Annotated in this window: 107 protein-coding genes, 3 tRNA genes and 2 other annotated features (1 of these 112 running past the window's edge); of the genes, 55 read left to right on the forward strand and 55 right to left on the reverse strand. The window is 42.6% G+C overall.

Annotated features, from left to right (window positions below; all coding sequences use genetic code 11):
* Nucleotides 1–296: the 3' portion of an NUDIX hydrolase gene (locus ACFSMW_RS12295; RefSeq protein WP_390356031.1), read on the forward strand. Its footprint begins 205 nt before the window's first position; 296 of the gene's 501 nt are visible here — the last part of the coding sequence; its start codon lies beyond the left edge, outside the window; its stop codon occupies nucleotides 294–296.
* Nucleotides 297–313: 17 nt separating this feature from the next.
* On the opposite strand, the gene ACFSMW_RS12300 is transcribed toward ACFSMW_RS12295, so the two are convergent.
* The 6 genes from ACFSMW_RS12300 to ACFSMW_RS12325 all read right to left on the reverse strand — a co-directional run bounded on the left by ACFSMW_RS12300 (nucleotide 314) and on the right by ACFSMW_RS12325 (nucleotide 6,619).
* On the reverse strand, nucleotides 314–751 hold the full coding sequence (locus ACFSMW_RS12300) for a DUF2512 family protein (protein WP_390356033.1): 438 nt from the start codon (nucleotides 749–751) through the stop codon (nucleotides 314–316).
* Between the two features lie 98 nt (nucleotides 752–849).
* Nucleotides 850–1,617: a DUF3891 family protein gene (locus tag ACFSMW_RS12305; RefSeq protein ID WP_390356035.1), complete on the reverse strand. Its 768-nt coding sequence runs from the start codon at nucleotides 1,615–1,617 to the stop codon at nucleotides 850–852.
* A gap of 33 nt (nucleotides 1,618–1,650) precedes the next feature.
* The gene (locus tag ACFSMW_RS12310) at nucleotides 1,651–2,451 is read right to left on the reverse strand and encodes an SDR family NAD(P)-dependent oxidoreductase (protein ID WP_390356036.1); all 801 of its coding nucleotides are present in this window, start codon (nucleotides 2,449–2,451) and stop codon (nucleotides 1,651–1,653) included.
* A gap of 87 nt (nucleotides 2,452–2,538) precedes the next feature.
* Nucleotides 2,539–2,928 carry an SLAP domain-containing protein gene (locus ACFSMW_RS12315; protein ID WP_390356038.1) on the reverse strand — a complete coding sequence of 130 codons (390 nt, stop codon included), beginning with the start codon at nucleotides 2,926–2,928 and terminating at the stop codon, nucleotides 2,539–2,541.
* Between the two features lie 363 nt (nucleotides 2,929–3,291).
* Nucleotides 3,292–4,227 (reverse strand): phosphotransferase, encoded by a 936-nt coding sequence (locus ACFSMW_RS12320; protein WP_390356040.1) that lies wholly within the window; start codon nucleotides 4,225–4,227, stop codon nucleotides 3,292–3,294.
* A gap of 178 nt (nucleotides 4,228–4,405) precedes the next feature.
* A complete protein-coding gene (locus ACFSMW_RS12325) occupies nucleotides 4,406–6,619 on the reverse strand; it encodes an MMPL family transporter (protein WP_390356041.1) in 2,214 nt (737 codons plus the stop codon).
* Nucleotides 6,620–6,785: 166 nt separating this feature from the next.
* On the opposite strand from ACFSMW_RS12325, the gene ACFSMW_RS12330 reads away from it, so the two are divergent.
* The 3 genes from ACFSMW_RS12330 to hflX all read left to right on the forward strand — a co-directional run bounded on the left by ACFSMW_RS12330 (nucleotide 6,786) and on the right by hflX (nucleotide 9,970).
* Complete coding sequence (locus ACFSMW_RS12330) at nucleotides 6,786–7,193, forward strand: flavoprotein (protein WP_390356042.1); 408 nt, start codon at nucleotides 6,786–6,788, stop codon at nucleotides 7,191–7,193.
* A 142-nt stretch (nucleotides 7,194–7,335) separates the two neighbouring features.
* Nucleotides 7,336–8,211 carry an alpha/beta fold hydrolase gene (locus ACFSMW_RS12335; protein ID WP_390356043.1) on the forward strand — a complete coding sequence of 292 codons (876 nt, stop codon included), beginning with the start codon at nucleotides 7,336–7,338 and terminating at the stop codon, nucleotides 8,209–8,211.
* 499 nt (nucleotides 8,212–8,710) lie between these two features.
* Nucleotides 8,711–9,970, forward strand: a complete 1,260-nt coding sequence (gene hflX / locus ACFSMW_RS12340) for a GTPase HflX (RefSeq protein ID WP_390356044.1) — start codon at nucleotides 8,711–8,713, stop codon at nucleotides 9,968–9,970.
* Between the two features lie 440 nt (nucleotides 9,971–10,410).
* On the opposite strand, the gene ACFSMW_RS12345 is transcribed toward hflX, so the two are convergent.
* Both ACFSMW_RS12345 and ACFSMW_RS12350 read right to left on the reverse strand, forming a co-directional pair.
* Nucleotides 10,411–11,307, reverse strand: coding sequence for an AEC family transporter (locus tag ACFSMW_RS12345; RefSeq protein WP_390356046.1), 897 nt, complete (start codon nucleotides 11,305–11,307; stop codon nucleotides 10,411–10,413).
* 152 nt (nucleotides 11,308–11,459) lie between these two features.
* The gene (locus tag ACFSMW_RS12350) at nucleotides 11,460–12,596 is read right to left on the reverse strand and encodes a conserved virulence factor C family protein (RefSeq protein ID WP_390356048.1); all 1,137 of its coding nucleotides are present in this window, start codon (nucleotides 12,594–12,596) and stop codon (nucleotides 11,460–11,462) included.
* A gap of 273 nt (nucleotides 12,597–12,869) precedes the next feature.
* Between ACFSMW_RS12350 and ACFSMW_RS12355 the strand changes: the two genes are divergently transcribed.
* From ACFSMW_RS12355 to ACFSMW_RS12370, 4 genes are all read left to right on the forward strand, one after another.
* Nucleotides 12,870–13,646: an arginase family protein gene (locus ACFSMW_RS12355; protein ID WP_390356050.1), complete on the forward strand. Its 777-nt coding sequence runs from the start codon at nucleotides 12,870–12,872 to the stop codon at nucleotides 13,644–13,646.
* Nucleotides 13,647–13,722: 76 nt separating this feature from the next.
* Nucleotides 13,723–15,135: a LysM peptidoglycan-binding domain-containing protein gene (locus tag ACFSMW_RS12360; RefSeq protein ID WP_390356051.1), complete on the forward strand. Its 1,413-nt coding sequence runs from the start codon at nucleotides 13,723–13,725 to the stop codon at nucleotides 15,133–15,135.
* 61 nt (nucleotides 15,136–15,196) lie between these two features.
* Nucleotides 15,197–15,646, forward strand: coding sequence for a hypothetical protein (locus ACFSMW_RS12365; RefSeq protein WP_390356053.1), 450 nt, complete (start codon nucleotides 15,197–15,199; stop codon nucleotides 15,644–15,646).
* Between the two features lie 148 nt (nucleotides 15,647–15,794).
* Complete coding sequence (locus tag ACFSMW_RS12370; RefSeq protein ID WP_390356055.1) at nucleotides 15,795–16,271, forward strand: acyl-CoA thioesterase; 477 nt, start codon at nucleotides 15,795–15,797, stop codon at nucleotides 16,269–16,271.
* 50 nt (nucleotides 16,272–16,321) lie between these two features.
* On the opposite strand, the gene ACFSMW_RS12375 is transcribed toward ACFSMW_RS12370, so the two are convergent.
* From ACFSMW_RS12375 to ACFSMW_RS12395, 5 genes are all read right to left on the reverse strand, one after another.
* The gene (locus tag ACFSMW_RS12375) at nucleotides 16,322–16,771 is read right to left on the reverse strand and encodes a YaiI/YqxD family protein (RefSeq protein ID WP_390356434.1); all 450 of its coding nucleotides are present in this window, start codon (nucleotides 16,769–16,771) and stop codon (nucleotides 16,322–16,324) included.
* Nucleotides 16,772–16,825: 54 nt separating this feature from the next.
* Nucleotides 16,826–17,758: a homoserine kinase gene (gene thrB, locus ACFSMW_RS12380; protein WP_390356056.1), complete on the reverse strand. Its 933-nt coding sequence runs from the start codon at nucleotides 17,756–17,758 to the stop codon at nucleotides 16,826–16,828.
* Nucleotides 17,755–18,816, reverse strand: coding sequence for a threonine synthase (thrC, locus tag ACFSMW_RS12385; protein ID WP_390356057.1), 1,062 nt, complete (start codon nucleotides 18,814–18,816; stop codon nucleotides 17,755–17,757). Before thrC ends, thrB begins: the two co-directional genes overlap by 4 nt.
* Nucleotides 18,809–20,113 carry a homoserine dehydrogenase gene (locus ACFSMW_RS12390; RefSeq protein WP_390356059.1) on the reverse strand — a complete coding sequence of 435 codons (1,305 nt, stop codon included), beginning with the start codon at nucleotides 20,111–20,113 and terminating at the stop codon, nucleotides 18,809–18,811. The genes thrC and ACFSMW_RS12390 overlap by 8 nt, the downstream gene beginning before the upstream one ends.
* 528 nt (nucleotides 20,114–20,641) lie before the next feature.
* Complete coding sequence (locus tag ACFSMW_RS12395) at nucleotides 20,642–21,778, reverse strand: AI-2E family transporter (RefSeq protein ID WP_390356061.1); 1,137 nt, start codon at nucleotides 21,776–21,778, stop codon at nucleotides 20,642–20,644.
* Between the two features lie 274 nt (nucleotides 21,779–22,052).
* Here ACFSMW_RS12395 and ACFSMW_RS12400 point away from each other — a divergent pair, with 274 nt between their 5' ends.
* Entirely contained in the window at nucleotides 22,053–22,511 is a 459-nt protein-coding gene (locus ACFSMW_RS12400) for a chemotaxis protein CheX (RefSeq protein WP_390356062.1), read from the forward strand.
* 57 nt (nucleotides 22,512–22,568) lie between these two features.
* On the opposite strand, the gene ACFSMW_RS12405 is transcribed toward ACFSMW_RS12400, so the two are convergent.
* Nucleotides 22,569–24,140 carry a zinc ribbon domain-containing protein gene (locus ACFSMW_RS12405; RefSeq protein ID WP_390356063.1) on the reverse strand — a complete coding sequence of 524 codons (1,572 nt, stop codon included), beginning with the start codon at nucleotides 24,138–24,140 and terminating at the stop codon, nucleotides 22,569–22,571.
* 257 nt (nucleotides 24,141–24,397) lie between these two features.
* Nucleotides 24,398–25,555 carry an MFS transporter gene (locus tag ACFSMW_RS12410; RefSeq protein WP_390356065.1) on the reverse strand — a complete coding sequence of 386 codons (1,158 nt, stop codon included), beginning with the start codon at nucleotides 25,553–25,555 and terminating at the stop codon, nucleotides 24,398–24,400.
* 324 nt (nucleotides 25,556–25,879) lie between these two features.
* Between ACFSMW_RS12410 and ACFSMW_RS12415 the strand changes: the two genes are divergently transcribed.
* Entirely contained in the window at nucleotides 25,880–26,701 is an 822-nt protein-coding gene (locus tag ACFSMW_RS12415) for a squalene/phytoene synthase family protein (RefSeq protein ID WP_390356066.1), read from the forward strand.
* A 144-nt stretch (nucleotides 26,702–26,845) separates the two neighbouring features.
* On the opposite strand, the gene ACFSMW_RS12420 is transcribed toward ACFSMW_RS12415, so the two are convergent.
* The 5 genes from ACFSMW_RS12420 to ACFSMW_RS12440 form a co-directional block, all read right to left on the reverse strand.
* Entirely contained in the window at nucleotides 26,846–27,532 is a 687-nt protein-coding gene (locus tag ACFSMW_RS12420; RefSeq protein WP_390356067.1) for a DUF4956 domain-containing protein, read from the reverse strand.
* A 51-nt stretch (nucleotides 27,533–27,583) separates the two neighbouring features.
* Complete coding sequence (locus ACFSMW_RS12425) at nucleotides 27,584–28,387, reverse strand: polyphosphate polymerase domain-containing protein (protein ID WP_390356069.1); 804 nt, start codon at nucleotides 28,385–28,387, stop codon at nucleotides 27,584–27,586.
* Between the two features lie 174 nt (nucleotides 28,388–28,561).
* The gene (locus ACFSMW_RS12430) at nucleotides 28,562–28,753 is read right to left on the reverse strand and encodes a hypothetical protein (RefSeq protein WP_390356070.1); all 192 of its coding nucleotides are present in this window, start codon (nucleotides 28,751–28,753) and stop codon (nucleotides 28,562–28,564) included.
* A 141-nt stretch (nucleotides 28,754–28,894) separates the two neighbouring features.
* The gene (locus ACFSMW_RS12435; RefSeq protein ID WP_390356072.1) at nucleotides 28,895–29,374 is read right to left on the reverse strand and encodes a hypothetical protein; all 480 of its coding nucleotides are present in this window, start codon (nucleotides 29,372–29,374) and stop codon (nucleotides 28,895–28,897) included.
* 400 nt (nucleotides 29,375–29,774) lie between these two features.
* Entirely contained in the window at nucleotides 29,775–31,796 is a 2,022-nt protein-coding gene (locus ACFSMW_RS12440; RefSeq protein ID WP_390356073.1) for a prolyl oligopeptidase family serine peptidase, read from the reverse strand.
* A gap of 140 nt (nucleotides 31,797–31,936) precedes the next feature.
* Here ACFSMW_RS12440 and ACFSMW_RS12445 point away from each other — a divergent pair, with 140 nt between their 5' ends.
* The gene (locus tag ACFSMW_RS12445) at nucleotides 31,937–32,854 is read left to right on the forward strand and encodes an aminoglycoside phosphotransferase family protein (protein WP_390356075.1); all 918 of its coding nucleotides are present in this window, start codon (nucleotides 31,937–31,939) and stop codon (nucleotides 32,852–32,854) included.
* 92 nt (nucleotides 32,855–32,946) lie between these two features.
* Here ACFSMW_RS12445 and ACFSMW_RS12450 read toward each other — a convergent pair whose 3' ends face one another.
* The 3 genes from ACFSMW_RS12450 to ACFSMW_RS12460 form a co-directional block, all read right to left on the reverse strand.
* Nucleotides 32,947–33,639, reverse strand: a complete 693-nt coding sequence (locus ACFSMW_RS12450) for a phosphatase PAP2 family protein (RefSeq protein ID WP_390356077.1) — start codon at nucleotides 33,637–33,639, stop codon at nucleotides 32,947–32,949.
* Nucleotides 33,640–33,799: 160 nt separating this feature from the next.
* A tRNA-Ala gene (locus tag ACFSMW_RS12455) sits at nucleotides 33,800–33,872 on the reverse strand.
* A gap of 250 nt (nucleotides 33,873–34,122) precedes the next feature.
* The gene (locus tag ACFSMW_RS12460; protein WP_390356079.1) at nucleotides 34,123–35,151 is read right to left on the reverse strand and encodes a YeiH family protein; all 1,029 of its coding nucleotides are present in this window, start codon (nucleotides 35,149–35,151) and stop codon (nucleotides 34,123–34,125) included.
* Nucleotides 35,152–35,405: 254 nt separating this feature from the next.
* Here ACFSMW_RS12460 and ACFSMW_RS12465 point away from each other — a divergent pair, with 254 nt between their 5' ends.
* From ACFSMW_RS12465 to ACFSMW_RS12480, 4 genes are all read left to right on the forward strand, one after another.
* Nucleotides 35,406–36,902 carry a peptide MFS transporter gene (locus ACFSMW_RS12465; RefSeq protein ID WP_390356081.1) on the forward strand — a complete coding sequence of 499 codons (1,497 nt, stop codon included), beginning with the start codon at nucleotides 35,406–35,408 and terminating at the stop codon, nucleotides 36,900–36,902.
* 599 nt (nucleotides 36,903–37,501) lie between these two features.
* Complete coding sequence (locus ACFSMW_RS12470; RefSeq protein WP_390356083.1) at nucleotides 37,502–37,771, forward strand: YhdT family protein; 270 nt, start codon at nucleotides 37,502–37,504, stop codon at nucleotides 37,769–37,771.
* A complete protein-coding gene (panF, locus tag ACFSMW_RS12475; protein ID WP_390356084.1) occupies nucleotides 37,768–39,204 on the forward strand; it encodes a sodium/pantothenate symporter in 1,437 nt (478 codons plus the stop codon). The genes ACFSMW_RS12470 and panF overlap by 4 nt, the downstream gene beginning before the upstream one ends.
* Nucleotides 39,205–39,240: 36 nt before the next feature.
* Nucleotides 39,241–39,627, forward strand: coding sequence for a thiol-disulfide oxidoreductase DCC family protein (locus ACFSMW_RS12480; RefSeq protein ID WP_390356085.1), 387 nt, complete (start codon nucleotides 39,241–39,243; stop codon nucleotides 39,625–39,627).
* Between the two features lie 160 nt (nucleotides 39,628–39,787).
* On the opposite strand, the gene ACFSMW_RS12485 is transcribed toward ACFSMW_RS12480, so the two are convergent.
* The gene (locus ACFSMW_RS12485) at nucleotides 39,788–41,785 is read right to left on the reverse strand and encodes an acetoacetate--CoA ligase (protein ID WP_390356087.1); all 1,998 of its coding nucleotides are present in this window, start codon (nucleotides 41,783–41,785) and stop codon (nucleotides 39,788–39,790) included.
* A gap of 173 nt (nucleotides 41,786–41,958) precedes the next feature.
* Complete coding sequence (locus ACFSMW_RS12490; protein WP_390356436.1) at nucleotides 41,959–42,198, reverse strand: DNA alkylation repair protein; 240 nt, start codon at nucleotides 42,196–42,198, stop codon at nucleotides 41,959–41,961.
* 308 nt (nucleotides 42,199–42,506) lie between these two features.
* Between ACFSMW_RS12490 and ACFSMW_RS12495 the strand changes: the two genes are divergently transcribed.
* Nucleotides 42,507–43,115 (forward strand): DedA family protein, encoded by a 609-nt coding sequence (locus ACFSMW_RS12495; protein WP_390356088.1) that lies wholly within the window; start codon nucleotides 42,507–42,509, stop codon nucleotides 43,113–43,115.
* Here the strand turns inward: ACFSMW_RS12495 and ACFSMW_RS12500 are convergent.
* Nucleotides 43,110–43,889: a phosphatidylserine decarboxylase gene (locus ACFSMW_RS12500; protein WP_390356090.1), complete on the reverse strand. Its 780-nt coding sequence runs from the start codon at nucleotides 43,887–43,889 to the stop codon at nucleotides 43,110–43,112. The genes ACFSMW_RS12495 and ACFSMW_RS12500 overlap by 6 nt on opposite strands.
* Nucleotides 43,890–43,977: 88 nt before the next feature.
* On the opposite strand from ACFSMW_RS12500, the gene pssA reads away from it, so the two are divergent.
* On the forward strand, nucleotides 43,978–44,511 hold the full coding sequence (gene pssA, locus ACFSMW_RS12505) for a CDP-diacylglycerol--serine O-phosphatidyltransferase (RefSeq protein WP_390356092.1): 534 nt from the start codon (nucleotides 43,978–43,980) through the stop codon (nucleotides 44,509–44,511).
* Nucleotides 44,512–44,589: 78 nt separating this feature from the next.
* Here the strand turns inward: pssA and ACFSMW_RS12510 are convergent, their stop codons facing one another.
* From ACFSMW_RS12510 to ltaS, 3 genes are all read right to left on the reverse strand, one after another.
* Nucleotides 44,590–45,060, reverse strand: coding sequence for a YueI family protein (locus ACFSMW_RS12510; RefSeq protein ID WP_390356438.1), 471 nt, complete (start codon nucleotides 45,058–45,060; stop codon nucleotides 44,590–44,592).
* Nucleotides 45,061–45,164: 104 nt separating this feature from the next.
* Nucleotides 45,165–45,335, reverse strand: coding sequence for a YfhD family protein (locus ACFSMW_RS12515; RefSeq protein ID WP_390356094.1), 171 nt, complete (start codon nucleotides 45,333–45,335; stop codon nucleotides 45,165–45,167).
* 276 nt (nucleotides 45,336–45,611) lie between these two features.
* Nucleotides 45,612–47,600: a lipoteichoic acid synthase gene (gene ltaS / locus ACFSMW_RS12520; RefSeq protein WP_390356096.1), complete on the reverse strand. Its 1,989-nt coding sequence runs from the start codon at nucleotides 47,598–47,600 to the stop codon at nucleotides 45,612–45,614.
* A 459-nt stretch (nucleotides 47,601–48,059) separates the two neighbouring features.
* Between ltaS and ACFSMW_RS12525 the strand changes: the two genes are divergently transcribed.
* The 3 genes from ACFSMW_RS12525 (at nucleotide 48,060) to ACFSMW_RS12535 (ending at nucleotide 51,350) form a co-directional block, all read left to right on the forward strand.
* Complete coding sequence (locus ACFSMW_RS12525) at nucleotides 48,060–48,929, forward strand: YitT family protein (RefSeq protein ID WP_390356098.1); 870 nt, start codon at nucleotides 48,060–48,062, stop codon at nucleotides 48,927–48,929.
* 290 nt (nucleotides 48,930–49,219) lie between these two features.
* Nucleotides 49,220–51,163, forward strand: a complete 1,944-nt coding sequence (locus tag ACFSMW_RS12530) for an aconitate hydratase (protein ID WP_390356100.1) — start codon at nucleotides 49,220–49,222, stop codon at nucleotides 51,161–51,163.
* Between the two features lie 25 nt (nucleotides 51,164–51,188).
* Nucleotides 51,189–51,350 carry a hypothetical protein gene (locus ACFSMW_RS12535; RefSeq protein WP_390356102.1) on the forward strand — a complete coding sequence of 54 codons (162 nt, stop codon included), beginning with the start codon at nucleotides 51,189–51,191 and terminating at the stop codon, nucleotides 51,348–51,350.
* Between the two features lie 113 nt (nucleotides 51,351–51,463).
* On the opposite strand, the gene ACFSMW_RS12540 is transcribed toward ACFSMW_RS12535, so the two are convergent.
* The gene (locus ACFSMW_RS12540; RefSeq protein ID WP_390356104.1) at nucleotides 51,464–52,096 is read right to left on the reverse strand and encodes a spore coat protein; all 633 of its coding nucleotides are present in this window, start codon (nucleotides 52,094–52,096) and stop codon (nucleotides 51,464–51,466) included.
* Between the two features lie 173 nt (nucleotides 52,097–52,269).
* On the opposite strand from ACFSMW_RS12540, the gene ACFSMW_RS12545 reads away from it, so the two are divergent.
* Complete coding sequence (locus tag ACFSMW_RS12545) at nucleotides 52,270–53,229, forward strand: MBL fold metallo-hydrolase (protein WP_390356106.1); 960 nt, start codon at nucleotides 52,270–52,272, stop codon at nucleotides 53,227–53,229.
* Between the two features lie 58 nt (nucleotides 53,230–53,287).
* Here ACFSMW_RS12545 and ACFSMW_RS12550 read toward each other — a convergent pair whose 3' ends face one another.
* The 4 genes from ACFSMW_RS12550 to ACFSMW_RS12565 form a co-directional block, all read right to left on the reverse strand.
* Entirely contained in the window at nucleotides 53,288–53,680 is a 393-nt protein-coding gene (locus ACFSMW_RS12550; RefSeq protein ID WP_390356107.1) for a hypothetical protein, read from the reverse strand.
* Between the two features lie 174 nt (nucleotides 53,681–53,854).
* Complete coding sequence (gene mnmH / locus ACFSMW_RS12555; RefSeq protein ID WP_390356108.1) at nucleotides 53,855–54,907, reverse strand: tRNA 2-selenouridine(34) synthase MnmH; 1,053 nt, start codon at nucleotides 54,905–54,907, stop codon at nucleotides 53,855–53,857.
* Between the two features lie 38 nt (nucleotides 54,908–54,945).
* The gene (gene selD, locus ACFSMW_RS12560) at nucleotides 54,946–55,992 is read right to left on the reverse strand and encodes a selenide, water dikinase SelD (protein ID WP_390356110.1); all 1,047 of its coding nucleotides are present in this window, start codon (nucleotides 55,990–55,992) and stop codon (nucleotides 54,946–54,948) included.
* 44 nt (nucleotides 55,993–56,036) lie between these two features.
* Nucleotides 56,037–56,810: an exodeoxyribonuclease III gene (locus tag ACFSMW_RS12565; RefSeq protein ID WP_390356112.1), complete on the reverse strand. Its 774-nt coding sequence runs from the start codon at nucleotides 56,808–56,810 to the stop codon at nucleotides 56,037–56,039.
* A gap of 461 nt (nucleotides 56,811–57,271) precedes the next feature.
* Here ACFSMW_RS12565 and ACFSMW_RS12570 point away from each other — a divergent pair, with 461 nt between their 5' ends.
* The 8 genes from ACFSMW_RS12570 to ACFSMW_RS12605 all read left to right on the forward strand — a co-directional run bounded on the left by ACFSMW_RS12570 (nucleotide 57,272) and on the right by ACFSMW_RS12605 (nucleotide 65,387).
* Nucleotides 57,272–57,655, forward strand: a complete 384-nt coding sequence (locus ACFSMW_RS12570; RefSeq protein WP_390356113.1) for a GntR family transcriptional regulator — start codon at nucleotides 57,272–57,274, stop codon at nucleotides 57,653–57,655.
* A complete protein-coding gene (locus ACFSMW_RS12575) occupies nucleotides 57,652–58,341 on the forward strand; it encodes an ATP-binding cassette domain-containing protein (RefSeq protein ID WP_390356115.1) in 690 nt (229 codons plus the stop codon). Before ACFSMW_RS12570 ends, ACFSMW_RS12575 begins: the two co-directional genes overlap by 4 nt.
* Nucleotides 58,338–59,174, forward strand: coding sequence for a hypothetical protein (locus tag ACFSMW_RS12580; protein WP_390356117.1), 837 nt, complete (start codon nucleotides 58,338–58,340; stop codon nucleotides 59,172–59,174). Before ACFSMW_RS12575 ends, ACFSMW_RS12580 begins: the two co-directional genes overlap by 4 nt.
* 13 nt (nucleotides 59,175–59,187) lie before the next feature.
* Complete coding sequence (locus ACFSMW_RS12585; protein WP_390356119.1) at nucleotides 59,188–60,438, forward strand: hypothetical protein; 1,251 nt, start codon at nucleotides 59,188–59,190, stop codon at nucleotides 60,436–60,438.
* A complete protein-coding gene (locus ACFSMW_RS12590; RefSeq protein WP_390356120.1) occupies nucleotides 60,435–61,124 on the forward strand; it encodes an ABC transporter ATP-binding protein in 690 nt (229 codons plus the stop codon). Before ACFSMW_RS12585 ends, ACFSMW_RS12590 begins: the two co-directional genes overlap by 4 nt.
* Nucleotides 61,121–62,434 (forward strand): ABC transporter permease, encoded by a 1,314-nt coding sequence (locus ACFSMW_RS12595; protein ID WP_390356122.1) that lies wholly within the window; start codon nucleotides 61,121–61,123, stop codon nucleotides 62,432–62,434. The genes ACFSMW_RS12590 and ACFSMW_RS12595 overlap by 4 nt, the downstream gene beginning before the upstream one ends.
* A 176-nt stretch (nucleotides 62,435–62,610) precedes the next feature.
* Nucleotides 62,611–65,163, forward strand: coding sequence for a bifunctional lysylphosphatidylglycerol flippase/synthetase MprF (gene mprF, locus ACFSMW_RS12600; protein WP_390356124.1), 2,553 nt, complete (start codon nucleotides 62,611–62,613; stop codon nucleotides 65,161–65,163).
* A 133-nt stretch (nucleotides 65,164–65,296) separates the two neighbouring features.
* Nucleotides 65,297–65,387, forward strand: a tRNA-Ser gene (locus ACFSMW_RS12605).
* Nucleotides 65,388–65,619: 232 nt separating this feature from the next.
* Here the strand turns inward: ACFSMW_RS12605 and ACFSMW_RS12610 are convergent.
* From ACFSMW_RS12610 to ggt, 4 genes are all read right to left on the reverse strand, one after another.
* The gene (locus ACFSMW_RS12610) at nucleotides 65,620–67,014 is read right to left on the reverse strand and encodes an MFS transporter (RefSeq protein WP_390356126.1); all 1,395 of its coding nucleotides are present in this window, start codon (nucleotides 67,012–67,014) and stop codon (nucleotides 65,620–65,622) included.
* Between the two features lie 734 nt (nucleotides 67,015–67,748).
* Nucleotides 67,749–67,821: transfer RNA gene (locus tag ACFSMW_RS12615), tRNA-Thr, on the reverse strand.
* Between the two features lie 140 nt (nucleotides 67,822–67,961).
* The gene (locus ACFSMW_RS12620; protein ID WP_390356128.1) at nucleotides 67,962–69,122 is read right to left on the reverse strand and encodes an oxalate decarboxylase family bicupin; all 1,161 of its coding nucleotides are present in this window, start codon (nucleotides 69,120–69,122) and stop codon (nucleotides 67,962–67,964) included.
* A 45-nt stretch (nucleotides 69,123–69,167) separates the two neighbouring features.
* On the reverse strand, nucleotides 69,168–70,823 hold the full coding sequence (gene ggt, locus ACFSMW_RS12625; RefSeq protein WP_390356130.1) for a gamma-glutamyltransferase: 1,656 nt from the start codon (nucleotides 70,821–70,823) through the stop codon (nucleotides 69,168–69,170).
* A gap of 218 nt (nucleotides 70,824–71,041) precedes the next feature.
* Between ggt and ACFSMW_RS12630 the strand changes: the two genes are divergently transcribed.
* Nucleotides 71,042–72,709 carry an AraC family transcriptional regulator gene (locus ACFSMW_RS12630; protein ID WP_390356133.1) on the forward strand — a complete coding sequence of 556 codons (1,668 nt, stop codon included), beginning with the start codon at nucleotides 71,042–71,044 and terminating at the stop codon, nucleotides 72,707–72,709.
* A gap of 33 nt (nucleotides 72,710–72,742) precedes the next feature.
* Entirely contained in the window at nucleotides 72,743–73,561 is an 819-nt protein-coding gene (locus tag ACFSMW_RS12635; protein WP_390356135.1) for an alpha/beta hydrolase, read from the forward strand.
* 43 nt (nucleotides 73,562–73,604) lie between these two features.
* Here the strand turns inward: ACFSMW_RS12635 and ACFSMW_RS12640 are convergent, their stop codons facing one another.
* From ACFSMW_RS12640 to trpD, 8 genes are all read right to left on the reverse strand, one after another.
* Nucleotides 73,605–74,627: a FecCD family ABC transporter permease gene (locus tag ACFSMW_RS12640; protein WP_390356137.1), complete on the reverse strand. Its 1,023-nt coding sequence runs from the start codon at nucleotides 74,625–74,627 to the stop codon at nucleotides 73,605–73,607.
* Nucleotides 74,620–75,630, reverse strand: a complete 1,011-nt coding sequence (locus tag ACFSMW_RS12645) for a FecCD family ABC transporter permease (protein WP_390356139.1) — start codon at nucleotides 75,628–75,630, stop codon at nucleotides 74,620–74,622. Before ACFSMW_RS12645 ends, ACFSMW_RS12640 begins: the two co-directional genes overlap by 8 nt.
* 15 nt (nucleotides 75,631–75,645) lie before the next feature.
* Nucleotides 75,646–76,623 (reverse strand): ABC transporter substrate-binding protein, encoded by a 978-nt coding sequence (locus ACFSMW_RS12650; protein WP_390356141.1) that lies wholly within the window; start codon nucleotides 76,621–76,623, stop codon nucleotides 75,646–75,648.
* 327 nt (nucleotides 76,624–76,950) lie between these two features.
* Nucleotides 76,951–77,721 carry a tryptophan synthase subunit alpha gene (gene trpA / locus ACFSMW_RS12655; protein ID WP_390356142.1) on the reverse strand — a complete coding sequence of 257 codons (771 nt, stop codon included), beginning with the start codon at nucleotides 77,719–77,721 and terminating at the stop codon, nucleotides 76,951–76,953.
* Nucleotides 77,721–78,923, reverse strand: a complete 1,203-nt coding sequence (gene trpB, locus ACFSMW_RS12660; RefSeq protein ID WP_390356440.1) for a tryptophan synthase subunit beta — start codon at nucleotides 78,921–78,923, stop codon at nucleotides 77,721–77,723. Before trpB ends, trpA begins: the two co-directional genes overlap by 1 nt.
* Nucleotides 78,904–79,536 (reverse strand): phosphoribosylanthranilate isomerase, encoded by a 633-nt coding sequence (locus tag ACFSMW_RS12665; RefSeq protein ID WP_390356144.1) that lies wholly within the window; start codon nucleotides 79,534–79,536, stop codon nucleotides 78,904–78,906. Before ACFSMW_RS12665 ends, trpB begins: the two co-directional genes overlap by 20 nt.
* Nucleotides 79,526–80,329 carry an indole-3-glycerol phosphate synthase TrpC gene (gene trpC, locus ACFSMW_RS12670; RefSeq protein ID WP_390356146.1) on the reverse strand — a complete coding sequence of 268 codons (804 nt, stop codon included), beginning with the start codon at nucleotides 80,327–80,329 and terminating at the stop codon, nucleotides 79,526–79,528. Before trpC ends, ACFSMW_RS12665 begins: the two co-directional genes overlap by 11 nt.
* A gap of 9 nt (nucleotides 80,330–80,338) precedes the next feature.
* Nucleotides 80,339–82,801, reverse strand: coding sequence for an anthranilate phosphoribosyltransferase (gene trpD / locus ACFSMW_RS12675; protein WP_390356148.1), 2,463 nt, complete (start codon nucleotides 82,799–82,801; stop codon nucleotides 80,339–80,341).
* A gap of 56 nt (nucleotides 82,802–82,857) precedes the next feature.
* Nucleotides 82,858–83,126: a binding site (T-box leader), on the reverse strand.
* Between the two features lie 62 nt (nucleotides 83,127–83,188).
* Nucleotides 83,189–83,443: a binding site (T-box leader), on the reverse strand.
* Between the two features lie 161 nt (nucleotides 83,444–83,604).
* On the opposite strand from trpD, the gene ACFSMW_RS12680 reads away from it, so the two are divergent.
* Complete coding sequence (locus ACFSMW_RS12680; RefSeq protein ID WP_390356150.1) at nucleotides 83,605–84,126, forward strand: DinB family protein; 522 nt, start codon at nucleotides 83,605–83,607, stop codon at nucleotides 84,124–84,126.
* A 193-nt stretch (nucleotides 84,127–84,319) separates the two neighbouring features.
* Nucleotides 84,320–85,423 (forward strand): D-alanine--D-alanine ligase, encoded by a 1,104-nt coding sequence (ddlA, locus tag ACFSMW_RS12685; protein ID WP_390356152.1) that lies wholly within the window; start codon nucleotides 84,320–84,322, stop codon nucleotides 85,421–85,423.
* A 209-nt stretch (nucleotides 85,424–85,632) separates the two neighbouring features.
* On the opposite strand, the gene ACFSMW_RS12690 is transcribed toward ddlA, so the two are convergent.
* Entirely contained in the window at nucleotides 85,633–86,193 is a 561-nt protein-coding gene (locus ACFSMW_RS12690) for a nitroreductase family protein (protein ID WP_390356154.1), read from the reverse strand.
* Between the two features lie 241 nt (nucleotides 86,194–86,434).
* Between ACFSMW_RS12690 and ACFSMW_RS12695 the strand changes: the two genes are divergently transcribed.
* From ACFSMW_RS12695 to ACFSMW_RS12705, 3 genes are all read left to right on the forward strand, one after another.
* Nucleotides 86,435–86,893, forward strand: a complete 459-nt coding sequence (locus ACFSMW_RS12695) for a nucleoside deaminase (protein ID WP_390356156.1) — start codon at nucleotides 86,435–86,437, stop codon at nucleotides 86,891–86,893.
* Between the two features lie 167 nt (nucleotides 86,894–87,060).
* Nucleotides 87,061–87,513, forward strand: coding sequence for a DUF2269 family protein (locus ACFSMW_RS12700; protein ID WP_390356157.1), 453 nt, complete (start codon nucleotides 87,061–87,063; stop codon nucleotides 87,511–87,513).
* Between the two features lie 180 nt (nucleotides 87,514–87,693).
* The gene (locus tag ACFSMW_RS12705; RefSeq protein ID WP_390356159.1) at nucleotides 87,694–88,233 is read left to right on the forward strand and encodes an HD domain-containing protein; all 540 of its coding nucleotides are present in this window, start codon (nucleotides 87,694–87,696) and stop codon (nucleotides 88,231–88,233) included.
* 54 nt (nucleotides 88,234–88,287) lie between these two features.
* Here the strand turns inward: ACFSMW_RS12705 and ACFSMW_RS12710 are convergent, their stop codons facing one another.
* Together ACFSMW_RS12710 and pepT are read right to left on the reverse strand one after the other, a co-directional pair.
* Nucleotides 88,288–89,334, reverse strand: a complete 1,047-nt coding sequence (locus ACFSMW_RS12710; protein ID WP_390356161.1) for a D-alanyl-D-alanine carboxypeptidase family protein — start codon at nucleotides 89,332–89,334, stop codon at nucleotides 88,288–88,290.
* A gap of 158 nt (nucleotides 89,335–89,492) precedes the next feature.
* Complete coding sequence (gene pepT / locus ACFSMW_RS12715) at nucleotides 89,493–90,722, reverse strand: peptidase T (protein WP_390356163.1); 1,230 nt, start codon at nucleotides 90,720–90,722, stop codon at nucleotides 89,493–89,495.
* Between the two features lie 177 nt (nucleotides 90,723–90,899).
* Between pepT and ACFSMW_RS12720 the strand changes: the two genes are divergently transcribed.
* Nucleotides 90,900–91,733, forward strand: coding sequence for a sulfurtransferase (locus tag ACFSMW_RS12720; RefSeq protein WP_390356165.1), 834 nt, complete (start codon nucleotides 90,900–90,902; stop codon nucleotides 91,731–91,733).
* On the forward strand, nucleotides 91,733–92,299 hold the full coding sequence (locus ACFSMW_RS12725; protein ID WP_390356167.1) for a DNA-3-methyladenine glycosylase I: 567 nt from the start codon (nucleotides 91,733–91,735) through the stop codon (nucleotides 92,297–92,299). The genes ACFSMW_RS12720 and ACFSMW_RS12725 overlap by 1 nt, the downstream gene beginning before the upstream one ends.
* A gap of 55 nt (nucleotides 92,300–92,354) precedes the next feature.
* Here the strand turns inward: ACFSMW_RS12725 and ACFSMW_RS12730 are convergent, their stop codons facing one another.
* Entirely contained in the window at nucleotides 92,355–94,136 is a 1,782-nt protein-coding gene (locus tag ACFSMW_RS12730) for a methyl-accepting chemotaxis protein (protein ID WP_390356169.1), read from the reverse strand.
* 209 nt (nucleotides 94,137–94,345) lie between these two features.
* On the opposite strand from ACFSMW_RS12730, the gene ACFSMW_RS12735 reads away from it, so the two are divergent.
* From ACFSMW_RS12735 to rsgA, 6 genes are all read left to right on the forward strand, one after another.
* Nucleotides 94,346–94,858: a hypothetical protein gene (locus tag ACFSMW_RS12735; RefSeq protein ID WP_390356171.1), complete on the forward strand. Its 513-nt coding sequence runs from the start codon at nucleotides 94,346–94,348 to the stop codon at nucleotides 94,856–94,858.
* A gap of 344 nt (nucleotides 94,859–95,202) precedes the next feature.
* Nucleotides 95,203–96,120 (forward strand): MBL fold metallo-hydrolase, encoded by a 918-nt coding sequence (locus ACFSMW_RS12740; protein WP_390356173.1) that lies wholly within the window; start codon nucleotides 95,203–95,205, stop codon nucleotides 96,118–96,120.
* A 135-nt stretch (nucleotides 96,121–96,255) separates the two neighbouring features.
* Nucleotides 96,256–96,402: a hypothetical protein gene (locus tag ACFSMW_RS12745; RefSeq protein ID WP_390356175.1), complete on the forward strand. Its 147-nt coding sequence runs from the start codon at nucleotides 96,256–96,258 to the stop codon at nucleotides 96,400–96,402.
* A gap of 114 nt (nucleotides 96,403–96,516) precedes the next feature.
* Entirely contained in the window at nucleotides 96,517–98,148 is a 1,632-nt protein-coding gene (gene abc-f / locus ACFSMW_RS12750) for a ribosomal protection-like ABC-F family protein (protein WP_390356177.1), read from the forward strand.
* 107 nt (nucleotides 98,149–98,255) lie between these two features.
* Nucleotides 98,256–99,080, forward strand: coding sequence for an aldo/keto reductase (locus ACFSMW_RS12755; protein ID WP_390356178.1), 825 nt, complete (start codon nucleotides 98,256–98,258; stop codon nucleotides 99,078–99,080).
* 181 nt (nucleotides 99,081–99,261) lie between these two features.
* Nucleotides 99,262–100,302, forward strand: a complete 1,041-nt coding sequence (rsgA, locus tag ACFSMW_RS12760) for a ribosome small subunit-dependent GTPase A (protein ID WP_390356179.1) — start codon at nucleotides 99,262–99,264, stop codon at nucleotides 100,300–100,302.
* Between the two features lie 121 nt (nucleotides 100,303–100,423).
* Here rsgA and ACFSMW_RS12765 read toward each other — a convergent pair whose 3' ends face one another.
* The gene (locus ACFSMW_RS12765) at nucleotides 100,424–101,095 is read right to left on the reverse strand and encodes an MgtC/SapB family protein (protein ID WP_390356180.1); all 672 of its coding nucleotides are present in this window, start codon (nucleotides 101,093–101,095) and stop codon (nucleotides 100,424–100,426) included.
* A 35-nt stretch (nucleotides 101,096–101,130) separates the two neighbouring features.
* Complete coding sequence (locus ACFSMW_RS12770; protein WP_390356182.1) at nucleotides 101,131–101,673, reverse strand: HD domain-containing protein; 543 nt, start codon at nucleotides 101,671–101,673, stop codon at nucleotides 101,131–101,133.
* A gap of 185 nt (nucleotides 101,674–101,858) precedes the next feature.
* On the opposite strand from ACFSMW_RS12770, the gene fni reads away from it, so the two are divergent.
* The 11 genes from fni to murB all read left to right on the forward strand — a co-directional run bounded on the left by fni (nucleotide 101,859) and on the right by murB (nucleotide 112,978).
* Entirely contained in the window at nucleotides 101,859–102,911 is a 1,053-nt protein-coding gene (gene fni / locus ACFSMW_RS12775) for a type 2 isopentenyl-diphosphate Delta-isomerase (RefSeq protein ID WP_390356184.1), read from the forward strand.
* A gap of 170 nt (nucleotides 102,912–103,081) precedes the next feature.
* On the forward strand, nucleotides 103,082–103,543 hold the full coding sequence (locus tag ACFSMW_RS12780; RefSeq protein ID WP_390356185.1) for a DUF2188 domain-containing protein: 462 nt from the start codon (nucleotides 103,082–103,084) through the stop codon (nucleotides 103,541–103,543).
* A 218-nt stretch (nucleotides 103,544–103,761) separates the two neighbouring features.
* Entirely contained in the window at nucleotides 103,762–104,607 is an 846-nt protein-coding gene (locus ACFSMW_RS12785) for an MBL fold metallo-hydrolase (RefSeq protein ID WP_390356186.1), read from the forward strand.
* Nucleotides 104,608–104,709: 102 nt separating this feature from the next.
* Nucleotides 104,710–105,438, forward strand: coding sequence for a DsbA family oxidoreductase (locus ACFSMW_RS12790; RefSeq protein ID WP_390356187.1), 729 nt, complete (start codon nucleotides 104,710–104,712; stop codon nucleotides 105,436–105,438).
* Between the two features lie 318 nt (nucleotides 105,439–105,756).
* Nucleotides 105,757–106,710 carry an ABC transporter permease gene (locus ACFSMW_RS12795; protein WP_390356189.1) on the forward strand — a complete coding sequence of 318 codons (954 nt, stop codon included), beginning with the start codon at nucleotides 105,757–105,759 and terminating at the stop codon, nucleotides 106,708–106,710.
* Complete coding sequence (locus tag ACFSMW_RS12800) at nucleotides 106,700–107,650, forward strand: iron chelate uptake ABC transporter family permease subunit (protein WP_390356191.1); 951 nt, start codon at nucleotides 106,700–106,702, stop codon at nucleotides 107,648–107,650. Before ACFSMW_RS12795 ends, ACFSMW_RS12800 begins: the two co-directional genes overlap by 11 nt.
* Nucleotides 107,644–108,399, forward strand: coding sequence for an iron ABC transporter ATP-binding protein (locus tag ACFSMW_RS12805; protein WP_390356193.1), 756 nt, complete (start codon nucleotides 107,644–107,646; stop codon nucleotides 108,397–108,399). The genes ACFSMW_RS12800 and ACFSMW_RS12805 overlap by 7 nt, the downstream gene beginning before the upstream one ends.
* 329 nt (nucleotides 108,400–108,728) lie before the next feature.
* Nucleotides 108,729–109,697, forward strand: a complete 969-nt coding sequence (locus ACFSMW_RS12810; protein WP_390356195.1) for a siderophore ABC transporter substrate-binding protein — start codon at nucleotides 108,729–108,731, stop codon at nucleotides 109,695–109,697.
* Nucleotides 109,698–109,894: 197 nt separating this feature from the next.
* Nucleotides 109,895–110,593: a SurA N-terminal domain-containing protein gene (locus ACFSMW_RS12815; protein ID WP_390356196.1), complete on the forward strand. Its 699-nt coding sequence runs from the start codon at nucleotides 109,895–109,897 to the stop codon at nucleotides 110,591–110,593.
* 222 nt (nucleotides 110,594–110,815) lie between these two features.
* Nucleotides 110,816–111,631: an alpha/beta hydrolase gene (locus tag ACFSMW_RS12820; protein WP_390356198.1), complete on the forward strand. Its 816-nt coding sequence runs from the start codon at nucleotides 110,816–110,818 to the stop codon at nucleotides 111,629–111,631.
* A gap of 429 nt (nucleotides 111,632–112,060) precedes the next feature.
* Entirely contained in the window at nucleotides 112,061–112,978 is a 918-nt protein-coding gene (gene murB / locus ACFSMW_RS12825) for a UDP-N-acetylmuramate dehydrogenase (protein ID WP_390356200.1), read from the forward strand.
* A gap of 95 nt (nucleotides 112,979–113,073) precedes the next feature.
* Here murB and ehuA read toward each other — a convergent pair whose 3' ends face one another.
* Genes ehuA through ACFSMW_RS12840 form a run of 3 tightly spaced genes read right to left on the reverse strand, consistent with a single transcriptional unit; the run spans nucleotide 113,074 to nucleotide 115,226 of the window.
* A complete protein-coding gene (gene ehuA, locus ACFSMW_RS12830; RefSeq protein ID WP_390356202.1) occupies nucleotides 113,074–113,889 on the reverse strand; it encodes an ectoine/hydroxyectoine ABC transporter ATP-binding protein EhuA in 816 nt (271 codons plus the stop codon).
* A gap of 6 nt (nucleotides 113,890–113,895) precedes the next feature.
* Nucleotides 113,896–114,597, reverse strand: a complete 702-nt coding sequence (ehuD, locus tag ACFSMW_RS12835) for an ectoine/hydroxyectoine ABC transporter permease subunit EhuD (RefSeq protein WP_390356203.1) — start codon at nucleotides 114,595–114,597, stop codon at nucleotides 113,896–113,898.
* The gene (locus ACFSMW_RS12840) at nucleotides 114,597–115,226 is read right to left on the reverse strand and encodes an amino acid ABC transporter permease (RefSeq protein ID WP_390356205.1); all 630 of its coding nucleotides are present in this window, start codon (nucleotides 115,224–115,226) and stop codon (nucleotides 114,597–114,599) included. The genes ehuD and ACFSMW_RS12840 overlap by 1 nt, the downstream gene beginning before the upstream one ends.
* Between the last annotated feature and the right edge of the window lie 117 nt (nucleotides 115,227–115,343).

A 115,343-nucleotide genomic window follows, 5' to 3' on the forward strand; every position in this document is an offset into this window, starting at 1 on the left:
GTGAAAACAGCTTGGAGGGTGCCATTCGTGAAGTGAAAGAAGAATTGGGGCTCGATTTATCAGATGTAAAAGGGGAGCTGTATTTTAGCGGCACTTGCCATGTTTATCATTCCGATTACTGGCTGTTTCACACGAATCCAGCCATAGGTGAACTGACTTTTCAGAAAGAAGAGGTCATCGACGCCAAGTGGGTAGATAAAACAACATATAAGCATATGTTGCAACATAATGAAATCGTACCCACTATTCAACATTTTTGGAGGCAAGAGTCCCGCCACAATATAACGTTAACGTGATAGGCGGGGACCTCCGCTTATTCTTCCAAATCGCGCGTGTCGTTCTCCTCGGCGAATTCAGTTTGCAGCCGTGCATGGTGTGCAGCAGGGTGCGTTTGTTGCGCCTCCCGGCTATGTTCATTCTCAAGTATATAGGCATGGATGAAAGGTTCACAAAAAAGAATCAAATAAGCAGCAAATAGAGATGGCAATAATATTTGCTGGCCGACACCGACAAATAATGTGCTAAGAAGCCAAAGTGTGGCAGCCATCAAGAAGAAATCCGAAATAGTTGCAATGAGGTTTCCGAACCGCCGCAGCACAAGCAAGTCGCCAACCACATAAGAGATGGCAGTAGCCAGTGCAGCCATTACAACCAGATTAGTGACAGGCACATGGTCGAACATGCTGAAAATGGACAGTGTGCCGAGAGAGACTACAATAAATTTAATACCAAGATATTTTAGGTGATCCATAAAAAAACCCTTTCTTCGTCTCATAATTTGGGTTTAGTATTACCGGATCACCAGAGAAATATCAAAGAAACGATAAAGTTTTTAGCGTGATCAATAAGCTACTCCTGCTGGATGTGCAGCCGTAATGTCTCAAAAGATGCCGATTCATAGCTTGGCAGGAAACCATCCGCATCAATAGAGGATTTAGGGATTCTCTTTTGTTCCAAATCAATATCAAGTGCTGATATAAAAGGAAAATGACTCATCACGATCTTCTGTTTATCCTTCCAGTAAATCTGGATTTGTTTAGGCAGCATCCCCTGCAATTCCGCAGGAACGGCTAGACCGGTCCTGAAAAAAGGATGTTCATCTTCTTGACGTGCGCCTGGTTCGTTCAAACAGATATAGAGCGATAAATTATCAGCAAACTGTAAAAGAGCATAATGGAAAGCACAGCGCCCTTGATCAAACCCGCTGAGTGTATCAATCAGTTTTTTTTGTCGTTTATGTTCCTGATAGACAAATTCTTTTGCCGCTTCATGTGTGTTATTTTCCATAAAACGCAAATAATGCAGACTGCATAATAATGCGGCATACGTATCCGATTGGGCTACTTCGTCAATTCCATGGCGATAAAGTACGGATTTAGCTGCTGTCGGAAAATCTAAAAATGTATATGGCGCACTCTTTTCGTCATTATAAAATGGCTGGTCATCAAATGGATGCCAGCCGATATCGTGATTCTCTATTGCATGCAAAACGGAATGCCATCGTTCATCTTCCGCACTGAATGCAGGCAGCAAATGTTTTGCCATATGCCCCGCAATTGTGGCGTGATGCGCTTGCTCGATGAGGATAAATGCATCTGTCGTTTCCCTGACAATCATATTTGTTCGCTCCTCTTTTAGAAGGGTACAAAATTATTGTGCTGCAACTGAGCCGCCATCCACACGTAAATTTTCTCCATTGATGAAGGACGATTTTTCCGAAGATAAAAAGGTGACAGCTGCTGCAACTTCTTCCGGTTTTCCAGGGCGTTTCAGTTCAATATGCGGCCGATTTTTCTGTAAAAATTGCTGGATTTGTTCTTCCAGCGTGGTTCCTTCACGGGAAGCATCCTGCTCAAGGGAATTTTCGAGCAGCGGCGTCATCACAAATGCGGGAGAAACGGTGTTCACTAATATACCATACTTTGCAAACGCCTTGGACCAGCTCTTGCTTAAATTGATAAGGGCTGCTTTTGTTGCATTATACTCAGGCATAAAGCCATCTGGCTGTACGCCTGATTCAGAACCAATGTTGATGATCCTGCCATTTTGTCTCTGTTTGAGCAGCGGCAGCGCAGCTTTTGTGACGCGGACTGTACCGAATACGTTCAAGGCAAATATTTCCTCCCAGTCTTCCATATTTATCTTTTCAAAGTCATAGAACCCTGGTGTCATGCCCGCATTATTGACTAAAATATCCAGCCCTCCAAATTCCTCTTCAATGATGGAGATCAGATGGTCCACGTCCTCTTGTTTGGTTAAATCAGCGGATAGTGCCAATACAGAGCCGCCATCCATTTCAACTTCTTCCTTCACTTTCAATAGATCTTCTTCACCACGTGCACAGATTGCAACCTTGCATCCCTCTGATGCCAGGCTTTTTGCTATGGCTTTCCCAATTCCTTTGCTGCCACCGGTGACAAGTGCTATTTTCCCTGTTAATCCCAAATCCATGTCTTATCATTCCCTTCCTGTATCTAGTTTATATGTACCTCAAAAACGTACAAAGATAAACATACAGAAATGAAAAAAGACATTAGTTTAAGCCAGCCTGGCAGCAATTTCCAGCTTTCCTTGTAAGCGAGTGGCTTGTTCCGTATAGGTTCCTGCAGGAAAAATGAATGTCCAGGGCAGACTGGTTTTTTTGGGGATAGTATAAGAAAAAACAAATGCATGTCTGGCAAAAATAAGGTCATCCATACGGTATTGTAAAACAGGATTATCGAATACAAACGGCTCACTATTGCGGTTATGAATCAATACCGTCAGTAAAAGGCTGTTTTGATAATTTTTTGCCTGCCGTAGAAGGGAAAAATGTATTCCTGACTTTGGCAGTGATATAAGAGAATCAAACGTTTGTTCAATTTCTCTCCGGTCTCGCTTCGAAATGGTTTTATCCCAAGCCGGTTCGAATTGCAGCTTTTGTTTCATGCAGACACCCTTTCGTTATTGGTCGCTTTTCTCAAGCAATATATAATCTCTATGTTTACAAAAAAGGATATCATTCTCATGAGCAATTTGAAATGATGTTCTATGTACAGCTGGCTCACGGGGAAATAATACGCATCTTGTTACGATGACGTAGATGACGTAAATGGACGATAATACATTTTTGATTCCAGCCGGCACGTTTGCAATATAGCTGCTTGATTTGTGTCGCCGGTATATTTTACAATATAGATCAATGCTAAATCATTGTACAAGAAAATACAGTTCATTATCTTGGATTACATGTAAAATCGCAGCCGAATGTCAAGAACAGTATGGAGAGCAAGACAATGAATACATAACGGATCAATCCAAGTTGTATTTTGAAGTATCCTTCAAAAAGTCAATCAAACTTAAGAACAGCAACTGCTGTGAGGGATCAGACCAGTCTTCGGCAGATTCGGCCATCAGCCACATCACTTCATCCAAAAAAACATGCTCCAATACAGCTGGCCAGATCGCCTGTTCCATTTCAGATAACTGAACATAGACATGGTAACCATCAAGAAATACCTGCCACTCTTCTGCAGTGAACATCCGGCTTGGTGCGGTTGCCATTTCGTTATGGAACAGGAGCAAGACAAGTGCCAAATCGAAGATCCTTGGAACCCAGGAAGCATTATCGGGATCAATTAAAAATGGCGCGGGTGTATAAACTAAATTATTGGCTTTAAAGTCATATGGTGTCGCCACACTTGGCAGTCCATGTGTTTGTAATTCCGCTTGTCTGGCAACAGCCTCTAGAAATTTCTGCCGCAGCAAGCCGCATGCAATGATGAGGTTGTTTGTTGCTGCATGCGCTTTGATTTGTTCCATCGATTCAATCACTTCCTCGATGTCAAAATCGAAGACATCATATGGCTCGAGATCAAATGCGTTTTTCTCAGGTGATAGCGCATGAATTTTTCCTAACAGCTTACCAGCTTCATAGATTTCCTCTTGAGTGCCACTGTACTTTTTTCCTTCTATAAACGGATAGACCACATACGTTACATCATCAATCAGTTGTGGATTTTCCACCTCTAATGGAACAGGAGTGACAACGAGAATACCCTTTTCCCGCAAGACACGAATATAATGCATCACTTGATTGCCATACTTTTGCAGATTTTGTGTCCGTTTAATAATGAAATCCGTGTTTTCCCCTTGGATATGATAGACTGGTGAAAAAGGATATATGCTTACAGGCTCCTCTTTTGCCTGGAAACCAAAGCGTTCAAGAATATATTTTCCATTCAACATTATTACCTCCGTTTTGCAGTAGTCGCATAACGATCTTTTTTACTGATGTATTGCATCAATCGCCAATTGTAATCACATGATAGCATTTTTCGTTTTTAAAAACTAGAATATTTTTATAATTGGGCACAAAATAGTACGCCGGCAGTCATTCTAACCCGGCGTACATCCAGTATCTTTTTTATTCGTTTACATCCTGTGAATGCCATTCATCTGGTCTTTTCTTGTGTGTTAAAATCAGGATAGATGGCAGGAATACTCCGCGAATCAAGAATGTGTCGAACAGTATCCCTATTCCCATGGTAAAACCAAACAGAAATAGTTCTTGGAGTGGCTGTGTCATCAAGACGGTAAAAGTTGCTGCAAGGATGATTCCTGCAGAGGATATGACCCCGCCAGTATGTGTGACACCGCTGGCAACAGCCTCTTTCCAAGGCATGCGTTTTGCATATTCTTTGATTCTTGATACGAGCATAATATTGTAATCTACTCCCAGGGCGACCATAAAGACGAATGTATAAACAGGTAATCGATAGCTGATGGCGTCATAGCCCAGCAGATGCTCAAAGATAAACCAGCAGAATCCGATGGTCGCCGCAAAGGAAAGCAGGATCGTGCTCACCATCAATATCGGGAGCAGGAAAGACCTTGTTTGGAAAGCGAGTACGATTGTGATCAAGACAATAACCAGTGAAAAAAGTATGATGGTATCACGTTTGTTCATATCATGGACATCGAGCTGCTCTGCAGTCTGACCGCTGAAATGCAATGAATAGGTTTCTGCTTGCAAGTCACTCTCACTCAAATAGCTTTGCGCTTTATCCCGAAATTGTTGCAAGGTATCCAACGCTTTCTGTTCGTACGGGTTGCTGTTTAGAGTGATTTGAAATTTGACGGCATGTTTGCTGTCAGACATAAAGTCTGCTGGCAGCTTATCTTTGCCATCAATCATCGATTGCGTAATTTCCGGACTTACTTCACTGACATTTTTATCAATGCTGAACTGTTTCTCTAATTTCTGGATTTTTTCAAAGAAATCCGTATCACCATGTATTGCTTGATTTGATTGCAGCTGCACGGTGACAGGCGCCAATTTCCCTGCAGGATAGTTGTCCTCCAATAGTTCAAAACCTTCACGGGAAGGTGTATCCTCTGGAAAAGACTTCAGCATGTTAAATGAATAATTCATTGTGAATAGATTGGCAACCCCGAACCCGAGAACCACTACCATTACCAGTGCTAATACAGCTGGATGTTTTTTGACAAAGTGCCCGATGCTACCCCAGAATTTATGCTGTGGCTTATTCTTCGGATTAACTTTTGGGATGAATGGCCAGAATGCTTTTCTGCCCATCAAGGCGAAGATGCTCGGAATCAATGTCAGACCTGCGATTGCAATTACAACGACTGCAATGGAAAACACGGGTGCAAAATGATTGTAAGGCTTAAAAATTGTGGCAAACAAAGCCAGCATAGCTAAGACAATCGTCCCGCCACTGAAAAAGATAACTTCGGATACATGATGCATGCCTGTCTGCATTGACGTGTATTTCGACGCGTGTAATCTCAATTCTTCCCTGTATCTGGAAAAAATGAATAAGCTGTAGTCGGTAATCACCGCAAATAAAAGCACCATCATGATAGAAACGGCTGAACTATCGACAGTAAACCAATCGAGTTTTCCGCCAAGGCCAATCAGCCGGTCTACCACGGCATAGACGATTCCAGCGATGATTAGCGGCGTTATCGCAAGGATTGGTGAACGATAAATCAATATTAATAAAATGAAGATCAAGACTACCGTTGCAGCCATTAAAATGAAATCCGCATTTTTGAACATAGATATGGTATCGGAGGAAATACCGGCAGGTCCGGTTATTTTCATCTCCATTCCGTTGGCATGAAGCGTTTCTGTTTTATCAGTCAGTTTTTGCAATGTGTCATGGATCTGGTCAGAATCGGCCCCTTTTTGCAATGTCACATTGAATAGTAATGTAGACTGATCTTTTGAAAACATTTTATCCTGTATTTGTTCCGGAAACTTGTGAAATGGCAGCGCGCTTTCCACATATGTCGGTTTGCTGCCCGAAGCAAGCCATTTACTGAAATCGGCTATTTTATTTCGGTTTTTCTCTGAGATTTTGCCGTCCTGATGAAATACCAGCAAGGCCGTCAATCCATCCTTGGTTGGAAACTCTTGATCATTTAATTGCTGTGCAACCTCGGAAGGCTTATCCTTGTGAACACTGCCTTCATCACTATTTACTTTATAATCTCCCGATGAAGGCAGAAAAAGACTTAGTGCAACGACAGCAACGATCCAGGCAATCAGCGTAATCTTTGCTCCTTTTTTACTGCTTGTATACTTCACTAGCTTTTGTATTGGTTTGAACATATCCAACAACTCCTTACGTCACGTTCATTTGTCTTTAGTTTAAAAAATGAACGTGAATACAGCGTGAATGCATGATGAACGGAGTATGAACGGGACGTTTCAAATGCTGGCAAGAAAAAAGGTTTTTCTAAGCTAACTGTCGAAAGTAATACATGGGGGGAATTTGATGGGAAATGATTTTCGAAATGCACTGGAGCAATATAAAAAAGCTTGGTGTCATTTTTCTTTGGAGAGATTAGACCATTTTATTGCAGCGGATTATCAAGCTAGGGAAATACGAGACGGGGAAATCGTCGACTTTGGTTATGAAGAATCTATTAAAGGCTGGAGAGAGGCTTTTGCACAACTGGAACACCAGAATGCTGAATGGGTCATCAAAGAGATTGCCGTCTTTTCGTTAAAAGAAGATGAAGTCATGGCGGTATTGTATGCTACTTTGAAGATAGACGGAAACCCCATGAAAGCCGGGAATTTATTTTTTGAAACATTCAAAAGGGACTGCCTCGGGAGGTGGAAAAGAATAAGAAGTTATGTAGAAACAGGTGTTCAATTCGAGAGGCTGAATAAGATTTGAGGCATGCGACGATATAACATTACCATTGGATATTTTCGTTTTTTTTTCCGCTGGTAGCATGAGATGAAAATTATGATGCATAGGTTCCTATTGAAAATATGTTGAAAGAATTTAAAGTACGCCGCGAATCGGGGGGAGGGCAATGGAAAGAAAAATCGGTACATATACAATAAATGGTCAAACTATCGAATATTCAATTACAGGAAAAGGAGAGATACCAATTCTGGTGATGCATGGCGGACATTCCAACTGTTATGAGGAATTTGGATATGCTCCCCTAATGAAAAGGGGATGTACAATAATTACACCTTCAAGGGCAGGTTATGGAAGCACTTCAAAAAAAATTGGAGAGAGTCTGTCTGCAGCCTGCGAAATTTACGTCAAGTTATTAAATTATTTAGGAATAGGAAAGGTTCACCTTCTTTCCATTTCAGCAGGTGGACCGAGTGGAATTTACTTTGCTTCACATTATCCAGAGAGGGTAAAAACATTGACATTACAGAGTGCAATCACGAAAGAATGGTATAGGCCTAAAGATAAAATATACCAAATGGCACAGATTTTATTTCATCCTTATTTGGAAAGGATGACATGGAAACTGACTTCTAGTATGAGCAATTGTTTTCCAAAGTTTATGTTTAAGCAACTGGCTTCTTCATTTAGCAATCTTCCGTATAAAAAAATCAAAGAAAAAATGTTGGAGAGTGACATGGAGGAAATCCGACGAATGAATAATCGTCAACGTTCGGGGCACGGATTTTTAATTGATTTGTCACAAACGAAGGAAATCACTGCAAAGGATTTGCATGCTATTACTTGTCCAACACTCATCATACACAGCAGACATGATGGGGTAGTCTCGTTGGAACATGCCCATTACGCACATCAGGAAATCCCAGACACCAGGTTATGTGTACTTGATACATGGGGACATTTAATATGGCTTGGCAAGGCATCTGAAGATGCAGATGTAAAATTTGCGGAGTTCCTCATTTATTATGCAAGATCAGACAAGTGAGTTTTCCTCGATCTGTTGCGGGAATTGGATGTGGTAACAGAAACAGTCACAAATTCCGTTAACAGAAAGAATGACTTTAGAAATTTCTTCATTTTCAGTTGTTATTGCTAGAAGGCTGTGTTATGCTGTAACTAACTTTGAACGAATGGAGGTTTTCCTGTTGAAGCTCAGACCGTTTTCCACACTTTGGACCGTTAACTGAATAGGCTCAAAGACTCTGCTTATGCTGCAGAGTGAACGGGATGGTCTGCCCTTTTTGCTGTGTGCGAAAACTGGATATTGGAATCCTGCAATTTCTACGTTCCATTTGGATGGAGGAAAGAAATGCATATTGCGGTCAGTTTTGCACCAAATCAGGAAACCTTTTAAATAGGATGGAGAAAAAGGAGGGAGAGCTTTCACCCTCTTTTTTGTTGTCCAAAAAAGTTATGATTGGGCATCCTATGTTTACCAAAAAGCATTTGCGGAGATTCTGTATTACAACCTTGGAGGGAATTTTATGAATGAAAAAGCAATATTAGCTGGTGTACAGTTGAATTCGAATGATACTGCTTTTGATTATTCGATGCAGGAACTACATGAACTCGCTGTAGCCTGTGAGCTGGAACCTGTTGGGCAAATCACACAGAAATTACCGCGGGTCAATAATAAATATGTTATTGGAACTGGAAAAATTGATGAATTACTGGCTATGCTTACAGAGAAAGAGGCATCCATCATCATTTTTGATGAAGAATTGTCACCAATGCAGATCCGTAATCTGGAGGAAAAGCTGGGATGTGATGTGGTGGATCGTACCATGCTTATCTTGGACATTTTCTCCAAGCGTGCGAAGACCCGCGAGTCGCAGCTCCAAGTAGAAGTTGCCAGGTTAAAATACATGCTTCCGCGTCTGGTGGGAAGCAGGGAATCACTTGGCCGGCAAGGCGGTGGTGTGGGATTGACTAATCGTGGTTCTGGTGAGACCAAGCTGGAGCTGGATCGCCGTAAAATTGAAGAACGAATTGCGAAATTGAATAAAGAACTTGCTGACGTAGTGGATCAGCGTCATATTCAGCGAAAAAAACGTCAGAAAAATGAGCAGCTGATTGTCTCACTTGTCGGTTATACCAATGCAGGTAAATCAACGATCATGAATACAATACTGGATAGAAGTGACGGGGCGGAAGAAAAACAAGTGTTTGAGAAAAACATGCTGTTTGCGACATTGGAAACGTCGGTACGCCACATAAAATTGGAAACAAACAAGGAATTTTTGCTGACGGATACGGTTGGTTTTATCGATAAATTGCCTCACCATTTGGTAAAAGCATTTCGTTCTACACTGGAAGAAGTGACGGAAGCTGATCTGCTTGTACATGTGATTGATTGCGCCAATCCGAATCATGAGCAGCACCGCCAGCTTACGAACGATATTTTACAGCAAATTGGTGCCGAAGATATACCGATGATTTATGCTTATAATAAGGCAGACCTTGCTGAAGTGGCATTCCCAATCGTACAGGATGATACAATTTACATGGCTGCCAAACAGTCCGGGATAAAGGAACTGCTGCAGCTCATCAGTGACCATATTTTCCAAAATGAAAAGCGCTATGAGATGAAGTTTCCTTATAGTGAAGGGCAACTAATTTCTTATTTCAATGAACATGGCAGAGTACTATCCGAAGAATACGAGGAAGATGGTATCCGGATGGTCGTAGAGTGCAGCGAAAAGATGGCCCGTAAATATGAAAAATTTGAAGTGTCGCCAACGTGAAATCAGAATAAAGAAAACCATGAAAGCTGCGCATTGGCGCTTTCATGGTTTTTAACGTGGAAAAAGACCGTGTTCCTAAGGATTATTGTCTTTGTCAACTTATGAAGTTTAATACGTAGTTCGTTCATATAGACTACGGTTCTGCTTATGTATCACGCAACAGGGGAAAATTACCAAAGTGAGTTGTTCATCAGGCATATGAACCCCCCATCCCCAGCGAAATCGCCGGAAAGAGTTGTTCATCGGTGTCATGAACCACCCATCCCCAGCAAAAACGTCATAATAAGTTGTTCATCCGGTTATACAGCTGGGGTTTGAGTCCATACCAACCAGAGCACCGGCAGAAATCAATCTGGCATTTACATCACAAGCTGCATCAATATCAGCAATCCAAACTAGATGAGTTATCGGATAATAGCACACCGTTTGATACGTATGGATCATACAACCAAATTCAATAAAATACTCAAGGTGATGATACTGGCTAGTGTTGATATCAATGTTATACTTGACACCAGCTCTGGTTCGGTATCGAACTCAATGGCGTACATGGTTGTTGTCGCCGCAGTGGGCATAGCCGAGATGATGATCAACACGGATGCAATTACCGGATCTACATGGACAATTTGCACAAACAGGAAGGCGATAATCGGCGCAGCAATCATTTTCAAAATAACTGCAGATGAGACAATTTGCCAGTTGAGCTTCAGCCCGGTAATAGAACCGAGCTGCATCCCCAGCATGATCATCATGACAGGAATGGCGGCGTCTCCCACCATTGATAATGTATCTTGAATGGCATCCGGAATCCCAATAGCAAAATAATGCATTATAAATGCCAGAATGGCTGCATAAGTGGTTGGCATTTTCATGACATTACTAAGCGCGCGTTTCATGCCGCTGGTGCTCCGTGAAGCATAGTATACGCCGAAAAAATTGTTCTGCAACGCCTGTACGACCATGATGAAAATAGCGTAGGGCAGAGCAGCCTGGCCAACACTGAATAAAACGACAGGCAGTCCATAATTGCCGGAATTCATGAATCCGGTAGCCAAAATGGAGGCACTCTCTTTTGCGGCGTCCCATTTAAAAATTTTAGCCAAAATTTTATTCAGTGCTACCATGATATAAAACAAAACAAACATAAAAATTAAAATGACCAAAAAACCTCTGTTAAATGTTGCCTTATATAAGCTCTCAAATACCAGGGCCGGTGAAAGGATGTATAAAGACACTGCGGATACTGATTTAACATCGAGCACCCTGATTCGCTGCAGGATGAAACCTGATGCAAACACTGCCATGATAGGCAAAATAACACTTATAAATAACCCCATCTTTCTTGCATCTCCAATTGTAAAAAAGTGCTTCACACTTCAGATTTTTTCTATGTATCTATCTAACCATAAAATAGCAAAGGCCAGTGTTGACCACCAGCCTTCATTATATTGCTTTGCACCGGATGACTTTCATGCACCACATGTCGCCTTCATCGTTTGACAGCCTCGGTCATTTGACTCCATATGGAGCCTTCTGCTTTTTGACCGCCTTCAATCCGTGCAAGGGCCATCTTTGCCTGCATGCGTACTTCGAACTCAGGGTCATTGATGGCTTCCTTTAATGCCGGGATTGCTGTCTCATCCCCAATTTCATATAAATACATGGCTGCTCTCCAACGAACGAGCCTGCTTTTATCTTTTAAAGTGGCAGCCATCTCCCCGATGGCTTCAGCAAACCCTAAATCTGAGAGGCAGTCGCCAGCGGTCCGTCTGACATTGACTGCGCCATCATGTAAAGCTTTATACAGGTAAGGGAGCACTTGCTTATCCTCGATCATGCCGAGATAAGCTGTTGCAAGCCGGCGAATGGAAGATTTTTCATCTTGCAGCGCTTTATCTAGCACAGGTAAGTCTGTCACTGAAGGATCCATTCGGTCAAGGGCGGCATACCGTTCTTTCCAGTTTGGCGCATCAAGCATGTCTAGTGTCACTTTTTTCCAAGGACTGGCTATTTGTTCATCAAATACTGGCCCTTTCTCAGCAAGCTGAATAAGTTTATTCAATCTATCTTCATCGTAGCTTGCGCTGACTTCCTCCACGATATCGTGGCCGATTTCCTCCATATTGCCATAGCGTGGACTTTTTTCATTCCATTTACGTTCCTCCAGCATATTGCCGGATGCCTTGGAAGCTTGCATAACAGCATTCATGAATCGTTCGGGGAGTCCGAAACGCTTTTCTTGTTCACCTTCCAGTAATTTAACCTGCATCGGGATATGCCGGAAAGTTTGAATATACACCTGTATTTCTCCAAAATGCTGATCGAGCCCGGAAGCTTCTGACTGGAAATCTTCCTCCAGCGCTTCCTTGCTGCCAAGTTGATCCCGTACTTGAGGAAGAATATCTTCCCAGGCGACTCTGGGATTTCTTTCTAATGCCAGAAAATCAATGACGCGATAGATTCCTTTTACACCATGGATGGCGAATAATTGCTGTATATAATCAGGAGCATTCTGTAAATCATCGGTTTGTTTGTAGTTTTCAGACTGGCCGTCAGGTAGTGCTTCATCCAAATTGATTTTCATCGAGTAAGGACTTGGTGTCGGTTCAATGGATACGATTTTCACGAGATTTCGTCCCCTTTCTCCATTTATCTTACTTCATTGTAGCAAACAGTCGCTGTTTAAACCAATAGAGCAGCTTTAACTGCCGATACGCAAACAACTCAGAAAACGACAAGTGAATGAGGCAAGTGGCAAATATGTATCAGGATTTCGCTAACGCCAACTTATCAGAATTTTGGCAGGAAATACAGCTTTTCATACGTTGGCAGCGGAACTTTGTTGTATAATATAAGTAGATTTGAGTTAGGGACATTTATCCAAAAGGAGTCGTTGTCAATGGACAATCAGATTGTAATGCTCAACTTTGATCAAAGTTATATTTATCAAAATTTCTATCGAAAAGAATCCGTGAAATGGCTGGATTTCACTGACATGTTGGGTGTTCATATGTTTTGTGAGAAATCAACTGCACAGCGAATCAGCGAAAAACTTCCAGATAGTAGTCAGGGAGCAGTCACTTTTCTCGGAGGGGGAAATTTTCATTACATATCATACTTGCTGATATCCAAAATAACACAGCCTTTTTCCTTGGTACTATTTGATCACCACACCGATATGCTGCCAAGTCCAAGTGAGGAGCTCATTTCTTGCGGCTCATGGGTATTAAAGGCTTTGGAAAGACTGCCTGCATTGCGAAAGGTCATCCTGATCGGGGTGAATGAACTGTGGCAGGAACAAATACCCCAAGCATTCCAGCATAAATTGTCCATTTTTGCGGAACATACATCACCACCCCCACAAACAATCATCGACGCTATTCCTACTGAAAACATTTATATCAGTATTGATAAAGATGTACTTGCCATGTCTGAGGCCCGAACAAATTGGGATCATGGGAGTCTGTCTCTTAAAGACCTGCTACTGATGACAAAGAACTTTTCTCATCAAAAACATTTGCTTGGTGTGGATGTGTGCGGGGAATATCCCTTCACACCTCAGACCGCACAGCACACAGTGACAAAAATTGCATTGCAGAAAAATGATTTAGCTAACTGGCATATTTTGAACGCATGCCAAAAACAAAAAGCGCCCCTTCATCTTATGACCTGTTAAATTTCTCTTGTTATCACCTTGCCAAGCTCTCTTTGAATATCATGATAGGTAGATAACACAAAATGGAGGAATGAAGATGATCATTTATGTGGTGAAATCCGGAGATACATTGTGGCAGATTGCCCAAAGACACGGCAGTGAGCTGAACCAGGTCATTTTGGCAAATCAAATTGCTGACCCATCAAGGCTTGTTATTGGGCAGGCACTTGTTATTCCGCAACCGGAACTGGAATATGTTTTTCAAACTGGGGATAGTTTGGCACGGATCGCAAGTGATTATGGGGTTTCAGTCCAAGCATTGATGCAGGCTAATAATATTTCCGATCCGGGTTTGGTATTTGCTGGTGATATGTTAAAAATTCCAAGTGTGGCACATACAGTCCGTGCAGGGGAAACGCTGCAGACGCTAGCCAACCATTATCATGTAACAGTAGCACGGATTGCGCAGGCGAACGGATTGGGAGTGGGGGCACAGTTGTCTGTCGGACAAATATTGCATATCCCTATTTTGGCACGGCCTGTGAAAGAGATCAATGCCTATACAACCAATGTGAATGAAGCAGGTGCTCAGGAAGCCTTAAGACTGGGAAGGAATTTCACGTATTTATCCCCTTTCATGCACGCTGTGAAAGAAGATGGTACATTTACAGCGATGCAGGACCAGGACTTATTGCAAGCAGCCAGCAGAACGAACACTGCCCCCCTCTTTGTGATTACCAATTTTAAAAACAGTAATTTCGATTCTGATTTGGCAGCAGCGATTCTGCGTAATCAGTCTATACAGGAAACGTTGATAACGAATATACTCACGGAAATGAAAAGCAAAGGCTACCGTGGTTTAAATATTGACTTTGAATATGTATATCCGGAGGATCGTGAAAATTACAATGCCTTTTTGCGCCGGGTAGTGGCACGGCTGCATCCGGAAGGATTTTTGGTCTCTACTGCTGTGGCACCGAAAGAACGGGCGGATCAGCCTGGCCTGCTATATGAGGCACACGACTATAACGCTCATGGTGAAATCGTCGATTTTGTCATTCCAATGACATACGAATGGGGGTGGGCTGGAGGTAAGCCGTGGGCTATTGCGCCAATCAATAAAATGCGGGACGTGTTGGATTATGCAGTGACCGCCATTCCTCCCGAAAAAATCATTACCGGTCTCCCGCTTTATGGGCGTGATTGGAAAATACCTTGGCAGGAAGGGACCATCGCCCGTACCATTAGCCCGGAAGAAGCAGTAGATCTGGCAGCTCGGTACAATGAAGCTATCTCATATAACAAAACATACGAGGCGCCACATTTTCAGTATACAGATGAGCAGGGCCAAAGACATGAGGTTTGGTTTGAAGATGCACGCAGCATGCAAGCTAAATACGACTTGATTAAGGAATATGGATTGCGCGGCGGAAGCTACTGGGTGCTGGGAAATCCATTCCCGCAGAATTGGCCGGTACTTGAAAATAATTTCAAAGTCCGAAAACTGTAAGCTGGCAGGTTTTTGTGGTAAGATGCTTGTTAGAATATTTTCAGATAAGGGGAGAGGATTGTTGGATACATCTATAAAACTAGCGACCATCGTTAAGGGAATGAAGTGGCACACAGAAAAATCTCTTCCCTTTTTAAATAAAAATACGGGAGCGGTTATCTATACACAGCGCCCTTTTCTGCTAGATGCGAAAGGGGAGGAGTTTGTCGGTGATTTACTGGATTGGCAGCTGCGCGAAATGGAGCTTGCTTACGATATTGTAGAACGTCCGGAGAAATATGCAGAAATACCCGCATTGGATTGGCCTGAACTGAGAAGTGAGTTTTGTAAAGCACAGCTGGAGGATATCCGTCCTTCCTTGATGGCGGCTGCGGACAGTCAGGAGACTTTTGATATCGTACTGGCCCGGCAGGGATTAACAGATGTTTGGGAGAGATATGTCGATGAAAAAGCTGAAATAGCAGCCTTGGTATTCTGTGAGGAACATGGATTGAATAATAAGACATCTTGAGATAGGCTTTTGGTCTGAGGTGAAATAGTGTACAATAATGGCTGGTGTTGCTTATCTGAAGGCTTTTCAAACGATGGCAGCGCTTTTAGCAAATATGATAACCTTCTTTTCTTTTGAAAAGGAAGGTTGTTTTTTGGAGGACAAGCTTGTGGATAAAATTGCTATAAATGCTACAAAAACGATACAGACAAGACTCGTATTACCCCCGGACACGAATCATTTGGGTACGATTTTTGGAGGGAAAGTATTAGCTTATATTGATGAAATCGCTGCATTGACAGCGATGAAGCACTCGAACAGTTATGTTGTCACTGCATCGATCGATTCAGTCGATTTCCTTTCCCCTGCTAAAGCGGGAGACTCATTGACACTCGAATCCTATGTCACTTATACAGGTACAAGCTCGATGGAAGTGTATGTAAGGGTCACGGCAATGGATCTGATCAAGCATGAAGAAAAACTGACGACAGAATCCTTTTTGACGATGGTCGCTGTAGATCAAGAAGGGAAACCGATTCCTGTACCGGGGGTGTACCCGGAGAGTGAAGAAGAAAGGCAATTATATGAAACAGGACCATTTCGGAAAGAACATCGGCAAAACCGTGTAGCTTTACGAAAGAAATAAGCCTTTTTTCACTAATCCGGCCGCACGGCTCCAATATTAAAAATGGTAACTTACTCTTCTATCCGTTCCCTTAGCACGTTGCGTAATAGTTCTTCAAATTTTTTTCGGTCATCATTTGTAAAAGCCTTCGGGCCTTTGGTGCGCTGACCCGCTTTCCTTGCTTTGGCACTTAGATGGCGGGTTTGCAGAAGCTGTTCAATATTTTTGTTTGTGTACTGGAAACCTTTGTGGTGCAGGATAATGCAGTCCTTCCCCAGAGCGAGTGATGCAAGTCCATAGTCCTGTGTGATAATCATGTCCCCTTTTTTGGCTAATTGGATAATGCGATAATCTGCTGCATCTGAGCCGGGATCGACATAAACGGTTTCAGCCCCCTCTACTTGTTTGTTGGAGAAGTGGCTGAAACTCATTACCAATGTAACAGGTATATTGTATGAACGGGCTACAGAAACAATGGTATCTTTCACCGGGCAAGCATCAGCATCCACATAAATCTTCATCATAAAAAACCTTTCCCTTTCCGCGATAGAACCCCGTAGCACACTTTAGTGCTTTCATATGTTATCCAGGTGTGGCACTGTTTCTGCGCGCACTTCCAAACCGCTTTGGTTGAAGGAAGTTGCTGCAACCTGGTATGTTGGCAGGATTTCTGCCATTCTCTTTGCTATTTGTTCAGCTTTTGTTTTTGGGGCGAGTGAAAGCATACTCGGCCCTGCACCGCTGATGACTGTTGCATAGGCTCCAAGCTGCTTTGCTTCCTGTTTAATTTTATCATAATCAGGAAGTAATTCAGCTCGGTATGGTTCGTGGAATTTGTCTTTCTCCATCCAATTACCTGCCTGTTCATAATCACCCTTCAGCACGGAGGCAATCATCATATTGCTGACAGCACTGGCATTCACAGCTTCCGCTCTGCTTAATTGCCGGGGCAGGACACCTCGGGCCGCCGCTGTTCGCAATTCAAAATCCGGGATATATAATACAGCTTGCACTTCTTTTAACATTGGTATCCGTACATAGTCAACTTCATGCGAAGCGTCATCGGTATGCTGGGCGGCCACAACAAGTCCGCCGAACAGAGCAGCTGCAACATTATCTGGATGTCCCTCAGTCTCTGTGGCAGCAGTCAGTATCTGTTCCTTGCTGAGACGGAGATCACATATTTGATCCGCCAGTTCAATTCCAGCAAGTACAGCGGATGCGCTGCTGCCCAGACCGCGGGCAAAGGGGATTTCGCTTGTTACTGCAACATGATGCGGAGCCATTTTCATGCCATGCAAGCCAGCTGTCTGCAATGCAATTTGATAAATGAGATGCTCCTCATATGGCGGGCAATCAGCCAGCAACGCAGAGTGATGTGAAAACTGCCAGGAATCACTTTTCTGCACATCCAAAGTCAAAAAGCGATCCAATGCAATACCAACCGAATCGAACCCCGGGCCGAGGTTGGCTGAGCTTGCTGGTACGCGAATTTGAAAAGCCATCATGCTTCAACCTCTGTTTGAAAATATTCACGAACCTTTTTCGCATTGTTTGGCAAGGAGACCGGCTGAACCTCCACTTGATCAAGCGCAGTCTGTGGATCTTTCAACCCATTACCTGTTAAAACCGCAACAACCTTGCTGCCGGAGGAAATTTGGTTTTCCTTGCACTGCTGTATAACCCCGGCAATGGAAGCACATGACCCTGGCTCCGCAAAAACACCTTCGAGTCGTGGAAGCAGACGGAAAGCCTGCAAGATTTCCTCATCACTGACAGAAGTGATGATTCCGCTGGATTCTTCTTGAGCCTGAACTGCCAATTCCCAACTGGCAGGATTACCGATACGAATAGCTGTCGCAACTGTTTCAGGGGTAGAAATGACTTCATTTTGTGTAATTGCAGCTGCTCCTTCCGCTTCGAATCCGAACATTTTCGGAAGGCCGCATCTATGCTGTTCATTATATTCTTTAAAGCCTTTCCAATAGGCACTGATATTCCCTGCGTTGCCGACCGGGATAGCAAGCACATCCGGTACGCTGCCCAGCTGTTCGATTACTTCGAATGCTGCTGTTTTTTGTCCTGCCAGTCGATATGGGTTGACTGAGTTTACAAGTGTCACGGGCATGGTTTCGCTCATTTCTTTCACGATGTTGAGCGCATCATCGAAATTGCCATCGATTTCAACGATTTTGGCACCATACATGACAGCCTGTGCCAGTTTCCCCAATGCAACTTTTCCTTTAGGAATGACAATGATGGCTTGCATACCAGCCTGAGCCGCATAAGCAGCTGCTGAGGCGGAGGTGTTTCCAGTCGAAGCACAAACAACAGTATTGCTGCCAGCCTCTTTGGCTTTAGCTACTGCCATCACCATACCCCGGTCTTTGAAGGAACCTGTCGGATTAGCTCCTTCGATTTTGGCGTACAGCTCGATACCCAATTTATTGGAAAAATGTTTTAAATAGACGAGAGGCGTATTGCCCTCGTGAAGTGTTAATGCTGGTGTCTTGTCCGTCAATGGGAGATATGCCTTGTAAGATTGCAGTATTCCATTATTAATCATTTTTTTCCACGCCTTCCACGCGATAATAGCTTTGAATCGATTCCAAGCTTTCCATTTCTTGTAGCTGCTCTAATGTTGTTTGGAAATTCGCCAGAGATGTCTGATGGGTTACGAGAATGACTTCGGCTAGCTGATTTTTGCTGGCAGGCCGTTGTATGATGCGTTCGAAGCTGATTTCTTTGTCATGAAATAGCTGCGAAATGCTGGCAAACACCCCTGCCTTATCCTTTACATGCAAACGGACATAGAACTTTGCGAATCGACGTTCATCCGGAGTAATCTCTTTATCGAGACCGGCTATCAGATTGCTTTTGCCAGTAATACCTAAAAGCATATTTTTCACGACTGCCATGATGTCGGAAACAACAGCTGTGGCAGTAGGCATGCTGCCTGCACCGGGACCGTAGAACATTGTTTCACCAACAGCTTCTCCTTTTATATAAACAGCATTATATTCATTTTTTACACCTGCTAATGGATGTTTTTTATCAAAGAAGGTCGGCTGGACACTGATTTCGATGCTGCCGTTTTCTTTTTTGGCAAAACCGATCAATTTCATCACATAACCAAGCTGGTTACCGTATTCTAAGTCTTTGAGTGCAATATCCGTAATCCCAGAGGTCTCTACATCATCCAGCTCCACATTCATAGAGAACGCCAATCTGGATAGGATAGCCATTTTACGGGCAGCATCCAGTCCTTCGATATCGGCAGTAGGATCCGCTTCAGCAAACCCAAGGTTCTGCGCATCTCCCAGCGCCTTGTCAAAGGATACATGATCTTCATCCATCTTTGTCAAAATATAATTGGTGGTACCATTGACAATCCCCATGACTTCCTGAATGCGATCCGAAATGAGGCCGTCGGTCAGTCCGCGCAGTACAGGTATACCGCCGCCCACACTTGCCTCATAAAATAGATCACAATGGTTTTCACTCGCTACTTCCAGTAATTCCTGTCCATGCAGCGCGATTAAATCTTTATTGGCTGTGACAACATGCTTTTTATTTTGTAACGCATGGCGGATATGCTTTCTGGCCTCTTCAATACCGCCCATCACTTCCACAATGATATCAATGTCAGGATCATTGAGCACCTCTGCAGGGTCTGTTGTGAGCTTTGGAGAATGCAGTGGCAAATCACGCTGCTTTTCCTTATCACGAACCAAAATATGTTTTACTGTCACATCGCATCCGAGCTTTTGGGAAAGTTCTTCACGATGATTTTCGATCATTTTGACAACGCCTGATCCAACAACACCAAAACCAAGTAAACCAATAGAAACCTGTTTTTGCAATCCTCTCAACTCCTGATTTTGTACTTTTAGAAGATACATATGTTTATATATGAAGAACATTATAAACCCTTCTGTTTCGGAATTGCAATACAAAAGGTGAAATTTTCTTATTATTCTTTCGTGTGTAGTACCAAATACCATATTGCAGCCATTCTAAATGCTGTTGACAAATAATTCAAATGAATATATGTCATACTGGTGCATGGCTGCACTTATCTACATAGCAAAGAGGCGACATTTGAAAGGTAAACCGGCCGCTTATTGGATAGGGCATAGATATTGATTCATTTTTCTACAGCAGCCAACAGCGTATCTGAATGTAAGTCCCAAAGAATATTAACATAGAAGCGGATGATGATTGATGGCTAGATTAGCAACAAAAAAGAATGCAGTGTTGATAGAAAGGTACTGGAAATCGCCAGGATTTTAGATGGTTGGGATTTCTTAACCCAAAAGACGCCCCCTCAAATTCCAAAAAGGGAATTTGGAGGCGCCTTTTTAATGAAATAAGGGGTTTTATCCCTCCGTTCACTCTTCAAAACTGCCATATCTGTCGCCGTAATAGCGGTTGTAGCGAAGTTTGAACTTTTTATACAGATATTGCACGATTACTTTGACAAGGGCGTAGCCTGGGATACCAAGTATGACCCCGAAAATACCGAATAGATTCCCGGAAATCAGCAATACGAACATAATGGTAAGCGGGTGGATTTTCATTGTACGCCCCATGATATTTGGCGAAATGAAATGCCCTTCGAGAAATTGCACAGCAATCCAGACAAAGGCCAGTTTCAGCAGCATAAAGGGCCCGCTGACTATGGCGATAATGATTGCTGGCGAAATGGCGATCATTGGTCCCAAGTAAGGTACAACACTTGTGACGGCCGCAGTGATAGCCAGAATAATGGCATAATCGAGTCCAATAATCAAATAGCCGATATAAAGCAGAATGCCGATGCAGCTGGCAACAATGATCTGGCCACGGATATATGATCCGACTTGCACATCCATATTTTTCAAAATCTGGTCTGCATCATTACGGTATTTAGGAGGCAGCAGGTACAGACAATACTGCTTAAAACGGGCACTGTCCTTTAGCAAAAAGAACAGTACGAATGGGAATGTGATCAGTGCGATCACAACGTGCGTCAAGGTACTGGCGACATTTTTAATGCCTTCCACAGCACCGCCAAGGTATTCGGAAATCTTGCTGGTGACTTCGTTTAAATTGGAGGTGACCCAATCATAGCCTTCATCATAATATTGTCCTAAAAAGGAATGATCGATTGTCTTTCGCAGTGAGTCAGCCATCTGTGTGACATAGTCCGGAAAGCTCTTAACCAAGTCACGCACCTGTTCTTCCACCAATGGAGCGATCAGCAAGGTAATGCCTGTAATCAATCCGGCAATTGCTAAAATCAGAATCAATATACCCCAAATTCGTCTAATATGAACTTTTTCCAGAAGGTTCACAATCGGATTCATTAGGTAATATGCGATGAATGCTAGGATGACAGGAGCTACCATCGTGGAGATGATCACGATAATCGGATGGAAAATAAACGAAATCTGATTATATATCAGAATGGCGAAGCCGATCAGTATCAAAACTAGCAGGGTGAAAATCAGATCACGCCCGCCGATGAACTTCATGAATTGCGACATCCACTTCTTATCCATGTATCCACAGAACTTATTTGCATGGAGAGTGCAATAAGTCTATTTCTCTCCCTTCTTACGGTTTATATCTTTTACGTTTATTATAGATGAATTTCCATTTAATTTCATTATCAAACCTATAGACTGTAAAAGTTTACGTCTGCTGAAGAAGACAGCTCGTCTAAAAATTAAATAATGGATGAAATGTTTATGGATAATGTTGTCTGGCCGATATATATATAGCAAGCACATTTGATGCAAAAAATGAAGGAGCGGAGTTATGGCAAAAACTGCTGTTAAAAGTAAGGAAATCACTATTTTGCTTAATGGGACAATATCTGCTATCAAAGGGATCGTGCAGGTAGATTATCATACAGAAAAACCAAGATTGGAGGCTAGTCATTTTCAATTGCAATATGGGGTATTGATTGGCATCACAGGAGATTTATCGGGAAAAATGGTGTTTTCCGGGCGTCCAGACATATTTGCTTATCTAGGCCAGTCCCTTTTTGGTATGCCACTGGAAGGGGAGATGCTTACTTCCTTCAGCGGCGAACTCGGCAATATGATCGCGGGCTCAGTGGCTACTGCCATGGCAGTTGAAGGACTTCATGTAGATATCACCGCACCAACTTTAATGAAGGGTGAAACAGAATTATCCGGTTATGCGCAAGCCATTCATGTTGGTTTGAATTTCCAGGAAACGGACCAATTGAATGTCCATCTTGTATTGGATTGAATGAAATGAAAGAACGGGGCAGGGAAATATATCCTGCTCCGTTTATGATGAGGGTAATTATTCTTTCTTTTCTTTTTTGCTGACAGCTTTTTTCTTGGTATCAGCTTTATTGATTTCGAATTCTACGCCTTCATTGGTGCCGACGAAATTATACTCTTTTTTGAAATGGTCCAAAACCCATTCTTCTTTCTTCTCATCAAAATATACAGTGAAGGTGAATGCATGGGCATATATGTCATTCTCATAATCGCCGCCGCCCACCCACAGAAAATAGCGATCATTTTTTTCAAGTAACGTAACGTCGATCATGATATTTAGCGTATACGCACTTAAGCCATCGTTGTATGAGACATTCCTGAAATCATCTTTTCTAAAATTAGTTTTCAGCAGTTTAGCAGTGTATTTCTTCTTCTTTTCTTTGATGCTGCGAATATCTTTTTTAGCCTGATGGACAAGGTTTTCCGAGACCTTTCCTTTGAGATAAGAGGTATCTTTCTTGGTCATTGCTTTATCAAAATATTGGTCGATTGTATCGTTCAATTGATCCATCAAAGCTTTTTGCTGTTCCTCATTCAGAACGAATATTTGTTCAAAAAGCGTATAATCACTATCCACCGTTATTGTTTCACTTTTTGCTGTGCCCCAGGGATATTCTTTTTCTGCATGTATTTTTACTGAGCCATCGACAGGCAGCATACCGATTTCTTGCGAATTGTTGTCCAGTTTGATATCTGTTTTCTTGTCATTGATGAACAAGGTGTATCCACCGTCAGTCGAGTCCACTTTGGAAGTAACTTCCTTCAAGTCAAACTGGAAGGACTTATCTAATGATTTCTCCCCCAGGGCGAATAAATCCAGGTTTTCATGTTGGTTTGTTTCTACATATTTACTTTTGTACACAGCTTTAATTTCATGGTTTCCAGGCATGAGCGGACCAAGTTCTTGAGGCTCTCCATCTTTGGAAGACCCCATTTTCGTATCATCGACGTAAAAGTCTATGTCATCCTGATTGGCGGTTGCTTTCACGAAAGCAGGGACAATGGATAACTTGTAATCATTGAACAATGCCCATTTTTTTCCGCGCTTCTCAATGTTGATCGTTGCGTATTTTCCGTAGGAGTATGTATCAGCAGTCTTGCTCTTCACTTGCTGCTTCATTTTTTCAATCAAGCTTTGCAGCTGATCAGGATGCTCCTCTAAATAATGAACGAATTTTTTTGTGTTATCTGTAGTGATTTTCAAGTCATCGTCATCTGATGTCAGCATGCTTTTGACCTTTTGGATGTCTTTATCTTTTACTGCCTGATCAAAGCTGTCGATCTTACTATCGGGTTTATATCGACTGCTTCCGACAGCGTAAGCCGAAGAGAAAAGGATAATAAACACGATGATTGCTGAACCTAATATAATCCATTTCTTACTGATTTTTCTTCGGGGTTTCATTTCCTGCTCAAATGGTTCGGGGGGGACAGGGTTGACAGTGGCGGCATTTTCTTGTAAAGCATCCTTGTTTTCTCCATTATCGGTTTGCTGTGTGGCATGTTCGTATTCAGCCTTCAGCTGATGTCCACACTCTTTACAAAAACGGGCACCTTCCTTCACCTTGTGCCCGCAATGTTTGCAATACATATTCCTCAGCACCTTTTACTAAATTTTTCAGATATTATCATCCTACCATAATAACTGCATGAAAAAGACGGAATATATATAGAAAGTGACTTAAGTACTATGAATTTTGAATAAAAAGTCAACCTTGTTTGAGGTGGTTTAAGAAGAAAAGCAGGGGAGGGAGTGGGGCTTGAAGCAGCAGTTTGCAATTGAATGGCAAACTGCCGATCTTGAATTTCAGGTCTTGCAGTTGAATCGCATTGCTGCTGCTTCCGTTATTACATCCTTTTAGCTACAGTGGCTTTCTCGTGCATTGATATCAGGGCAGTTCCGAGCGAGAGAAGGACAAGGATGCCGCCCACAAGTGCATTATGTTCTACAGAAAAATGTCCGATGACAATACCGCCTATGAGTGAACCGATGGCAATGCCGAAATGCAAGGATGAGTTATTCAGGCTCTGCTGTATATCGGATGTTTCCGGTGAAGTTTCAATCAAATAGCTTTGCATCGCTGGGGACATTGCCCAGCTCATCATACCCCAGATGACCATCAGTAATAGGAATAATACAAGGGCGAAGGTCGTGTAAGGAATTGCGAAAATTGCAATGGCGAATAGAATGATAACTGACAAGATAGTTTGTTTTGTACCGATTAAATCAGCAAGTGTACCGCCAAATCCGCCCCCCGTAACAGCTGCTATTCCGAATATAAGGTATGCCGCACTTACCCATGTGCCTTGCATACCCATTGTTGTTTTTAGAAAGGGTGTCAAATAGGCGTACAATGTCGTGTGGCCAGCCATGAATAAAAAGGTTGTTGACTGGGCAAAAAATATTTTTCTGTTTTTTAATGAAGCAAGCTGCTTGCTTAGCGGTATGGAAGGGCGAGGTTCCACTTTATCCATAAACAATATAACGCCAAGTATCGAAAGCAGTGCCAGCAAAGAAATCAGAACGAACGGGGCTCTCCATCCGAAGGAATTGCCAAGTATCAACCCAAGCGGCACGCCAAGCACTAATGAGGCACTGACTCCCATGGAGACGATTCCGATCGCACGGCCGCGATATTTCGGATCTACAATTGTCGGTGCCATAACGAGACAGAGGATGATCAACAGCGAAGCGCTTAATGCGGAAACGATTCTGCCAAGGAACAAAATGGTGTAGTTCGGACTGAATACGGTTATCAGGTTACCAATAAAAAAGAATACTAAGAATACGGTGGTCAGCTGCTTTCTTTCAACTTTTGCAGTAAGAACGAGCAAAATGGGCCCGGCAATTGCAAGAATCAAAGAGAAGATGGTGATCAGCAGTCCTGCTTCCCCAAGGCTTACGTGCAAATCTGCTGCAATTAAATCAAGAATACCGCCTATAATCAACTCGACCATACCGACGATAAAAGAAATGACCATTAAAAAGTAAACACGTTTATCCATTATTTTCTGCCTTTCTGTATAGCGAAGTACATCGATTATATCGCAATTCCGAAAAGGAATAAATACAAGCTTTTGAAGCTTGATCATCCAAAAGAAAAAATCTTGGAAAACAGCAGTAATCCGCAGTGGCCGATCTGATTCATTTTTGTTGCTCAGGAAGCTTTGGGGAAACCAATTTTATTTGTGCTTCATCGTCTGTCCTTCAGATGGCAAAACAATTTCTGCAAGCGAAATAGGATATGAAAATAGGAGGATAGGAGAAAAAGCAGCTGATTTCTGCTATACTTAAGGGTAATGAAAGAGATAGAAAGGGAGGTTCCTCCGTTGAATAAATCAGGGAAACTGGAAAAAGAAGCTATGCATGTTCTGAAGCAGACGAGCAGAACGTTTTATATACCGATCAAGTTATTGAAATCTCAGTTAAGGGAAACGGTTGCATCCGCTTATCTATGCATGCGTGCCGTGGATGAAGTGGAAGACCATGTTACCTTGGACCCGGCAGCAAAACAGCATATACTTCGTGAAACTGCTGCATTATTACAACAGGACTTTGACGAAACTGCTTATCAGGAATTGGTTGAACCGCATCGTGAACTGCTTCCAGAGGTTACGCTGAGACTCGGCGATTGGATTGCTTTCTGTCCCTCGGGAATTGTAGAAAAGGTGAAGGAATCTACTGCAGTCATGGCCAAAGGGATGGCCGACTGGGTGGAAAGAGATTGGCAAGTGAAAACGAAGGAAGACTTGGATGATTATACATACTATGTCGCCGGACTTGTCGGAGTCATGCTTTCTGATATTTGGTACTGGTATGATGGTACAAAAACGGATAAACAACTGGCGATTGGTTACGGAAGAGGACTGCAGGCTGTGAACGTATTGCGCAATAAAGACGAGGACGCTGAACGGGGTGTACGTTTCTTTCCGGATAATTGGACTAGAAATGATATGTTTGCTTATGCAGAAGGAAATCTCCGACAGGCTGAGGAATATATTCAATCGATTCAAACCAAAAATATTCTATTATTCTGCAAAATTCCTTTAGGATTGGCCAAACGGACTTTAAAAGCGCTGAAAAACGGAGAGGAAAAAATCTCCCGCGCAGAAGTGAATGAAACGGTGGATGATATTATTAAAAAACTGTAAGTAAGCTATGCGTATAGCATGCCAAAAAAATAGCAAATAACCAGAGGTGGCTAAAATAATAAAAATTCCTCACTGTTTCTTATATGGACGGAACGATCTGTCGTGAAAAAAGCAGTCCGATGTTTTCTAACGGACTGCTTTTGCTTATTCTTCATTTTCAAGATATGTGATGGATACTTTCAAATTGGCATTCTTTGTACGAATGCTGTCCAGCAATTCTTTGTCATTGGTCGTGTTTTTACTGCGAATCGCAAAGGTGTATAAAATCATCGTGCCGAGGTTGGTAGTCTCCACTTTACGCAATTTATGGCTTAAGGTGTATTCAGCAAAGATATCTTCCAGTAAATGATCGTGATTGAGATTTTCAGGAACGGTTACTTTTAAAATTTGCGTATCTTTCCCTTTTCCATATTGAAAATAATAAAGCAGAAAAAATACGGCACTGCCGAAGACAGTAAGTAAAATAGCCAGGTCGAATTGATAAAGCCCGCTTGTCATTCCGACACATAACCCAAAAAAGATATAAGCAATATCTTTTACATCTGTTACAGCACTTCTGAAGCGAATTAAAGAAAAAATCGCGAATAAACCAAATGCGACACCGGCGTTATCGCTAACAACGTTCATTACAACCGATACGATCACGCTCAACATCACGATTGTATGGACAAAAGCCTGTGAGTATCTGTCTCCAGTGAATGTAAGGGTATAGACTTTCGTGATGGCTAAACTTAAAATGGTTGCTACAGCAAGGGCCAGCAATGTCATCCAAATACTATGCCCGCCTCCTGCGCTTTCATTTAACGAAAAAAATTGATTAATCATATCCATGGGTTTGTTCCTCCTAGTTGTTTCATCATTTGTTGATCAGGGTGCTTGTTTTTAAAACAAGGTGGACTCATACCGATCCTTTTTGCCTTCCTTGTGGACCTCGACCAAGTTGACATTTTCTTTTACGATATCAACCGGTAATTTGTCGCCTTTCAATAGTTCCATGCTTGTACAGAACTTCGATGCACTTCGCTGTTCGCATCCAAGCGCCTGCAATATGCGTGTAAGCCACAATGGGACGGCATCAGAGACTTTCACTTCCAAAACGACCAAGTGTGGGTCGATGAAATTGTCGCCATGTGATCCGTACTCGACAAGCAAATCATCATTGCGGCAACGCAGATTCAAGTCAAAGGTTATTCGTAAATCAGGATCAGTGATACAGTGCATCGCATGCCGATCATAGCTTACGACCATTTCTGGCCTCAGTCCGTAAAACTTGCGGAAATAATCGATTTCTTTGAATACCTGGATATTGGAAGTTTCATAGTTTTGGAGAGGGGTGCTGGGATCTTCGTTGAGATAGCGGTATGCTTCCCGAAGCGGCAGCAGCATCCTTCGTTTGTTCACTACTTTTTCATGTTTTTGTTTCACTTCAAAAAAAGCAGTCCCCTCCAGATCTGTTTCATCATACACGCGTAAGCGGAGCTTTTGCCGGAAATTTAGTTTGTTCTTTGTTTCAAAATAGATTTTGTGGTCATCACTGTCAAAATATAGGCTAGTGACTGTATAATGGCCATCATTTCCAAACTTGTCAGGGCGCATATAAGGAGAAATCTGTCTGACTAATTCTCCGTATTGCCATCTGTCAATCAAGTATTTTTGTTCCCGTCTCCTAAATATTTCAATTGCCATTTTTTCATCTCCTTCTGGTGCATGTTTACCCGTTTTTTACGATATTTCTTACGCTGCTGCATACATTATCTCTTTTGCGTATGATATTACAGTAAGAAGAACATTAGAAAGTGGTGAGAAAAGTATGTCGAGTTTCTAATAAAAAAGGGAGGCATTCGCCCCCCTATACATCCGCTAACGGAAACTATTGACAAGTTTTTTGATTCCAAGCCAAATAACGGCAAGCGAAAAGATAATCATGGCGATTACACCGACCACATGAAAGAAGTTCACAACATCTGCGCCGATAAAGCTGACCGGTTCCAGTACAGTCAGTGCATAGCCTGCCACAATACCAGCTAAATAAAGTAATGCCAGTTGATTCATATCATCATCCCTCCTTATATTTAACTTATGGCGGAGAGGGGCTTTTGGTATGGACACCTTATGCAGGGGAAACAAAAACCATTGCTGGACGAGTTGTCGGGGCAATGGTTTTGCATGCATGCAGCTGTTTAAGAGACGTTTTTAAAAACATTGGAAGGACACAATTTGATTCAAATCAATTCCGAAATATACCCACCTGTTATGGCGCCATCTGAAGCCGGCAATGGAATTTCTGCCGATGAATGTCGGGTAGAACCAGAATGATTGATTATGCAGCCAGACATAAGTGAATCGGAAGCGGCACATACGTATAGCACCAGGATCTACAGCAAAGGTTTGGAAATGCGTCTGCTGCGGTACAAAAGATGGGGGCGGTGTGTTTGGCGGTCCGGCCTGCTGTCCTTGCTGGCCGTCATGAGGTCCGCCATGTTGGGACGGCGGACCCCATCCTGGAAATTGCCCGTGATTCGACATGTCTGGCCCAGGCATGCCTGGCGGGGAAGAAGGCGGTCCGAATTGTTGTCCTGGCATGTTAGGAAATGGAAAAAATCTTTCTTCACTTTCTGGAAGATATCCAGGGTAGTCGGGATATAGCGGATAGATTGGCTCCTGCTCATTCATTGAAAAACTCCTCCTTAAGGCAGCAAAGATAGTGTAAACCTATCCTTACCGTATAAGCGCTACTATGCCATTCGCTCAAAACTTGGCGAAGCATGGTACATTGCTTGCTGGTAGAGATGATGCCAAATGCAGTGGCATTTTCATCAACCAGCATAAGCAATGTACAAACTTCGCCTCTGCGTGGCAACGCCAACCTGCCCCACGGGTGGGACGCAGTTTTATAGATTAGGCGTTTGCGTCTTTCTAATAATATATGGGGAAATGGTCCAAAAAGGGAATGATTTTATTAGATTGGGCTTGTGACCCAGGGAGGGAATCGTAACTTTGGAAACTAGCTTTGTTTGCACTTATCCCAATACAAAATATCGCTTAAGGAAAGTCCCTTAAGCGACAGATCAGGTTATTGCAGTTCACGATCCAGAAAAGCGAAGAAGTCTGCCCATTCCGCGATCAGTTTAGCAGTCGGTTTTCCATGCCCATGACCGGCTTTTTCTTCTACTCTAAGCACAATCGTAGTCGAAGTGTCCGCTTTCTCCAGCAATGTCGCAGCGAATTTTTTTGCGTGTGCCGGCACAACTCTGTCGTCACTTGCAGCAGTTGCAACCAAAATTGGCGGATAATGCACACCATCTTTGACGTTATGAAGTGGAGAATAGGCATACATGAAAGCAAACTGGTCCGGATTTTCCGCACTGCCATATTCGGGTATCCAGTACCGCCCGATAGTGAATCGATGATAGCGAAGCATATCGATTACCGGTACCCGGCAAACGACCGCGCCATATAATTCCGGGCGCTGTACCATGCAGGCAGCAACCAGCAGGCCGCCATTAGATCCGCCCATAATGGAAAGCTTCTCCTTCCGGGTGTATTTTTCATTGATGAGATATTCTCCTGCAGCAATGAAGTCGTCAAAGACATTTTGTTTATTTGCTAGCATGCCCGCTCGGTGCCAAGATTCACCGTACTCATTGCCGCCGCGCAATACAGCAACAGCATAGATTCCGCCTTTTTCCAGCCATCTGAGGATTGCTGGATTAAAAGAAGGGGTCACGTTGACACTGAAGCCGCCATACCCATATAGAATGACAGGGTTTTCTCCATCCTGCCGGCTGTCTTTCCGCTTTGTGATGAACATTGGTGCTTTAGTTCCATCTTTCGATGTATAAAATACTTGCTTTGTCTCGAATGCCGATACGTCTATAGGCAGCTCAGCAGCTTTATACACCGCTAGTTTTTGTTCGGATGGGTAATACTGATAAATCACAGCTGGATCCAAAAAAGAGGTGATGCCGATATAAACGAGTGGATGTTCTTTGTCACAGCTGATTCCTGTCAGTGAGCCGTAAGATGGCAGTTCAATTTCGTTTTGAAAACTACCATCGAGCTGATGAACGTACAGTTGATGGTAAGCATCACGAAGATAGGCAAGTATGAACGTATCTTTCAAAAATACGGCACCGTCCAGTACATCATCCTTTTCCGGAATGATTTCCCGCCAATTTTGCTCGGCAGGGTTGTGCAGGTCGACGGCAATGAGACGGCGGTTCGGAGCTTCTTTGCTTGTCAGAAAATAAAAGATATGATGCTTGTTGGTAACATACAGGTATTCTGCATCCTGTCTGTCGAATATAGGGAAAAAATCACCGTTCTCCTCGAGAGATTTGAGATAGATGCAGTTTTCTGCTGCAGTTCCAAGAAAACCTGTCAGGCCAAGGTATTTTTTATCTTCTGTAATGAACGGCGAAAACATCAGTTCTTTGTCTTCAAGATGCTCATAAATCAATGTATCTTCAGCCTGAATATCCCCCATCCGGTGATAATATACCCTTTGGTAGTTGCTTTCATCCTGCTGGCTGACACTCCCTGGTGCAGGGAAACGGCTATAATAAAAACCACTGTTATCGGGAGCCCAAGCTATGTTTGTGAACTTGATATACTGCAGATGGTCAATGGTATCTTCCCCCGTTTGCAGATCCCGGATATGTATATCCTGCCAGTCACTGCCATTTGCTGAGGCAGCATACGCGATATATTTCGCATCATGGCTGATGGAAAAATTAGATAAAGAAACAGTGCCATCTGTGCTGAAGGAATTGGGATCAATGGCAATGGCGGGTTCTTTCCCATCTTCTTGCATATATAGGACAGCCTGGTTTTGCACGCCATCATTCTTTTGGAAAAACAAGCAATCTTTGACCCGTTCCGGAACGAAATATTTCGGAAAGTTCCACAGTTCTTCAAGCCGTTTACGGTCTGCTTCTTTCGTAGTGCACTCCGAGAAATATTGCTGACAGTCTGCTTTCATCTTCTCTGTCCATTCCAATGTCTCTGCAGAATCCGTATCTTCCAGCCAGCGATAGGGATCGGCTACCATGGTCCCGTGAAAATTATCAACCACTTTTGTTCTATGTTGCAGCATACAACCTCACTCCTTTCTTGTCGGCCATTTTACAAATGAGGTGAAAACTATGATAGACTTCCGTTATAAGAAAATACTGTCTATTGATAACTATTGTAGCATGTTCGCAGGGAAATTGCTTTTACAAAGGGGAGATAAATTTGCAAGAAGAACTTGAAGGCCTGGTATCGCAGATGGTACCCAGGACGGAGGTCCTGGGTACCTCTAAATTGAAGGGAGGGATTTCTTCTTTTGTTTGCAGGGTGACGATCAAGCAAGAAGAACAACGAAAGCAGATCATCATCCGGGTGATAGATAATTTGGAGTGGCTGGAAGAAGAACCCGATATAATCACTCATGAAAAAGCTGCATTAAAGCAAGCAGAAAACATTACAGTTGCAACACCTTCATATATAGCTTCGGATGATACAGGGCGGTTTTACCGTTATCCCACATTGTTGATGACAGAGGTACCGGGGAAAGTCATCCTCGTGCCTGAGAACAAAAACAGATGGACAGACGGCCTGGCCAAAGCACTTCATGCTATACATCATACGTCGATTTCTAATTTCAACTGGGCGTACTACCCATATCAATCAATAATGGAAATGGAAACACCTTCATGGAGCAATATGCCTAATATCTGGGAAAACCTATTTGATTATATGAGACGGCGGCCCAGTCCACCATTTAAGCCCACTTTTATTCATCGCGACTTTCACCCGAATAACGTGCTATGGGAAAATGGACAAGTCAGTGGTGTCGTTGATTGGGTGAATGCTTGTATGGGGCCTGCAGGAATCGATATTGGCCATTGCCGCTGGAATCTGGCAATGCTCTATGGCCAAGAAGCGGCTGAGGATTTTCTGAGATCCTATAAGCAATACGCAGGGAAGAACTGGCGGTATGATGTTTATTGGGATTTGCGCAGTCTGCTGGATGTGCTGGAAGATCCGCTTACAGTTTATGCAGGCTGGAAAGAATTGGGGGTAGATTGGCTCACGCCAAAACTTATGGGCGAGCGGATGGATGATTATGCCAAACATTTGATAAAGAAAATTCCTGATTCATCTCGCTGACCATCAGCATAAAACGCTAAAATGACCAGGTGTGCTGGTGTGCACCTGGCCATTTTAACGATGAAGTCCGTGGGAAATTTTGTTGGTTTTTGTCATTTCTCTGATTTCATATATTGTACAGATGTTTTACCTTTGACTTTCTTTTTCCATGCCATGTTTTTATTTTGCGCTCTTACGAAGCTTCTCATGCTGAATACGATGGAAAGCAAACTATATATAACCGAAACGATCAACATAGACGCTGCGACATCCAAAAACACATGCTGTTTTGTGAACAAGGTGGAAAGAATAATCAAGGTTCCAAGGACATGAATGACAATGGTGTGAAACAAATGTTTATTCCTTACTTGGATAGATGCGAGCATCACAGCATAAGTAGTCAGTACATGAATGCTTGGAAAGCAGTTGTATGGATTATCTTTCTCATATATTTGTTGCAGCATTAACGTGAAAAGACCGTTACCGTGCAATTCGGGTCTCGTCACAGTGGTTTGGAACAAATAATAGCAAGTGAAACAAAGTATTTCACCAACAGCAATCGTGGCCACCGTGAAGAAATAAACTTTTGTGTTCTTGAAGCAATAATAAACCAAATAGAAAAAAACGAACCCATACCAAAGGATATATGGGATAACAAACCCGGGGATCACTGGAATATAATTATCGGCAAATGTCTTTAGTTCAGTCGCTGTTCCTACGTGATCATTAAGGTAATTATAGATCACAGCAAAAACAGGGAAAATCAATAACAAAAATAAGCTCAGTATTTTTCGTTTGGTAGTCACTTTATTTACTCCTTGCAGTAAGTCTTTATATATATATCTACCCCAAATATGCGTTTTTTTATCAGACCATGGTAACAGATGGCATTCATGTCAGACTAAAAATAAAAAAACGCTCTAACCAATGATGTGATAGCACCTGTCAAAGCGTTTTTTAAAATGATGGAGCATACGGGGCTCGAACCCGTGACCTCTTGCATGCCATGCAAGCACTCTCCCAGCTGAGCTAATGCCCCAAATATATGCGGAACATCATTATTATATACTTGTTGGCTGCTATTTTCAAGCTGTTTTTCATAGCAAGGAATGATAGTACTAAAAAGATCAGACCGAGGCGTAAATTTCCCGCCGTAGAACAGTTTACCGGTCTGATGAGTATATGGCTAGATGATCATCGGGTATTTTTTTAGAAATCAGCAACAGGATATGAGATTGATGCAAAGCCCAGTGCTGCGATGTCTATCGGTGTAAGACGATACAGCGGTATTAGACAATGAAAAATACGAGTACGCTGAGACAGACGGAGGTTATGGTCATTGCAAGTAATGGCTTCAATGCCCTTGAGCGTAAATCCTGCAGACTGACGTTCAAGCCCAGGCCGACCATGGCAGCAGTCAGAATCCACGTTGTTGCCGTTGCAACACCATCCAATACTCCTTGCTTCATTGGAATAACAGGACCAAATACATAACTGCCAATCAGGCTCATCACGATAAAACCGATCAGGAACCAAGGAAATTCGACTTTTGTTTGTTCTTCATCAGCAGCTTTATTTTTTCGCTTCATCAGGTAAATAAAGATGAAACAAAGCGGTACAAGTAAAAATACACGGCCGAGTTTCGCCAGCAGACCAATGGCCAGTGCCTGGTCTCCGGCAGGCGCTGCAGCAATTGCTACATGAGCCAGCTCATGCAGGCTGGTACCGGACCAAACACCATAATCAATAGCGGAAAGTGGCAGAAAAGGACGCAAAATGGTGTAAACAATGGCAAATACAGTTCCCATGAGTGCGATGATGCCAACACCGATCGCTGTATCTTCGTCTTTGGATTTAACGATTGGTGCAACGGCAGCGATCGCGGCAGCCCCGCAGACCCCTGTTCCAACACCTAATAGTAATGAAATCATTTTATCGGCTTTAAATATTTTCGCAAGCCAAACAGTCAGCAAAATCGCAAAAGCGATAACGATGGCATCTCTTGCCAGCAGGCCGAGACCATCATGCAAAACAACATCGATATTCAATTTCAGACCATATAAAATAATGGCTAGCCGAAGCAATTTTTTAGATGAAAACGTGATACCATCCCTGATAGCCTCAGGATAGCCGAAGATTTGCCGATAAACTACAGCAATGATAATAGCACATGCTAATTGGCCGACATGATCGAATCCGGGTATCATAGCCAGCAGAAATCCTAGTAATGCGATGAAAAAAGTGAATGCGATACCGGCAATCCACTTAAGCGTGGCATTTTGTTTGTTCATTTGTAATGAATTTTGTTGTGAATCCATGCGAACAACACCTCCTTTCATTAGCATAGCTATCAACTTATTATAAGTAAAATAAATAATTATAATCATGATGATAAGTAATTGATATGAATGTAGTGTTATTCTTTTATATGTAAGGGGTAAAGAACATATATAAAGCAAGTATACATATCAGAATAGTCTATTATTTGACGGCTTTATTACCTTTTAATATAATGAGTACATCATATAAATGTAATTATTAGATAATTTATAATAAAGGGAGTAGCATTTAAATGACAAAAATTAATAAAGAAGAAATCGTCCAAAGCGTACCGCAAAAAGGTTTCTTTGGACAGCCGAAAGGTTTATTCACGTCTTTTTTTACTGAATTTTGGGAAAGATTTTCTTATTATGGCATGCGTGCTATTTTACTTTTCTATATGTACGAGGAAATCGTCAACGGCGGCCTCGGAATGGATGACGGGATAGCCAAATCCATCATGGCGGTTTATGGGTCGCTTGTCTATATGTCCGGAATTATTGGCGGTTGGATCGCCGATCGTTTATTAGGAACCCAGCGTACTGTTTTTTATGGCGGTATTCTCATCATGCTGGGTCATATAGCTCTGGCATTGCCATTTGGCATCACTGCGTTATTTGTATCCATGTTCCTGATCATTATCGGGACAGGCCTGCTGAAACCGAATGTTTCCAATATTGTTGGGGACATGTACAGTGCCAAAGACATTCGTCGTGATTCGGGATTCAGTATTTTCTATATGGGAATCAATATGGGGGCGCTTATTGCACCGTTCATTGTCGGAACACTTGGGCAAAAATATAATTATCATCTTGGGTTCGGCATAGCTGCTGTTGGTATGTTTCTCGGTTTAATCGTATTTGTTGCTACACGTAAAAAATACCTTGGTCTTGCCGGAACTTACGTGCCAAATCCACTTGAAGATGGGGAAAAGAAGAAAGTGTTCACCCGATTCGGTATCGGCGGGATCCTTGTTATCATCATTGCTGCTATTGGAATAAAAACCGGTATATTAACGATAAACCGTTTCACTTATTTGGTCAGCTTCTTAGCGATCATCATCCCTACCATTTATTTCATCGTTATGTACCGAAGTAAAAAGATTACCAAGGATGAAAGGTCTCGTCTGCTTGCCTACATTCCGTTGTTCATCGCTGCCATGGCATTTTGGGCTATTCAGGAACAGGGATCGATTGTATTGGCAGACTACGCAAACAAACGGACGGAATTGAGCTTCCTTGGATTGGATATCCAATCATCATGGTTTCAGTCATTAGATCCGTTGTTCATCATCTTGCTGGCGCCGGTATTTGCGGCAATGTGGATGAAATTGGGGATACGCCAGCCATCCACCACGAGAAAATTCTCATTCGGCTTGATCTTCGGCGGTCTGTCTTTCGTTGTCATGGTCATCCCGGCGCTCCTTCATAGTGGCACTGACACACTTGCCAGCCCGCTGTGGCTGCTTCTCAGTTTCTTTATCGTCGTGTTAGGGGAGCTTTGCTTGTCACCAGTCGGGCTGTCTGCAACCACGAAGCTTGCCCCGGCTGCATTTTCTGCACAAACGATGAGCCTTTGGTTTCTGTCGAATGCATCAGCACAGGGTATCAATGCGCAGATTGTAAAATTATTCAAGCCTGAAACGGAAGTTGCCTATTTTGGAATCATTGGTGGTATTGTGATGGTTCTGGGAGTTATTTTATTCCTCATCTCCCCAAGAATTCAGCGCTTCATGAAAGGTGTCAACTAGAAGAAGAATGCCCTCGGCCTCTCATCGGCTGGAGGGCTTTTTTCATGTTGATAATTTCATTGCAATATCAGATGACAGAAAAATGTTTGCGCCAAAGGATATGAAAAGTCTTCTGTACTAAAGACGGTTCTACAATGCGAATGCAATCTTCTAAAAAAAGTTGCATTTTTCTTAGATGAAAAACAAAATGGAAATAAAATGATAAATGGTAAAATTGATGATGCTGATTCAAATGGCCACGCCGGTAAACACTGCGCTTTCTGTGGGCGGCTGATGGGCCTCCTCGTGAGGGCTGAGACCGTGCCCGCGGAAAGCCTTCGGCTGGAGCGAACCGGACGGAGGTATCAGCAATTCTATTAGACAATCAAACTGGCTACCAAACTTCCATAGCAACAACCTGGGCGAAGACGAAAGAAACGTTACATGTGGATCAAAAGTCAATGATGGTAGTAAGCTAAAGCTGTGATCGACTACAACAGGGTTTACCAGGCTATTTCAGCCTGCGAAAGTTGCATATATAAGATGTAAATCTTTTTGATATGGGTTCATTTTAAGCTATATTGTACATGGTAGATTGTATTTCAATGGAGGTGTTGCGCATGGATGAAGATAAGCGTTTCAAATCAGCCAACAAGGAGGCGCTGTTTGGCGTGGGCCTGGCTGTTTTCAATTTTATATGGTGGTTTACTTGTGCTTATGGAATAGGGGGCAGAAACCCTACCAAATATACTTTTATACTTGGGTTGCCGGCTTGGTTTTTTTACAGCTGTGTAGTCGGTTTCATTGTGATAACAATTTTGGTCATTATTGTTGTCAAATATTTTTTCGCAGATATACCTCTGGATGACGAAGAAGGAGGGGGGCAATGAATATACAAGCACTCATTCCTTTTGCGTTCATATTATTCATTATTTTCATCATCGGCATGTATGCAAGCCGGCAAATGAGGACAACCAATTCATTTTTGGATGATTATTTTCTTGGCGGAAGAAGCCTTGGCGGATTTATCCTTGCTATGACAATGACGGCGACTTATGGCAGTGCTTCAAGTTTTATTGGCGGCCCGGGAGAAGCTTATAACCAAGGTTTAGGCTGGGTCTTGCTGGCGATGTCTCAAGTTGTGACAGGCTATTTTGTCCTCATGGTCCTTGGAAAGAAGTTCGCCATTGTGTCCAGGCGGTATAAAGCGGTGACGCTTGTTGATTTTTTGAAGGAACGCTATCAATCAAAGTGGGTGGTGTTCGTGTCTTCAGCCAGCATCATTGTCTTCCTCTTCTCGGCGATGGCAGCACAATGGATAGGAGGGGCAAGGCTGATCGAGTCGCTGACCGGACTTTCTTATTTAGGATCATTGTTCATTTTCACACTGTCTATTTTAATTTATGTAGCGATTGGTGGTTTTCGAGCCGTGGCGCTTACGGATGCAGTACAGGGATCCATCATGTTTATCGGAACATTGATTTTACTCATTGCAGTGATTATCGCTGGCGGGGGAATTCATTCCATTATGGCAGAGCTGCAGTCGGAAAATCCCAACCTGTTGACGCCATATGGTGCTAAAGGGGATTTAACTCCAGCATACGTATCATCATTTTGGGTATTGGTTGGCGTGGGAGTTGTCGCTTTGCCTCAAATTTCCGTAAGGGCAATGTCATACAACAGTTCAAAATCGCTGCATCGCGCCATCATCATTGGGACGATTGTTGTCGGAGTCATCATGCTGAACATGCATCTGGTAGGTGTGTTTGCCAGAGCCATCCTGCCAGGAATAGAAGTTGGCGATAAAGTCATGCCTTTGATCACACTCCAAGTGATGCCGAGCTGGCTGGCGGGGATTGTGTTGGCTGCTCCGATGGCGGCGATTATGTCAACTGTGGATTCTTTGTTAATATTAGTCAGCTCTTCTCTTGTCAAAGATGTTTATTTGAACTACATAGAGCCGGAAGCATCCGATAAAAAAATCAGGAATTTAAGTGTGGGAGCAACAACATTGCTGGGGCTTATTGTTCTGTTTATGTCCCTCAATCCGCCTGACCTGATCATCTGGCTGAACTTATTTGCCTTTGGAGGACTGGAAGCTGCTTTTATTTGGCCGATTGTAATGGGTTTGTATTGGCGAAAAGGCAATAAGTATGGTGCACTCAGTGCCATGCTCTGTGGCATCATCCTATACATTGTTTCCGACCGGTTTCTTGAAAATCCATTAGGTATGCATCCCGTCGTTTTGCCAATGATCATCTCCTTTTTTGTTTATATTTTTGTCAGTTTGGGGACACAAAGAAAAGAACATATCCTTTCTTGAATACTGGGAGTAAGGCATCAAATGGAGGTGGTATCAATGGCAGTGGTATTGTTCGACGGTGTATGCAATCTCTGCAGTGCCAGCGTACAATTCATCATCAAAAGAGATCCCGGCAGCTTTTTCAAGTTTGCCTCGCTGCAAAGCGAAGCAGGGGAAAAGCTGAAACATAAATATGGTATCAGGCATGATTTACAAACAGTGGTTTTAATAGAAGAAGGGCGGTTTTATACGGAATCGACCGCGGCTTTAAAGATTGCTCGTCATTTGCGTGGCTTTTGGAAGCTATTGTATATGTTCATCATTGTTCCCAAACCGCTTCGAAATCTTATTTATCGTTATGTTGCCAGACATCGTTACCAATGGTTCGGCAAAAAAAATAGCTGTATGATACCGACAGCCGATATGAAAAAACGGTTCTTATGAATTGCGGGTAATCCTTGGGTGTTGTCGATTGCAATCGTGAAAAAATCGATGAGAATCTATACCTCATCGATTTTTTATTTTTTTCAGAGCTGAAAATCTTTTTTTTGCCAATACAGGATCATCTGATATGGCATATGCATGCCTTGCCATCTGTTTCAAATCATTCAGCTTGTATTTTCTGTCTTTCTTTGGCAAATTTCAAAAAGTATTTCAGCGAATCCGGGTTACTAAGTGAACCGGCGTTAACTACACTCTCTACAGATATCCCCTGTAAAATCTTTTTAACAGGAATTTCAAGCTTCTTGCCATTCAATGTTTTTGGAAGTTCCGGTACGGCATACATATGTGTCGGTACATGTCTTGGAGAACATTGGGTCCGTATTTGCTGCTTGATCTCCTGCTTTATTTCCTGAGTTAATTCACACCCATCTTTCATTACTACAAATAATGGGACAAAGGAATCTCCATTTCCATCCGGAATATCTACAATCAGACTGTCAGCAACATCTGGCACATAATCTACTGCGCGATAAATTTCACTGGTGCCGATACGGACGCCGCCACGATTGATTGTTGCATCAGACCGGCCATAAATGACGCATGACTGCCTATCTGTAATTTTTAGGTAATCACCATGACGCCAGATTCCTTCATACATACTAAAGTAGCTGTCATGCATGCGGGAACCGTCTGTATCATTCCAGAAGTAAATCGGCATGCATGGGATAGGCTCAGTCAATACAAGTTCACCAACTTCGTCAATTACCGGATGCCCTTCTTCAGTAAAGCTTTCTATCTTTGCTCCAAGTCCTCGGCATTGCAGTTCTCCCGCGTAGACGGGAAGTGTCGGCATGCCCAGAATAAAGGCAGTGCAAACATCTGTCCCGCCACTTGCTGAAGCGATCCACAAGTCTTTCTTGACATGGTTATAACACCATTGGAATCCCTCCGGAGGAAGTGGTGATCCTGTTGAAGCAATGCATTTCAAGTGACTCAGATCAAATGACTTCTCTGGTTCGAGATCGTCCTTCATACAGGAAGTGATGTAACTGGCACTCGTACCTAAAACGGTCATTTTTGTTTCCTCAGCAAGCTGCCAAAGTCTATTTTTCTCCGGGTAAGCGGGATTTCCGTCATATAAAATGATTGTACTGCCAGTTAGCAACCCTCCGACAAGAAAATTCCACATCATCCAGCCAGTAGTCGTAAACCAAAAAAAACAGTCACTTTCATCAAGGTCGACATGAAAAGTCAATGCTTTCAAATGCTCGAGCAGCATACCACCCTGACTGTGAACAATCGGTTTGGGTTTTCCGGTCGTTCCCGAAGAAAATAGTATCCAAAGAGGTTCGTTGAATTCAACGTGGGTATATACCAGTGATTTCGCCGAACAATCTTCTATGGCTTTATCCCAAGTGACATGGTTAGTCAACGGAGAGAAGTCCGCTTCCTGATGTAAATAAGGAATGGCGATTGTCCCTGCTAATGTTGGTAATTCAGCTTGAATGCTTTTCGCAACATCCAGCCTTTCGAATGGTTTACCATTGTAGCGGTAACCATCTACTGTAATCATTACTTTAGGTTCAATTTGTTTGAAGCGATCAATAACGCTTTGCGTCCCGAAGTCCGGAGAAGCACTTGACCAAATCGCGCCGAGACTAGAAGCAGCCAGAAAACAAACAATAGATTCATAGATATTTGGCGCATAGGCGACTACGCGGTCTCCTTTCTCCACACCAAATCGCTTAAGTGTTTGTTGAATGGCGATTGTATCCTTATACAATTGTTTCCAGCTCGTGTGTCTCAAGTCACTGTCTTCTGACTGGTGGATAATGGCGGTTTTGCCGGCATCGTAATTTCTGAAAATGTGCTGTGCATAATTAATCTTACTATTGGTAAACCACTTCGCTCCTGGCATATGATGAGAAGTTAAAACTTCATCATAGGGAGCTGTAGATTGTATTTGAAAATACTCCCAAATGGATTCCCAAAAATCTGCAACATAGTTGACAGACCAATTCCAAAGCGCCGTATAATCATGACTGAAGTCCAGCGCTTTATGTTGTTTCAGCCAATCCATATATTTGGAAACATTTGCCTGCTGTCTCCATTTCTGCCCTGGTTCCCATAACAATGTTCCTTCCTCAATTGCGTTCATGGCCTCACCCCTAAACAATTCTATCGATTACCATTATATTGTAAGCGTTTTATATATGCAAAAGAAGGGCATCCAAATATGTAAGCGCCTGACAAGACAGGAATGAAACGATGTTCTTTCGAGCCGTCTTGCCAAGCAGCAGCTCCGGGACCATGCATTTTGTTCCATGATCATTATAACAAGGCAGTAGAAATAAATGTTTGTTCCTCTTCCACGAGTCCGCAAGAACCACATTGAATGCGATACGCTGGACCTTTATAGGTGATATGGAATGCTTCAGGCTCATGTGTGGAAAAATCGTCAATCACTTCTCCAGTCTGTGCATCCAATTTAACAGGTTTTGCAACCTGTTTGATGATATTAAACCGCGAGCGATTTGTTTTGCAGTTTGGGCACGCATATTTTTTTGCCATCATTGTACACCTCCATGCTTTTAGTATGCGGCCTTTGCAATGATTTATGAAATTGATTTTGATTTTTAGAGTCTGGGCTGATAACATCGGGGATGGCTTGTATTTTTGGGTGAAAGACCTTACCCGCTGTACATGACAGATTTCTTCCGTTCACCTAAACGACAGAAAATGATTTTAAATCTCTATTACTGTCAAAATAGCCAGTCGTTTGCGTTTTTTTGTAGTATACTTGTTAGAATAGGGCTTTGACGGACCAGGCCCGTTATTTAGTATCTTTTTAGCATGTGCAGAAAGCAGGATTAATTGTAATGGGAATGTGGTATGACTTAATCAGTCAATATGGTTATGTGGCGATCTATTTATTATTGACTCTGGGGATTGTCGGTCTTCCGGTCCCAGATGAAGTACTGATGGCTTATCTCGGATATGTCACATCTATCGGAAAATTGAGCTATACACTGACTGTGCTTTCCGGTATTGCAGGTTCCGTAACAGGTATTACAATCAGTTATATACTTGGGATCAAATTGGGGGAGCCCTTTATCAGGAAGTATGGAGCAAAGCTTTTTATCAAAGAAAAAGCCGTTAAACGGACGAACAGGCTTTTTCATCAATACGGGGCATTTATGCTTTTCATTTGTTATTTCATTCCAGGAGTCCGACATGTCGCAGCATATTTAGCGGGCATCACAGGTTATGGTTATCGGAAATTCTCTATATATGCCTATGTAGGCGCTGTTGTATGGGTAGTGACCTTTGTAAGCATAGGAAACCATCTAGGCAGCCATTGGAGGCTTATTTTCGGCTTTACACAAAAGTATATGCATAGTATGCTGATTCTATTGCTGATTATTATCATCATTGCCATCAGCTGGTACTTTTTTTTGAAAAAGAAAAAGGGGACACGTAAATTATAACGTCCATTTTCCAATGGTCTGTCCCATAGTCACTTCCATATCGGCATTGCTCATATTTTGAAAGGCGTTGCTTTTCTCCAATAGAATGATTACCGTTGAGCCAAACGAGAAGAAGCCGAGTTCTTCGCCCTTCTTAAAATGATCAGATGCATGAGATAAAGTAATACTGTTAATATTCAACGCCCCAACCTTGATCATTGCCATGCTGCCAAAATCAGTGTTCAGTTCAGAGATGATACGAAAATTCGTAGCGAATGGCTGGTCACCAAAGCGCATGCCTAGCTGGTTAACCGGATATGATTTTCCTCCCAATGCATAACGTGTGAGAAGTCTGCCATCTATTGGATAATGGATGCGATGGTAATGGCTTGGTGACAAATAAAAAATATAGAAATAACCATCCTGATAGTTGGCAGCTTTATCAGGATCTCCTAGAATTTCGTCCAGCTTGTAATGATGTCCTTTAATATAAAAGGAGCGGTTGCTGTCAATTTTACCCATATCGCTGAGTTTTCCATCGACAGGGGATGCAAGGGAACGGGGGGTATCCGGAATCGGTCTTGCATCCCCATTCAGGCGTCGCGTGAAAAAGTCATTGAGAGATCGGTAATGACGGATAGGGTATTCTGTTTCCTCCAGATCGATTCGATAAATTTTGGCGAATGGCTTGATCATTGGACGACTGATTGGAGATTTAGCAACGAATTTCAATATGGAAGAGCTGACCGGGTTGCCAGTGAGTTCTACAAAATATTTTAACAAAGATTTCATCATTATTATCATTTCCTTTAACTGATCAATTGAACGAGTGGTTGGCGCGGAGTTTATTTGGCTGTATAATGGAAAGATGGGAGGATTGAAAATGTTTCTTATCAAGAACTTGGATTATACCAAAATCAAATCACAGATGGCAAATATTATTACACTCATGAATCTTGGATTTGGCATTATGGCTATCGTTTCCATTGTGAAAGGCGCATCGCACTTAAGTCTATTATTCATATTTTTAGCAGCATTTTTTGATAGATTCGATGGCATGGTTGCCCGCAAATACAATATAGAATCGGATTTTGGCAAAGAACTCGATTCATTATGTGATCTGGTATCATTCGGTATTGCTCCAGGACTGCTCGTGTATGAAGCCAGTCTGACGCAATTGCCAACAATAGGACTGACATTAATTGTACTATATATTTTATGTGGTGCAATCAGATTGGCACGGTATAACGTTAAGGAATTTGACGGGGTATTTTATGGCATACCAATCACTGCAGCTGGTATTGTCATGGTATTAAGCACATTGTTCTCCAATCACCTGCCAATACCTGTATACGCTATTATCACAACTATTCTTGCTGTCCTAATGGTAAGCAATATCCGTATTCCTAAAATGTGATGTTAGAACAGCTTTCCTGATGTCAGGAAAGCTGTTTGTTTCGATTTTAAATGCCAATATTTCCTGAAATTTTATTGATTATAGGAAAAGTTTCTTCAGTCTGTATAGGAATTTGTTTTCGTTTTTGTGATCCTTCTCATGTTCCTGTGCAGGCCCTTCTTCAGGCATAAAGATATCTTCCTTGTCGATTGCATAATCGTAATGCAGTACAGCGCCAATATTTGTATGGACTTCAACATCGCTGATGATGGAGTATGGGATATTATATTTATTGGCAACCCTTTTTTCTTCTTCTAGAAATTTGCTGTCAATTTCACCATTGAAGACCATTTTTGCTTCTGGATGACTCACTATTTCTTCCTCGAGTTTCTTAATCCCTTTATCCGTCATCACTTGGCCAATAGTAAGTGCCAAAATGACCCGCTCTCTCAATGTTCCCAGAAACTTATCCCGTTCTGCTTGTTTTGGAAGGCGAGTTCCGTAAATCCCTTCTTGTAAATAGTCGTCTACCTGTCTGGGAGCCACTATAATCACCTCTGCAAACATCATCAATTTTAATTATCCGTTTATCTATATTGTACGAATATAAGATGACAGTTGCAATGTTTTACAATGAAAGAAGGAAGCTTCCTAATCGTAAAGTCATATTGTGTTCACTTTTCTGCTCTTTGGTCTGCCTGGGCTGCTCTCTGCTGTGCTTGCTTATCATTCTCATCGGCCAGAGCTTCCGAAAATTCTACATCCATTCCATCAGATATGAGATTTTTCGGCGTCTGGGATAACTGCTTTTTGCCTTTTGGTTTGCGATGCTCATCTCTTCCCATCATGTCACCTCATCACTCAATTAATTCCTATAAAAGGATATCCAAAAAAGCATGCTATACTGCCGATCCATGTTACACACTATTTTGAACACCATTATAAGGTTTCTTTGTGTATTATGCGTATATAGGGATAAAACATGTATTTTGGTCTGCCGATTCATGAAATATTTGACCCCACATTCACAAAAAACAGACGGTTTATACGCATACGTGCCAATAGAAAAAACCACGAAGCGTAACTGCTTCGTGGTTTTTGAGTTAAAGGATGTCATTTAATTATTTGGTGTTTGTGGAATCGTCGTGATCATTTCCGAATTCCTTTTCATCTGTATGATGTTTTTCATTCTCTTCTTTACCGTAAATATATTTGTTTGGATCAACTTGTTTCCATTCATCATTCGGTTTGTAGAAGCGCAGTAAATCACCATACATCAGTTTATCAGAAAGGCTGAGCTCATGTTCCACTGTTTTGCGCATTTCCTTCATGTCATCTGTTTCTTTTATTTCTTCACCAGTTTTATTGTCGTAATAGCGTCCTGAAATCTGGCTATATTTCGGTGTGATGACATCACCGTTACGGAACGGAACGAAGTCCTTATGATCTTTGGAGAACAAATCAGTTCCGAATTGGATATAATCTTGCCCCTTAATGCCAGCCAGGTGCAGGAGTGTCGGCATGACATCCATTTCACCGCTATATTCGTGATTGATGCCTTTGCTCTTCACGCCAGGTACTTTGATGATGAACGGTACACGCTGCAATTGTGCTTCTTTGAACGGTGTGATTTCTTCACCAAGCAGTTCTGACATTGCCTTGTTGTGGTTATCAGAGATACCATAGTGATCACCATATAGCAGGATGACTGAATCATCGTATAGTCCGGCTTTCTTCAAATCGGTGAAGAATTGTTTTAATGATTCATCCAGATAACGTGCAGTCTGGAAGTATCTGTCCACTGAAGGGTCTCCAGTATCTGCCGGTTCAATAGACGCTTCATCCTCGTCAATCAAGTACGGATGGTGGTTTGTCAATGTGATTAAATGTGCATAAAATGGCTGCTTCAGTGATTCAAGCATCGGCATGGATTCCTTGAAGAAAGGTTTATCCTTCAATCCATAGTTGATTGTTTGGCCGTCACTCATATCATAATAACTTGCATCAAAGAAATGGTCGATACCGAATTGCTTGTAGATTGTATCACGGTTCCAGAAAGATTTATAATCACCATGCAAAACAGCCGATGTGTAATCGTCTCTTTCATTCAAAATGGCCGGCAATGCCTGATACGTATTTTTGCCTTTTGTCACAAATGCTGATCCTTGTGGCAGGCCATACAGAGAGTTATCCATGATCAATTCTGCATCTGCTGTTTTTCCCTGTTCCGTCTGATGGAAGAAATTATCAAAGTAAGTGAAGTTCTGATCCTTATCATGAACAAGGGAATTAAGGAATGGTGTGACTTCCTCGCCATGCAATTTAAAATCGATTAAAAATGACTGGAAAGATTCCAGGTGAATTTTAATAATATTTTTCCCTTTTGCTTTTCCGAAAAGCTCAGGATCAGGCTCTGCATACTTATTTTTCGTGTAATTTTCAACTTCTGTGATATCGCTGCTGTCAGCGAAAACACGTTGTGATGATGATTTGACATTCTGTATCGCATCATAAACGGCAAAGTTATATGCGCCAAGATATTTCACGATATAGTTGCGGTCAAAAGTTCTTTTCAGCAACTGCGGGCGGTCAGCTTCGGCCATCCCCAAGTTGACGGAAAATGCGATCACACCAGCCAGGATAACAAGCAGCGGCTTGCGGAATTGCATACGTTTTGGAGCCCAATCTTTCCTCGTCCAAATGAACAGAGCAATCAAAAGAATAATATCCAGGCTGTAAAACAAATCATGCCACTCTACCAAACTGGCAATGCTGCCGCCCAGACTGCCGAAGTTGCTCGTCTGCGTCAATGTTGGAAGAGTAATGTAATCGGTATTGAACCGATAAAAAACAACGTTCGCGTATAAGAAGAAACTCATCAGGAAATCCAGAATGATCATATATATACCGACTCTTCTGCCCTTGGCAAACAATGCCAGTCCCAGAAAAACGAGTGCCGAACTGATCGGATTGAAAAACAGCAGGAATTGCTGTACCCCGTTTTGAATATCCAGATTGAATTCATTCACATAAATGATATACGATTTAATCCAAAGTAAAGCTGCCGCTACAAAGAAAAAACCCATCTTTGTTGAAAGTACTTTCTTCACTTTGTGTTCACCTCAATTTTATTTTTGCCTTCATGCTGATGATTATCAAACCTTAAAGGCTATTAAATCATCAAGGAATTATTGTATCACAAAAGATATATTTTGCAAGTGATTTTCCATTATTTCCTATTGGGAAAGCTGGACATTGACCTAATCATGTTGCCCATAAACATAGTAGATTAATATACAAAAAAACAAAGATGGAAAATTTAGACAAATATTGACATTTTTTCCTTGTTACTCATTTTTCATAACCTCACGTGCTGCTTGCGAATTCCTTTGCCCCAAGTTGGTGAACTGCAGCACTTATGATAAAATATTTGTCGTGTCAATCTGTTTGTCGCATCCTTTGCTAATTATCCCTATTTCATATATACCCGTTTCGTTCCTGTATAAAACCAACAAATTAGTGACAAGGGAAATGTAAATGTAATAATTTAAAAAGAAAGAAGGTTCATCATGAGTGACAGGCAACGTTTTAAGCAAAAATATTTTCATTATTTTCTGGTGGCGGTAGGGGCAACCATCGTCGCATTGTCTTATAATATTTTCTTGCTTCCCTCCAAACTTGCTGCGGGTGGATTGTCGGGTGTCAGCACAATTCTTTTTGAAATGTATCATTTAAGCCCGGCTCTCACGCAATTTATTATGAATATCCCGATATTCATTGTCGGCTGGCTGACACTGGGAAAAGATTTCAGCGGTAAAACACTGTTGGGAACTTTTTGGGTACCGTTTATCATATGGCTCAGCAGCGATATACCGATACAAGTGACGAATCCCTTACTAGGTGCCATTTACGGCGGCGTGATATTGGGCGCTGGCTTAGGTCTCGTCTACATAGGTAATGGGTCGACGGGCGGAACAGCTGCGATTGCGCAGATTGTCAAAAAGTTTACTGGTATTTCTAGTGGATATTCTCAATTAATCGTGGATGGCATTGTCGTAATCGGTTCACTGATTGTTTTTGATTTGGAAACCACGTTATTTGCAGCGATGGCCATTTTCATCACAGGTAAAACGATTGATATAGTCCAACTGCGGACATCATCTAATAAGCTGATCATGATCATTACGGAAGAAGAAGAAAAAATACAGCATTTGATCAAGCATGGCATCGACCGTGGTCTGACAAAAATACGCTCTGTTGGCGGCTATTCCAATCGGGATAAGACAATGATCCTTTGTGTAGCCGGGCAGCGGGAAGCGATTCAGTTAAAGCAAATGCTGCAGCAGGCAAGCCCAGAATCATTTGTCATTTTTACCAATACCTCCGAGATTGTGGGCAGAGGATTTTCTCTGGACAAATATTATGGCCAGAACCTTTAAATTCAGGCAGTCCTGGTTGCGGGACTGCTATTTTTTTATACACTTTGGCGCGGATACCTCCACTTCAATTTTCTCCATGACCTTAAGATATGTTTCGATGTGGAAAAACTTGCTATCATTTTGAAAAAATTGGCAGTAATCCCAATCCTAATATAGATACATGGCATAATATTTTCCGGTTTACTTCATATATTAATAAGGTATATCCATTATAACAGCACTATTTTTTGGTATGCCTGAAAAAAATAATAAAGTGTATTATTGTTCGCAAAATAAAAGGAGGATACAAAATGGCTATGAATGCTGCCCAGAAATTGATTAAGGATCACCTTGTTGCGGGGGAGATGGTGGCTGGGGAGGAAATCGGCTTGAAAATTGACCAGACACTTACCCAGGACGCAACAGGGACATTGGTCATGCTCGAATTGGAAGCAATGAATCTTGATCGTGCAAAGACGGAGGCTTCCGCCCAGTATGTAGACCATAACTTGATACAGGAGGATTATAAAAACCCGGATGACCATCTTTTTTTGGAAAGTGCGACACGAAAGTTCGGATTGTATTTCAGCAGGCCTGGTAATGGTGTGAGTCATCCAGTACATATGCAGCGTTTGGCAAAGCCGGGAAAAACGTTGCTTGGGTCTGACAGTCACACCTGTGCGAATGGTTGTATGGGTATGCTCGCAATGGGGGCGGGAGGAATCGATGTTGCCATGGCGATTGCCGGGGAACCTTTTTTTGTGAAAATGCCGAAAATATGGGGTGTGAAACTGACAGGGGAACTGCCTGATTGGGTGAGCGCGAAGGACGTCATACTGGAAATGCTTCGCAGACATGATGTGAAAGGCGGAGTAGGGAAAATCATTGAATATTACGGGCCAGGGGTTGACAAACTAAGTGCGATGGATCGTCATGTTATCGCAAATATGGGAGCCGAACTTGGTGCAACTGCAACAGTTTTTCCATCTGATGCTGAAATCAAGCGCTTCCTGAAATCTCAGGGACGGGAAAAAGATTGGACAGAGCTGAAGGCAGATAAAGATGCCACATATGATATCGAGGATGACATCAATTTATCTGAATTGGTGCCATTGATAGCAAAACCGTCAAGTCCAGGAAATGTTGTTGCTGTAAAGGAATTAGCAGGAACGCCAATATATCAGTCATACATCGGTTCATCTGCCAATCCAGGTTATCGGGATTTTGCTGTTGCGGCGGAGATTGTCAAGGACAAACATATCGCTCCTGGTATTTCTTTAGACATCAATCCGACCTCCAGGCAGCTGCTGACTGACCTTGTCAATGAAGGGCATATTGCCAGCTTAGTCCAGTCTGGGGCCAGACTTCACCAAGCCGGATGCAATGGCTGCATTGGTATGGGACAGGCTCCTGCTTCGGGGAAGAACAGTTTGCGTACTACACCTAGGAATTTTCCGGGGCGCTCTGGAACAAAAGAGGACAGCGTATTTTTATGCAGTCCGGAGACTGCTGCTGTTTCCGCATTAAAAGGCGAGATCACAGATCCAGCCTCCTCTGGCTTAAAATATCCGAAGGTAAAGACATTGGATCATCCGACAGTGGATGAATGGCTGCTTGAGAAACCTTTACCTTATGCCCAAGCTAAAAATATCTCCTTGGAGAAGGGGCCGAATATCGCCTCTATCCCACAAATGGATGAAATGCCGGATGAACTGGAAATACCAGTACTTCTGAAAATGGGAGATAATATTTCAACAGATGAAATTTTAGCTGGTGGTGCAAGGGTGTTGCCTTATCGAAGCAATTTACCAGAAATCAGCAAGTTCTGTTTTGAAATTGTGGATGACACGTATTATGAACGTGCCAGCAAGGTAGTCGATAAGGGCGGCCATGCGGTTGTAGGGGGATATAACTATGGTCAGGGCTCCAGCAGAGAACACGCAGCTTTGGCACCGAGATACCTTGGGCTGCACATTGCATTAGTCAAAGATTTTGCCCGAATTCATTGGCAAAACCTGGTGAATTTCGGAGTGCTGCCACTCACGTTTGTCAATGAAGCGGATTATGATCTCCTTAAACAAGGTGCCGTATTGAAAGTATCCAGGCTTCGCGAGAAAGTGATGCAGGGAAATCGTTTCGAGCTCGAGGTACAAGGAAGTAACCACCATATTGCAGTTGAACATGCATTATCCAAGCGCCAAAAGGAAATCATGTTAAAAGGCGGAATTATCAATTGGGTGAAATCTCGTCAATGATGATTGAAAAAGGTGGTGTGGATGGATGCGGGAAGAAACATGCAAGGCCTGTCACGGTAATGGAATGCTTTCCGATGATGAAGGATGGCAGTATCAGTGCAGTGTCTGCCATGGCAGTGGTATTGTAGAGGAAGAAAAGACAGTACGCGTAATGGAAGTGGATGAAAATAACCGGCTGCTTGATTAAGTAGAAGACTTAAAGGCGTCCTTTTTTAAAAGGGCGCCTTTAAGTCATTCAAGCCATCAAAGGAAAAAACCGCTCTTTCACAGAACGGCTTTTCCGGCAGAAGTGCGGATATTTTAATGTGTCATACCACCACTGATATTGCCAGGCATTGGTGCAAAGCTGTTGATATAGTTTTGCATATCTTCTTGTTTAAGCTGTGGCACCTGATAATAATGATTTTTGTTTTGGTATTGATAAATCTCATAGGCCATTTCGATCAAATTAGGGATACTGTCCTGAAACACCCTTCTTAATACTGGGTTGGTCGTTTCCAGTGCGGTTGTACAAAACGCACCGGCATTTGCTTTCAAATTCCCCATCATGAAGCTTGAAATACATTGATCACTCAGTTCATTCACAGATTGAGCAGGGGCTTTAGGCTGAGATGGCTGCATACCATATAAGGTTGTGTTGTTCTCGGTCATTTGATAAGACTGAGTCTTAACCGATGGTGTCTGTCCCGTTTTCAGTGTCTCAACAATGGTGTTATACATTTGCGACAAGAATGTTTTTTGCCTTTGCGCAATCGACTTTAGTTCTGGATCCTGAATGTGCTGATCATACATCAAGCATTGCTCCATACCACCGACAAGTCCGGAAATAGCTTCGTGGGCGTCAAAAAGTTCGTGTCCCCCGTGGTTAAACTGTGGTTGTACTTGATCTGAGTATTCGAATTGCTGTTGATTCTGTCCTTGATTTTGCATCATTGAAATACCCCCTATATTATGATCAAGACTTAGTATGTGCTTGGAAGCATTAATTATGCAGGTTTGTGAAGGATCGAGGGGAGCACCCAGCTCCAAGATGGAAACGCTAAACGGCGAGAATTAAAGAAAAATTTGTGATACGATAAAGAGGAGAAGACTGTATACACAAGGGGATGAGAACTATGGGGAAGAAGCCGCTGAAGCTGGATGAGAGGATTTGGCTGATTGATAATTTTGATATGCAAATGGGTCAAAGAACAGGTACGTATGTCATCGATGAAGAGGAGTTGACACTGGTTGAAACCGGGCCGAGCCCATCTGTCAAGCATGTGAAAGCTGGACTGTCAGAACTTGGTTTTTCTTTGGAAAAGGTCAAATACATTATCGTCACCCATGTTCATCTGGATCATGCCGGAGGTGCCGGTTTACTTTTGCGAGATTGTCCGAATGCCGTGGTCGTTGTTCATCCACGTGGAGAGAGGCATCTGGCAGACCCGAAAAAACTGGCTGCTGGGGCAAGAGGGGTCTATGGTGACAGTTTCGAAGAGCTGTTTGAACCGATTGTAGCCATCCCGAAAGAGCGGCTTTTGGTAAAAACAGAAGGTGATACATTACAAATCGGGACGGACACCATATTGCAGTTTCTGGATACACCAGGTCATGCTAAGCATCATTTCAGCATTTATGATCCAGTAAGTAATGGCATTTTCACAGGTGATACGGTAGGCATTCGCTACGAAAAGTTGATCCATAGCGGTGTGGATTTTTATCTGCCGACAACCTCTCCAAATCATTTTGATCCCAAGGCTATGAAGCATTCTATTGATCGTGTGAAGCGTATGAATGTCGACCGCATATATTTTGGGCATTTCGGTATGACAGAGGATGTCAGCCTTGCATTGGATCAAGTTGAACGATGGCTGAATCTTTTCGTAGCAGAAGGGGAAAAAGTGTTTGCGCAGGGAAAAGGATATGACGAGCTGGCTAACCGCATGCTGCAAGAGGTCCAGCATCATCTGCGTGACCAAGGCATAGCTGATGATCATGATATTTATGTTATCATCAACCTCGATATGCAAATCTCTGCTTTAGGAATAATGGATTTTCTCCAAAAGAATAATGGGAAGCATTAAACCAAAATAAGAACATGCTCACTGGAGCATGTTCTTATTATATTAACTGACGGCTATTTTAATCGTTGGCTTCTTGTTTTAAAAAAGTGATCAGTGCAAAGCACACGAAACTAATCAGCATAATGGTACCTCCAACGATGAAAAACACGGTCGGAAAGGTTCCGCTTACGCCAAAAGGTTTGACGTAATAAAAGTACATGCCCGCTGTCAAGCCGACGGCTCCGATAATCGCTGTCCAAACATGTAAACCAGCGAGCCAATGGTATGCAGGCTTATAAAGTTTATAGTAAACAGACCATGCAAATAAGGTCAGCCATCCGACAACAAGAATATGCGCATGCACACTTCGAAATTGATATCCCCCTGAACCAGCCATATGTGAACCAAGGAAAGCACCGATCAATGCGAATAGTGCTGAAAACCGCAATAACAACGTACTATATTTTTTCATACATCCTACTCCTCCGTCTTATACATGATAACGAAAGTGTAGCATGGCATTATGAACAATACGTGAATAATGGATTACGGTTTTGAGGACGGGGTGTTGTATTAAGCATCCACACGACGATTGCCATTAAATTCCCAGTAAGGTTAAGAATACACGATGTGAAACTCCAGGATATTAGTTAAACTTTACAGAATCGGATAAATGCTTTTTAGCCAAAGCATACAATTGGTTAAAGGCGTCATCATTATCAGCAGCATGGATAGTAAGTTTTTGGCTATCAGCATATTGACTGATCCCATATTCATATCTTGGGTCATAGTAATAGGTGAGTAAGAGCAGAATTGCTGATTCGTACTTCTTTTCCATCAAATCAGCTTCAATCTGTTTGGCAACAGGTACATGGATTCGTCTTTTTATTCGCTGAAAAGCCTCCAGGAATTGCTCCGGATCTTTCCAGGGCTGGTAATCATTCAAAATGTTTTTAATCCGTTCTCCTACTGGGATGTCGATGAAGATCTGGAGCCCATTTTCCTTCTTTTGATACATGAAGTCCGGCATCGTCACTTTTCCGATGCGTTTGCTTTCTCCCTCCACAAAGACGTATGGACTATTTTTGAAGCACATCATTGCTTGCACCAGCGATGAGTCGAATTTCTTTTGTTTGCTAGGATTCAGACCGATTTGTCCAAAAATGGACCCACGGTGACCTGCCATTCCTTCCCAATCCATTATCGGAAAGCCTTCTGCAGCAAGTTTTTTTAGCAAAACAGTCTTTCCAGAGCCTGTGTAACCATTAAGCACAATCAGCTCTGGGGGGAATTCTCCTTTTTCCAGTTCAGACACTACCCATTGCCGATAGGAGCGGATGCCGCCACTCAGTCTGTTTGCATGGATGCCCATCAAATCGAGTACGGTGGCTGCTGTTTTACTACGCATACCGCCACGCCAACAAAACACTGACATTGGTGTGGATATTTTTTTGAATTCGGCAATGAACTGCGGCAATTTTGCAGAAAATATTTCCAAGCCTCTTTCTTTTGCCGCTTTCTGGCCTGCTTGTTTGTATAGTGTACCTACTTCAGCTCGTTCCTCGTCATCGAATACAGGGATATTGATGCTTCCCGGAATGGTCGATTCTGCAAATTCGCCTGGAGAGCGTACATCAACCAATGTATGTCCGTTTTTTTGCTGTTCGAGTAAATCATCTAGTTGGATATCTTGAAACATATATATTTTCACCTTCTATTACAAAACTGATCGTGCCTTTATTTGACGATGATTTTTCCATTGTTTTCTGAAGTGACTTCACCGATAATTTGTGCATGGACCTGCTTGTTGTTGAAGGCTTCCAGCAGTTGATCAGCATCTGCTTCGTCGACAGCAAGCAATAATCCGCCGGACGTGACAGCATCACAAAGTATCCATTTATCGATTTGCTCCATTTCTTCAGGATAGGTGACAACATTAGCCACATGGTCAAAATTATTTTTTGTCCCGCCTGGCACCGCCCCGGCTTCAGCGAGTTCCTTAACACGCGGCAGGACAGGAACCTGGGTGTGGTCGATGATAATACCCGCATTGCTGGCTACGGCCATTTCTGATGCATGGCCAAGCAGTCCGAACCCGGTAACATCGGTAGCAGCATGGGTATTGAAATCAGCCATGACTTCTGCGGCTGTTTTGTTCAGCGTAGTCATTACACTGGTAACAAGCTTGCGCTCTTCCTCAGTCACAAGATCCCGTTTGATAGAAGTTGTCATGATACCGACACCAATCGGTTTGGTCAGGATCAGTTTATCGCCTGGCTTAGCGCCAGCATTTGTACGCACTTTATCCGGATGAACGGTGCCGGTGACGGAAAGACCGAATTTCGGCTCCTGGTCATCGATAGAATGTCCTCCGACAAGGGCGACTCCTGCTTCCTTCAACTTGTCTCCAGCTCCACGCAGAATTTCACTTAAGATGCTTTTATCCAGTTTGGAAATAGGAAAAGCAACAATGTTCAATGCAGTGATTGGCGTCCCGCCCATGGCGTATACATCGCTGATTGCATTTGTGGCCGCTATTTGGCCAAAATCATACGGATCATCGACAATCGGTGTAAAGAAATCCAATGTCTGTACAATCGCTAACTCATCATTCAATTTATACACACCTGCATCATCACTTGTATCCAACCCGACAAGTACGTTAGGGTTTGGCTCGTTAACAGGCAATGTGCGCAATACTTGGGACAAGTCTGCCGGGCCTATTTTGCATCCGCATCCGCCTTTGGTTGTTAGAGCAGTAAGTTTAATTTTATTGGTTTCCATTATTAACATCCTTTCACGGGGACAAACCCCTATTGTTTTATCACTTAGCGAAGCGGGGAATCTTCCCCGCCGATGTCCAGCATGATAGGGCAGTGATCGCTGCCCATGGTGTCGCATAATGCTGTGGAGCTGTGCAGGTATTGGCGCAATCTGTTCGACACAATGAAGTAGTCGATACGCCATCCGATATTTCGCTCTCTTACTGTTTTCATATAGGACCACCATGTATAAATACCTTCTGTATCAGGGTGGAAATAGCGTAAAGTATCCGTGAAGCCCGCCTCTAACAGCCGAGTCATTTTCCCACGTTCTTCTGTCGTAAAACCTGAATTGCCATGATTCGATTTGAAATTTCGCAAGTCGATTTCCTGGTGTGCGACGTTCAAATCTCCACAGTAAATGACAGGTTTTTGCTGATCCAATTTTTGAATATAGGCCAGCAGCTTGTCTTCCCATTCGAGCCGGAATGGCAATCGTGCCAAATCGCGTTGGGAGTTCGGTGTATAGACGTTCAATAAATAAAAGTCTTCAAATTCCAGCGTAAGAATCCTTCCTTCAGGATCCCGGATATCTTCTTCCAGTCCGTAACTGACATGGAGCGGCTTCTTTTTCGTAAAAACTGCTGTACCGGAATATCCCTTTTTTACCGCATCATTCCAAAATTGATAATAGCCTTCCAGGTCGAGAGAAATTTGTCCTTTTTGCAGTTTGGTTTCCTGCACACTGAAAATATCAGTGTCCATGGCATTGAAAAAATCCATGAATCCTTTTCGGACACAGGCACGCAGACCATTCACATTCCATGAAACAAGCTTCACAAAAATGTACCTCCTAAATATATATAAAACAATGCATTAAAACCGAGGTGCCCTTCATATACAGGCAATTTCCAAAAATGAAGGGGGCGGACCATCATGGTGAGTCCATAGAGATATTTTATCATAATGACAGCCAATGCCCATAAAAAAGGTATTCAAAAGCGCTTGACAATTTGTGTATTAAACGTATAATACACTTCGTAAGGTGTACTAAGCAATTAATACAGTTTACTGTCTTTGTTGCAGGAATATCCCTGTAGCAACCGTACATTTTTGCTTTCTACGTATGATTCGCTTCATATGCGATGATATATCTGAGTTATTGCGTACTCATAGTAACTGGCGTCTTTATGCCGATTTTTTAACCAATGTGTATTAAGGGATTAATACACATTCGTCCAGCATGAAAAAACTGCATGGCAAAATGATACATATGACTGCCGTGTATGGGAGTTGTGAATATGAAATTGACCTTTAACAGCCGCGGACCTGTCTATGTACAGGTTGTCCAGCACTTTAAGGAACAGATTGCTACAGGACTGCTTGAGCCCGGACAGGAAATTCCATCACGCAGGGAATTAGCCGGGAAATTGGGTATCAATCCCAATACGGCCCAAAGAGCTTATAAGGAAATGGAGGAAGAGAAATTGATTGTAACCGAAGGGAATTCTCCAAGCAAAATAACAAAGGATCAGCAAGTGCTTGCAGCTGTCAGAAAAGAATTAGTGATGGAGGCGGTTGATTCTTTCATCACATCTGTAAAGTCCATCAATTTAACTTTAGATGAGGTCGTTGAATTGGTGAAATGCAATTATGAGCGTGAGGGCGAGGGGAAACAGAAATGATAGAAATCAAACATATACACAAGAAATTCGGACGGAAAGTTGTCTTGCAAGATGTATCCTTTACTGCTAATAAAGGAGAAATTACGTGTCTGATTGGTGTTAACGGTGTTGGAAAAACGACAATACTTCACGCCATTATGGCATTGACGCCGCTCACAAAGGGAGATATACACATTGATGGAGAAAAGGTTACGAAAAAAACCTTCGAAAAAGTCTCATATATTCCAGATGCAATAACGATGCCTGGCCAAATGCGGATTAAAGATGCAATGGAATTCATGAATGATTTTTATAGACATTGGAATCAACAGCGTGCGCATGAAATGCTGCAATTTTTCCGGTTGAAACCAGAGGAACGTATCTCAAGTTTATCTAAAGGGAACACAGCAAAGGTGAATCTGCTGCTTGGGCTGGCGCTGGATGCGGATTATATTCTGATGGATGAGCCGTTTTCTGGAATTGACATTTTCAGCCGTGAGCAAATCACAGACGTCTTCACCAGTCATCTGATTGAAGATCGTGGCGTTATAATCACCACACATGAAATCCAGGATATTGAACATTTGATTGATAAAGCAGTGTTACTTGATCAAGGGGAAGTCAAAAGAGAATTTGACGTCGAAACAGTAAGAGCTGAAGAGGGGAAATCAGTCGTTGATGTTATGCGGGAGGTGTATCAGGGATGAAAAACTATTTGAAGCTAGTCAGCTTTGAAATCAATCGTTTCCTTAAAATATATATTGGACTGGCTGCTCTGACCGTGGTTGTACAGTTTTTAGTTGTTTTGCTCCACACACAATCCTATATGAAGCTTGTCAGAGATGCAATGAGTAACGGCAGGTTTTCTATGGATTCTTTTTTAAAGGGTGAGGGGCCCGGACCGATAAGTATGATCGATATAATGGATGGCTCGTATGTGATACCTATTGTCATTTGTATTGCCGGACTGTTGATTTATTCCTTCTTGATTTGGTATCGTGACTGGTTCGGAAAAAACACGTTCATTTACCGTTTACTTATGCTGCCAACAGAAAGAATCAATATCTATCTTGCTAAAGCTACAGCTATTTTCATGATGGTGCTTGGATTGGTAGCATTGCAGTTAATTCTGCTGCCTGTCGAAAGCAAGATGCTGCAATTGATGGTTCCAATCGATTTCCGCAGAGACATGCCAATAAATGGGATGATGGCCGGTTTTGGAAAGATGAATATCTTGTTCCCTGTCACTTTCATGGATTTCTTCGTACATTATGGCATTGGCTTCATGACTGTATTCGTGCTGTTCACGTCCATTCTGCTGGAACGCTGTTACCGCCTGAAAGGGATGGTGTTTGGTGCAATTTACTTCATATTGGCGATGGCGGTATTCCTGCTGCCTGTTTTCTTTGAAAGATACACAGTCATAAGCTATTTTTATCCGTTAGAAATCTTCATCATCCAGTTATGTCTCGGTCTATTCATTACAGGAATTTCCATTCTGCTTAGCCATTACCTGCTGCAGAGAAAAATTAGGGTTTAAGGAGGACAGCCACATGAAAAAGTATGCAGCATCATTCATTATTTTTGTTTTGGCGATCGGTACATTGATTACTTTTTTTATTTATGAACATCATGCTGTCAGTGCATTCCCATCATTTTATATCCAGCAAACAGCTGGAGATAAACGCGAGATCAAGCAGTTCATTTTAGATGGTAATTATTATGACGGGCAAATAAATGAAAATCTGCAAATCACAACTAATGGAACAAGCTATTATCGGGACCGTTCTTTTTTTGAGAAGCTATCCGCTGTCAGCGATCCCGGCATGAAGCGTCTGCAAAACGAATACCACAGCTTTATGCGCGGTAAGGCAGAAAATATGAATCAGTATTATGAAAATCAGGATAAACTTATATATGCAAACATAGATGCCTACGATATGCGTTTACCTGAGCAAAGAATGCAATCTAAGCTGGAGATAGCTATTTGGGATAAGCAAAAGAAACAAAAATCTTCCTTTAAAGCAACGATTCCGCATATCGATAGATATATTTGGATGGATATTCAGTCTTTAAAATTTAACAATGGCAAACTGTATGTTGCCACTAATAATGAACGGTATAGTGACAGTGGGCAAAATTCGATGGAAGCACATCTGTTCCAAGTCGACTTGAAGTCAGGCAAATTAGGTGATGACAAGACGTTACTGAAAGAAAATGCAGATGACCAGGTATATAGCAAGGACAATGGAAAAAATGGAGAAACGTACACAAGCATCAACTTTGTTCCCCAAGAAAATGCGCAAGAAAATAATATGATTGTGCTGCAGAAGACGATATCAGAAATCGGCAATGAAGCAAAGCAGGATAAAGTCTTGAAAAATGAGCTCATATCATACGAGATTGGTTCTGCGATGAGAAAGAAATTAAGTTTGCCGGCAGAACTTCCAAAAAGTGCGGAACCAGTATCTCAAAATGGAACATCGGTTTATTTCAAAGTACAATCAGCAAACAAATTAACAGTGTACAGCTATGATGTTCATACAGAAAAAGTGACAGCTGTCCATCAGTTTCCACTGCAAGCGGCAAACAGGGAAGCGCTTATTGAAGTGAAAAATAACAGGATATATATCATTAGTCCCGCGATGAGAGCAAAGCGGAAGGCCACTGTTTTTGTGGCTGATGCAAAAACGGCCAAAACATTGTATAAGGGCGTCATCAAAGTGAAGGGAGACCAAAACCTCATTGGTGAACAAAGTTTGGAAGTGGATAGTTTAGAAATAGGAAATGGGGAAACAAAATGATCAAAATAACAGATTTAAGTCATTCCTTTGTTCTTGGGAAAAAAAATCACCAAACATCCATACCTATCCTGCAGAACATCTCGTTTGAAGTGGAACGTGGAAAGATCGTCACGATAGTTGGTAAAAGTGGTTCAGGGAAATCCACATTGCTAAACTTGATCAGTGGTTTCATCCATCCAACTGCCGGACAAATTTGGATCGATGGAGAGGAAACGACTGCATTCAATGAAATACAGTTTGCCGATTTTCGATTGGAGCATATGGGGTTCATTTTTCAAACCTTCCAATTGATTTCCAGTATGACTGCTTTTGAAAATGTAGAACTGCCATTGACGTTGAAGGGAATAAAAGAAACTGAACGTAGAGAGCGGGTGCTTCAACTGCTGGATAAGGTGGGGCTTGCAGACTTTAGGGATTACTACCCGGGTGAGCTATCCGGGGGCCAGCAGCAGCGAGTCAGCATTGCTCGTGCAATGGTCCTTCATCCGCCGCTTATACTGGCTGATGAACCTACCGGAAGCTTGGACAGTGAAACCGAAGCGGATTTGCTCCAGTTGATTAAAAAATTGAATCGGCAAGAGGGCATCACATTCCTGATCATCACCCACGATGAATCAGTAGCTAAAATTGGACATCAGACCATTACTATCCATGATGGCCACTTATTGCAGAGGAGTTATATATGATGCGGATGAAAGATCAATTACGTTTCATTTTGAAAAATGTCCGGAAAAATAAAGTTCGTACGACGATGACAATTTTGGCAGCCGCAATCGGATGTGCATTTTTAATCGTATTGGCATCTGTAGGTTTCGGCCTGCAAAAATCCATTGTGGCAGATACGTTGCAGGACCAGACTGTAACGGAGATACAAGTGCAATCGAAAATGGACAAAGCAGGAAATGCCGATCCCTTAACGATGAAGAATGTCTCAGAAATAGAGTCATTGGATGGGGTTAAGACTGTCACAAGAAGAAACGGGCTTATTCAGTCACCAAAATATGAAATGAATGGTCAGCAGGCAGAGGGAAGTACCATCGCAGTTGATTTTGCTTCAGAAAAGAAAGCTGGATTTAAGCTAAGTAATGGAAAAATGCCGGAAAAGGAAAATGAAGTCATTGTAGCCTATGACTTTGCCAAGGCATTGGTTCAGTCTGACAAAGACGGTAAAAATGATGCTCCGAAAATGGACATCAAAAATCTTTTGGGAAAAAAGATGGAAATGGATATCGTGCGCATCAAGGATGGCAAAGAAACACATCAAACATTTTCAGTCGATATTGTTGGCGTTGAAGCTAAACCGGCAAAAGAGTGGTTGCAAAATCAAAATGTATACATTTCCTATGCGATGATGAAAAAAATAGATGCCTATACAGGGACTTATGCCGCTGAACCAGATGCCCAAAACGAGGATGGAGAAACAGACCATGGTTTTGACGTAATGAAGGTCTATGCGAATAGTCTGGAATCTGTGCAGTCAGTGACAGACCAGTTGGAAAAGAAAGATTATATGGTTTATTCAGTTTTGAAAGAAATGAAACAAATCAATGTACTGTTTGCCATTGTCAAGGCTGGTCTGGTCTTGGTCGGCACGATAGCTGTCATCATTGCCTCGATCGGTATTTATAACACAATGACGATGGCAGTAACAGAGCGTGCCGCTGATATCGGCATTATGAAAGCTATTGGTGCGAATCCCAGAACAATCAAACGGATCTTTTTGCTGGAAAGCTGCTCTATTGGATTGATTGGCGCTGTGTTTGGTGTAGCCATTGCTTATGTCACCAGCTTTGTGGTCAATTTAGGTATGCCAGTGATTATTGAAGCGGCTTTCCATGAAAAACTTCCTGAAAATCTGCAGTTTTCGGCGATTCCACCAGTATTGATTTTAATCGCGGTAGTCATCTGCATCGCAGTAACAATCATTTCCGGTGTACGGCCTGCAAAACATGCGACAAAAATAGACGTTTTGCAAGCGATGAGAAGGGAACTTTAATAGAATACCTGTCCAGGGGCCAAACTGGGTCCCTGGCACTGAAACTTTTTTTATTTGTGTTACGTATGGATATTTACTTTCAATAATGAAAGGTTTATGTCACATTTTGCGATACATTTTACCAAACAGATAGTATATGCTAATACAATAGCAAGTATAGGAAGTTGGTGGGTTCCTTGAAACATAAACAAGCGCTTATCCGCGCGGCAAAATACATATTCATGATTATTGTCGTCAGTGTCATCTTCATTGAGGGAAAGAGGCAGCTGTCTGAGGTAGGCCTGAAAGAGTCGCTAAAGGCGATTGACCAGGTGCCCTTTTATATGGATATCATCGTGATCACCACTGCATTGTTGTCTGTTTCCACGATGTTTTTTTACGACTTTTTCTTTATACGCTCACAAAAAATCCCGCTGACCAAAAGAAAGATATTCGGTGTGGCATGGGTCGCCAATTCCTTTAACGGTGTTTTTGGATTCGGCGGTTTGATTGGCGCTGGCGTCAGAGGGATGCTATATAAGGGATACACGAAAGACAGTGCAAAGCTTGTGGTCGGCATTGGCTGGCTGGCGCCTGCTGCTGTGATGGGATTATCGATATTTTCCATTTTAGTCATTATGCATGTTTTCCCCGCAGGAGAGTTGTTAGCTGATAAAAAGTGGCTTTGGTTCGTGCTTGCCGGTATTTTTTTATTTTTCCCTGTTTATCTCGGATTGGCAGCATTTCGAAAGAGTGAATTTTTTACACCGAAATTGACATTGCAATATTCTGCTGTGTCTGTTATTGAATGGTTCGGAGCGGGTCTTGTACTTTATTTCAGTCTTGTTGCTGTGGATGCTCCCGTTTCTTTCGGCCAGGCATTTGGGTTATATACGATTGCCGCCGTGATGGGAGTCATCAGCATGATACCGGGCGGATTCGGTTCATTTGATTTAATGGTTTTATCCGGCGGGCAGCTGCTGGGTGCTGAGCCAAGTATTCTATTGACGGCTTTGTTGATGTACCGTTTCGCCTACTATATGATTCCGCTTATTTTTGGCTTGATCATCATGGCCTTTGAAATGAGCAGTACGGTTGTGAGAAAAGCAGAGGACAGCAATTTGATTGCACCTGTGGTGGAAATAAGCGGTGTCATATGGGCATTGCAGCGAATGATTCTGAAAAACATCGGCTATTGGTCTCTATCACTATTATCATTCATAACCGGTCTTTTCTTGTTGTTCATACCTATTTTCGATATCATTGCTTACCATGCCATGGACAAATCCCGGCTTTCCTTGCTTACAATCGACTTTTACAATATTCTTCTGTTCGCATTAGCCATTACGATTTGGTTTTTTATGAAGGAAATGTATTATAAGACAATACGTGGTTTATATATCACATGTATCACACTTATCCTCTCCATTGTGCTGTTGGTAGGCCAATCGGAAAATGCGATTATCGGGGCATTGGCAGCATTTCATTTGCTCGTATTGATTTTGCTGCGAGGCCAATTTAAGCGCCATAGCTTGCCGTTCAATGCCGCCAGTATGCGTGGTCTGCTCTACGTGTGTTTGATTGCCTTCCTGATATTTGTCGTGTTTACCAGGAATGGGCTGCTCCTGGTTGATTATCATAAACCGCTATATGGCATATACGGGATCGGGTTTGTTGGCTGTCTAGTCGCTTGCCTCTATATTATCGGCCTTATTATTTTGTTCGCACGTAAACATCATGTCCAGATTGGTGAAGTGTACAATGAAGAAAAGCTAGACCGATTTTTTGAAGCGTATGGTGGTCATGTACTGAGTCATTTAGGGTATCTGGGTGATAAGCGTTTTCTATTTAGTGATGATGGGAAGGCGCTGGTGCAATTTTCCACAGCCGGAAACAGAATGGTTGTGCTTGGAGATCCGCAAGGGGAGGAAGCGTCTTTTGAAGAACTGCTGTCCAAGCTATTAGAGAAGGCGGATTATTATGGCTATCGTTGCGTTTTTTATCAGATAAGCGGAGATAAAATGGCGCTTTATCACGATATGGGATATACATTTTTTAAACTTGGTGAAGAGGCGATTGTGGATTTGGACACGTTTACGATATCCGGAAAAAAACGAGCCGGCCTGCGTTCTTCTTTCAATCGTTTCCATAAAAATGGCTATACCTTCGAAGTGATTCATCCACCGTTTACTGAATCATTCTGGCAGCAGTTAGAATCGGTTTCTGATGCTTGGCTGGATGGTAAAAGCGAGAAGCAATTCTCACTAGGTTTTTTTGACAGAAAGTACTTGTCTAAAGCACCAATCGCGGTGATGCAGAACGAAAATGGTGAAATCACAGCCTTCATGAATATCATGCCAGTATATCAGGAAAGCACTATTTCCATCGATCTAATGCGCCATCTACCTGACGAACCGAGCGGGGAGATCGATGTGATGTTCATTCATCTGTTCGAGTGGGCGAAACAAGAAGGTTACCGCTATTTCAATTTAGGCATGGCTCCATTATCCAATGTGGGAAATGCGAAGCAATCGTTCCTTGGCGAGCGGATTGCTGCAGCAGTCTTCAATAACGTGCGTTATCTATACGGATTCAAAGGCTTACGTGACTTCAAAAATAAATATTATCCTGAATGGTCGGGTAAGTACTTAGCTTATCGGAAAAGTTATTCATTGGCTTCTGCCATGATCCAGGTGGTGCGCTTGATCGGTGGCAAGAAAAAGAAGCTCAAGCTGTTAAAGGGTAAATAGCCGGTATGCAACATAGGCGCACCGGCTATGTTGTCATTCAAACGCCCTGCACTTGTCCATTCTTTACAATGGACAAACGGAAAAGAAAGGTTTATAATTTTCATTGGTCATTTGAAGAGTACCTTTGAAATATGGAGAAGTACCCAAGTCCGGCTGAAGGGGACGCACTCGAAATGCGTTAGGGCGCATTACGCGCCGCATGGGTTCGAATCCCATCTTCTCCGTACCTAGACCATTTTTGAACATTTGAAGACATAAAAATCCTAATACCTCCAAAAACAGGAGGAATTAGGATTTTCTTTTTCATTGACTTCCCCCAAGCAGCTTTGTTCTCATTCGCTTTTGTTGCAAAGAAGGAGGCTCGTTCTATAATCATGCTGTATGCGATAAATTCGCTATTAAAAGCCCATAGGCGTGAAATGTGGAGGATTGGTGTATGATAGCTAGTTAACGGATTTATTTCTGTTCTGCTTCCCACCATAATGAATCTTTGGGATTTTCAACAGCCTTTTTATACTCAGCCTTAGAAGCAACTGTCGGGTAAGAACCTTTTAAAGATTTCCCTGAAGTATCTTCGAATAAAGTTAACACAACTATTAAACCAATTAAACTAACTGCTAATAAATAGAAGCCTGGCGCTAAATTATTTCCTGTCACATGTACCAGCCAAGAAGCAACTAAAGGGGTTGTACCACCAAAAACAGAGACGGAAATATTAAATGTCCATGATAATGTGCGATATCTAATGTCAGTATGAAACAAGGTAGGTAAAGATCCCGGCATAGTACCTTCGTAAACAGATAAAACGAGACCCAACATTAAAAGCCCTATGAATAAGAAAGCCGTACTTCCCATACTGAGAAAGTAGAAAGATAAAATTGGCAGCACAATTCCTAATACTAGTCCAAATATTATAACCCGTTTATTCCCTAATTTATCTCCCAGTTTTCCAAAAGTTATAGCGAATGGAACCATAATAATTAATACAATTGCTGTAACCGGCGTACTTATTGTATCACTTATACCAATGTTTTCATTTAAATAAGAAGGCATATAACCTAATAATATGTAATTAGTTATATTGAAAAATGCTACAAATACGATACATAAAAAGATATCTTTTTTATATGTTTTAATTGTTTCCAATAAACCTGGCTGTTCCTCTTGGTTATTCGAAACATCATTTTCAAATATTGGTGTTTCATCTAAATTACTTCTCAAATATAATCCAAATAATCCAATTGGAATACTTAAGAAGAAAGGAATTCTCCATCCCCAACTATTCATTTGTGCATCAGATAGTGTCCAGAAAAGTACTGTCGCTAAAATAGAAGCTATTATATAACCAGATAATGTGCCAATTTCTAAACCACTGCCTAATCTTATTCGTTTATTATCTGGAGAAGATTCTGCAATGTATACCATTGCGCCGGCATACTCTCCACCCACAGAAAAACCTTGCAGAATACGAGCAAGGAGTAATAATAGAGGAGCCCATGCCCCAATCTGATTGTATGTAGGAAGCATCCCCATTATTAAAGTAGATAAAGCCATCATTAGGATCGTAGTTGTTAATACTACTTTTCGGCCAAATTTATCACCAATTTTACCGAAAATAATTCCACCTACTGGTCTAAGTAAAAAAGCAATTGCAAATGTGGCAAAAGTGAATATCAACTTTAATTCATCGTTTTGGACTGGACTGAAAAAATTTTCGCTAATGATAACCGACAAATAAGAGAATAAAGCGAAGTCAAACCATTCCATAGCGTTTCCTATCCCAGTAGCAAACACGCTTTTCTTAGCCTGTTGAATATTTACAACGTTGATTTTTTTCTTGTTGAATTTCATTTTAAATATGCCAACTCCTCGTGTGTGATTCAATACATTCTGGGCATTGTAATTGCCCTCCATTTTCTCGTGTTTTTTATTAAAATACGTTTTTGTGCCAATCAGAAAGAGATGCGAATTCGTTATAATATCCCAAAAGTGCCCTTGTGATATCCATCACAAATGAGATGACAGACGACTATCTATATATTTCCCATAGGAAACAGTTCATTTTTAATCGTCTACAAGGTCCTTATTTAATTCTTGGGCGCTTTTAAACAGTCGCGTTATAAGTGAACAAAGAGAACGCCAACCGACTACGGACTGAAATGTTATGAACCGCTGAAAGGGGAGAGGGGCGTGGGGGGAGTGAATGACTGCGGTATGGAAAAATGGATTGGTCTGATGCTAACTGTACACCAGAAAGCATGGAAGATCGTTATCTGCTGAAAAGAATAAAGAAAACCATTTTGTCTTAGGACGAGGTAACGGTAATGATCATTTATTTGCAGCGGTTTTGAACGTGGTACGATTGAAAACGAGGCTTCAAAAATAAAGAACTTATAAAAAGCAATTGTGTAGCGTGAAGTTTTCCATGTTGCATAAAAACTGATAATAAAAAAGGTCCGTTACCAACCCACATAAACCCCTAAACCACTGTGTTTTCTAGCTTGGTCGGCGTAACCAAAGGAAATAAAAATACAGCCGTTCCTGAATACTCAAGAATGGCTATATATCAATGTTTTCTGTATCAGTGCTGGTGAGAGGATTTGAACCCCCGACCCCTTCATTACGAGTGAAGTGCACTACCAACTGTGCTACACCAGCATACCCTATCGAAAAGCACAATAAAAATAATAACGTATTTTAGCTCGATTAGCAAGCATTTTACTATGTGACCCGTCCAAAAAGAGCGTGTAAAAAGCCTGGTCTCTGGATAGAAACCAGGCTTAGCATACATCGTGTTCTTAATTAAATTTCACATTCGGTCGCTTATCCGGATGTAATGCCTCATGGATGAACTTGTCGTCAACATGCAGGTGCTCCTTCAAAAGTTCCGGAGGGGTCTGTGACATCCACTGGTTAAGGGAAACATCCGCAAAATGGTCGCTCCGGAACATTTCCAGAAATACGAGCGGTTCATCACCGGTGTTTTGAATATAGTGACCCATAGCAAAGGGAACGTAGCCCACATCTCCTTCCATATAGTCGAATGTTCTTGCATGCCCCTCTGCAGCAAAAACAGTCATTCTGCCTTTTCCGGAAATATAGTATTGCCATTCAGCTTCGTTTGGGTGCCAATGCAGCTCACGCATGCCGCCAGGCTCTACTTCAACCAAAGCCGCAGCTACTGTAGTAGCTGCTTTGAAATTGGTCGAATCAGCTATACGCACTTTCCCACCGTTCGTTTCCATTGGTGTTTGTTCCAACAGACGATAACTGAATGGGTTAGGCACATTACCGTTCATATTTGCGGGCTTTTCCTGCGCGATTGGGCCAGGAACTTTCCCTTGGAACATATATTGTTCTCCTGATGGAATGTTCTCAAAGGTATCTTCACTCACTCCGAAATTGGCTGCTAACACATCTTTTGGTGTATGTGCAAACCAATCGGTAATGGAGAATGTGCTGTTTTCTGAAAAAGAGCCATCATCAAAGACAAGGAGAAATTCGCATCCTTCATCCAGACCGACAATAGAATGCGGGATGCCAGATGGGAAATTCCATAAGTCACCTTTGCCAACATCATCGATAAACACTTTGCCATCAACATCAATCGCTGTGATTCGTGCACGTCCGGAGATCATATACGCCCATTCGGCTTCTTTATGCCAATGCAGCTCTCGAATTCCACCTGGCTTCAGGCGCATGTTCACTGCTGCAAGAGTTGTTGCCTCCGGCAGTTCGCGTTTCGTCACTTCACGAGACCAACCCCCATGTTCCAGTCTCATTCTGGCATCGGAAAAAGAGAATTTCAGATTTGGGATGGTACCTGAGTCAGTTGGTGTTCCGCCGAATAAATTTGGATTTTGCTTGTCTCTTTCGATATTGCGCGGCCCCTCATCGGTCGCACCTTTGTCCCCCAAGATTGGCTGTGGTATGTCTTCTGTTGATTTATTGTGCGTCAATTGAATCGTCCTTTCTGATTAATATTCCAGTATTTCAGCTGATTTTTAATAGCCTGTAGCCAGTCCGCCTGCACGTGGGTCGGCTGCGGCTTCGATGCGGTTATTCAAGATGTGGATTGCCTGAGCATGTCCGACCAAATCACTGAACGCATCGATCAGTTCGACATTAACGTGTCCCAGGTTTTCCAAATCTTTCACCATGTCTTCCGGGAATCGACCTTCCAGGCGCAAGCCGCGATGCTGCTCGCCCCATGTCCTGCCAAGCAGCCATCGTGGCGCATCAATTGCTTCTTGAATCGCGTAGCCTTGATCCAGCACTCTGGCAATGATAGCTGCCTGTGTCTGTGGTTCACCTTCACCGCCCATAGCTCCGACAATCATTTCCGGCCCCGTGTCATTGAGGACCATGGAACAGGTCAGTGTGTGGGCCGGCCTCTTTTCTGGCATCAGTCTATCCGCTGATTTTGAATCAAGTGAGAAGAACGCACCGCGGTTTTGCAGAAGCAGTCCGGTATCTCCGGCCACAAGTCCTGACCCCCATTCCCAATACAAGCTTTGGATCACGGCGACAGCGTTTCCATCTTCATCAACTGCACAACTGAAGGTGGTGTCCCCTCTTTGACCGAAGCCCTGCTCCGGAGGACCAATGGATGGGTCGATAATTTTTTTCGCCCGCTCAGCTAAGTATGCTTTATCAAGCAATTGACTTGTAGGAACGTCATTGAAATTGGGATCGTCTAAATATTCATTGCGGTCTCTGAAAGCTAAAGCAGTCGCACGAGTGAAAATATCGATAAATGCAGCACTATTATCACTGCTTTCACTGACGTCGAAATGCTCAAGCATCCCCAAAATCGCTAATGTTGCCATACCTTCAGAGTTAGGCGGTGGTGCGATGACTGTTTTGCCGCGATAATCCATTGTCAGTGGTTTGACCCATTCAGATTGGTGTGCCGCGAAGTCTGCTTCGGAGAGAATACCGTTGTTATCGGCTAAAAATTCACATATTTTTTTTGCTATGCTACCCTTATAAAAAGCGTCCCGTCCTTGTTCGGATATCTTTTCAAGCGTTTTTGCAAGGGACCTATTCTTCATGATATCTCCGGGGAGATAAGGTGCCACTTTGTCTTTCAAGAAAGTAAATGCAGTAGTATCATGAGAGCGTAAAAGCCCAAGTGACTGCTCTGAAAATTTCGCCAGTGACGGGCTTACAGGGAAGCCTTCTCTGGCAAAGTTGATTGCTGGTTTCAGGCACTCAGAAAATGCTAGTCTTCCGAACCGTTTGCTTGCTTGGCACCAGCCATCAACGGCCCCAGGCACAGTGATTGCAGATTTTGGACCGCGTTCATCGATTTTTTCTTGATTTTTATAATCATCCATGCTGACGTGTTTAGAAGAATGCCCGCTTGCGTTCAGTGCGAAGGTTTGCTTTGTTTTAGCATCGTAAATAAGCCAAAACGCATCCCCTCCAGCACCTGTCATATGAGGGAATACCACTCCCAAAGTAGCATTGACTGCGACCATCGCGTCGATTGCGTTTCCGCCTTTTTTGAGGATATCGTATCCGGCCATGGAGGCCAGATTATTCGGCGAAGCAACCGCAGCTTTCTTCGCCACAAATGGTTGGCCGTAGCGAGGGTCTTCTGTTTTATTGCTCTGTTTAGTCCCCTTTAGTGGATGTGTTTCTGTTTGATCAGCCATATTGACCTCCTCCCTATAGGAGGGATACCCGTGTAATAAGTTATTAAACTTTGTGAAAAAATCTGTACACTGTCAAAGGAAAAGCTGGTAGTTGTTATGAAACCTTTGTTCAGCGTGTTTGACACAGTTTTGCATGTATGGACAAGTGACAATTCTCATAGTAAGATAATAAATGATAATGATTCTCATTGTTGATTATCGCTTAGAGGTGGTCTTGTATGAATCCAGCATGCCCGGTGAATGAATGGCTGACGGAAAATATTTTTATCAAACTTGATACTGTCGATTATTTATCCCATTCTGATATACATAGATTTAAACACCAATTTTTACAGTCATATGCCCTTATTCTTGCAACAAAGGGGCGGGTTTTATTAGAAGCGGATGAAACTGAGATGGAGCTGCATGGCTGTGAAGGATATGCGTGCAGTCCTGGAACGACGCTAGGCATTTGTGAAAGCAGCGAGCATTTCGAGGGCTATATCTTTTTTCTGAAAATATATGAAGAGCGAAAGGACAATCAAGCGATTTTGCAATCGGATATGCTGCTATTTTCCGGTGTTTGGAAGCTGCAAGAGAACCTGGATGCAGCTTCTGTCTGTAAAAAAATTTTTCAGACTTGGCATGATGCCTCTGGAACAGAACGCTTTCGCTGTCAAATGGATTTTCTGAATCTTTTATTATCAATGATTCACAGTCAGGAACAAGATGGCATGAAATCCTGCCTGTCCATAGAAGAAGTGAAGCAATTTATCGGCAAGCATTATATGCATCATATAACCGTCAATCAACTGGCAGATTTGACAAGACTCAGTTGTAAATATTTTGCTGAAGTATTTAAAAAAAGATATGGCAAAACAGTGATGGAATATGTGACTGAACTTCGTTTACAAGAGGCAAAACGGCTAATGAACCAGGGGAATTTGAAAATCAAGGAGATTGCCCACGAGATAGGGTATAAGGATGAATTTTATTTTAGCCGTAAATTTAGGAAAGAGACTGGTATGACACCAACGAATTACATGAAAAACGTCAAACAAAAAGTAGTGGCATATACCTCAAATATTATTGGCCATCTTATTCCATTGCAGGTAATACCGTATGCTGCACCGATGCATCCTAAATGGACGTCCTATTATTATCATCATTATCGCAGGGAAATCCCTTTACCTTTAAGCGCCTACCGTATCAATGAGGAATGGGAAACAAATATGATGCGTGTTATGCAAGAATCTGTAGATATCATTATCACATCTGCGGCAATCCAACCAAAAGAACAAACTTTACTGGAGAAAACAGCATCCGTGATATATGTTCCGCAGCAAATAAATAGCTGGCGGAATCAATTCCTATATATAGCTAATAAACTGGATAAAAATGAGCTGGCCCATAAATGGTTACAGACATATGAACAAAAGGCCGCCAGTATAAATGCCGCTCTCTGCAAACAGTTTATGAACAAAACCACTGCAGTGCTTAGAATGGTCAATGACTCATTATATATCGAGACAGGCAATCAGTTGTTTTCTTTTCTGTTTGAGGATTTACACTCGTTCGTTCCGCACAGTTTATCTTTGGAAAAACTGCATCAGCCTATCACGATTGATTCATTGAGCCAGCTGCAAATCGACTGTATCTTTATGCTTGTCCGCCAGGATGATGAAACACGAAAGAATTGGGATATGTTGCAAAGGACAGAGCAGTGGCAACAACTTCCGGCGGTTAGAACCGGTAATGTGATGCTGGTTTCTTCCGATCCTTGGCTTGAAAATTCAGCACATGCCTATCTTCGTAAATTGGATTCAGTAGCTAAGCTTTTCAGTAATACGTCCAGTCAATTTCGGTCGATGCTCCATGTTTTTGATGGTGGATTTTCGGTACACTGAAACGGATGAATGAAAGGGAGCGGATAAAAACCGATGGAAAATGCGAAACCATTTCATATTCCAAATGCGATGCAATGGACAATGGAGAATAATCAAGGTGAACCTTATCGGATGATGATGTGGGTACCGGATACCGAAGCCCCGCCCAACGGATTTCCGGTATATTATTTATTAGATGCAAATGCGATATTCGCTACAGTGACTGAAACGATACGTGTGCAATCAAGCGGCCCCCGAAAACTCGAACCGGCTGTGGTTGTAGGGATTGGTTATGATTCGGACAAACCAATTGTTACGGAAAGAAGATTCAAAGATTATACGTTGCCGGCAAGCCCCGAAGAACTGCGGAAAAGAAAGAACGGTATGGCCTGGCCTGAGAATGGCGGTATTGAGGAATTTCTAGATTTCATTGAAGGAAAGGTGAAGCCTGAAGTTGCACGGCTTACTTCCATCAACCGCTATCGTCAGGCAATTTTTGGTCATTCACTAGGTGGTTTTTTGGTGCTTTATACATTATTTACCAGAAGTGAAATGTTCCAATACTATGCAGCTGGAAGCCCTTCTGTATGGTGGAAAAATCATATCATCTATACCTATCTGGATACATATATGTCTGAGCGCGCAGCTGTGCAAAACAATGCACGGCAGGGCAGCACCAGATTATTCATTGGCGTCGGCAGTGAGGAACCAGAGGGAATGGTGGGTGGGGCGGAGTATGTTTATCAAAAATTGCAGAATGGGGTTGGGACCAATCTCCAGACGAGATTTGCCCATTATCAAGATGAAAGCCATATATCTATGTTGCTGCCATTCTTATCACAAGTGATCCGTGATTTTCGAAATGGTGGATGATAGGCAGGAAGTCTTTGGCATACCAAGACATCCTGCCGTGGTTTCAAACTTTTGCTTTGAACAATAAGTAGACAAAATACGGAACACCAATAATGGCAACGATAATCCCTGCTGGGATTTCCGCGGGCTGTACAATAGTTTTTGCTAATAAATCGGCAAAGACGACTAGAATCATTCCGATTACTCCGCTTAACGGCAAAATATACCTGTGCTTGGAACCAACCAGACGACGGGCGATATGCGGAGAGATGAGCCCGACAAAACTGATTGTTCCTGAAACGGATACACATGCTGCAACTAACCCAACACTTGATAATAAAAGGACGATCTTTTGTTTCTCTGTTTGAACCCCAAGTCCCTTCACGCTCTCTTCCTGTAATTGAAAAACATCCAGTACATGTGCTTTATAGATAATCACTGGCAGGAAGAAGACAAACCAGGGCAGCATGGCCACGAGATAGTACCAATTGGCATGCCAGATGGATCCGGTGACCCACACAGTCGCTAAATCGAAATCAGAAGAGGACATCTTCAATGATAGAAAAAGGGACACAGAGCTAAGCCCTGTACTGATTGCAATGCCAATCAACAGCAGCCGCTGGGGATCCAATCTTCCACGTTCCCATGACAGGATGAAGATGAGCAGGGAGGCCAATGTACCTCCAATAAAGCCGAATATAGGCATAGAAAACGTTGCAAGCAAGCTATCCGTCTGCAGATTTCCAAGAAAGAAATACATGAAAACGACAATTGCCAAGCCGGCTCCCGCATTGATTCCAATAATACTGGGATCTGCAAGGCCATTTTTAGAAACGGATTGAATAACTGTTCCCGCAACGGCTAACCCAAGCCCTACCAAAGCCCCAACAATGATACGGGGCAAACGGAATTCCAAAATGACGAGATCCAGTTCCGGCTGCGGGTCAATACGAAACAGGGTTTGCCAAACTTCTGTAAAAGACATGGCGTACGTACCAGTAACCAGGCTGGTATAGGATAATATGGCGCAGACGATCATGCCTAGTCCAAAGAGAACTGCAAATCTTGTCTTTTCCAGTTTAAACATGTGCTTTCCCCCCATTTCGCTTGATTAAATAAATGAAGAAGGGAACGCCGATAAAGGAAGTAACAACGCTGATTGGTGTTTCAAATGGGCTGTTCAGGAAGCGGCTGACCAAATCGGCAGATAGCAGAAAGATGCCCCCCAAAAGGCCAGCGGATGGTATGATCCAACGATAATCATTCCCAATCAGATAACGGGTCATATGCGGTACGAGCAGACCAACGAATGCGACTTTGCCAGCCATCGCTACGGAAATACCTGTTAATATCGCAACGGTAAGAATGGTCAGCCATTTGATCCGTGTGACTTTTTCCCCAAGCCCGATAGCCACTTGGTCACCTAAAGAAAGCACAGTGATCGATTTGGATAAATAGATTGCCAGGCTAAGACCGGCCAAAGCAAATGGAATGATCAGCTTTATCATGGAAGGATCCAGTTGGTGCAGTCTGGCATTATACCAGAAACTGATATTTTGGGATGTTTTGAAGTAAATGGCAAACGCCGATGCCAGGCTGCTTAGGAATGTCCCGACGATGGTTCCCAGTATGGCCAAACGGACTGGCGATAAACCATGCGGCAGGATGGAACCAAGCCCGAACACTACTCCCACTCCAAAAGCTGAGCCGGCCAAGGAGAAGAAAATAAGCTCTACTGTGTTTATACCTGGAAAAAACACCATAGCTAGCGTGATGAAAAATACAGACCCATCGGAAACCCCCATAATGGAAGGGGATGCAAGATAGTTTCTTGTCATCCCCTGCATCAAAGCACCTGATATTGCCAGAAAGGCACCGATCAAGCATGTGCCAATTGTTCTGGGAAGGCGTGAATGCATCAGTATCTGGTGATCTGGGTTACTTGCATCGAAATGTATGAAAGCCTCTTTGATCGTTTCAAGAGAGATATCCTTTGCACCGAACATAATGGACAGCATGCCGACTGTGATAAAGGCAAAAGGTGCAAGAATCCATATCCATTTCGTCGTTTTTTTTAATTGGGTTTGCATCTTTCAACACCTACATTAATCTGCTAATTTATCTGAAACAGCTTTTAAGAATTCGGTCCTGCTGTATAGCGGTCCGCCCTCTAGAATCGGATCAATCGTATTCACAAATACTTTATCATGTTGGACAGCCTTCAAGCTCTGCCAAATTGGATTTTTCTCTAAATCTTTCAGTGCATTTTTATCATCTGCATTAGACGATGCTTCGAATTGAACAAACATATAGTCCGGGTCGATTTCCGATAGTTTTTCAAGCGGAAGCATTTCTTGGGCTTTTGCTGCTTTTACTTCATCCGGCGCTTGGTAACCTAAATCTTCGTACAAACTCGCATTCAAGAATACATTTTCCGGATAGATGAAGATATCACCATTTCGGATACGAATGGAAAGCACATTCTTGTCCTTGACTGAACTGCCTAATTTCTCTTTCGTATCTTCTAATTGTTTCTCGTATGACTGAAGTGCTTTTTTAGCGACGTCTTCTTTTCCAGTCAGCTCGGCCAGCACGTTCAAGTTATCTTTCCAATCATCGGAGATATGGGAAATTGGTATGACCGGTGCGAGCTTCTCTACTTTTTCCGTTGTTTCCTCAGGGAATTTCGTACTCATTAAAATGACATCTGGTTTTAATTGCAAAATTGCTTCTAAATTTGGCTCCGTTTTTTCCCCGATTGGTTTGGCGTCACTTAAAATAGTGGATGCGAACAGTTTTGGAAATTCACCGCCGGTTGTACTTGCTCCAACAGGTTTTACATCAAGCACCATCGAATCTTCCATCGCCTCAATCGCTCCGACGATCACAATCCTATTCACGTTTTGAGGGACTTTATATTCCTTGCCCAAATGTTTGATGACTCTTTCTCCATCAGAGGATACTGATGTTTTTTGCTGATTTTCTTCTTTTTCATTCTTCGTGCTTCCTTTCTCGCCTGCCCCGCAGGCAGCAAGTATAACGAGAAATATGATTGCCAGTGTGGCAATGGTATATCTTTTCATGGAGAGATCCCCTTCCTATTCTAATTGATAATCTTTATCAATTACAGTATAGCGGCAAAAGAATCACCAGGACATGGACAATTGGCTGATATTATACTGGACGAAAGGAAGCATATTAGGTAGGAAGGGTTGTTTTGCAGGGGAACGGATAGTAATAAAACCAGCAAATTGTACCAATTTGCTGGTTTATCATAGGCTTAGGAAGTATACAAACGAACCCGTCAGTGCCATTTTCAGAGCCAGCCATCCAGCTCTGAGTCAGCCTGCTTGGCTTGACGCAGTTTGTCCGCTGCCAAACTGGGGGTTGTATTTTTTTCTGGCAATACGCTATTGTAAGGCAATCAGCTTCCGGATATCATCTAAACGTTGCTGTTGAAACAATTCAATAATCTTACTGCCGATCACGACACCATCTCCATAGCTCGCAAATTCTTGGGCGCGGGCGGGGGAAGAGATGCCAAATCCTGCTAAAACAGGCACAGTGCTTTGGGTTTTCAACTGTTGCAAATAGACGCCAACATCGTTTGCATGTGCATCCCTGCCGCCAGTGGTCCCATTGACGGTGACAGCATAAAGGAAGCCTTCTGATTTATCGGCAAGCATGGTGATACGCTCCTCGGGACTAGTCAACGCTACAAGGCGGATAAGAGCGATGTTTGAATCGGCAAGTGAATCAGAAACCAGATTTTCTTCTTCTAACGGCAAGTCCGGAACAATAATACCATCCACCCCGGAAGAAGAACATTTTTTGGCAAAGCAATCCACACCCATTGCTAAAATCGGATTGAGATAAGTCATCAATATGATGGGAAGAGGGGCTGGATGTTGAAAAGATGATAACTGCGCTAATATGGCGGACAGACTTGCACCTTCGTTTAAAGCCCGAATCCCCGCCTGCTGTATCGTAGGGCCATCGGCGACAGGATCTGAAAATGGTATTCCCAATTCCACTGCGGTAGCACCACAATCCTTTAAAAATTGCAATCTTTCTTCCAGTATGGACAGACCGCCATCGCCGGCCATGATATATGGCACACATATCTTATGGCCAGCCTGTAATGTGTCTTGCAGTACTGTCTCTAAATTTGTTTTCCCCATTATTTCTCCCCCTCTAAATATGTTTTGACAGAAGCGACATCTTTATCTCCCCGGCCGGATAAGCAGATGACTATGGATTCGTCTTGATGCATTTCTTTTGCCAGCTTGCATGCATATGCTACTGCGTGGGCACTTTCGAGCGCAGGGATGATGCCTTCTGCTTGTGAGAGTATACGAAATGCGTCAAGTGCTTCTTTATCTGTGATCGACGTATAGGTGACGCGCTTGCTATCATGAAGATGGCTATGCTCTGGCCCGACACCTGGATAATCAAGACCAGCCGAAATGGATACGGCTTCCTGAATCTGCCCATGTCGATCTTGCAGCAAGTGGGTCATCGTACCATGAAGCACGCCGACAGAGCCACCGGTCAATGCAGCAGCATGATGTCCGCTTTCAATGCTTTCTCCTCCTGCTTCCACGCCATACAGCCTTACATCTGTATCTTCAATAAATGGATGAAACATACCAATTGCATTGCTGCCGCCGCCTACACATGCTATGACAGCATCAGGCAGTTTGTTTTGCTGCTTTAGGAATTGTCTTCTCGTTTCCTTACCGATGACAGACTGGAAGTCACGGACAATTTTTGGAAAAGGATGCGGCCCGACAACAGAGCCTAGAATGTAATGGGTGTCGTCTATATGGCTGGTCCAGTATCTTAACGCTTCGTTTACAGCATCCTTCAATGTCCCGCCTCCTTGAGCGACTCCGGCAACTTTTGCGCCGAGCAGTTCCATACGAAATACATTCAGCTCCTGCCGCTTCATATCTTCTTCTCCCATGAAAATGATACAGTCCAGTCCGAACAAGGCGCAAACTGTAGCGGTAGCTACGCCATGCTGGCCGGCGCCGGTTTCGGCAACGATTTTTTTCTTGCCCATTCTCATCGCCAGCATGGCCTGCCCAATCGTGTTATTGATTTTGTGGGCACCTGTATGATTCAAATCTTCTCTTTTTAAATAGATTTCAGGTCCACCAAGCTGTTTGGAGAGATTTTTAGCATGATAAAGGGGCGTTTCCCGACCGACGTAATGGTCTAAGTAGCCCTGCAGCTCTTTGGTGAAATTTACGTCGTGGATAGCTTCCTGATAGGCTTTCTCCAAATCTATCAGAGCGGGCATCAATAATTCTGGAACAAATCTTCCGCCAAATTTCCCATATCTCCCAGCCGTGTCTGGCTCACTGTACTTCGTTTTCATTTCTGTCATGTTTTTTCATCCTTTCCATTTTGGCCTTCATTATAAATCGTTGTATCTTATTGCTGTCTTTTTCCCCAAATGTCTCCACGCCGCTTGATACATCAACTCCGAACGGGCGGACAAGACGGATTGCTCTTTGTACATTTTCCGGGGTCAGTCCCCCAGCAAGAAAGAAGGGGGGAAGTTCCTGATGAAAGGTTTTGAATTGCCGCCAGTCAAATGCTTCTCCTGTTCCACCGCCACTTGGATGGTCGAGCAGTATATAGTCGCAAGGATACTGCTTAATCTCTGCCAGCTTGTCAGCATCAGCCGAAAAAGCTTTGATCACAGGAAAAGATAGCTGGGCAGCTACGTCCGGTGATTCATTTCCATGCAGTTGGATATAATCGAGACCAGCCAGTGCTGCCATGCTTTCCATATGACTAATGGATTCATTGACGAACACACCAACGCTTTTGACATGTTCCGGTATGGTGTCGATAATCACACGTGCCTTTTCCGGGGCGATGTACCGTTTACTGTCCGCGAAGATGAAGCCAAGCAGGTCTGCTCCTTGCTGTATGGCGGTCTGTGCTGCTTCCAGTGTTTGGATGCCGCATATTTTAACGAACATGCTCCGTCCCCTCCGCTTTCAAAGCGATTTGGAAATCTGCAAAAGTTGCTGCAAGATTTTTTGCACGGACAAAGGATTCTCCAACCAGTATGGCATTAGCACCGTAACCTGCAACGGCTTTCGCGTGATCGGCTGTCCGGATGCCGCTTTCGCTGATAATGACAGATGCCTTGCCCTTGATATGAGGAAGGATTTTTTCAGTGACAGCAAGGTCGACACGAAAATGATGCAGATTGCGGTTATTAATTCCGATAATAGGTGCCCGCTGCTGTAGCACGATATCCAGTTCTTCCAGCTGATGTACTTCGCAAAGTACCTCCAGACCCTGTGTTTTCGCATATTGATAAAGCGTAGTGAACTGGTCTTTTGACAGGGCTGCGGCAATAAGAAGGATAATATTGGCTCCATTTGCTTTGGCATAATCGATTTGGATCGGGTCGATAATGAAATCCTTACATAAAATCGGTAAATCCACAGCAGCGCGAATTGCCCGCAAGTCTTGCATCGATCCTTTGAAAAAAACTTGATCTGTCAAAACAGAGATGGCACCGGCACCGAAGGCTTCATACTTTTTGGCCTGTGTAACCGGATCAAGTTCTAGGTTGAGTGCCCCTTTAGAGGGGGAAGCTCGCTTGATTTCAGCAATGATATTCAGATGGCTGGAGCCTGTGAATGTATCTATGATCCGCGGGATTTGCCTATCGTTCATATGAACCGTCGTCTTCATTGGCTGTTGTTTCAGCGCGGCCACTTCTTTTCTCTTTTCCGCAAGTATTTCTTTTAAAATAGTCATCTTGTCACCTCATGAAATAGATTGATATCGATTCTTGCAGTCAATTAAAAATTGCAGTTTTTCCATCGCTGCGCCACTGGCGATGCTATCTTTTGCCAGCTGGATGCCTTCTTTGAAGGAAGTTGCTTTACCATTGGCAAACAGTGCGATTCCGGCATTGAAAACTACTGTATCAAGACAGGGACCAGGATTGCCATGCAGTACATCCAGCAGAATCCGGGCATTTTGCCTGGCACTGCCGCCTTTGATTTGTTCGTTTTCATATACAGGCAGGCCCACTTCATGTGGATGAAGCGTAAAAGAGTGTACCTTGCCATTTTCCAGCAGGCAAAGATGGTTTGTTCCCGCAAGAGAAGCCTCATCCATATGACCCGCCCCATTGATGACGATGGCTCGTTTTCTGCCCAATTTTTGCAGCGTTTCCGCCATCATTTCCAACATATCCCGACGGTATATCCCCATCAATTGGGTGGATAAATGCATCGGGTTGGTCAAAGGCCCCATAAGATTGAAAATCGTCGGAATACCGAGCTCTTTTCTCACCCTGGTGATTTGTCCAAGCTTTTGATGGACATGGGGTGCATACAAAAAAGCGATATTATTTTTCTCCAGTATTTCTTCAGTCTGTCCCGCTGCTAAATCCAATGGAACGCCTAACTCCTCCAATACGTCTGCACTGCCGGTTTTACTGGAAATGCTCCGATTGCCATGTTTGGCGACTTTCACACCGGAACCCGCCAACACGAATGCGGCTGCAGTGCTGATATTGAAGCTTTGGGATTGATCTCCGCCGGTTCCGCAATTATCCATCATGTTGCTTGATAAGATATTTGGTTGGCTGGCATGTTCCCGGATAGCTTCTGCCATTCCCGCAATTTCTTCAGGTGTTTCACCCTTCTTGCCAAGAGCAATCATGAAGGCGGCAATTTGGCTGTCGGAAACACTTCCCGCAAAGATATTGGATATAGCCTCATTCATTTCATGTTGTGCCATATCTTGGTTAGCCAATAATTTTTCCAGACAGCTTTTCATGTTTTGTTTCCTTTCTATAGGCAGATTGTAACCTTTCTTTGGAACAGCGGTGCCGCCCCCGGCAGAAATGAGCGACTTGGCTTTATGCATTGTCTCCTCATATTCTTTTTCAGGCACGGACTGGGCAACAATGCCTGCGCCCGCCTGTAAATATGCGGTTTCACCCTTAATGGTCAGCATTCGGATGGCGAGGGCAAAATTGATATCATGATTGAAATTGATATAGCCGACCCCACCGCCATAAACCCCGCGTTTATTGTTTTCCAATTCGCTGATGATTCGCATCGCTTTTGTCTTCGGTGCTCCTGACACAGTTCCGGCTGGCAAACAGGCAAGCAATGCATCAATGCTTGAGCTGTCATCCCGCAGTGTAGCAGTAACATCGGAAACGATGTGCATAACGTGTTCGTATTTTTCGATATACAGATGTCTTGGTACTTGGATGCTTGCGGACTTGCATACCTTTGCCAAATCTTGCTTGCAACGTTCGATCAGCATCTCGTGCTCTGCCAATTCCTTCGGATCAGCCAGCAATGCTGTTTCCAATCGTTTGTCGTCATCCGAATCAGAACCACGAGGATACGTTCCTGCAATTGGGTTGGTGAGTACTCGGTTTCCTGACGTTTGCAGCAAGCTTTCAGGTGAAGCTCCCAGCAGCAGGTATTCTTCAAAGTCCACGTAAAACATGTAAGGTGATGGATTGGAGGCTCTCAATTTCATATAAAAAAGGAATGGGTCTCCTGGAAATGCTGCCTTCATACGCTGTGATAAAACAACCTGGGAAATATCTTGTGCCTTCATTTGTTCCTGTGCCGTCGCTACCTTGGATACAAATGATTGTTTGGACATTTCTGCAATGAAATGAATATCCGCTGCGTATACCGGTACAGAGATTTCATCCGCCGCCTTTAATGCCTCATGCAATCCGGCTACACGTCTGTGTAATACGTGGTCATTCTCATCGTCTGTCCGGACCGCCAGCAGGTAAATGCAATTTTCACTGTGATCAAAGACAATCAAGTCCCGATAGAAAAGTAAATGTACATCCGGCATATGCAAGTCATCTGGCAATTCCTCATCAAGGCCGAGCACATATCTGCCGTTGTCATAGCCGATATATCCCAGTGCCCCGCCAAAAAAAGGAAAGGGGAGATCAATATGCTTTTTCGGTAAAATATGTTTCAATATTTCCAGCGGATGGCTATTGTAAGTCTTACTTGTTTCTGCCATATGGTTGACCAGTGTAGAAGTGGCCATATTGCCTTTCAATTCCTGATAGGGATTCGCACATATGAAAGAAAAACGCCGTCCGTCTTCAGATAAGCATTCCATGACGGCTTTTTTGGAACCTGGCAAAGCAAGAAAAGCTTGAGCAACTGTACAAGTACGTTCTATTTTTTGAATTTGGAAGGGGGGTTTCAATTCGTTTCGGTCTGTCATTTCCATTCCTCCATTTTTAAAAGTAAAAAACGCCCTCTGCAGCGATATCCATCACTGCAGAGGGCGTCAATTGCGCGGTGCCACCTCTTTTGAAAAGAAAGTCCTTTTCATCTTTTCGGATACGAGGGCTGGAAAGGGCTAACCCACCATTACCTGATATCCTATCCGAATAACGCCGGAAGACGTGTTTTCCTACTATGCGTTTTGCGCGTTCAGAAAACCTTTCACAAGTCCATTCAGCAAGTACCAATATGCCGGATTTCACCTCCCCGGCTCTCTGTAACATTGGAAATGCATGCCTACTCCTCTTGATCGACAATTTGTTTTATTCATTTTTTTAGCAGTCAGCTTGTTTTAAAGAATACAAAAAGGGCGTTCTCATCCTGTAAAAAGGACGAGAACCCCCGTGGTGCCACCTTTGTTAGCGAAAAAATCCGCTCACTTTCCGGATACAAAGGACAATGCCTTTATATCTGTCTCTTGTAACGTAGAGACCTGTAACGCCAAAGCCTACTGCACTGTTACATGGTTCGGTTTGGGGCTCGGAAGTCCATTCATCAATGAAAAACACACTGATTCACACCAGCCATCAGCTCTCTTTTGTGTTTTGTCATGATTACTCCTCTTCGTCAAAGCCTGCGTAATCAAGTTATTGTTTGCAATTATGAGACATCAAAAATGAAATGTCAAGGGTTTTTACAAAAAAATAAAAATTTCTCCATCTTGCCAAGGCTGTGTTATTTCGTCTGTGTATTGTATGCTAAGATGAGAGAGATGACTGTTGGATACAGGAGGCGATCGGAATGGAGAATAAAATAACAAAATTGGAAGGTTACTCTCCACAAATCAGCAATCTGGTGTCAATGATGAATTATGTGAGAAAAACGACGTTGGAAACTGTTGCAGGATTATCTGTAGCGAATCTGGACTTTCTGCCCAGCGGGGATGGAAACAGCATCGGGGCTCTGTTGGCGCATATAGCCGCCGTAGAAAGGTTTTTCCAAATACAGACCTTTGAAGAGAGACATCCGCATAAAAGCGAAATCGCCACGTTGACTCCCGCACTTGGACTAGGTGAGCTGGGCAGAGATGAAATCAGGGGCAGACAGCTTAGTGAATATTTACAGACGATGGCGTCAACCAGGGAAAATACATTGCAAGAGCTGAAAAAACGTGATGATGAGTGGCTTTTTCGTGAGGCTGCCTGGGGGACGGATCTTTCTAATAACTATTTTCTTTGGTTTCATGTTTTTGAGGATGAAATCAACCATCGGGGCCAAATGCGCATCATCCGTAAAATGATGAAAGATGATCGTGAAGAATGAAACTTGGAATATAGTTTTCTCTGTAAAATCCTGTTACAAACAAACAGATTTATGCTATTTTATTGTTAGGTAAATTTTTGCCGTTTCCATGATAAAGAAAGCACAAAAATTGGTGTTTCGCCTAGAATAGTATAATGGCAGCTGCAGTCCTACGGTATCTGAACGGCGGCGAGAAAACGAGAGGAAGTTATCCATGAAAAAAGTGAAAGTCGGCATTATTTTTGGCGGTAAATCCGCCGAACACGAAGTATCCTTGCAATCTGCGAAAAATATAGTGGATGCCATTGATAAAGATAAATACGAAGTGACATTGATTGGGATTGATAAGCAAGGCAGATGGCATCTTAATGACCAAACATCCTACTTACTTAACGCTGAAAACCCGAAACTGATCCAGCTGAATAAGTCCAATGACAATGTGGCGATCGTACCAGGATCTGGCAGCAGCCAAATGATACATGCGTCAAATGGGGCAGTACTTGATCAATTGGACGTTGTTTTTCCAATTGTACACGGCACGCTTGGGGAAGATGGCAGTCTGCAGGGCATGTTGCGGTTGGCGAATGTACCGTTTGTCGGACCAAGCGTTCTCAGTTCTTCCATTTGTATGGATAAAGATATAGCAAAGCGCCTGTTGCAAGGAGCAGGTATCCATGTGGCAAAAGGGCTTGTTTATACGACTGCGAATAAACAAGATGCTGCCTATGAGCAGGCTGTCGAAGAACTTGGAACACCGATGTTCATCAAGCCCGCCAATCAAGGATCATCTGTCGGCGTCAGCAAGGTGAGTACCAAAGAAGAGTTTGATAAAGCCTTGGATGTTGCATTTGACTATGACCATAAGGTGGTGGTAGAAGAGGCCATCATTGGAAGAGAAATTGAATGTGCTGTTTTAGGCAATGAAGAACCAAAAGCTTCTCTTCCTGGGGAAATATTGCCACAAACTGCATTTTATTCCTATGAATCCAAATATATTGATGAAAAGGGCGCTGAACTGGCTATTCCAGCTGAATTGCCGGAAGAGACAGTCAAACAAGTACAGGCAGCAGCCATCGCCGCATTTCAAACCCTGCAATGTGAAGGCTTGGCCAGAGTCGATTTCTTCCTGACCGAAGATGGGAAAATTTATGTCAATGAAGTGAATACATTACCTGGTTTCACTAAAATCAGTATGTATCCGAAATTATGGGAGATCAGCGGCGTTCCCTATTCCGAATTGATCAGTGAATTGCTGGATTTGGCTATCGCTCGGCACGAAAAAGATAATCAGCTGAAAAGCACTGTGTGGGATGATTGATCATCCCGCAGTGATAGAGAGGACCCATTAATCGTTCCCCTTTGGAGGTATATCTACCAGAGGGGATTTTTTAATGGCTTTATCAGCCAGGAACAAGGAAATTTCGAAGGCGGAGATAAAGACGAAGCAGAATGGGAAACATGTATCTCAAAAGGCTATTCCATATCTATACAAAAAATCGAATTGCTCTTGCAGCAATTCGATGGATATCAGCCTTCGTAACGGGCGAATTTTTCTATAACCGGGGTCCGGTCTTTGATAATCGGTTTTTTATTAAAAAAGCCGAGATGCAGAAAACCGACAATTTTTTCATTTTCTGATACATCAAGTAAGTTTTCGACACGCTCATCATAGATATGCGGATTGGTTTTCCACACAACCCCAAGCTGCTTTTCCCAAGCGAGAAGCCAGAAATTTTGAATCATGCTGGCTGTGGCGCCAAAGTTCTCATCATACTGTTTTTCATTTTCCCCTTTCTCCATGATGACAACGAGGAGTGCGTTCGGTTCATTCAAATATTCTTCCCGATTTTGCTGTCTTTCCTCTGGGTATGTAGCAGCAACTTTTTTCGCAAAATCAGCCTTCTTCTCCGGGCTGACAAAAACAAATCGCCATGGCTGGCGCAGTTGATGCGTCGGAGCCCAAATGGCATCCTCCAGCAGTTCCAGAACGACTTCTTCGGTAACCGGTTTATCAGTATAATGCTTTTTTACTGCACGGCGTTCGCGGATGATCTGCGCCAAGGCAGTACGGTTTTTCACTTCTTCCATATGATAACCTCCTATTTTATACCTGCATTGCTTCAAACAGTGGAAATAATTGATAATAATTCTCAATTGAATTGTAAGAGATTTTCACCGAAAATGCAATGAATATCATGAAAATCTGGATTTCTATAGGCCTGCATGCTATCATTCGAAATAATATCGTGATAATTTCTTATTTCAAGTTCCGAATAAGTTTCACGAAAAACGGGTAAAGGGAAACAACAAATGATGACGGAGGTATTCGATGGATCAATTTATGAAACGAGCTTTGGGACTAGCTTCTAAAAATGTGAAAGAAGGCGGGCGGCCTTTTGGTGCAGTGCTCGTGAAAGATGGGGAAGTACTGGCTGAGGGGGTCAATGAACTCCACCATAAATACGATGTTAGCGCCCATGCGGAAATGAACGCTATCCGAGAAGCGCAGGAAAAGCTGCAAACGAGGGACCTTAGTGGAAGCGTCATGTATTGCAGCGGGGAACCATGTTCTATGTGTTTGACAGCGATGTTTTTCGTGGGGATCGAAAAAGGGTATTATGCATCCTCGATCGAAGAAACTGCAGGTGTAGGGCTGACTGATTCTGCCATGTTATACGAAGATTTGAAAAAACCTCGCGAAGAGAGACAGGTTCGGCTGGTACACATAGCATTGGACGATGATGCAGAAAATCCGATGGAACAATGGAGACAGAATCAAAAATCTTAAAGATGCAAAATTGCATCTAAAGCAGCAGTGCTTAACAAAGACAGGAAGAAGGATGTTCCTGCTGGTATGCAAATAAAGAGGAAGTAATTGTGCGCTATATCACAACCACCAGGAATAAATAGTGTATGATGAGGATGACATTATATAGATGCAGAGGTGTCATCGTCATGTTATATAAGTTCTTATTAATGGTCCATATATTTTCTGCCATTCTTGGTATGGGTCCCGGCTTTGTCATGATGCACGTTTTAAAAAAGGCGAAGACGATGTCTGAATTAAGGCATGCTTATCAGATTCGTAATCAACTGCATATTTTTGTGATGATTGGCGGAACATTGTTGATTGTCACTGGCTTATTAATGGGTTGGATACACCCTTATCTTTTCAGAACAGGCTGGTATATGCTTAGTCTGACATTGTTTTTGATTGCTTTAGGGTTCGGTCCTGTCATTTTATCACCACGTTCCAAGCCTATTAAAAAGTTTCTCCATGAATATGCTGCCGGGGAAGAAATACCAGACTTATATTATAGTATGGCTGACAGGCTGTTTTTGGCAGAGCGTGTAGAAAATGCCATATTCCTGGTTGTGATAGCATTGATGATTTTGAAGCCGTTTTAAAAAATACAGGCTATGAAAAAAGGAAAGTATGATTGCTTTCCTTTTTGAATACTTCCAGCCACATTTTGCTGTCAGTCCTATTCTTTCAGAAAAGTTTACTGATGGGAAATGAATGCTATTGCATCCTGGCGAAGAAAGTGGTATATTCGTAAACAATATCAAAAAGGGGGAGTGAATCATATGCGTCCAGTTACGTTGGAAACAGTATTTTCTCATCCGGTGACGCAAAAATATTTGCGCCGTTCGGGCATCGCACATGCAGTCGCTGTTGCGGAATATGCATACATTTTCGCAAAACGCTATGACATTGACCCAGACTTGGCTACGAAAGCTGCACTGTTGCATGATGTTGGTCATTACACATGGTACCGCGATGGGAAATGGGATTTTGACCTGTATAAAGAAAATGATATTCACGCCATCAAGGGAGCGGAGCGTGCGCATAAACTTTTGATACGCGTAGGCGAAAATCGCCATGCGGCAAAAGAAATTGCTGTAGCTATTCTGCTGCACACGGATTCCTATCTTCCCAGCGGCGAGCTGGAATTAAGACCATTGCAGAAAGTGGTTGCACTCGCAGACGAGGCCGATGAAGAGAAAGATGGCAATCATCATTATAAACAAATAGATGACACAGTCGCATTGGAACGGGTCCGCGCGATTGACAGACTGATTGATCAATCGGAGGAAGCACTTCGGACCAATGTAAACATGATGTGACCATACGGATAAAAAAAGAAAGACCCTGCCTTCACGGACAGGATCTATACATAGCTATTTTTTCAGCGATTGCAAGTATTCTTCCAATGTACTATTATTTTTCGTAATTTGCTTAGCCGCTTTTTTTCCAACATAGCGTACATGCCACGCTTCATATTCATACTTTGTGATATCTTCCTTGCTTTTTGGATATCGGATGATAAAACCGTATTCATCGCAATGTTCCGCCAGCCATTTTCCCTCTTTTGTATTAGCAAAATTTTCATTGATATCAAATTGAATATCAGGACTGGTTACATCCATTGCCAGACCAGTTTGGTGTTCGCTTTGGCCGGGGCGGGCGCTATATTTATTTGCGGCTGCTTTTCCATCTTTTTCCGCATATGCGGAAAATAAAGATTCCTGTCTTTCATAGGAACGGTAGCCGGATTGTCCATACAGATTCACACCGTCTTTTTTGGCAGCTGCAAACATTTTTTCCAGGGCTTTTGCCGCAGGTTTCCGTACCTGTTTTTTCGGCAAATCTTCTGTAAAAGGAAAAGGTATATCAGGTGTCACTAAGTCTTTGGGAACAAAGTCGCTCGGTAATGCATGATTTTTGTTGACCAGAGATAAAATCTCATATGGGTTGCTGATAACTACGCCATGTTCATCCTTTTGCGGCTTATCCATATGAGGCAGGACTTTACCTGGATCAATTTGCAGTTTCCCGGTAAGTGCTTTATGGAGAAATGATTCTGTTTCATTGTCATACATGCCTGTGATGTCCAATTTTTTTTGCTGCAATTGAAAATCAGTGATAGCCCAGGTAGTATCTGTGTCAAAGATATCCGTTTTTTTGATTGGATAACCGATTTTCTTCAGTACTTGCTGCAAATCTGCCACCTTTTCTCCTTTATCTCCCTTTTGTAACGAAGCTTCCGGGAGAGTCGTTTGTTTGTTAGGGGAAGCGGTCTGCTTAGTTTGCTGATCTGCTTGTTTATTTGTAGAGTTTCCATCATCATTTTGATTGTTTTGGCCACTGCTGGTACTGCTGCAGGCTGATAATGCCAGTGTTGCTGTCAGGAGTACTGCAGGTACAGTCTTTTTAAAAGAAATCATAAGAATTATCCTCTCTTTTTAACATTTCCTGTCGGTTCATTTTCGCATAGGTGGAGGAGGCTTGGCAATTGATAGAATAAAAACAGACTTATTTTGAAATATAGAAAATAAGTCTGTTCAAGGAATTTCCTCTTATGGGTTTCATAAAGTATGGCCAATTACTTGCTTGCGAACAACCTGCTGATTTCTACAATGACCTGTACTGCTTTTTCCATGTTATCTACAGATACATACTCAAATTTCCCGTGGAAATTCTCGCCTGCTGCAAAAATATTCGGTGTCGGCAATCCCATGTAAGAGATTTGGGAACCATCTGTGCCACCGCGGATCGGTTCGATAATCGGTTTGATATCCAAGTTTTTCATCGCCTCACTGGCGATATCCACAATTTCCATGACTGGCTTGATTTTGTCGGCCATATTATAGTATTGATCTTTCAATTCCAATACAACGTTATTGACACCATATTCTTCCTGCATATCGCTAACGAATTTTTCCATGGTTTTTTTACGTTCGGCGAATTTTTCCTTGTCATGATCACGGATGATATAGTACACCTTTGTCGTTTCCACATCACCGTTAATCGAAATCAAATGATAGAATCCTTCATAGCCTTCCGTTTGTTCCGGAGATTCTTTTTCGGGAAATTTTGCGATAAAGGCAGCAGCCATTTTACCGGCGTTGACCATTTTGTTTTTCGCGGTTCCTGGGTGAACGCTGTTTCCTTTGAAAGTGATTTTTGCTGCTGCTGCATTGAAGCTTTCATATTGCAACTCACCTAGAGGGCCGCCGTCCATGGTATAGGCATAATCGGCACCAAAACGCTCGACATCGAATTTATGCGGTCCGCGCCCGATTTCTTCGTCTGGCGTGAAAGCAATGCGAATTCGTCCATGTTTGATTTCAGGATGCTTAATCAAATAATCCATCGCTGTAACAATTTCAGCGACACCTGCTTTGTCATCGGCGCCTAGCAATGTAGTTCCGTCAGTCGTGATAAGTGTATGGCCTTTGTAGCCAGGTAATTCAGGGAAATCTTTAGCTGCGAGCACGATGCCGAGCTCTTTATTTAAAGTGATGTCTTCCCCGTTAAAGTTTTCAATAATTTGCGGATTGACGTTTTCACCTGTGAAATCCGTCGCGGTATCAACGTGAGCTAAAAAGCCGATGGTTGGCACATCTTTGTCAATGTTGGCGGGCAATGTCGCCATCAGATAGCCATTTTCATCTGTGGATACATCCGCCATGCCGATATCTTTCAATTCCTCTTCCAACACACGAAGCAAATCCCATTGTCCCGGCGTGGAGGGAGTGGATTGGCTATCCTCGTTGGATTGTGTATCTATTTTTGCATATGTAGTGAAGCGTTGAATGATTTCTTCTTTCATATCTTTCAACTCCTTATATAATTTAATCTTAGTTTATCATATTCTGCTGAAAACATGTTCACGCGGTGGTATTGGCGCCTAAAAATTTTTTTGAAACCAGTGTGCTTTTGAAATAACAGATTGTATGGCAAAATGATATATAGATAGAAAATTGCAGGAATGGATGGAGGGTATGAAATGTCATATTTAATCAGTGTAACACGGCTGAAAAGAAGAGAACTGGAAAATACCGTGATTGTAGATGTCCGTTTTGATTTACAAGATGACGAAGCAGGGAGAAAGGCTTATATCAATGGTCATATCCCTAATGCGGTTTATTTGGATTTGAATCAGGATTTATCTGCTAAAAAAGAAAAGCACGGCGGCAGTCATCCTTTGCCGGATATGAATTTGCTGGCTGCAAAATTGGGCAAAATAGGTATAGACCAAGATACGACGGTTGTTATCTATGATGCTGGAAATGATATGTTTGCACCGCGGGCATGGTGGCTATTGCACCATTTAGGCCATGAGAAGACATATGTACTGGATGGCGGGTTGGCAAGATGGGTTGAGGAAGGCAATGAATTGACAACACAAATCACGCAATCTATGCCTAAAGATTTCAAGCCGCAGTTTCGATGTGATGAAACCGTAGATATTGATCGATTGAAAGAAAAGCTGGAGAAAAACAAAGCGATCCTGATTGATTCACGATCGAAGGAACGTTATTTAGGTAATGAAGAACCATTATATAAAAAAGCTGGCCATATTCCAGGAGCAAAGCACTATTTCTGGAAGGATGTTCTTGATACAAACGGTAAGTGGAAGACGAAAGAAGAGCTATTGGAGCATTTTCAAGCATTACCAAAGCAAGAAGAAATTATTGTTTCTTGCGGATCAGGTGTCTCAGCATGTCCGAATATCCTTGCATTGAAGTCGGCGGGATTTGAGAATGTCAAGCTGTACCCTGGCAGCTACAGTGACTGGATTTCCTATGATGACAATCCGATTGCCAAAGGAGAAGCATAATGGCTGCTAAATCACGCTGCGATTGGGCGAATGGGCAGGATGAAGTATATCAGGTTTACCACGATGTTGAATGGGGCAGGCCAACGCACGACGATCGGGAATTGTTTGAGATGCTTTGTCTGGAAGGGGCGCAGGCAGGTTTGAGTTGGATTACCATTCTGCGTCGAAGGGAAAATTATCGCCATGCATTTGAGGGATTCGATGCCGAAGAGATTGCTCTCTATGATGAAAAACAGGTGCAAATACTTAAACAGGATGCCGGTATCATCCGTAATGAACGGAAAATCCGTTCATTCATTCAAAATGCGAAGGCTTTTTTGCAGGTGCAAAAAGAGTTCGGGTCGTTTAACGATTATGTTTGGGGATTTGTCGGCGGCAAGACGATTTTCCATGACTTTTCCAGTCAAGAGGAGGTTCCAGCATACACGAAAGAAGCAGAAGTTATGAGCAAGGATTTGAAAAAAAGAGGTTTCTCTTTTGTCGGACCGACTATTTGTTATGCTTTCATGCAGGCTGCCGGCATGGTTAATGACCATACGAGAGATTGTTTTTTATACCATGGTTAACGTACAAATGGCAGGAACAGGAATGGCAAATAAAGCCATTCCTGTTGTTTGGGTGTTAAAGGCGGAAAACCTTTAGCTCGTCATTCAGATGCTTGGCAAGTTTGGCTAAGTCGTCAGCGCTCCCAGAGACTTCTTCCATAGAACTGGAAGTTTGCTGGGCGGATGCGGCAGTTTGCTCCACGCCTGCAGCTGACTCTTGTGATACAGCCGCGATATCCTCGATTAATGTATTCATTTCATTACTATCTTTGGCAATGGTATTCAGATTTTCTGAGATACCAAAGATTTTATTCGCCATATTCGAAACAGATTCATGGATGAGCTGAAAGCTGTTCCCGGTTTCTTCTATCTGTTTAGAACCTGTTTGAACCTCCCCGTAGCCTGTATGCAGGGAAGTGACAACTTGGTCAGTTTCTTGTTGAATATTTGTGACGATGGTGGTTATCTCTTCTACAGAGGCAGCTACTTGTTCGGAAAGCTTCCGCACTTCATCGGCGACCACTGCAAAACCTTTGCCATGTTCACCTGCTCTCGCTGCCTCAATAGCAGCGTTCAAAGAAAGCAGATTGGTCTGGCTGGCGATATCCTTGATGACGGAAATGAGCTTTGAAATTTCTGCTGACTGTTTATCAAGGCCCTGCACTTTGGTGACAGCATCCGATACAATCTGGTCAATCTCATCCATTTGTTTGATAGACTTCTTCATCAATTTGGACCCATTTCCCGTCAAGTCCAGGATACTATCCGAATGATGGACGATCTCCTTGCTGCTTTCTTCGGATTTACTTACGACGTGTACAAATTTCTGCATGCTTTCCGATAAACTGCTGGCACTTGCTGCCTGAGTTTCAGCACCGGAGGCAATTTGCTGCATGGTGGATGCCACTTGTTCATTTCCCGCCTTCACTTCATTTGCAGACTGGGTCAATTCTGAACTTCTGACTGATACCGTTTGAGATGCATCCGAAACCTTGAGCAGCATACCACGGACTCTATCTTGCATTTGATTGACAGCATTGGTCAGCTGGCCAATCTCATCCTTGCCACGATAAATATAGCGTTCTACATCAAAATGCCCCTTAGCTGTTTCTGCTGACATATGAATGACTTTTTTTAAGCTATTACCAATTTGGCGGCTGACAATCCACATCATGACAGAACCTAGTAAAATTGCAGCAGCTCCGGCAGCTAATAGAATAATGATGCTGGTATTCATTTTGTTATTGGCGCTTTTGGAGCTGGCGGCTTCTTCTGCTTTGGCGAGTCCGATCAATTGGTCAACAAGACGTACAGTGCTTTTTCGCAATTCAGATGACTGGTTTCTCGTAGACATCGCCATGTATTCCTGGTTTTGGTCCAATGCGGTTTGGATCTCATTGAAAAAGAGATCATTGATTTTGGTGTCGTTTTTAATAATGTGGTCCAATAACGCAAGCTGTGAATTGTCACTGATATCACTTTTTATATTTTTTGATAATTTATTGAAGTCTTGCTGATATTGTTTGAAAGCGTCTACATAACGGGTGCTCTTGGTCAAAAGGTAGTCAGCAATCTGGACGTCTTTCACTTGGATGATGGACGCAAGTTCTGACATGTCGCTGACAAGCTTGCTATGATTGTTCAATGCTTTAATGTTTTTTTGTCCCTGTTCCAGTTGGAAAAAGACAACGACAATTGCTGCAATAAATAATATAGCCGACAAGAAGAAGGCCGTTAAGTATTTCTGTCCGATACTGACATCTTTCCATTTCAAGATATTGACGGTTGCTTTTTCTTTCTTTGCTTGTTTCTTCTTTTTAGATGGAAGTTTTTTTATTTTTTCTTTTTTCGTTTTCATATTTGCCCCCTGCGTTTTCATATGACGACATTTTATAGGTCTTTCGACTCATCTGTTTTTAATATCGTCAAAAACAAGTAAATATTAAATCTTTTTCAGAAAAATTCTTCCAAATTTTGAAATTCCCTTGAAAAATCACTTGGCTGTCTAGTAGAATACGATACTGTATGTCTTTGAATATCATGAATTGTTTTTGGGGGATCGTGGGAATGAAATCGGTATTTGAAATAGAAGAAAACAGAACGGAAATCGAAGTGAAGGAAGAATTGGATCACCTCGAGATGCAGGTTTTCCGAATGCAGCATAATATTAAAGAAATTGCCAAGGAGGCAGAAGTGATCAGCATTGATCAAACGAAGCATGATCATTGGGTGGTTGTGTATTCGGATAAAAAAGAGGATACGTTCCAATTAATGCTCCATGATTGCCGCCATACTTACCGAGGAAGTTGGCATTCGGCTTTGCAGGCGGAGTACAAGGGAAGCAATACACTGCATATTGCGGCAATCAAGGGCGAGGAAGACAAAGGATATGGCTCGATTTTAATGCATCACTTGAAGGAAAAAGCGCGCCAGGAGAACATCCAATACATTACGGGCGACCTCGTGAAAAGGGATTATGACCATGTTGACAGATTGATGTATTTCTATGAGAAACATAGCTTTGATGTAACTGTCGATCATGATGAAAAATGCGGTGAAATTGTGTGGAATGATTGGTGACTGCCCATATCTAAAATGTTATGTAGTTACCTAAAAAAGTCAGCAGCTTACTTTATAAGATAAGAAAGTTTTTTTAGTTTATCTGTCCAGCCCCAGAAGGATTTAAACCCCCTTACGTGGTAAAAATCTCCTTCAGGGTCTTGCTCAAGCTTAGCTGAACTGACCAAGGTGTATGCGCTTTTCCTATAATTGAATAAACACCGGCTGCAGCGCAGGAGGAATTTCCTTCTGCGTTTTTATGGAGGTCTCACTCATAGACGGGGATAATTTTGGCAAAAATGATGAAGTGAAATGGAAACACTGGTAATTTAAATATAGGCACAAATAACGATGAAGGTGAAATGATGAAACGACGTTATGAAAATATGGACCAAGTTAGCACAAAGAGCAGTCTTGCTGATTTTCTCAGATGGTGGAAGGAATCCTCCGTAAAAGAGAAAAATGTATCCTGGCAAATGCCTGTTGAAAAACATCCGGACATCGCGTTTTTACAAAATAACCGTGAGATACCGACACTGACGTGGATCGGTCATGCCACTTTTTTGCTGCAAATAAAGGGGATGAATATACTTACCGATCCTATTTGGACCAAATGGCTCAGTGGCTATAAACGTCTTTCACCGGCAGGCATTCCAATCGAACAATTGCCGCCGATCGATATCGTACTGATTTCTCACAGTCACTATGATCATTTGAGCTTCAGTACTATCAAAAAGCTGCCGGGAGCGCCGCTATTTCTTGTACCTTCTGGGCTTGGAAAAGTCTTTTTAAGGAAAGGATACGGACGTGTAGCAGAATTTGAGTGGTGGGGAACCCATCGTCTAGGTAAGCTGATATGCACGTTTGTCCCCGCTCAGCATTGGACCAAGCGTTCAGCTCTGGACACGAACACATCACATTGGGGAGGATGGGTAATCGAAGGAATCGATACGCCAACTATCTACTTTGCAGGGGACAGTGGTTATTTTCGTGGGTTTAAGGAGATTGGTGAACGTTTCTTGCTGGACTATACATTGATGCCGATTGGAGCATATGCGCCCGAATGGTTCATGGGAAAACAGCACGTCACGCCGGAGGAAGCAATACAGTCGTTTCTGGATACGGGTGCGAAGAAGATGTTTCCGATGCATTATGGTGCCTACATGCTGGCGGATGATACACCGAAAGAAGCGGTGGATCGGCTGCTTGGCGAATGGAAGCGTCAAGGAATAGATCAACAGCGCTTGCTTATGCCAAAACTCGGTGAAGTGCGTCAATTGTGAACTTAGTGGAAAAAATGTCTATGATGTAAAGTATCTGCGCAGGTATATCGGATGTTTTGTCGGTAAAGTCAGAAAACAGTTGACATTGCGAATGAAAATCTTTAGAATGAAACTAATTTGAAGGAGGTGGATCAGATGTTTTCGATTGGCAGCAGCGTAGCGAAATTCCAAGCATACCTTTGGATGTGTTATGCCATTTTTTCCGATATTTTTGTGCAACGGGATACGTATGCCCTTTTTCAGCAAAAATATCGAAAAAAATTACTGGCAGGAGACATCTGACCACAAACGTTAATCAATTGTTAAGACGTTGGAGTGTATGCTCTGGCGTCTTTTTTGTTGTCTTTAAATGGTGCAGCCTGGCGCGGTGTCTCCTTTGAAATGGAGGAGAAGAAATTGAATATTTGCAGTTTACGAGGTGTTGGCCAAACATATGGGGCGAATTTGATTTTTGAGAATATAACATGGCAAATTCCTATTGGAGAACGCATTGGTTTAATTGGCAGAAACGGAGAAGGAAAAACGACATTGCTTCATCTATTGGCAGGTATTTCAGTGCCTGCAAAAGGAACGGTTTCCTGGAAAAAAGGCAGCAGTCAAGGTATCTTGCAGCAGCAGCCGGATATCAAGGGAGAGGTAGTCGCAGTCTCCATTCTTTATCAAGCATTTTCCGAAACCCTGGCACTGAAAGAAAAAATGTCCGGAATGGAAGAAGCAATGGCCAGCGAATCAGATATGGATAAACTGATGGATATGATCGATAAATATGGCAAACTGCAGGAACAGTTTCAGGAAATAGGCGGCTATGAAATGGATGCCCAAGTCAGAAAAGTTGCCAGCGGAGTGATGATTGACGATCTATTGGAGAAAACATGGCAGCAATTGAGCGGTGGCGAACGAACAAAATTCCAGCTAGCCAAGCTGCTTTTGTACGCACCGGATCTGTTGCTGTTAGATGAACCGACAAACCATTTAGATATTGCAGCGATCGAATGGCTGACAGATTTTATCAGACAGTATCATGGCACCGTTGTGATTGTTTCGCACGACCGCTATTTTTTGGATGAAACGGTCACGTCTATTGCAGAGATGGATCAAGGGGAATTAATTTGCTACCAGACAAATTACTCGGACTATGTGAAAGAAAGGGAAGAACGGCTGATGCTGGAATTTCAGCAATACCAGGACCAGCAAAAAAAGATAAAAAAAATGAAAGCAACTATCAAGCGTTTGAAAGAATGGGCAAACCAGGCAACTCCTCCCAATGCAGGTCTTCACCGACGGGCAAAAAGCATGGAGAAAGCGTTGGACAGATTGGAACTGAGAAAGAAACCAGTTTTGGAGCAAAAACAGATTGATTTGCAATTTTTGGGTAGCAATCGCAGCGGCAAAGATGTGGTAGTCATGGAAAATGTGCATAAGCGTGTCGGAAATCGTGAGTTGTTTAAAGATGTGTCGTTACATGTCCGCTATCCAGAGCGTGTGGCAATTGTTGGGGAAAATGGATCGGGAAAATCGACACTTTTGAAGCTGATATTGCATCAGGAACAAGCGGATGAAGGAATCGTGCAGATGGGCAGTAATGTATCCATTGGTTTCTTATCACAGCATTTGCTGGAGGTAGATGAACAAGACCGTATCATCGATGCCTTTAGAAAAGAGGTGAAAGTCACAGAGGGGAAAGCCAGAAGTCTGCTTGCCAAATTTTTGTTTTTGGGCGATACAGTTTTTCAAAAAGCTGCCAGCTTGAGCGGCGGGGAAAAAATGCGGCTCCGATTAGCACAGCTGGTTCACCAGCAGCATAATCTGCTTGTTTTAGATGAGCCTACGAATCATCTGGATATTGATGCAAAAGAAGTACTGGAAGATGCCCTGGAAAACTTCTCCGGCACCATTATTGTTGTCTCGCATGATCGTTATTTTCTGAACAAGCTTTTTCCAGTTACTTATCGTCTGGCATCCAAGCAACTGACCAAGTATGAAGGAAACTACTCGTATGCGAGGAGAAAATGGTCAGATCAGCGGTGAGAGGTTGCGGCGAATGTATAAGATGTTGCCAGACTATTTCGTTTCCCAGGCAGTCGCCCCTGTGCTACACTAAAAGCGTAAAATGATCATGAGAGGGGTTTGAATATATGCAATATGTCACTTTAAATAACGGATTGAAAATGCCGCAGCTCGGTTTCGGTGTCTGGCAGGTACCAGATGATGAGGCGACGCCGGCTGTCACAAAAGCTTTAGAAGTTGGTTATCGTTCGATTGATACAGCGAAAGTATATGAAAATGAAGCGGGGGTTGGTAAAGCGCTAGCTGCAACCGAAGTTCCCCGTGAAGATTTATTCATCACCACTAAGGTTTGGAACAGCGACCAAGGCTATGAAAATACATTGAAAGCGTTTGATGCAAGCTTAGAAAGATTGGGATTGGATTATGTGGATCTCTATTTGATCCACTGGCCGACACCGGAATTCGACGAGTATGTAGATACGTATAGAGCGCTTGAGAAATTGTATAAGGACGGACGCGTCAAAGCGATTGGGGTATGTAACTTTGATATCGAACATTTACAGCGCCTGCTGGACGAATGTGATGTTGTACCTGTCATTAATCAGGTGGAATGCCATCCATACCTGCAGCAGCGGGAGCTCTTCGATTTCTGTAAAAAACATCATATTTATTTAGAAGCGTGGAGCCCATTGATGCAAGGCGGAGAAGTGCTGCAAAACGCAGCAGTACAAAAAATTGCTTCCAAGCATCGCAAAACGCCTGCGCAAGCAATTTTGCGCTGGCATTTGCAAGCCGGACATGTCGTCATCCCAAAATCAGTCACACCTGCTCGCATTGAAGAAAATTTCAATGTATTTGACTTTGAATTGGATCAAGAAGACATGAACCAATTCCAGGAACTTGACAGCAACCAGCGCAAGGGGCCTGCACCAAGTGAAATGAACAAAAGATAATGTAACTCGGGGGCCGCCCCTCACCGCGACAATGCGTTAAAGCAATAAAGTACTCGCCAATTTGAAAGGAGTGATGTTTTATGATTTCAATCCAAGTTAATCAATTAAGACATGCCTACATCAAAATGGAGGGATACTTGCTTTAGCGAGCGGATTCCTCTGACTTCAAGGAGGAAAACATTTGAAAGAGTTGAACAAATTAGGGTGGATCGATAAAGATTTTCAAGGTGATATTGAACAAGTTGCCAGGGTGATGGCAGTTCAAAAAAACAGTTATTTCATAGCTGATGGCCGTATGACATTCATTGCTGCACTAAGCGGCAGGTTCCTGAACGAAGTAGAAAATAGTTTGGGTATGCCAGTGGTAGGAGATTGGGTGCTGGCGCAGAAATTGGTTGATGAGCAAAAAGCTGTTATTCAGAAATTACTGCCGCGGAAAAGCCAGTTCACCAGGCAGGCTGCCGGTTATAAAACGGAAGCCCAGGTGTTAGCAGCTAATATGGATATCGTTTTTATTACCAGCTCATTGAATCACGATATCAATGCAAGACGAATCGAACGCTATGTTTTATCCACCTATGAAAGTGGTGCTGCGCCAGTTTTATTGTTGACCAAGAGCGATCTTGTTACGGCAACGGAGATGGAGGATGTACGTCTGGCGCTGGAAAAGGTTGCAATAGGGATTCCGATTATCATGATAAGCTGTGTAACCGGCGATGGTATGGAAGAGCTGGGCACATTTTTAGAATCGGGTAAAACCGCTGTATTGCTGGGATCATCTGGTGTCGGTAAATCGACCTTGATCAATATTCTATTGAATCAAGAAGTGCAAATCACTTCTGATATACGGGAAGATGACAGCCGGGGTCGTCACACGACCACCCATCGGGAATTGTTCCAATTGCCTAATGGCGCTTTGCTAATGGATACCCCGGGGATTAGAGAACTGCAATTATGGGATGGCGAAAGTGCTATGGACACAGCTTTTCAGGATATTGAAACACTGGCTGGCAACTGCCATTTCCGTGATTGCAGTCATGAAAATGAACCGGGCTGCCAGGTACAGGAGGCAATCGCCTCCGGCAGACTATCCGAAGAGCGTCTGAGAAGTTATTTTAAACTGCAGCGCGAACTCGCATTTGAAAAGCGGAAACAGGACCAGCAAGCACGGATTGCAGCAAAAAACCAATGGAAAAAGCTGACCAAATTGCGTCGGCGTTAAGCTTCTTTGCTGGGCCAATCTCCATAGACTAAATAGAAAGCCAGTGTTCTCTTCATTGAACACTGGCTTTTTATTGCGGCAAACAAGTATATGCAATTTTCCACGCTATGAATGCATGCCTTTATTGCAATTTCACAGCCGAGATCTCTGGTATTTGTTGCAGTAATCCTGCCAGTTCATTGCTGTCCCGTATTTTGCTGGATTGCAATTTGAAAGAGACAACATACTTGGTATCGGTTCCGGTTCCTTTCACTTTGACGTGATAATCCTTGATAGTCATATTTTGATCGCTTAATAGATGGATAATTGATTGTATTGCATCCCGAGAAGATGTCTCTGTGGTAAGCTGATAAGCTTTTGGTATAGCGAATTGGAATACACGCTTCAGTAATTCCAGGCCGACCAGCACCAGTACACTGCCTGCAATACCAACTTCATATAAACCAGCACCAATCGCCAGGCCAATACCGGCAGTTGTCCAAATACCCGCAGCAGTCGTCAATCCGTGAATCGACTGGCGCTGTACCAGTATCATACCCGCTCCAAGAAATCCGACCCCGCTGACAACCTGGGCGGCAATCCTGCTTGGGTCAAGCTCGAAGCCTTCTTTTCCAATAACATCGGCAAAACCATATTTGGATATGATCATGATAATTGCACTGCCAATAGCTACCAGGAAATGAGTTCGCAATCCCGCTTCCTTAAACCGTTTTTCGCGTTCCAGACCAATCAATGCCCCTAAGACGCCAGCTAGAATGATCCTAATCAAAAATTCGATATCTAGGTTTCCCATTCATCCTCACACCATTTCAAAGAATAGTCTATATTTTATTGCCCAAATACCCGGTTTACCGCTTCCTTATACATAGAAAAAAATGGAGGGATTTCATCATCTTGAAGTCCATGATACATATTCTGGGCTATTGACTGATTGTACCATTTCTGTTTATCATGACCTGCATTAAAAGCATTCCAGACGGAGGGGCCATGCAGTTCGATTTCTTTTTCCAGCTCCAGCAGATTGTCCAGCTTGTCAGCAACAATCAAATATTTAATTTCTTTATCAGCATTTTTGATCATCGCGATGGTATGCTCTTTACGTTCTTGCCAACTTTTAGATTTATCTTCTGTATGAGCAGCAACAAGCTTTTTTACCCGTTTTCCAAAGTTTCTTTCGATATCTTCCATTTCATACGGGGTATCTTCGACGACATCATGCAGATAACCTGCACTGATGAGTGCTTCCGAAAAATGGTTTTTTTCAAGCCGTTCAGCCACTCGTATGGGATGGGTGATATAGGGCTCGTTCGATGTTTTTCTTTGCTGGCCCTCATGGGCTTTGATGGCAAACGCCTTCGCTTTTTCTTTCAAAATATTCCTCCTTCATATAATCTAAACATTTCGTTAAATCATGTGCAATCTATTATACGTTATTTATGGTGCAAGTCGCCACTGGTGTTCCAAAAAATAATTGAAAAGATCTTAAGTACGAAATGATTGTTGTTATGTTAATTTTTGATATGATGAAGATAGTATATTTTAGGGGACGTGAGAAGATGGAAACCGGAATTAATAAGCGAAAGACAGAGCATATCCGGCTCTGCTTGACAGATGCAGTGGAAGGCGTTGAAAAATCAACTGGTTTGGAAGGAATTTCTTTTATTCATAACGCATTACCAGAAATTGATTTCCGTGACATTGACATGCAGACGAGTTTTTTGAACAAGCTGTTAAAAGCCCCATTTCTAGTGAGCTCCATGACTGGGGGTTCCGAATTGGCGGTACAAATCAACCAAAACCTTGCCAAAGCGGCAGAGGAAAAGGGATGGGTGATTGCACTGGGTTCTACAAGGGCGCTGCTTGAAAGCACGGCGCATCAAGATTCATTTCTAATTCGAAAATATGCTCCTTCGGTTCCGCTGATAGCTAATCTGGGTGCTGTCCAGCTGAATTATGGCTATGGTGCAGAGGAGGCGCAACGAATTGTCGATATGACAGAAGCAGATTCTCTTGTCCTGCATTTGAACAGCTTGCAGGAAGTTATCCAGGATGAGGGCGATGTCAATTTCGATAATTTGCTGCCTAAGATTGAAAAGGTATGTAAGACATTGAATGTGCCAGTCGGCGCGAAAGAAGTGGGATTTGGGATCGATGGAGAAACTGCTCGCAAATTGTATGATGCAGGAATTTCCTTTATCGATGTTGCTGGAGCTGGCGGGACCTCCTGGAGCCAGGTAGAAAAATTACGTTCGCAAAATCAGCTTCATAAAGCGGCAGCAGAAGCTTTCAACAATTGGGGCAACCCTACAAAAGACTGCATTGTTTCCGTGAAAAGCAAAGTGACAGGGGTTCCGGTCGTTGCAAGCGGAGGTATGAAAACAGGATTGGACGCGGCCAAAGCGATTACCATCGGCGCGGATGTAATCGGCTTTGCAAGGAAGCTTCTGGAAGCGGCAACCACATCGACTGAAGCGGTCATTAAAACGATGGACCAGATCGAACTGGAATTAAAGATCACCATGTTCGGCATTGGCGCAAAAAATCTGCACGATTTAAAAAATACGAAGCGTGTGTCCATCATGGGCAAATCATTATTGGAAGAAGCATAAACAAAAGCCGGAGCGTTTATCGCTGCCGGCTTTTGTTTATGAAAAATAAACGCTGGGTAATGATAAGCAATAGGATAAGTTCCAGACAGCTTTTCTTATGTTGGAAAGGCAAGTCTTCCGTATGAGGTTGATGATTACATGGTTTTCTAAAATCAAAAGGAGTGATTTCAATGCCTTGGACAATGAATGACTATCCTTCATCTTTAAAGAATTTGGATCACGCTACAAAAAAGAAGGCAATCGATATAGCTAATGCGATGGTGGATGAAGGTTATGATGAAAACAGGGCGATTCCGATCGCTACGAAACAGGCGAAAGAATGGCGCAGCAATGCCAGCAAAGAGGAAATAGCGGAGTATGCGGAATCAGGCCAGCCGACTACAAGAAAAAAAGAGGACACAAAATATGAAAACAACCCGGAACGCCTGGAAGAGGGAGAAGAGGTTGTCTCCCATGAAGATGGTTGGGCTGTTCAATCTAAAAACGCAAAGAAACCTAGTAACATCTATAAAAACAAAGATGATGCTGTAGAGCAAGGACGTAAAATCGCCAGGAATAAAGGGACGTATTTAACTATTTATAAGCAGGACGGGTCAGTCCAGAAAAAAGAAACCTTTGCAAGCAGGAATTAAATTGACTTTGAAAAGGTATTTTTGCGCTGCGGGTGCTCGAGAGGGAAGATTTTGGCTTGAAGAAGAAGCCAAGCTGCACGTATGGCGTGTATTCTGCTTGTTCCGTCCTTCAATCAACCCTTTATTGGAGTTCAAACGAACCCGGTAAGGTTGATTCCAATAAATCCGGTATTTTTCTGCGTAAAACATAGAAACTAACAGTAAAGGAGGTTATTATAATGGACTCACAGATGCATGATAGTAAAGACAATCGACCTATACCGATGACTTCAACAGCTGACAAAAAATGGGAGCAAGTGAATGATGGCGTTTATATGTATACCGATCAAATAGTGAATCTGGCTGTCATCGAAAAAAGCGATAAAGCAGGATGGAGTCTTGTTGATACGGGACTGCCAGGATCAGCACCCGAAATAAAAAGAGCTATTGCCAAGCATTTTCGCCAGGATAGTAAGCCGGATGAAATTATACTCACACATGGTCATTTTGATCATGTTGGCGGCTTAGTTGACTTGGTGAAGGAATGGGAAGTTCCTGTATATGCACATTCTCTTGAGTTTCCTTATCTGACAGGCAAAAAAGCTTATCCTGAACCTGATATGACAGTTGAGGGTGGATTACTTGCAAAAATCTCTCCCTATTATCCGAATGAACCGATCAATGTCAGTCCTTATTTGAAAGAACTGCCAGAAGATATGGGCACTTTAGGCTTGCCGGAATGGGAATGGTTTCACACTCCAGGACACTCGCGCGGTCATGTTTCCTTTTTTAACAAGCAAAAAGGGTTGCTGCTCGCTGGTGATGCGTTTATTACAGTGAAACAGGATTCTTTCTGGAAGGTGCTTGAGCAATATGCTGAAATAAATGGACCGCCAAGATACCTTACTCCAGACTGGAAACAAGCAAAAGACTCGGTTCAAAAGCTTGCTTCATTGCATCCGAAAAAAGCAATTACCGGCCACGGCCCGCCAATGGAGGGCAAAGAACTGAAGGACGGTCTGCAAGCGCTTGTAGATCATTTTGAAGAGAAGGCAGTCCCTGATTATGGGAAATTCGTTAATTGATTCAATCGTACAAAAGAGTTAGCTGTACAAGCACAATGCTACAGACTTAACAGGAGGGTGTGATAAAATAGGAGAATCAGGAAAAAAGAGGTGCTTATAAACATGAAAATTGAAATCTGGTCTGATTATGTGTGCCCGTTTTGTTATATTGGTGAACACAGACTTGCAAAAGCCCTGGATGATTTTCCGAATAAAGACAATGTCAAAATTGAATTTAAATGCTATGAACTAGATCCAAATGCGAAACATATGCCTGACGGTGATTACTATTCCATGCTTGCAAATAAGCTTGGCATTACATCGGAACAAGCCAAGCAATCGAGTGAGAATCTGGCTGAACAGGCTGCGGAACTTGGTCTGGATTATCGTTTTGATAAAATGAAACCTACCAACACCTTTGATGCCCACCGCTTAGCAAAGTATGCTGAGAAAATCGGCAAGGGCAAAGAGATGGTGGAAGCCTTGTTCTATGCATACTTTACAGAAGGAAAACTGATTAGTGATCATGACGAGTTGACAGAATTAGCGGAAACAGTCGGAATGGAGAAGGAAGATGCTGTTTCTGTGCTTGCCTGCAATGAAAAGGGCAGACGTGTACGTGAAGATGAAGAACAGGCTCGCGAGATAGGTGTGCAAGGAGTTCCCTTTTTCGTATTCAATGAAAAATATGCCGTTTCCGGGGCCCAGCCACCGGAAGTGTTTAAGCAAGTATTGGAAAAGGTGGAGGAAGAGGAACAGGCCAAGCCTCATCTGCAAACGTTGACACCAGATGGTTCGGAAACGACGTACTGTACAGATGAAGGCTGTGAAATTAAACGCGACCAATCTTAAAACCAAAGTAAAACATCGGTATTCTCAGTGAATGCCGGTGTTTTTTAATTATCTGGCAAAGAAAACCTCCCCTTGCGATGTGTTCAGAAGAATGGGGATACATATTTAGTAGGTTAGCGGGCTTTTCGCTTTAAATTGCACAGGGAATTTTGTTGACGTTTAATGGGAATATGCTATACTCGAAGTAGCCATTCTAATTGATAATGAATATCATTCTTAATTAGAATTTATTTTTTGTAATAATCATTTTAAATAGAAGGAAACAACTTTATCCATTCAACGGATTTGCTGTTTTCGAAATTATGAGAAGGATTTTTTATGAAGATACGATACTTGGTTGCAGCACTCATCGTTCTGTCTGTCACCTCAATTTTTGTAGGGGTAACGGATATATCTCCTTTGGATATTTTTTCTTTATCCAAAGATCAAATGGAAATTTTGTGGATCAGCAGGGTACCGAGGCTTGTAAGCATCTTGATTGCTGGCGTGAGCATGAGCATTTGCGGTTTGATCATGCAGCAATTAAGCCGTAATAAATTTGTTTCGCCAACTACTGCAGGCACAATGGATGCAGCCAAATTTGGCATCTTGGTTTCACTGATGTTATTTTCAGGGGTAAGTATTTTTGTCAGAATGCTGATTTCTTTCTTTTTCGCATTGCTTGGCACATTCATATTTATGCACATTCTGGGCAGAATCAAATTTAAAGATGCGATTTTTATACCGCTGGTTGGCTTGATGTTCGGAAATATCATCAATTCGCTTTCTACTTTCTTCGCTTATAAAAATGATTTAATCCAAAATATGTCTTCTTGGATGCAAGGCGACTTTTCCATGATAATGAGTGGAAATTACGAATTGATGTATGTCAGTGTTCCGTTGCTTATCATCGCTTACTTATTTGCGAATAAGTTCACAATTGCTGGAATGGGAGAGGATTTTGCCAAGAATCTTGGTTTGAATTACCGTCAGGTAGTCAATATCGGATTGGCTATCGTGGCACTCGTAACCGCATCCGTCGTGCTGTCAGTAGGTGTCATCCCTTTCCTGGGATTAATCATTCCGAATATCGTCAGCATTTATCAAGGGGATCATTTGAAAAACAGCTTGATACATACCGCATTGCTTGGGGCCGTTTTTGTTCTGCTCTGTGACATTCTTGGCAGGGTAGTCATTTACCCATACGAAATACCTATCAGCTTGACAGTCGGTGTGATAGGAAGCGCCATTTTCCTCTTCCTGCTGGTAAGGAGGAAGAGATATGGATTATAAAAAGAAAACATTGCTGCTTGCAGTGATAGCTCTTGCTTTGGCTCTGCTGTTTGTTTTTTATAATCTGAGCGGCAATATCGGCTACATTTTACCTAAAAGGATCATTAAAGTCATTGCAATCATTCTTACAGGCAGTGCCATCGCATTTTCAACAACGGTATTCATGACGATTACTAATAACCGGATATTGACACCAAGTGTTATGGGGCTCGATTCCCTATATATGCTTGTGCAAACGGTAATTATTTTTGTTTTCGGTTCCAGATCTCTGGTCATGATGGACAGCAACATCAACTACTTAGTTTCTATCGGATCCATGGTCGTTTTTTCGCTCTTGCTGTTTCATATTTTATTCAAGGGCGAAAAGAACAATATTTATTTCCTGCTTTTGGTCGGGATGATACTAGGTCAGTTTTTCGGCAGCTTCACATCATTCATGCAAGTACTTATCGATCCGAATGAATTCATGGTTGCCCAGGATAAAATGTTTGCGAGCATCAATAACGTCAACACCAATCTTGTTTATTTGTCTATTGTTCTCATCATATTTGTCGCATTGTATTTTATCAGGTTTGCAAAGTATTTGGATGTACTTGCGCTTGGCAAGGATCAGGCTGTCAACTTGGGGGTGCCGTATGACAGGGTTGTTAAGCATTTGCTTGTCATCGTGGCAATATCTATCTCGATTGCAACAGCGCTGATTGGCCCAATTACCTTTCTTGGCCTGCTTGTTGTCAATCTCGCGTATGAGTTCCTGAAAACATATCGACACACGTATTTGATTTTGGGGTCGATGTTCCTCAGTGTGATAGCACTGCTGGGCGGACAATTCATCGTTGAAAAGGTGTTCACATTCAATACGACAGTGAGTGTCATTATCAACTTTGTTGGTGGAATTTACTTCATTTATCTTTTGTTAAAGGAGAGAAAATCATGGTAGATATCAAGCATTTGTTTAAGACGTATCATCAAAAAAAAGTCGTGGACGATGTTTCGTTGAAGATTGAAAAAGGCACTATCACATCCTTCATCGGACCCAATGGGGCTGGTAAAAGTACGTTAATCTCAATGGTTAGCCGCCTGATTGCAAAAGATGAAGGAGAAATAACGATTGATGGATACGATATCATGCAAACAAAAAATAATGATCTTGCCAAGAAGCTTTCCATTTTGAAACAGTCCAATTCCATCAATCTGAAGCTTACTGTACGCGAGCTGATTTCTTTTGGCAGATTCCCCTATTCCCAAGGGAAATTGAAAAAAGAGGATTGGCAAAAGGTGGATGAAGCGATCGATTACATGGAGCTGCGCGAGATTCAGGATAAGTATCTTGATGAATTGAGTGGTGGTCAGCGGCAGCGTGCACATATTGCCATGGTCATCGCACAGGATACAGAATATATCTTGCTTGATGAACCATTGAATAACCTGGATATGAGACATTCCGTGCAAATCATGAAAATTTTGCGCAAGCTGGTTGATGAACTGAATAAGACCATTTTGATCGTTATTCACGATATCAATTTTGCGTCTTGCTACTCAGATCATATTGTGGCTCTGAAGGACGGTAAAATCGTCAAACAAGGGCGCGCATGTGATGTCATTGATAAATGTGTATTAAAAGATATTTATGATATGGATATAGATATTCAACATGTGGATGATCGGCGCATATGCGTATATTTTTGATATAAACAGAGCCGGATGGCACATGCAGATCATCCACATCGCCATCCGGCTGCAAAGGAATATATCATCACTGCTGTCAGCAGGATTGAAAAATAAAAAGACCTTTACAATAACATAGGAAGATTGTGACCCAGTTATCATAAAGGAACCTGACAATTCCATTGTAACTGATTTTTATGTTGTAGTAAATGAGTTGGCCTCTGATGGCAATAGATACAGCGCGATGAATAGGGGGGAAATACATACATCATCAACACGATGATTTTAAATGGTTAACCTATCCCGCTGACAGCTAGAGATGTTATAAATAAATCAAGAGGAGAATTCTTATGAAGAAACTAATGCTATTCTTATTTGCCGCTTTCATAGTGATCGCATTGTCTGCATGCGGCAGCACAGATAAAGATACAAGTAAAAATGGCGACAAAACCGCTGAAGCAGAGAAAGGTAAAGACACGATTACTGTTAAGCATGAACTTGGCGAAACAAAAGTACCAAAGAATCCTAAAAAAGTAGTCGTATTTGATTTTGGCATTTTAGATACATTCGATAAACTTGGTATTAAACCTGCCGGTATCGCTCAGAAAAATGTCCCTGATTATTTGAAGAAATACAAAGAAGGGGATTATACAAACATCGGAAGCTTGAAAGAACCTGATTTTGAAGCTATTGCCAATCTTGATCCAGATCTGATCATTATTTCCGGCAGACAATCTTCTGTTTATGACCAGCTGTCTGATTTAGCTCCTACTATCTATTTGGGTGTGAATACCGATGACTATATGAATTCATTCAAGGAAAACACCAAGATTGTTGGTGAAATTTTTGGAAAAGAAGACGAAGTGAAAGAGGAATTGGCTAAAGTGGACGATGCCATCAAAGCCTTGCATGAAAAAGCCGAAAAAGTAGATAAAGATGGTTTGCTTGTCATGGCAAATGACGATAAAATGAGTGCTTTTGGATCGAAATCCCGTTTTGGAATAATTCACGATGTGTTCGGTATCAAGCCGACAGATAAAGATATTGAAGCTTCTACGCATGGGATGAATGTATCATCTGAATATATCATGAAGAAAGACCCGTCCATTTTATATGTCATTGACCGCGGTACAGCGATTGGGGAAGATTCTTCTGCCAAAAAAGTCGTGGAAAACAAACTGGTCAGGAAAACAAAAGCTTATAAAGACGGTAATATCGTTTACTTGAAACCAGATATTTGGTATCTTTCCGGCGGCGGACTCGAATCTGTATCAGAAATGATTTCTGAGATTGATAAAAGTTTGGATGAAGCTGAATAATATAAGCAATAGACCTGGATTATCCAATAGGATGTCCGGGTTTTTTGTGTATCATTTTGATATGTATCATCTCCGACAGGGAGATAAATGTGGCAAAAGTATGGAAAATGAACAACAAATTCTTGGACGGGTTGCATTTTACATATACAATATGTTTATATAGAATGCATAGGATCAAAGAAATGAGGGTTATACACATGAAAAAGTTCAGCATTATCATCATGGCACTTGTTCTCGTGCTGACACTCAGCGCATGCAAGAGCAAAGACAAGGCTGAAAAACAAGACAAGACTGCTGATAAAAATACACAGCAGGAAGTAAAAGTAGGCAAGGACGAAGTTGTTGCTGACGACAAACCGGTCGTTGATATAAATAACCATCAAATTCTTGGCGGCCATTACAATACGATGTACGTACAGACAAAGATGCAGCTGCATCAATACGGCCAGGATGTCAATGATAAGAAATCAGTTAAAAAACAAACTTTGGACGGACTGATTGCGCAAGAATTGTTGAGGCAGGAAGCTGTATCCAAAGGTATTAAGGTTTCAGATAAAGATGTGGATCAGGAATTGCAAAAGGTCAAAGAAGAGAATAAAGAGCAGTTCAAGGACTATCTGAAGCAATTCAAGCTGACGGAAAAAGACTACAAGGAACAAATAAAATATAGTATGATTTTGAATAAATATGTGGATAAAGAAGTGAAGACACCTAAAGTGACAGATAAGGAAGTCAAAGATACTTTCAACACATTGAAAAAGCAAAACAAAGATATGAAGTTCGATGATGTGAAGGACAGTATCAAGCAATCACTAGTGCAGCAAAAACAAAATGAAGAGCTCCAAGCAAAATTAAAAGACCTCAAAAAGGATGCCAAGATTAAAAAACGGATATAAAAATTTCGGGTTTGCCACTGCTTCTTTACATAGAAGCAGTGGCTTTTTTGCGTTTTAGGAAATGGAATGTTTCTTTCAAATATCGCTGCTGGCTTGATATATACCGATGTGATGCTGTTGCGATTGAGAATGCTGCGCAGAGGGAATGGAAAAATAGATTGTAGAAATACGACAATAAGATGCTATAATGAATTTGGTTCCATTTGGGGAGGAAGAATACGTATGACTAGGAAATGGATCGTTATGCTCCTTGCCGTACTGGCATTGGCAGCTTCTGTTTTTTTATTGGTAAAGGATAATCCCGGCACAGCTAATACCAAGGGCTATAAAGTGCCGCCGACTGTGTTTATTCATGGATATAAAGGGACATATAATTCTTTTGGAAATATGTTGAACCGTTTTGAAAACAATTATAAATGGGGCGACAAGATGCTAGTGTATTACATTAGCCCGAACGGACGCCTTCAAGTCGATAACATGGGGTACAATGGTGAGAAGCCGGCTTTTGTCCAGATTGTGCTGGAAAATAATCGCGCAACGTTCAAAAACAGTGCATACTGGCTGTCCTTGGCTCTGCACCATATGAAAACCCATTACCAAATAGACAAAGTATACCTTGTCGGTCACTCGATGGGCGGGATTGTTTCTGTAAAATATATGGAGGATTATCAGAACCTGAAAAATTTTCCGCAGGTCAATAAATTTATTGCCATTGGCAGCCCGTTTAATGGTATCTATGATAAAAAATATTTTCAGCTGCATCATGATGCAGCAGCGCATGATTTGAATCCGGGTTCAAAAGCCTTGATGGACTTACGAAGAAACAAGGATGATATACCTGATAATATTGAGGCGCTCAGTATATCGAGCACAGGGGACCATGTTGCTGAGGCAGATAGTGTTAAAGGACTTCAAAAAATATTCCCTGCTCCTCAGTTACAGCAGAAGGTGATCGCAGATGAGCACCTTGGACATAGCATGCTTCATGAAAGTAAAAGAGTGGATTTTTTGATTCATGATTTCTTATACGGGGATTGAGCGTTACGGTTGCTGAATCTGTGTGTATTTTTTCTTAGGGTATTTCTATAATGTGGAATTCTCCTGTGGAAAGGTATATCTTTTTTTCGTACAATATATAAGTAAGTGAAATTTCATCAATATTGGTGGAGGAAAAATATCGCCTTATGTGATTCCGCTATACCACCTTCGACTTAGTGTTTTTAATCGTGTAAAAGGTGAGGCAATCGGAAATCAATATAGGCACGGGATAGGGTGCTGCTTGACACGTATTTAAAGTACTGTCATGTTTTAGACTTTAGATATGAGCACAGGGAAAACTGCGTTGCGCAGGCCGAATTAACAAATAGTATGGAGGCTTTGGGCCCTATTGAATGATCATTTGTAATTGTAATCTGCAAATGTAACGGGTTATGATATGCCTGGAAAATGGTAAAGGGAATGATTGGGATGGCTAATCTGGAAATGTATGATAAATTGACAGCTATTACAGCGAAAGAAAATGTAATGGTTGATGAGTATTTGAAAGACCACACGTACACACACTTGGGAGGGAAAGCTGATTTTTTCATCACTCCACAAAATTACGATGAAGTCCAGCATGTCGTCAAGCTGGCAAATAAAGAGGAGATTCCCTTTACACTGCTTGGCAATGGGTCGAATCTGATTGTCAAGGATGGCGGGATTCGAGGTATTGTGATGAACTTGCATCATCTTGATCATATTCATTCAGAAGGAAATAGACTTTATGCCCAAAGCGGCGCAAGGATTATCGATGCTTCCAGAGCTGCTTTGGATCAAAGTTTGACGGGACTGGAATTTGCATGTGGTATCCCTGGTTCTGTAGGCGGGGCGTTGTATATGAATGCCGGGGCATACGGAGGAGAAATCAAGGACTGTCTGGAACGGGCAATTGTTGTCGACCGAAACGGGCAGCTGCTTGAACTGGCAGCGGAAGAACTGGATTTATCTTACCGCACGAGCAATATACCAACTAATGATTATATTGTTTTAGAAGCAGTTTTTCTTCTTGAAAAAGGGGACTCCGCTGAAATAAAGGCCGTGATGGATGATTTGACGTTTAAGCGCGAGTCGAAACAACCTTTGGAATATCCTTCTTGTGGCAGTGTTTTCAAACGTCCGCCAGGCTTTTTTGCCGGAAAACTGATCCAGGACAGCGAGTTACAGGGGAAACAAATTGGCGGAGCACAGGTTTCCAAAAAGCATGCAGGCTTCATCGTCAATATAGATAGCGCGAGCGCGAAGGAATATATCGATTTAATTCATTTCGTACAAAAGACAGTAAAGGATAAATTCGGTGTCAGACTTGAACGCGAAGTTCGTATTATCGGTGAAGATCCGCAGTGATAAAGGTTGATATTGCATAGGGAGACCTGCAAAGCGGGGAGCAGCTACACAATGAAACAGGCATTTGGCTAATTAGCCAAATGCCTGTTTCGTGTTCAGGAGGAACGGAACCTGCTTAAAAAGCTAGCCAGCCGTTCATTTTTCGAGTGCTCAAGGACTTCGCACGGTGTGCCTTCTTCCGCAATGACGCCTTTATCAAGAAAGACGATCCGATCGGCAATTTCACGGGCGAATTCCATCTCGTGGGTAACGAGTACCATCGCCATCTCGCCATCCCTGGCGATGTCACGGATGACTGCAAGTACTTCCCCGACCAGTTCTGGATCAAGCGCTGAAGTCACTTCGTCAAACAACATGATCTTTGGTTTCATGACCAGGGCTCGGGCCATAGCGACGCGCTGCTTCTGTCCACCGGAAAGCTGGCTTGGAAAATTGTCCAGTTTATCGCCCAGCCCGACCTTTTCCAGCATCTCTACAGCATCCTGTTCGGCCTGTGCCCGCTTGGTTTTTTTGACATGGATTGGTGCAGTCATGCAGTTTTCCAGTATTGTCATATGGGGAAATAGATTGAAATGTTGAAAGACCATTCCTATTTCCCCACGCACATTTCGTAAATGCTTCTCACTGGCACGTACGAACTTGCCGTCTTTTTTCATATGCCAGAGATTTTGGCAGTCAACAATGATTTCGCCTTCGGTCGGTTCCTCCAGTGTCATCAGCATGCGGATGATGGTTGTTTTACCTGAACCGCTTGGTCCGATCAGGGCTACTTTTTCCGCAGGTTTGATGTCCAGGTTGATGCCCTTGAGCACCTTTGTTTCTCCAAAGGATTTGTGGACATTTTCATACTTGACAATTGGTTCGACTGAATCAAGGACTGGTTGCGGTGCTGCTTGTGTACTTGCTTCCATTCGAAATCACGCTCCTTTCATTTCATTGACAACTGCTTTCTTATCAAACCGGGTATTCATTTTTACTTCCAGCCTCCGGAAGAAAATCGAACAAGGATAGCTTAACACAAGGAAGATGATAGCGACGATGGTCAATGACTCAAGATAACGGAAATGATCAGCGCCAAATGTATTGGCGTAATATAAAATGCCAGTCATGCCGATTGTAGCTGTCAGTGGCACCTCCTTGAACATGATGATCAGATAATTGCCGAGCATCGGGATAGTCGGCGGGATGGCTTGAGGTAGGATGATTTTCAGCCACTTCTTTCTGGTCGTGAAGTTCAAAGCTTTTGATGCTTCCCATTGGCCTTTGTCCACGCCTTCAATGCCTGCGCGATATACCTCGGCGATATAGGTGCTGTAATGGATGCCAAGCCCCAGTACGCCGCTGATAAACGGACTCAGGGTGACTCCGACACCGGGGACCATTGGCCAGGCATAAAAGATGAAAAATAACTGGACCAGCGGCGGTGTGGAGCGAATGAATTCCATCACCCATGATACCACCAAGCGAACAGCTTTGTACGGGATTCGCTTGAAAAAGGTCCACATAAAACCGAATACCAGGGCAAAGGCATAGCAGGCAAAGGTGAGCCCGACTGTGTAACCTAATCCTTGCAGGACATAGGGGAAGGCTTCTGTAAAAACGTCCCATTTCCAATTCATCAGTTAGCTACCCCCTTTTTCGAGAATTTTTCCATCTTGCGAGTCAAAAAGATCAATGGCAGGGCCAGAATGAAATAGAATACGAGGACAAGCAGATACACGGTTGGTGCCATCGCAATATTCGTGCTCCGCAGGATATTGCCGTGATAGAGAATATCCGTCATGCCGATCAATGAAACAAGCGATGTCGCTTTGAGAATCTGAATCAAATAATTGCCGAATTCCGGCAGCATCATACGGACTGCCTGGGGCAGAATTACCAGGCGCATGCGCTGGAAACCGCTCATATTCAAAGCGGTCGCCGCTTCAGTTTGCCCTTTGTCCACGGCGACGATAGATCCCCGGACAATTTCAGACATGTAGGCGCCATAGTTAAGGGCAATCGCCAGTACACCGGCCATCATATTATTGCCGATATGGATATCGAACAGCATTGGAATGGCGTAATAAAACCAAAATAGCTGGACAATCAGCGATGTCCCGCGGAATACTTCTACATAAAATCCGGTGAATTTACGTAAAAGTATGTTGTTGGATTGTCGGCAAAGTCCGGCGATAAAAGCGATGGCATATGCCAGTATCGCGGAATAGACCAATACCTGGATCGTGATGCCGATCCCTTTAAGCAATGTGGGGAACACTTCAGTTATTGCGGAAATAGCAATCACCTCTCTGTCAAAAGCACAGGGCCCGCCTCCCAGGTTAAAAGGGAGCAGACCCTGTGGCGTTTTTGGTAGGAAAATAGA

This window comes from Tigheibacillus halophilus, from assembly GCF_042683165.1.
Lineage (GTDB): Bacteria > Bacillota > Bacilli > Bacillales > Amphibacillaceae > Tigheibacillus > Tigheibacillus halophilus.

Coding starts and splice junctions, on each gene's coding strand:
- ACFSMW_RS12300 (WP_390356033.1), bottom strand. CDS start 751: ATGGATCACCTAAAATATCTTGGTATTAAATTTATTGTAGTCTCTCTC.
- ACFSMW_RS12305 (WP_390356035.1), bottom strand. CDS start 1,617: ATGATTGTCAGGGAAACGACAGATGCATTTATCCTCATCGAGCAAGCG.
- ACFSMW_RS12310 (WP_390356036.1), bottom strand. CDS start 2,451: ATGGATTTGGGATTAACAGGGAAAATAGCACTTGTCACCGGTGGCAGC.
- ACFSMW_RS12315 (WP_390356038.1), bottom strand. CDS start 2,928: ATGAAACAAAAGCTGCAATTCGAACCGGCTTGGGATAAAACCATTTCG.
- ACFSMW_RS12320 (WP_390356040.1), bottom strand. CDS start 4,227: ATGTTGAATGGAAAATATATTCTTGAACGCTTTGGTTTCCAGGCAAAA.
- ACFSMW_RS12325 (WP_390356041.1), bottom strand. CDS start 6,619: ATGTTCAAACCAATACAAAAGCTAGTGAAGTATACAAGCAGTAAAAAA.
- ACFSMW_RS12330 (WP_390356042.1), top strand. CDS start 6,786: ATGGGAAATGATTTTCGAAATGCACTGGAGCAATATAAAAAAGCTTGG.
- ACFSMW_RS12335 (WP_390356043.1), top strand. CDS start 7,336: ATGGAAAGAAAAATCGGTACATATACAATAAATGGTCAAACTATCGAA.
- hflX (WP_390356044.1), top strand. CDS start 8,711: ATGAATGAAAAAGCAATATTAGCTGGTGTACAGTTGAATTCGAATGAT.
- ACFSMW_RS12345 (WP_390356046.1), bottom strand. CDS start 11,307: ATGGGGTTATTTATAAGTGTTATTTTGCCTATCATGGCAGTGTTTGCA.
- ACFSMW_RS12355 (WP_390356050.1), top strand. CDS start 12,870: ATGGACAATCAGATTGTAATGCTCAACTTTGATCAAAGTTATATTTAT.
- ACFSMW_RS12360 (WP_390356051.1), top strand. CDS start 13,723: ATGATCATTTATGTGGTGAAATCCGGAGATACATTGTGGCAGATTGCC.
- ACFSMW_RS12375 (WP_390356434.1), bottom strand. CDS start 16,771: ATGAAGATTTATGTGGATGCTGATGCTTGCCCGGTGAAAGATACCATT.
- thrB (WP_390356056.1), bottom strand. CDS start 17,758: ATGATGGCTTTTCAAATTCGCGTACCAGCAAGCTCAGCCAACCTCGGC.
- thrC (WP_390356057.1), bottom strand. CDS start 18,816: ATGATTAATAATGGAATACTGCAATCTTACAAGGCATATCTCCCATTG.
- ACFSMW_RS12395 (WP_390356061.1), bottom strand. CDS start 21,778: ATGTCGCAATTCATGAAGTTCATCGGCGGGCGTGATCTGATTTTCACC.
- ACFSMW_RS12400 (WP_390356062.1), top strand. CDS start 22,053: ATGGCAAAAACTGCTGTTAAAAGTAAGGAAATCACTATTTTGCTTAAT.
- ACFSMW_RS12405 (WP_390356063.1), bottom strand. CDS start 24,140: ATGTATTGCAAACATTGCGGGCACAAGGTGAAGGAAGGTGCCCGTTTT.
- ACFSMW_RS12410 (WP_390356065.1), bottom strand. CDS start 25,555: ATGGATAAACGTGTTTACTTTTTAATGGTCATTTCTTTTATCGTCGGT.
- ACFSMW_RS12420 (WP_390356067.1), bottom strand. CDS start 27,532: ATGGATATGATTAATCAATTTTTTTCGTTAAATGAAAGCGCAGGAGGC.
- ACFSMW_RS12425 (WP_390356069.1), bottom strand. CDS start 28,387: ATGGCAATTGAAATATTTAGGAGACGGGAACAAAAATACTTGATTGAC.
- ACFSMW_RS12430 (WP_390356070.1), bottom strand. CDS start 28,753: ATGAATCAACTGGCATTACTTTATTTAGCTGGTATTGTGGCAGGCTAT.
- ACFSMW_RS12435 (WP_390356072.1), bottom strand. CDS start 29,374: ATGAATGAGCAGGAGCCAATCTATCCGCTATATCCCGACTACCCTGGA.
- ACFSMW_RS12440 (WP_390356073.1), bottom strand. CDS start 31,796: ATGCTGCAACATAGAACAAAAGTGGTTGATAATTTTCACGGGACCATG.
- ACFSMW_RS12460 (WP_390356079.1), bottom strand. CDS start 35,151: ATGGATTCACAACAAAATTCATTACAAATGAACAAACAAAATGCCACG.
- ACFSMW_RS12465 (WP_390356081.1), top strand. CDS start 35,406: ATGACAAAAATTAATAAAGAAGAAATCGTCCAAAGCGTACCGCAAAAA.
- ACFSMW_RS12470 (WP_390356083.1), top strand. CDS start 37,502: ATGGATGAAGATAAGCGTTTCAAATCAGCCAACAAGGAGGCGCTGTTT.
- panF (WP_390356084.1), top strand. CDS start 37,768: ATGAATATACAAGCACTCATTCCTTTTGCGTTCATATTATTCATTATT.
- ACFSMW_RS12480 (WP_390356085.1), top strand. CDS start 39,241: ATGGCAGTGGTATTGTTCGACGGTGTATGCAATCTCTGCAGTGCCAGC.
- ACFSMW_RS12485 (WP_390356087.1), bottom strand. CDS start 41,785: ATGAACGCAATTGAGGAAGGAACATTGTTATGGGAACCAGGGCAGAAA.
- ACFSMW_RS12490 (WP_390356436.1), bottom strand. CDS start 42,198: ATGGCAAAAAAATATGCGTGCCCAAACTGCAAAACAAATCGCTCGCGG.
- ACFSMW_RS12495 (WP_390356088.1), top strand. CDS start 42,507: ATGGGAATGTGGTATGACTTAATCAGTCAATATGGTTATGTGGCGATC.
- ACFSMW_RS12500 (WP_390356090.1), bottom strand. CDS start 43,889: ATGATGAAATCTTTGTTAAAATATTTTGTAGAACTCACTGGCAACCCG.
- pssA (WP_390356092.1), top strand. CDS start 43,978: ATGTTTCTTATCAAGAACTTGGATTATACCAAAATCAAATCACAGATG.
- ACFSMW_RS12510 (WP_390356438.1), bottom strand. CDS start 45,060: ATGATGTTTGCAGAGGTGATTATAGTGGCTCCCAGACAGGTAGACGAC.
- ACFSMW_RS12515 (WP_390356094.1), bottom strand. CDS start 45,335: ATGGGAAGAGATGAGCATCGCAAACCAAAAGGCAAAAAGCAGTTATCC.
- ACFSMW_RS12525 (WP_390356098.1), top strand. CDS start 48,060: ATGAGTGACAGGCAACGTTTTAAGCAAAAATATTTTCATTATTTTCTG.
- ACFSMW_RS12530 (WP_390356100.1), top strand. CDS start 49,220: ATGGCTATGAATGCTGCCCAGAAATTGATTAAGGATCACCTTGTTGCG.
- ACFSMW_RS12535 (WP_390356102.1), top strand. CDS start 51,189: ATGCGGGAAGAAACATGCAAGGCCTGTCACGGTAATGGAATGCTTTCC.
- ACFSMW_RS12540 (WP_390356104.1), bottom strand. CDS start 52,096: ATGATGCAAAATCAAGGACAGAATCAACAGCAATTCGAATACTCAGAT.
- ACFSMW_RS12545 (WP_390356106.1), top strand. CDS start 52,270: ATGAGAACTATGGGGAAGAAGCCGCTGAAGCTGGATGAGAGGATTTGG.
- ACFSMW_RS12550 (WP_390356107.1), bottom strand. CDS start 53,680: ATGAAAAAATATAGTACGTTGTTATTGCGGTTTTCAGCACTATTCGCA.
- mnmH (WP_390356108.1), bottom strand. CDS start 54,907: ATGTTTCAAGATATCCAACTAGATGATTTACTCGAACAGCAAAAAAAC.
- selD (WP_390356110.1), bottom strand. CDS start 55,992: ATGGAAACCAATAAAATTAAACTTACTGCTCTAACAACCAAAGGCGGA.
- ACFSMW_RS12570 (WP_390356113.1), top strand. CDS start 57,272: ATGAAATTGACCTTTAACAGCCGCGGACCTGTCTATGTACAGGTTGTC.
- ACFSMW_RS12575 (WP_390356115.1), top strand. CDS start 57,652: ATGATAGAAATCAAACATATACACAAGAAATTCGGACGGAAAGTTGTC.
- ACFSMW_RS12580 (WP_390356117.1), top strand. CDS start 58,338: ATGAAAAACTATTTGAAGCTAGTCAGCTTTGAAATCAATCGTTTCCTT.
- ACFSMW_RS12585 (WP_390356119.1), top strand. CDS start 59,188: ATGAAAAAGTATGCAGCATCATTCATTATTTTTGTTTTGGCGATCGGT.
- ACFSMW_RS12590 (WP_390356120.1), top strand. CDS start 60,435: ATGATCAAAATAACAGATTTAAGTCATTCCTTTGTTCTTGGGAAAAAA.
- ACFSMW_RS12595 (WP_390356122.1), top strand. CDS start 61,121: ATGATGCGGATGAAAGATCAATTACGTTTCATTTTGAAAAATGTCCGG.
- ACFSMW_RS12610 (WP_390356126.1), bottom strand. CDS start 67,014: ATGAAATTCAACAAGAAAAAAATCAACGTTGTAAATATTCAACAGGCT.
- ggt (WP_390356130.1), bottom strand. CDS start 70,823: ATGGCTGATCAAACAGAAACACATCCACTAAAGGGGACTAAACAGAGC.
- ACFSMW_RS12630 (WP_390356133.1), top strand. CDS start 71,042: ATGAATCCAGCATGCCCGGTGAATGAATGGCTGACGGAAAATATTTTT.
- ACFSMW_RS12635 (WP_390356135.1), top strand. CDS start 72,743: ATGGAAAATGCGAAACCATTTCATATTCCAAATGCGATGCAATGGACA.
- ACFSMW_RS12640 (WP_390356137.1), bottom strand. CDS start 74,627: ATGTTTAAACTGGAAAAGACAAGATTTGCAGTTCTCTTTGGACTAGGC.
- ACFSMW_RS12645 (WP_390356139.1), bottom strand. CDS start 75,630: ATGCAAACCCAATTAAAAAAAACGACGAAATGGATATGGATTCTTGCA.
- ACFSMW_RS12650 (WP_390356141.1), bottom strand. CDS start 76,623: ATGAAAAGATATACCATTGCCACACTGGCAATCATATTTCTCGTTATA.
- trpA (WP_390356142.1), bottom strand. CDS start 77,721: ATGGGGAAAACAAATTTAGAGACAGTACTGCAAGACACATTACAGGCT.
- trpB (WP_390356440.1), bottom strand. CDS start 78,923: ATGAAAACGAAGTACAGTGAGCCAGACACGGCTGGGAGATATGGGAAA.
- ACFSMW_RS12665 (WP_390356144.1), bottom strand. CDS start 79,536: ATGTTCGTTAAAATATGCGGCATCCAAACACTGGAAGCAGCACAGACC.
- trpC (WP_390356146.1), bottom strand. CDS start 80,329: ATGACTATTTTAAAAGAAATACTTGCGGAAAAGAGAAAAGAAGTGGCC.
- trpD (WP_390356148.1), bottom strand. CDS start 82,801: ATGACAGACCGAAACGAATTGAAACCCCCCTTCCAAATTCAAAAAATA.
- ACFSMW_RS12680 (WP_390356150.1), top strand. CDS start 83,605: ATGGAGAATAAAATAACAAAATTGGAAGGTTACTCTCCACAAATCAGC.
- ddlA (WP_390356152.1), top strand. CDS start 84,320: ATGAAAAAAGTGAAAGTCGGCATTATTTTTGGCGGTAAATCCGCCGAA.
- ACFSMW_RS12690 (WP_390356154.1), bottom strand. CDS start 86,193: ATGGAAGAAGTGAAAAACCGTACTGCCTTGGCGCAGATCATCCGCGAA.
- ACFSMW_RS12695 (WP_390356156.1), top strand. CDS start 86,435: ATGGATCAATTTATGAAACGAGCTTTGGGACTAGCTTCTAAAAATGTG.
- ACFSMW_RS12700 (WP_390356157.1), top strand. CDS start 87,061: ATGTTATATAAGTTCTTATTAATGGTCCATATATTTTCTGCCATTCTT.
- ACFSMW_RS12705 (WP_390356159.1), top strand. CDS start 87,694: ATGCGTCCAGTTACGTTGGAAACAGTATTTTCTCATCCGGTGACGCAA.
- ACFSMW_RS12710 (WP_390356161.1), bottom strand. CDS start 89,334: ATGATTTCTTTTAAAAAGACTGTACCTGCAGTACTCCTGACAGCAACA.
- pepT (WP_390356163.1), bottom strand. CDS start 90,722: ATGAAAGAAGAAATCATTCAACGCTTCACTACATATGCAAAAATAGAT.
- ACFSMW_RS12720 (WP_390356165.1), top strand. CDS start 90,900: ATGTCATATTTAATCAGTGTAACACGGCTGAAAAGAAGAGAACTGGAA.
- ACFSMW_RS12725 (WP_390356167.1), top strand. CDS start 91,733: ATGGCTGCTAAATCACGCTGCGATTGGGCGAATGGGCAGGATGAAGTA.
- ACFSMW_RS12730 (WP_390356169.1), bottom strand. CDS start 94,136: ATGAAAACGAAAAAAGAAAAAATAAAAAAACTTCCATCTAAAAAGAAG.
- ACFSMW_RS12735 (WP_390356171.1), top strand. CDS start 94,346: ATGAAATCGGTATTTGAAATAGAAGAAAACAGAACGGAAATCGAAGTG.
- ACFSMW_RS12740 (WP_390356173.1), top strand. CDS start 95,203: ATGAAACGACGTTATGAAAATATGGACCAAGTTAGCACAAAGAGCAGT.
- ACFSMW_RS12745 (WP_390356175.1), top strand. CDS start 96,256: ATGTTTTCGATTGGCAGCAGCGTAGCGAAATTCCAAGCATACCTTTGG.
- ACFSMW_RS12755 (WP_390356178.1), top strand. CDS start 98,256: ATGCAATATGTCACTTTAAATAACGGATTGAAAATGCCGCAGCTCGGT.
- ACFSMW_RS12765 (WP_390356180.1), bottom strand. CDS start 101,095: ATGGGAAACCTAGATATCGAATTTTTGATTAGGATCATTCTAGCTGGC.
- fni (WP_390356184.1), top strand. CDS start 101,859: ATGGAAACCGGAATTAATAAGCGAAAGACAGAGCATATCCGGCTCTGC.
- ACFSMW_RS12780 (WP_390356185.1), top strand. CDS start 103,082: ATGCCTTGGACAATGAATGACTATCCTTCATCTTTAAAGAATTTGGAT.
- ACFSMW_RS12785 (WP_390356186.1), top strand. CDS start 103,762: ATGGACTCACAGATGCATGATAGTAAAGACAATCGACCTATACCGATG.
- ACFSMW_RS12790 (WP_390356187.1), top strand. CDS start 104,710: ATGAAAATTGAAATCTGGTCTGATTATGTGTGCCCGTTTTGTTATATT.
- ACFSMW_RS12795 (WP_390356189.1), top strand. CDS start 105,757: ATGAAGATACGATACTTGGTTGCAGCACTCATCGTTCTGTCTGTCACC.
- ACFSMW_RS12800 (WP_390356191.1), top strand. CDS start 106,700: ATGGATTATAAAAAGAAAACATTGCTGCTTGCAGTGATAGCTCTTGCT.
- ACFSMW_RS12805 (WP_390356193.1), top strand. CDS start 107,644: ATGGTAGATATCAAGCATTTGTTTAAGACGTATCATCAAAAAAAAGTC.
- ACFSMW_RS12810 (WP_390356195.1), top strand. CDS start 108,729: ATGAAGAAACTAATGCTATTCTTATTTGCCGCTTTCATAGTGATCGCA.
- ACFSMW_RS12815 (WP_390356196.1), top strand. CDS start 109,895: ATGAAAAAGTTCAGCATTATCATCATGGCACTTGTTCTCGTGCTGACA.
- ACFSMW_RS12820 (WP_390356198.1), top strand. CDS start 110,816: ATGACTAGGAAATGGATCGTTATGCTCCTTGCCGTACTGGCATTGGCA.
- murB (WP_390356200.1), top strand. CDS start 112,061: ATGGCTAATCTGGAAATGTATGATAAATTGACAGCTATTACAGCGAAA.
- ehuA (WP_390356202.1), bottom strand. CDS start 113,889: ATGGAAGCAAGTACACAAGCAGCACCGCAACCAGTCCTTGATTCAGTC.
- ehuD (WP_390356203.1), bottom strand. CDS start 114,597: ATGAATTGGAAATGGGACGTTTTTACAGAAGCCTTCCCCTATGTCCTG.